At 41.5% G+C, this 115,343-nt stretch carries 87 protein-coding genes and 1 tRNA gene (2 of these 88 only partly in view); 38 read left to right on the plus strand and 50 right to left on the minus strand.

Features of this window, described 5'->3' with window-relative positions:
• Together D0S24_RS08940 and rodA are read left to right on the plus strand one after the other, a co-directional pair.
• Positions 1-775 carry the end of a penicillin-binding protein 2 gene (locus D0S24_RS08940; protein ID WP_117019536.1) on the plus strand. 1,094 nt of this gene lie to the left of the window's left edge, so only the last 775 of its 1,869 coding nucleotides appear in the window; its start codon lies off the left edge, out of view; its stop codon occupies positions 773-775.
• The gene (gene rodA, locus D0S24_RS08945; RefSeq protein WP_117019870.1) at positions 765-2,048 is read left to right on the plus strand and encodes a rod shape-determining protein RodA; all 1,284 of its coding nucleotides are present in this window, start codon (positions 765-767) and stop codon (positions 2,046-2,048) included. The genes D0S24_RS08940 and rodA overlap by 11 nt, the downstream gene beginning before the upstream one ends.
• Here the strand turns inward: rodA and D0S24_RS08950 are convergent.
• A complete protein-coding gene (locus tag D0S24_RS08950) occupies positions 2,045-2,857 on the minus strand; it encodes a DNA/RNA non-specific endonuclease (protein ID WP_117019537.1) in 813 nt (270 codons plus the stop codon). The two genes, rodA and D0S24_RS08950, sit on opposite strands and share 4 nt — an antisense overlap.
• 401 nt (positions 2,858-3,258) lie before the next feature.
• On the opposite strand from D0S24_RS08950, the gene msrB reads away from it, so the two are divergent.
• The 4 genes from msrB to D0S24_RS08970 all read left to right on the plus strand — a co-directional run bounded on the left by msrB (position 3,259) and on the right by D0S24_RS08970 (position 6,398).
• The gene (msrB, locus tag D0S24_RS08955) at positions 3,259-3,714 is read left to right on the plus strand and encodes a peptide-methionine (R)-S-oxide reductase MsrB (RefSeq protein ID WP_117019871.1); all 456 of its coding nucleotides are present in this window, start codon (positions 3,259-3,261) and stop codon (positions 3,712-3,714) included.
• The gene (gene msrA / locus D0S24_RS08960) at positions 3,711-4,262 is read left to right on the plus strand and encodes a peptide-methionine (S)-S-oxide reductase MsrA (RefSeq protein WP_117019538.1); all 552 of its coding nucleotides are present in this window, start codon (positions 3,711-3,713) and stop codon (positions 4,260-4,262) included. Before msrB ends, msrA begins: the two co-directional genes overlap by 4 nt.
• Before the next feature lie 263 nt (positions 4,263-4,525).
• The gene (locus D0S24_RS08965; protein ID WP_117019539.1) at positions 4,526-4,822 is read left to right on the plus strand and encodes a GNAT family N-acetyltransferase; all 297 of its coding nucleotides are present in this window, start codon (positions 4,526-4,528) and stop codon (positions 4,820-4,822) included.
• Between the two features lie 7 nt (positions 4,823-4,829).
• A complete protein-coding gene (locus tag D0S24_RS08970; protein ID WP_117019540.1) occupies positions 4,830-6,398 on the plus strand; it encodes a YdiU family protein in 1,569 nt (522 codons plus the stop codon).
• Between the two features lie 118 nt (positions 6,399-6,516).
• Here D0S24_RS08970 and D0S24_RS08975 read toward each other — a convergent pair whose 3' ends face one another.
• Positions 6,517-8,694, minus strand: coding sequence for a carboxy terminal-processing peptidase (locus tag D0S24_RS08975; protein ID WP_117019541.1), 2,178 nt, complete (start codon positions 8,692-8,694; stop codon positions 6,517-6,519).
• Between the two features lie 368 nt (positions 8,695-9,062).
• On the opposite strand from D0S24_RS08975, the gene surE reads away from it, so the two are divergent.
• From surE to D0S24_RS09000, 5 genes are all read left to right on the plus strand, one after another.
• Positions 9,063-9,842: a 5'/3'-nucleotidase SurE gene (gene surE / locus D0S24_RS08980; protein ID WP_117019542.1), complete on the plus strand. Its 780-nt coding sequence runs from the start codon at positions 9,063-9,065 to the stop codon at positions 9,840-9,842.
• On the plus strand, positions 9,835-10,116 hold the full coding sequence (locus tag D0S24_RS08985; protein ID WP_117019543.1) for a hypothetical protein: 282 nt from the start codon (positions 9,835-9,837) through the stop codon (positions 10,114-10,116). Before surE ends, D0S24_RS08985 begins: the two co-directional genes overlap by 8 nt.
• A gap of 67 nt (positions 10,117-10,183) precedes the next feature.
• Positions 10,184-11,311, plus strand: a complete 1,128-nt coding sequence (lpxB, locus tag D0S24_RS08990) for a lipid-A-disaccharide synthase (protein WP_117019544.1) — start codon at positions 10,184-10,186, stop codon at positions 11,309-11,311.
• A 286-nt stretch (positions 11,312-11,597) separates the two neighbouring features.
• Positions 11,598-12,158 carry a C40 family peptidase gene (locus D0S24_RS08995; RefSeq protein ID WP_117019545.1) on the plus strand — a complete coding sequence of 187 codons (561 nt, stop codon included), beginning with the start codon at positions 11,598-11,600 and terminating at the stop codon, positions 12,156-12,158.
• Positions 12,127-14,184 (plus strand): ComEC family competence protein, encoded by a 2,058-nt coding sequence (locus tag D0S24_RS09000; RefSeq protein WP_117019546.1) that lies wholly within the window; start codon positions 12,127-12,129, stop codon positions 14,182-14,184. Before D0S24_RS08995 ends, D0S24_RS09000 begins: the two co-directional genes overlap by 32 nt.
• Here the strand turns inward: D0S24_RS09000 and D0S24_RS09005 are convergent, their stop codons facing one another.
• From D0S24_RS09005 to D0S24_RS09015, 3 genes are all read right to left on the minus strand, one after another.
• Positions 14,185-15,969: a peptide MFS transporter gene (locus D0S24_RS09005; protein ID WP_117019547.1), complete on the minus strand. Its 1,785-nt coding sequence runs from the start codon at positions 15,967-15,969 to the stop codon at positions 14,185-14,187.
• A gap of 140 nt (positions 15,970-16,109) precedes the next feature.
• A complete protein-coding gene (locus D0S24_RS09010) occupies positions 16,110-17,456 on the minus strand; it encodes a peptide MFS transporter (protein ID WP_117019548.1) in 1,347 nt (448 codons plus the stop codon).
• Positions 17,457-17,465: 9 nt separating this feature from the next.
• A complete protein-coding gene (locus D0S24_RS09015; protein WP_117019549.1) occupies positions 17,466-19,631 on the minus strand; it encodes a S9 family peptidase in 2,166 nt (721 codons plus the stop codon).
• Between the two features lie 220 nt (positions 19,632-19,851).
• On the opposite strand from D0S24_RS09015, the gene D0S24_RS09020 reads away from it, so the two are divergent.
• Both D0S24_RS09020 and D0S24_RS09025 read left to right on the plus strand, forming a co-directional pair.
• Positions 19,852-21,174: a hydroxymethylglutaryl-CoA reductase, degradative gene (locus D0S24_RS09020; protein WP_117019550.1), complete on the plus strand. Its 1,323-nt coding sequence runs from the start codon at positions 19,852-19,854 to the stop codon at positions 21,172-21,174.
• Positions 21,171-22,094: a GYDIA family GHMP kinase gene (locus tag D0S24_RS09025; protein WP_117019551.1), complete on the plus strand. Its 924-nt coding sequence runs from the start codon at positions 21,171-21,173 to the stop codon at positions 22,092-22,094. The genes D0S24_RS09020 and D0S24_RS09025 overlap by 4 nt, the downstream gene beginning before the upstream one ends.
• Before the next feature lie 95 nt (positions 22,095-22,189).
• On the opposite strand, the gene D0S24_RS09030 is transcribed toward D0S24_RS09025, so the two are convergent.
• The 7 genes from D0S24_RS09030 to D0S24_RS09060 form a co-directional block, all read right to left on the minus strand.
• On the minus strand, positions 22,190-24,307 hold the full coding sequence (locus D0S24_RS09030) for a SurA N-terminal domain-containing protein (RefSeq protein ID WP_117019552.1): 2,118 nt from the start codon (positions 24,305-24,307) through the stop codon (positions 22,190-22,192).
• Positions 24,308-24,402: 95 nt separating this feature from the next.
• Positions 24,403-25,683 carry a hemolysin family protein gene (locus D0S24_RS09035; protein WP_258922829.1) on the minus strand — a complete coding sequence of 427 codons (1,281 nt, stop codon included), beginning with the start codon at positions 25,681-25,683 and terminating at the stop codon, positions 24,403-24,405.
• A gap of 14 nt (positions 25,684-25,697) precedes the next feature.
• Positions 25,698-25,901, minus strand: coding sequence for a hypothetical protein (locus tag D0S24_RS09040; protein ID WP_117019554.1), 204 nt, complete (start codon positions 25,899-25,901; stop codon positions 25,698-25,700).
• The gene (gene lptC, locus D0S24_RS09045; protein ID WP_117019555.1) at positions 25,898-26,509 is read right to left on the minus strand and encodes an LPS export ABC transporter periplasmic protein LptC; all 612 of its coding nucleotides are present in this window, start codon (positions 26,507-26,509) and stop codon (positions 25,898-25,900) included. The genes D0S24_RS09040 and lptC overlap by 4 nt, the downstream gene beginning before the upstream one ends.
• Before the next feature lies 1 nt (position 26,510).
• A complete protein-coding gene (locus tag D0S24_RS09050) occupies positions 26,511-27,881 on the minus strand; it encodes a hypothetical protein (RefSeq protein ID WP_117019556.1) in 1,371 nt (456 codons plus the stop codon).
• Positions 27,882-27,918: 37 nt separating this feature from the next.
• Complete coding sequence (locus tag D0S24_RS09055; RefSeq protein WP_117019557.1) at positions 27,919-29,181, minus strand: hypothetical protein; 1,263 nt, start codon at positions 29,179-29,181, stop codon at positions 27,919-27,921.
• On the minus strand, positions 29,182-29,910 hold the full coding sequence (locus D0S24_RS09060) for a type III pantothenate kinase (RefSeq protein WP_117019558.1): 729 nt from the start codon (positions 29,908-29,910) through the stop codon (positions 29,182-29,184). It abuts the gene before it with no gap.
• A 101-nt stretch (positions 29,911-30,011) separates the two neighbouring features.
• Here D0S24_RS09060 and D0S24_RS09065 point away from each other — a divergent pair.
• Positions 30,012-30,084: transfer RNA gene (locus D0S24_RS09065), tRNA-Phe, on the plus strand.
• 314 nt (positions 30,085-30,398) lie between these two features.
• On the opposite strand, the gene D0S24_RS09070 is transcribed toward D0S24_RS09065, so the two are convergent.
• The 5 genes from D0S24_RS09070 to D0S24_RS09090 form a co-directional block, all read right to left on the minus strand.
• On the minus strand, positions 30,399-31,424 hold the full coding sequence (locus D0S24_RS09070) for a metallophosphoesterase (protein WP_117019559.1): 1,026 nt from the start codon (positions 31,422-31,424) through the stop codon (positions 30,399-30,401).
• 234 nt (positions 31,425-31,658) lie between these two features.
• Positions 31,659-32,969, minus strand: coding sequence for a TolC family protein (locus D0S24_RS09075; RefSeq protein WP_117019560.1), 1,311 nt, complete (start codon positions 32,967-32,969; stop codon positions 31,659-31,661).
• Between the two features lies 1 nt (position 32,970).
• A complete protein-coding gene (locus tag D0S24_RS09080; RefSeq protein WP_117019561.1) occupies positions 32,971-36,057 on the minus strand; it encodes an efflux RND transporter permease subunit in 3,087 nt (1,028 codons plus the stop codon).
• Positions 36,054-37,136, minus strand: a complete 1,083-nt coding sequence (locus D0S24_RS09085) for an efflux RND transporter periplasmic adaptor subunit (RefSeq protein WP_117019562.1) — start codon at positions 37,134-37,136, stop codon at positions 36,054-36,056. The genes D0S24_RS09080 and D0S24_RS09085 overlap by 4 nt, the downstream gene beginning before the upstream one ends.
• Positions 37,137-37,960: 824 nt before the next feature.
• Positions 37,961-38,152 (minus strand): hypothetical protein, encoded by a 192-nt coding sequence (locus D0S24_RS09090; protein WP_181938062.1) that lies wholly within the window; start codon positions 38,150-38,152, stop codon positions 37,961-37,963.
• A gap of 93 nt (positions 38,153-38,245) precedes the next feature.
• On the opposite strand from D0S24_RS09090, the gene D0S24_RS09095 reads away from it, so the two are divergent.
• Positions 38,246-38,971, plus strand: coding sequence for an energy transducer TonB (locus D0S24_RS09095; RefSeq protein ID WP_117019563.1), 726 nt, complete (start codon positions 38,246-38,248; stop codon positions 38,969-38,971).
• A gap of 74 nt (positions 38,972-39,045) precedes the next feature.
• Here the strand turns inward: D0S24_RS09095 and D0S24_RS09100 are convergent, their stop codons facing one another.
• Together D0S24_RS09100 and D0S24_RS21065 are read right to left on the minus strand one after the other, a co-directional pair.
• Positions 39,046-39,948 (minus strand): metallophosphoesterase, encoded by a 903-nt coding sequence (locus D0S24_RS09100; RefSeq protein ID WP_117019564.1) that lies wholly within the window; start codon positions 39,946-39,948, stop codon positions 39,046-39,048.
• 125 nt (positions 39,949-40,073) lie between these two features.
• The gene (locus tag D0S24_RS21065; protein WP_181938063.1) at positions 40,074-40,211 is read right to left on the minus strand and encodes a hypothetical protein; all 138 of its coding nucleotides are present in this window, start codon (positions 40,209-40,211) and stop codon (positions 40,074-40,076) included.
• A 162-nt stretch (positions 40,212-40,373) separates the two neighbouring features.
• On the opposite strand from D0S24_RS21065, the gene D0S24_RS09105 reads away from it, so the two are divergent.
• Positions 40,374-42,743, plus strand: a complete 2,370-nt coding sequence (locus tag D0S24_RS09105) for a GAF domain-containing protein (RefSeq protein ID WP_117019565.1) — start codon at positions 40,374-40,376, stop codon at positions 42,741-42,743.
• 32 nt (positions 42,744-42,775) lie between these two features.
• On the opposite strand, the gene D0S24_RS09110 is transcribed toward D0S24_RS09105, so the two are convergent.
• A complete protein-coding gene (locus D0S24_RS09110; RefSeq protein ID WP_117019566.1) occupies positions 42,776-43,966 on the minus strand; it encodes a Pycsar system effector family protein in 1,191 nt (396 codons plus the stop codon).
• Positions 43,967-44,020: 54 nt separating this feature from the next.
• Here D0S24_RS09110 and D0S24_RS09115 point away from each other — a divergent pair, with 54 nt between their 5' ends.
• Positions 44,021-47,728: a metallophosphoesterase gene (locus tag D0S24_RS09115; RefSeq protein ID WP_117019567.1), complete on the plus strand. Its 3,708-nt coding sequence runs from the start codon at positions 44,021-44,023 to the stop codon at positions 47,726-47,728.
• A 29-nt stretch (positions 47,729-47,757) separates the two neighbouring features.
• Here D0S24_RS09115 and D0S24_RS09120 read toward each other — a convergent pair whose 3' ends face one another.
• From D0S24_RS09120 to D0S24_RS09140, 5 genes are all read right to left on the minus strand, one after another.
• The gene (locus tag D0S24_RS09120; protein ID WP_117019568.1) at positions 47,758-48,618 is read right to left on the minus strand and encodes a hypothetical protein; all 861 of its coding nucleotides are present in this window, start codon (positions 48,616-48,618) and stop codon (positions 47,758-47,760) included.
• 256 nt (positions 48,619-48,874) lie between these two features.
• Positions 48,875-49,771: an AraC family transcriptional regulator gene (locus D0S24_RS09125; protein ID WP_117019569.1), complete on the minus strand. Its 897-nt coding sequence runs from the start codon at positions 49,769-49,771 to the stop codon at positions 48,875-48,877.
• 54 nt (positions 49,772-49,825) lie between these two features.
• Positions 49,826-51,175 (minus strand): vanadium-dependent haloperoxidase, encoded by a 1,350-nt coding sequence (locus D0S24_RS09130; RefSeq protein ID WP_117019872.1) that lies wholly within the window; start codon positions 51,173-51,175, stop codon positions 49,826-49,828.
• Between the two features lie 176 nt (positions 51,176-51,351).
• The gene (locus D0S24_RS09135) at positions 51,352-54,600 is read right to left on the minus strand and encodes a VCBS repeat-containing protein (protein ID WP_117019570.1); all 3,249 of its coding nucleotides are present in this window, start codon (positions 54,598-54,600) and stop codon (positions 51,352-51,354) included.
• Entirely contained in the window at positions 54,593-57,949 is a 3,357-nt protein-coding gene (locus D0S24_RS09140) for a VCBS repeat-containing protein (protein ID WP_117019571.1), read from the minus strand. Before D0S24_RS09140 ends, D0S24_RS09135 begins: the two co-directional genes overlap by 8 nt.
• Before the next feature lie 326 nt (positions 57,950-58,275).
• Here D0S24_RS09140 and D0S24_RS09145 point away from each other — a divergent pair, with 326 nt between their 5' ends.
• Positions 58,276-59,928, plus strand: coding sequence for a solute:sodium symporter family transporter (locus D0S24_RS09145; RefSeq protein WP_117019572.1), 1,653 nt, complete (start codon positions 58,276-58,278; stop codon positions 59,926-59,928).
• Positions 59,929-60,022: 94 nt separating this feature from the next.
• Here the strand turns inward: D0S24_RS09145 and D0S24_RS09150 are convergent, their stop codons facing one another.
• Both D0S24_RS09150 and D0S24_RS09155 read right to left on the minus strand, forming a co-directional pair.
• Positions 60,023-61,579, minus strand: a complete 1,557-nt coding sequence (locus tag D0S24_RS09150) for a RagB/SusD family nutrient uptake outer membrane protein (RefSeq protein WP_117019573.1) — start codon at positions 61,577-61,579, stop codon at positions 60,023-60,025.
• A gap of 10 nt (positions 61,580-61,589) precedes the next feature.
• Positions 61,590-64,712: a SusC/RagA family TonB-linked outer membrane protein gene (locus tag D0S24_RS09155; protein ID WP_117019574.1), complete on the minus strand. Its 3,123-nt coding sequence runs from the start codon at positions 64,710-64,712 to the stop codon at positions 61,590-61,592.
• A gap of 411 nt (positions 64,713-65,123) precedes the next feature.
• Here D0S24_RS09155 and D0S24_RS09160 point away from each other — a divergent pair, with 411 nt between their 5' ends.
• The 6 genes from D0S24_RS09160 (at position 65,124) to D0S24_RS09185 (ending at position 73,487) form a co-directional block, all read left to right on the plus strand.
• Entirely contained in the window at positions 65,124-66,143 is a 1,020-nt protein-coding gene (locus D0S24_RS09160; protein ID WP_117019873.1) for a LacI family DNA-binding transcriptional regulator, read from the plus strand.
• Between the two features lie 223 nt (positions 66,144-66,366).
• Positions 66,367-67,029, plus strand: a complete 663-nt coding sequence (pgmB, locus tag D0S24_RS09165) for a beta-phosphoglucomutase (RefSeq protein ID WP_117019575.1) — start codon at positions 66,367-66,369, stop codon at positions 67,027-67,029.
• Positions 67,030-67,125: 96 nt separating this feature from the next.
• Positions 67,126-69,441, plus strand: coding sequence for a glycoside hydrolase family 65 protein (locus tag D0S24_RS09170; RefSeq protein ID WP_117019576.1), 2,316 nt, complete (start codon positions 67,126-67,128; stop codon positions 69,439-69,441).
• Positions 69,442-69,643: 202 nt separating this feature from the next.
• Positions 69,644-71,434, plus strand: coding sequence for an alpha-amylase family protein (locus D0S24_RS09175; RefSeq protein ID WP_117019577.1), 1,791 nt, complete (start codon positions 69,644-69,646; stop codon positions 71,432-71,434).
• 77 nt (positions 71,435-71,511) lie between these two features.
• Positions 71,512-72,201 carry a glycerophosphodiester phosphodiesterase family protein gene (locus D0S24_RS09180; protein ID WP_251795756.1) on the plus strand — a complete coding sequence of 230 codons (690 nt, stop codon included), beginning with the start codon at positions 71,512-71,514 and terminating at the stop codon, positions 72,199-72,201.
• Positions 72,201-73,487, plus strand: coding sequence for an NAD(P)/FAD-dependent oxidoreductase (locus D0S24_RS09185; protein WP_117019579.1), 1,287 nt, complete (start codon positions 72,201-72,203; stop codon positions 73,485-73,487). The genes D0S24_RS09180 and D0S24_RS09185 overlap by 1 nt, the downstream gene beginning before the upstream one ends.
• A 9-nt stretch (positions 73,488-73,496) precedes the next feature.
• On the opposite strand, the gene D0S24_RS09190 is transcribed toward D0S24_RS09185, so the two are convergent.
• The 3 genes from D0S24_RS09190 to D0S24_RS09200 all read right to left on the minus strand — a co-directional run bounded on the left by D0S24_RS09190 (position 73,497) and on the right by D0S24_RS09200 (position 76,313).
• Positions 73,497-74,225 (minus strand): MIP/aquaporin family protein, encoded by a 729-nt coding sequence (locus D0S24_RS09190; protein ID WP_117019580.1) that lies wholly within the window; start codon positions 74,223-74,225, stop codon positions 73,497-73,499.
• Positions 74,226-74,237: 12 nt separating this feature from the next.
• The gene (glpK, locus tag D0S24_RS09195) at positions 74,238-75,743 is read right to left on the minus strand and encodes a glycerol kinase GlpK (RefSeq protein WP_117019581.1); all 1,506 of its coding nucleotides are present in this window, start codon (positions 75,741-75,743) and stop codon (positions 74,238-74,240) included.
• A 96-nt stretch (positions 75,744-75,839) separates the two neighbouring features.
• The gene (locus D0S24_RS09200) at positions 75,840-76,313 is read right to left on the minus strand and encodes a TspO/MBR family protein (RefSeq protein ID WP_117019582.1); all 474 of its coding nucleotides are present in this window, start codon (positions 76,311-76,313) and stop codon (positions 75,840-75,842) included.
• 94 nt (positions 76,314-76,407) lie between these two features.
• Here D0S24_RS09200 and D0S24_RS09205 point away from each other — a divergent pair, with 94 nt between their 5' ends.
• From D0S24_RS09205 to D0S24_RS09250, 10 genes are all read left to right on the plus strand, one after another.
• Positions 76,408-77,490 (plus strand): diphosphomevalonate/mevalonate 3,5-bisphosphate decarboxylase family protein, encoded by a 1,083-nt coding sequence (locus D0S24_RS09205; protein WP_117019583.1) that lies wholly within the window; start codon positions 76,408-76,410, stop codon positions 77,488-77,490.
• A gap of 140 nt (positions 77,491-77,630) precedes the next feature.
• Complete coding sequence (locus D0S24_RS09210) at positions 77,631-77,882, plus strand: four helix bundle protein (protein ID WP_251795757.1); 252 nt, start codon at positions 77,631-77,633, stop codon at positions 77,880-77,882.
• Positions 77,883-77,920: 38 nt separating this feature from the next.
• The gene (locus tag D0S24_RS09215; RefSeq protein ID WP_117019584.1) at positions 77,921-78,859 is read left to right on the plus strand and encodes a mevalonate kinase; all 939 of its coding nucleotides are present in this window, start codon (positions 77,921-77,923) and stop codon (positions 78,857-78,859) included.
• An 11-nt stretch (positions 78,860-78,870) separates the two neighbouring features.
• A complete protein-coding gene (locus D0S24_RS09220; protein ID WP_117019585.1) occupies positions 78,871-79,776 on the plus strand; it encodes a geranylgeranylglycerol-phosphate geranylgeranyltransferase in 906 nt (301 codons plus the stop codon).
• Between the two features lie 74 nt (positions 79,777-79,850).
• On the plus strand, positions 79,851-80,693 hold the full coding sequence (locus D0S24_RS09225; RefSeq protein ID WP_117019586.1) for a pseudouridine synthase: 843 nt from the start codon (positions 79,851-79,853) through the stop codon (positions 80,691-80,693).
• Positions 80,694-81,129: 436 nt separating this feature from the next.
• Positions 81,130-83,529: a hybrid sensor histidine kinase/response regulator gene (locus tag D0S24_RS09230; RefSeq protein ID WP_117019587.1), complete on the plus strand. Its 2,400-nt coding sequence runs from the start codon at positions 81,130-81,132 to the stop codon at positions 83,527-83,529.
• 617 nt (positions 83,530-84,146) lie between these two features.
• A complete protein-coding gene (locus D0S24_RS09235; protein ID WP_117019588.1) occupies positions 84,147-85,559 on the plus strand; it encodes a BNR-4 repeat-containing protein in 1,413 nt (470 codons plus the stop codon).
• A gap of 13 nt (positions 85,560-85,572) precedes the next feature.
• Positions 85,573-86,547, plus strand: coding sequence for an NAD(P)-dependent alcohol dehydrogenase (locus D0S24_RS09240; protein ID WP_117019589.1), 975 nt, complete (start codon positions 85,573-85,575; stop codon positions 86,545-86,547).
• 10 nt (positions 86,548-86,557) lie between these two features.
• Positions 86,558-87,094, plus strand: coding sequence for a Crp/Fnr family transcriptional regulator (locus D0S24_RS09245; RefSeq protein ID WP_117019590.1), 537 nt, complete (start codon positions 86,558-86,560; stop codon positions 87,092-87,094).
• Positions 87,095-87,151: 57 nt separating this feature from the next.
• Positions 87,152-87,688: a DinB family protein gene (locus D0S24_RS09250; protein ID WP_117019591.1), complete on the plus strand. Its 537-nt coding sequence runs from the start codon at positions 87,152-87,154 to the stop codon at positions 87,686-87,688.
• Between the two features lie 319 nt (positions 87,689-88,007).
• On the opposite strand, the gene D0S24_RS09255 is transcribed toward D0S24_RS09250, so the two are convergent.
• Positions 88,008-88,994, minus strand: coding sequence for a metallophosphoesterase family protein (locus D0S24_RS09255; protein WP_117019592.1), 987 nt, complete (start codon positions 88,992-88,994; stop codon positions 88,008-88,010).
• 680 nt (positions 88,995-89,674) lie between these two features.
• Between D0S24_RS09255 and aqpZ the strand changes: the two genes are divergently transcribed.
• On the plus strand, positions 89,675-90,364 hold the full coding sequence (gene aqpZ, locus D0S24_RS09260; RefSeq protein WP_117019593.1) for an aquaporin Z: 690 nt from the start codon (positions 89,675-89,677) through the stop codon (positions 90,362-90,364).
• Positions 90,365-90,791: 427 nt separating this feature from the next.
• Positions 90,792-91,763, plus strand: coding sequence for a bestrophin family protein (locus D0S24_RS09270; protein ID WP_251795758.1), 972 nt, complete (start codon positions 90,792-90,794; stop codon positions 91,761-91,763).
• Positions 91,764-91,771: 8 nt separating this feature from the next.
• Here D0S24_RS09270 and D0S24_RS21070 read toward each other — a convergent pair whose 3' ends face one another.
• Positions 91,772-91,978: a hypothetical protein gene (locus tag D0S24_RS21070; protein ID WP_181938072.1), complete on the minus strand. Its 207-nt coding sequence runs from the start codon at positions 91,976-91,978 to the stop codon at positions 91,772-91,774.
• Positions 91,979-92,487: 509 nt separating this feature from the next.
• Between D0S24_RS21070 and D0S24_RS09275 the strand changes: the two genes are divergently transcribed.
• Positions 92,488-92,928, plus strand: coding sequence for a carboxymuconolactone decarboxylase family protein (locus D0S24_RS09275; RefSeq protein ID WP_117019595.1), 441 nt, complete (start codon positions 92,488-92,490; stop codon positions 92,926-92,928).
• 269 nt (positions 92,929-93,197) lie between these two features.
• Here the strand turns inward: D0S24_RS09275 and argH are convergent, their stop codons facing one another.
• The 18 genes from argH to D0S24_RS09365 form a co-directional block, all read right to left on the minus strand.
• Complete coding sequence (argH, locus tag D0S24_RS09280) at positions 93,198-94,478, minus strand: argininosuccinate lyase (protein WP_117019596.1); 1,281 nt, start codon at positions 94,476-94,478, stop codon at positions 93,198-93,200.
• Between the two features lie 288 nt (positions 94,479-94,766).
• Positions 94,767-95,831 carry a M20 family metallo-hydrolase gene (locus D0S24_RS09285; RefSeq protein ID WP_117019597.1) on the minus strand — a complete coding sequence of 355 codons (1,065 nt, stop codon included), beginning with the start codon at positions 95,829-95,831 and terminating at the stop codon, positions 94,767-94,769.
• 2 nt (positions 95,832-95,833) lie between these two features.
• Positions 95,834-96,613 (minus strand): acetylglutamate kinase, encoded by a 780-nt coding sequence (gene argB, locus D0S24_RS09290; RefSeq protein WP_117019598.1) that lies wholly within the window; start codon positions 96,611-96,613, stop codon positions 95,834-95,836.
• 335 nt (positions 96,614-96,948) lie between these two features.
• Positions 96,949-97,893: an acetylornithine carbamoyltransferase gene (locus D0S24_RS09295; RefSeq protein WP_117019599.1), complete on the minus strand. Its 945-nt coding sequence runs from the start codon at positions 97,891-97,893 to the stop codon at positions 96,949-96,951.
• A 4-nt stretch (positions 97,894-97,897) separates the two neighbouring features.
• Entirely contained in the window at positions 97,898-98,659 is a 762-nt protein-coding gene (gene proB / locus D0S24_RS09300) for a glutamate 5-kinase (protein WP_117019600.1), read from the minus strand.
• Positions 98,660-98,695: 36 nt separating this feature from the next.
• Positions 98,696-99,892, minus strand: coding sequence for a glutamate-5-semialdehyde dehydrogenase (locus tag D0S24_RS09305; RefSeq protein ID WP_117019601.1), 1,197 nt, complete (start codon positions 99,890-99,892; stop codon positions 98,696-98,698).
• On the minus strand, positions 99,889-101,016 hold the full coding sequence (locus tag D0S24_RS09310) for an aspartate aminotransferase family protein (protein ID WP_117019602.1): 1,128 nt from the start codon (positions 101,014-101,016) through the stop codon (positions 99,889-99,891). Before D0S24_RS09310 ends, D0S24_RS09305 begins: the two co-directional genes overlap by 4 nt.
• Before the next feature lie 59 nt (positions 101,017-101,075).
• Positions 101,076-101,870 (minus strand): pyrroline-5-carboxylate reductase, encoded by a 795-nt coding sequence (gene proC, locus D0S24_RS09315; RefSeq protein WP_117019603.1) that lies wholly within the window; start codon positions 101,868-101,870, stop codon positions 101,076-101,078.
• A gap of 111 nt (positions 101,871-101,981) precedes the next feature.
• Positions 101,982-102,956 (minus strand): N-acetyl-gamma-glutamyl-phosphate reductase, encoded by a 975-nt coding sequence (gene argC, locus D0S24_RS09320; RefSeq protein ID WP_117019604.1) that lies wholly within the window; start codon positions 102,954-102,956, stop codon positions 101,982-101,984.
• Positions 102,949-104,139 (minus strand): argininosuccinate synthase, encoded by a 1,191-nt coding sequence (gene argG, locus D0S24_RS09325; RefSeq protein ID WP_117019605.1) that lies wholly within the window; start codon positions 104,137-104,139, stop codon positions 102,949-102,951. The genes argC and argG overlap by 8 nt, the downstream gene beginning before the upstream one ends.
• A 42-nt stretch (positions 104,140-104,181) precedes the next feature.
• Positions 104,182-104,811, minus strand: coding sequence for a GNAT family N-acetyltransferase (locus D0S24_RS09330; RefSeq protein ID WP_117019606.1), 630 nt, complete (start codon positions 104,809-104,811; stop codon positions 104,182-104,184).
• A 217-nt stretch (positions 104,812-105,028) separates the two neighbouring features.
• Positions 105,029-106,390, minus strand: coding sequence for a polyprenol phosphomannose-dependent alpha 1,6 mannosyltransferase MptB (gene mptB, locus D0S24_RS09335; protein WP_117019607.1), 1,362 nt, complete (start codon positions 106,388-106,390; stop codon positions 105,029-105,031).
• Positions 106,391-106,677: 287 nt separating this feature from the next.
• A complete protein-coding gene (locus tag D0S24_RS09340) occupies positions 106,678-108,162 on the minus strand; it encodes a cellulose synthase family protein (protein WP_117019608.1) in 1,485 nt (494 codons plus the stop codon).
• A 1-nt stretch (position 108,163) separates the two neighbouring features.
• A complete protein-coding gene (locus D0S24_RS09345; RefSeq protein ID WP_117019609.1) occupies positions 108,164-108,853 on the minus strand; it encodes a glycosyltransferase family 2 protein in 690 nt (229 codons plus the stop codon).
• Between the two features lie 160 nt (positions 108,854-109,013).
• The gene (locus D0S24_RS09350) at positions 109,014-110,594 is read right to left on the minus strand and encodes a 4Fe-4S binding protein (RefSeq protein WP_117019610.1); all 1,581 of its coding nucleotides are present in this window, start codon (positions 110,592-110,594) and stop codon (positions 109,014-109,016) included.
• A 9-nt stretch (positions 110,595-110,603) separates the two neighbouring features.
• Entirely contained in the window at positions 110,604-111,950 is a 1,347-nt protein-coding gene (locus D0S24_RS09355; protein WP_117019611.1) for an NAD(P)/FAD-dependent oxidoreductase, read from the minus strand.
• A 5-nt stretch (positions 111,951-111,955) separates the two neighbouring features.
• Positions 111,956-113,014: a cell wall metabolism sensor histidine kinase WalK gene (locus tag D0S24_RS09360; RefSeq protein ID WP_117019612.1), complete on the minus strand. Its 1,059-nt coding sequence runs from the start codon at positions 113,012-113,014 to the stop codon at positions 111,956-111,958.
• Positions 113,014-113,700, minus strand: coding sequence for a response regulator transcription factor (locus D0S24_RS09365; protein ID WP_117019613.1), 687 nt, complete (start codon positions 113,698-113,700; stop codon positions 113,014-113,016). Before D0S24_RS09365 ends, D0S24_RS09360 begins: the two co-directional genes overlap by 1 nt.
• Positions 113,701-113,979: 279 nt before the next feature.
• Between D0S24_RS09365 and D0S24_RS09370 the strand changes: the two genes are divergently transcribed.
• Positions 113,980-115,343: the 5' portion of a hypothetical protein gene (locus D0S24_RS09370; RefSeq protein ID WP_117019874.1), read on the plus strand. Its footprint extends 55 nt past the window's final position; only the first 1,364 of its 1,419 coding nucleotides appear in the window; it begins with the start codon at positions 113,980-113,982; its stop codon lies beyond the right edge, outside the window.

Consider the following 115,343-nt stretch of genomic DNA (forward strand, 5'->3'; position numbering starts at 1 on the left):
TGCAGGGGCCTTTCGAAAAATTTACGATCAATTTCCAACTTCTGCAGAAGGCATGGATGTTTGGGAAAAACATATGAAAAGTTTTGGTCTTGGTACCTTTTTAGGCTATGACCTACCTACTGGAAGACCGGGACGAATTCCCAACAAAGAATATTATAACCGAATATATGGGGACAACAGATGGTCCTCTTCTACCATAATATCCAATTCCATAGGGCAAGGAGAGGTAGAGGTGACCCCCATCCAACTGGCCAACATGACCGCTGCCATTGCCAATAGAGGACATTTTTTTACCCCCCATATACTTAAAAAAATTGAGGGTGAAGCTATCAATATCACAGAATTCACAGAGGCCAAACATACCACTATTGATAAAAAACATTTTGAACCGGTGGTACAGGGAATGGCCGAAGTATACAAAAAAGGTACGGCAGCAAGACTGCAAATAGAGGGAATCGAAATTGCCGGTAAAACAGGAACCGTAGAGAACTTCACAAGGATCAATGGCGTACGTACCCAACTAACGGACAACTCTGTTTTCGTTGCCTTTGCACCCGTGGACAATCCAAAGATAGCCATTGCCGTGTACATTGAAAATGGATACTTTGGGTCTCGATATGCAGGACACATTGCCTCCCTAATGATCGAAAAATATCTAAAAGGCGAAATAACTCGTGTCGACTTGGAGAAAAAGATGTTGGAAAAAACTTTGGAAGAAGAATATGCAAAGCCCTATAGCGGACAACCTTTTAAAATAAATGAGCGTGTCTGGTAAAAGTGTCCTTAAACGCTTGGATTGGTTTAGCGTTCTCCTTTACATCTCCTTAGTTTTTATTGGTTGGATAAATATTTACTCCAGCACCTTCACCGACAACAACCCTTCCATATTCAATTTTGCTACATTACATGGCAAACAATTGTTTTTTATTGGGGCAAGTGGCATGTCCATCATCATTATCCTGGCCTTGGAAGCCAATTTCTATGAACGATTTTCCAGTTTATTCTACATTGTTTCCCTTGCACTTCTGATCGGGTTGTTTGTATTTGGCAAGACTATTGCCGGGGCCACCTCCTGGTACGACCTCGGTTTTTTCAACCTACAACCCTCTGAGTTGGCCAAAGTGGCTACCGCACTTGCCCTAGCCAAATATTTAAGTGATATACAGACCGATATAAAGCGTCAGAAAGACCAAATGATAGCCATTATGATCATATTGCTACCGGCATTCCTGATCATTCCCCAGCCTGATCCGGGAAGTGCCCTGGTCTTCTTTGCCCTGATCTTTGTAATTTTCAGGGAGGGACTCCCACTCTACTATCTTGGAATAGGGTTCATGGTAATCCTTATATTTATTTTAACGTTGATGTTCGGCACTATTTGGGTGGGTATAATCCTTGGATTACTATTGGCGCTGTTCCTATTATTAAAAAAACCTTCCTTCAAGGTTCCTATAATACCGGTTATCCTTATTTATGTGGCCATTGTATTATTCTCCCTTTCCGTAAATTTTGTTTTTAACAATGTTTTTGAACAAAGGCATAGGGATAGGTTCAGTCTTTGGCTTCGGCTGGAAAAGGACCCCAAGAAATTGGAAGATATCCGAAGGGACATAGGTTACAACACCTATCAATCCGAAAAAGCCATTGAATCGGGCGGAAAATACGGTAAAGGATTTTTGGAGGGAACACGCACCAAAGGGAATTTCGTCCCTGAACAACATACCGATTACATCTTTAGCACCGTAGGGGAAGAATGGGGATTTGTAGGTACCGCCACCGTGGTACTTCTTTTTACAACATTATTGTTAAGGCTAGTATACTTATCCGAACGCCAAAAAAACGACTTTAGCCGAATGTACGGTTATGGGGTCATCTCCATTTTGTTTGTGCACTATTTCATAAACATAGGGATGGTCATAGGAGTTCTGCCCACTATTGGAATACCCCTGCCCTTTTTTAGCTACGGAGGTTCCGGTCTGTTATTTTTTACCGCACTTTTGTTCATTTTTCTAAAATTGGATGCCAATAGATTAAACGAACTCACCTAAAATTTCCAACCACTGGTACTTGTTCCGGCCTCCAATGTAGTTTCCAGCTCCTCCGGCAAACCGGCAAAGAAATCTATTCCGGTCAATTTTTCAAGGGTATCCACTGGCACCAAAAACTCGTCCAATTCCCTGGTATCTTCCTTATTTGGAAAAAGAAATCCTATGATCTTTAGGTTTTCACCTTGTCCTTTAGCTACAATTTTATAAAAATATTTTGGAACGGCCACATCTTCTTCGCCTATACTCTGTAAACCCTCTTCCAAAATTCCCGCAGTTACAACAAACAATGGTGCCTCCTTACCGGCCCAATACCGGATTCTTTTCTCCAACCGATTCCAGATCCCTGCATTAAAATCCTTATCCTGTGGAGTAATATTGCTGGTATAAAAGGTTTCATTATAAGCGTTTTTTGAGAATCTCCTATCCCCTGCAGGACACAAATGGCCCCTATCATATCCCGACCCCTTATAATTTCTCCAATCTGCCGATTTGCTGCCCACCTTAGGGTCCTCCATAAAAAATGGCCTTTCCCTATCATTATTTGTTAAGTGCGTTTTCTCCAGGACATAGACTACCCACTCCGCCTGTTCATAAGCTTCATTATAGGATAGGGCAAAATGGGCGTGCCGAACTGTTTCACCGGTGGTAGAGCTGGGCCATAGCCATTGCGGAATCTCTGTCTTAGGCCCCTCCCCCTCAGGCAAGGAATAAGGGGCGGGCGTATAAAAATTTTCGAACAACCAAAATAGGACCACACAAACCAGCATAAGAATGGTATAAACTATCCTATTTTTCCTATATTTATTCATAGCGCAAATATATACTTAGTAGATGACAAAATTCAATTTCGTAAGATTTTCCCCAATTCTAGACCCCGCCCCTAAAGCCTGCCTGTCCGGTAGGCAGGGGAGCCTGATTTTCCTCGATTTCTCCCCTGCCCGACTACTTCATTCAGGCAGGCTTTAGGGTTTGGGGCAAAACGGATTTTCCGAGAAACATTAAGACGATTTTGTCATGTACATAGATATATATATTAAAACTGCCATTCGGGAATTTCAGTAGATGTAAGGAATAGTCCTTTTGTACGACCAATTTCCTGAACAAAAATATTGATGAACAAATCATTCCAACACTCCCAATGCCTTTAAAAACATATAATAAAGAAAATACCGATTGCTATTTAATCAATAAAAAGGAAAGGAAAATATACATGCTAACTTGGAAAGACATTATTAATTACAGTGTTAAGGGAAATCCACTACCTGATAAACGGGTGGAAAAAACAGAAAAGGAATGGCAGGACCTGTTAACTCCCGAACAATATAGGATTACAAGAAACAAAGGAACCGAAGCACCACATAGTGGTGCGCTTTGCAGTACCCATGAAGAGGGAAAATACAATTGTATATGTTGTGAAGCCCCCTTATTCGATTCCACCATAAAATTTAATTCGGGCACCGGCTGGCCCAGTTTTACACAGCCTATAAAAGAAAACGCCATTAAATACCACAAGGATACTACTTTTGGTATGGTAAGGGTAGAAGTAATGTGCAATACCTGTGATGCCCATTTGGGACATGTTTTTCCGGATGGACCGGAACCCAGTGGCCTACGTTATTGTATTAATTCAGCATCTATGCAAATAGTTAAAGAAAGGGTAGGATGAACAATAAAAAATTAGAGACGGCTACCCTAGGAGGCGGATGTTTTTGGTGTGTAGAAGCCATTTTTCAGGAAGTAAATGGTGTACAAAAGGTAATTTCGGGCTATACCGGTGGAAATGCTCCGGGCAAGCCCACCTATAAGGAAGTTTGTTCCGGCCTTACGGGCCATGCGGAGGTGGTACAAATAACATATGACGCCAATATTATCTCATACGAGGACATTTTGGTCATATTTATGACCACCCACGACCCTACCACCCTTAATAGACAGGGAGCAGATGTAGGAACACAGTATAGATCTGTGATATATTATCACGATGACGCCCAAAAAGAAATGGCCGGATTGGTTTTAAAGGAAGTGGCACCATATTACGAGCAGGCCATAGTTACGGAAATAAGTCCTTTGAAAACCTTTTATGAAGCTGAGGAATATCATCAGGACTATTATAGAAATAACATGTCGCAAGGCTACTGCAGTGTCGTTATTTCCCCGAAGCTAAGCAAGCTTAGAAAAATGCATGCGGACAAAATTAAAAGGACAAAAGTATAGGAATACCTTTTATGGGCATTGTCCGGTTTGGGGACAAAACATATAGTTAATAACATAAGCCTACTTATCCTGGCCTATTCCGTATTTATCCAAAATATTAGGTGTTGAAATAGAATTCTTCCTACTGTGGAAATTACACACATCAATAATCAACTAGCTCGGAGCAAGTCCCGACAGGCATTCAAACAAATAAAACCTCACCCCATTTCGTTATAGAGCTTTGGGGAATTATACCTATTAATGGGATTAAAAGGGAGAAACAAATGAACAACTACAATAACAGAGATAATTTAATGGTACATCACGAAAAAGACAATAATAGATTCACCATGTCCATTGATGGAGAAATTGCAAAAGTGGTATACCAGTTACGTGATGATAAGATGTATTTGACCTATTCTGAGGTACCCTATACACTAAGGGGCAAAGGATATGGCAAGGAACTCGTGGAACGCACCTTTGAGCAATTAACAAAGGAAGGATATACCGCAGTAGCCGTATGCTCCTATATAAAAGCCGTGGCCAGAAGAAGTGAAAAATGGAAATCGATAATAGAATAAAAGCCCTATGAACCTTAATATTAAGGATACCTTTAATACGGAACTTCCCGCCGACCCTGTCCGTGAAAATACAAGAAGACAGGTTATGCAGGCCTGCTTCTCTTTTGTTGCCCCAAAATCAACCTCAAAACCAAGCCTAATACATGCTTCGAATGAAATAGGCAGGGATCTGGGGCTGACCGAAGAAGATCTCAAGTCCGAAGAGTTCGAAAGTATTTTTAGTGGAAACTCGGTATTGCCCGGCAGCAACCCATATGCCATGTGCTACGGAGGACACCAATTTGGCAATTGGGCCGGACAACTGGGAGATGGCCGTGCCATTAATTTGTTTGAAGTTGACCACAACAATAAACAATGGGCCCTACAGCTTAAGGGGGCAGGGGAAACACCTTATTCCAGAACTGCGGATGGCCTTGCCGTATTGCGTTCCTCTATCAGGGAATACCTTTGTAGTGAAGCCATGTACCACTTGGGAGTGCCCACTACCAGGGCCCTATCAGTGGCGCTCACAGGAGACCAAGTGCTAAGGGACGTACTGTACAACGGCAACCCGGAATACGAAAAAGGAGCTGTGGTATGTAGGGTGGCACCGTCCTTTTTACGCTTTGGAAATTTTGAAATTTTCTCGGCAAGGCAGGATAAAAAGACTTTAAAAACACTCACGGATTATACTATTAGACATTTTTTCCCTCATATAAAAGAAGGTAGCAAAAATGCTTATCTCCAATTTTTTAGGGAGGTTGCCAACAGCACCCTTGAAATGATCATACACTGGCAGCGCGTAGGCTTTGTACATGGGGTAATGAATACCGATAATATGTCCATTCTGGGTCTTACTATAGATTACGGGCCATACGGATGGCTGGAAGGATATGATGAAGGTTGGACCCCCAACACCACAGATCGGCAGTATAAGCGGTATAGATATGGGAATCAAATAAACATAGGCCTTTGGAACCTTTATCAACTGGCAAACGCCCTCTTCCCCTTAATAGAGGATGCGAAGGCCCTTGAAGATATATTGATGGAATACCGTAACAATTATTCCACAAAATATCTCTCGATGATGAAATCTAAAATTGGCCTTTTCAAATCCGACGAAAACGATGCAACGCTTTTGGGCAGATTGGAAGACAACTTACAGTTAACGGAAACGGATATGACCCTATTTTTTAGAAATCTGAACCGTATTTCAAAGGATAGTCTTATAAATGAGACCTTTTTGGCCCCAGTAATGGATGCCTTTTACGTACCGGAAGAAGTTCAGGACGATATTCTAGAGAATTGGAGGCTATGGTTTACCGACTACATACACAGATTACAAAAGGAAAATATTGACGAGAGACAGAGAGCGGAAAAAATGAATAACGTAAACCCAAAATATGTCCTTAGAAACTATATGGCCCAATTGGCCATAGACGCTGCGGACGAGGGGGATTACTCGCTATTGGATGAATTTTTTCAATTATTAAAAAATCCGTATGCAGAACAACCGCAGGCTGAAAAATGGTTTGCGAAACGACCCGAATGGGCCAGAAACAAAGTAGGGTGTTCCATGCTCTCCTGTAGTTCATAGCACCTAAGCCGGCCATTTCTTGCAAAGGTCCGTTTAATAAACAAAAGCAATCACAAAGGAAATTTCACAAAAAAACCTGCTCCAGGAGCAGGTTTCAATGTATTATGATTATTTACAATTAACCTTTTACACTGGCCAATTTGGAATTCTTTATGTTGTTCAATTTTAAGTCCTGTAAGACATTGACAGCCTCCTCTACATAGACATCCTTGGCCAAATCCTTATGCCAACGGTCCCGTTTTTCCCTCAATACCGAATCTTGTACAAACAACTCTTTTTCATATTTCAAGGATTCAAAGCTGAGGTGCGAATCGTAATCCGAAATGGTTTTAAAATACTTCGCCTTTTCCTTATCCAGTTCCAATCCCTTTTTATACTCCTCGTACTTCAAAGAAACTACGGTCTCATCCTGTGCCTTTTTGATCCACTGCGCATTTTCCTCGATCAATTTAATTTGATTGTTCTGGGCCATTCTTTTTGTACTGCTGGCAATGGTGGCCTCATAGTCTATATAACCGTCCCATGGGGTATACTCCGCTGGGGCAATCTTGTCCCAGGTCAAAGGATTTTCCTGATCCCTTTCCCCAAGATCAATATAACTATAACGATCTGGAACAACAACATCGCTCTTAACCCCTTCCAATTGGGTGGACCCCCCATTTATTCTATAGAATTTTTGGGTTGTAAGCTTTATGGCCCCCAGGTCCCCGTGCTCATTTCCCCTTACAATATTCTCCAAGGGGATTACATTTTGAACGGTTCCCTTACCGAAGGTTTGTTTGCTCCCAATTACCACTCCCCTTTTATAGTCCTGCATTGCCGCTGCCAAAATCTCTGATGCAGAAGCCGATAATTCGTTTACCAAAATCACCAAAGGTCCATCCCATTGTATACGCTCGTCCTTATCATTGTATACTTCAGGGTTTTTATCGGTAGACCTTACCTGTACAATTGGTCCGTCCTTAATAAACAAGCCGGCCATTTCCACAACTGTTTTAAGGGATCCGCCACCATTGTCCCTCAGGTCCAGGATCAGGCCCTCTGCTCCGGCCTGCTTTAGTCTTTCTACTTCTTTTGCCACATCCGTGGCCGCGTTTCTTTCATTGTAGTCCTCAAAATCCACATAAAACTTGGGCAGATTAATAAGTCCATATTTATGGTTGTCCTTTATAACGGCAGCAGATTTGGCATAGGACTCTTCCAATTCCACTACATCCCTGGTAAGGGAGATCACCACGAGGGAACCATCCACTTTTCTAACCGTCAAATCTACGATGGTCCCTTTGGGGCCTTTAATAAACTTAATGGCATCATCCAAACGCATCCCAACAATATCTACCGGTGTTTCCCCATCCTGTCCTACTTTCAGTATCTCATCACCTACTTCCAATTGCTGATCCCTCCATACGGGTCCCCCGGATATAATCTCTACTATTTTGGTCTGATCTTTTTTCTTTTGAAGTCGCGCACCAATACCTTCAAATTTCCCGGACATACTGGTATCGAATTTCTCTTTGTCGTCCGGAGCAAAATAGAAGGTGTGGGGGTCAAATACTTCCACTATGGTATTTAGGTATTGTACAAACCAATCCTTACGTTCCAGATCATCCACAAAATCAAAATAATCATCCAAGGTATTTTTGGTAGATTCCCTTGCCGCCTTTTCGGCCTGTGCCGGTGTCAAGGGTCCACTATTATCGTCTTCTCCTTCAAAGGCATCAACTTCATCCACTTCATCCCCGTCTTTACTGGTGTTGGCAGCTTCCTTGTTCAAATTCAGTTTGGAATCGTAAGTGCCCAATGTGGCATATTTTAATTGCTTTCTCCACCGTTCCTTTAAATCCTTACGGGAGTCCACATAACCTTGTTCATCGTAATTGATCTCTATGGTTTCATCCACAGTATAATTAAAGGGTTCATTCAGTACTTCTTTATAAATTACCTTGGCATCCTCCATACGCTCCAATAGACGCTTGTAAACCATATCAAAAAAAGTGATATCGGTATTCTTTATCTGATCGTCCAACTGAAACTTAAATTTTTCAAATTCCTGGATGTCGCTTTCCAAAAAATAACGTTTTGTGGGATCTAAAATATCCAAAAACCCTTCGAAAACACTAACAGAGAAATCATCGTCAATGTCTTTTGGCTGATAATGGCCGCGTTCCAAAACATAGGTAATAAGGTCCAATAACAATTTGTCCTTATCGTCAGTTTCAAATGATTTGTTGGTAAAACTGCATGAAGCTACCGCAACGAGCATTACAATTAATGCGTAGGCTAAATTTCTTTTCATCTATTTTATTTATTGTTTTTCCACATTTGGAGCAATTTTTAAAAACAAAGACCACCCCTTCTTTTTTAAACTTACAAACATCTAAAATTAACCAAACCACCCCTGCAATCCAAGTTTTGTCTTTTAAAAGTGGTTCTAGATGTCAATTACCCTAAGATAACGAAAAAATCGTGCCATATTATACCCATCTGCCATTAATCTTTTGTTAATGAACTCGTCTTGAGTTCCCAATGGCCAAAGACATTGATCTTTGATGGAAAGAAACTGTCATTTCCATAAATTAAATGTAAAATTTTAGTATATCCCCTTCCCAATTCAAAAAACGATAATAGATTAAAAACGTATTTTTGCAACATAAATTATATCTTATGGCGAAACCTTTGATCTTGGTCACGAACGACGACGGAATTACAGCTCCCGGCTTAAGGGCGTTGATCAGATATATGATGGAATTGGGGGAGGTAGTCGTAGTGGCCCCGGACAGCCCGCAATCGGGAATGGGGCATGCCATAACCATAGACAACACCCTTTACATAAAGAAGATCAAAGTTGATTTGGAAAATAGTGCAATTGAAGAATACAGTTGTAGCGGAACACCGGCCGACTGTGTTAAACTTGGCTTACAGGAACTCTTGGGAAGAAGACCCGACCTTTGTGTTAGTGGTATAAACCATGGTTCCAATTCTTCTATCAATGTTATTTACTCCGGTACTATGAGTGCTGCTATCGAAGCTGGTATTGAAGGAATACCTGCCATAGGTTTTTCCCTATGTGATTATTCTTGGAACGCCAACTTTGAGCAGAGCAAGGAGGCCATCCAAAAAATAGTCCGGGAAGCCCTTAGAAATGGTATCCCCAATGGGGTGGTACTTAATGTAAACATTCCCAAAACCGATAATAGACCGCCCAAAGGCATAAAAATTTGCAGACAAGCCCGGGCCAACTGGAAAGAAAAATTCGACAAACGAACTAGTCCCAATGGCAAGGAATATTACTGGCTTACAGGAGAGTTTGACCTTTTGGACAAGGGCGAGGATACGGATGAATATGCCCTGTCCCAAGACTATATTTCGGTAGTTCCCACACAATTTGACCTAACGGCCCACCATGCCATTCAACATATTAACAATTGGAAACTAAATGATTAAAAAAGAAATATTGATCGGTCTAGTTGTTGGCATCATTGCCAATACTATCGGAACCTTACTGTACATATTGACCTTCTCGGACTTTGGCATTGTAGAAACCTACTATGCCGCCGTTGAACAGGGGCATGTAGGCAGTTTATTGGCACTTGGGGCCATTCTAAACCTGATCGCCTTTTTTGGATTTTTAAAAATCCGTAGGGATTATAGGGCAAGGGGTGTTATGATCGCCACCCTTTTGACCGCAATGTTAATTTTGTACTATAAAGTTTTTTAGCATCGGGCCCGCGGCCATCCAATACAATACACGGCCCAACTATTAATGACCACAGAAAACTAATCGGATGAAATACTATATCATCGCCGGGGAGGCATCGGGCGACCTTCATGGGTCCAACCTCATAAAAGCCCTTAAAAAAAAGGATTCGTATGCCGACATTCGTTGTTGGGGAGGCGATTTAATGAAAGCCGCAGGGGGCAACCTTGTAAAGCATTACAAGGAAATGGCCTTTATGGGCTTTCTAGAGGTGATCACCAATATCAATCAAATTTTTAAAAATATCGCCTTTTGCAAAGAAGATATCAGCGAATTTAATCCGGATGTAATAGTTTTTATAGACTATTCCGGCTTCAATCTTAGAATAGCCTCTTGGGCAAAAAAGAACCAATTTAAGACGAATTATTATATTTCGCCTCAAATATGGGCCTCTCGGGAAGGACGGATACATAAGATAAAGAGGGATATTGATGCCATGCACGTAATCCTTCCTTTTGAAAAGGAATTTTATGAAAAAAAACACCTCTATCCCGTAAATTTTGTGGGCCACCCCCTAATAGATGCCATTGGGGACATTCCCAGGACCAGCGATAAAAGTTTTAGGGAAGCACATAATTTGGATTTGCAAAAACCCATAATTGCCTTGTTGCCCGGGAGCAGGAAACAAGAGGTTCAAAAAATGCTTACCCTTATGTTGTCCGTTACCCCATCGTTCCCAAAATTTCAATTTGTAATTGCCGGGGCCCCCAGTTTGGATCTGGAATTTTACCGGCCCTTTTTAAAATCGTCCCAAGTACGTCTTATTTCCAACAAGACCTATGATCTGTTAAGCCTATCCTATGCCGCCCTGGTCACCAGTGGTACCGCCACCTTGGAAACGGCCCTTTTTAAGGTGCCACAAGTGGTCTGCTATCGCGCCAATTGGATCTCTTATCAAATTGCAAAAAGGATCATTACCCTTAAGTTTATTTCCCTAGTGAATCTTATTATGGACAAAGAGGTTGTGAAAGAACTTATCCAAGGGGATCTGAATACGAAAAACCTTAGAAAGGAACTCGATAAAATCCTGCACGGACCCGAAAGAAAGAGGCAGTTCGAAGCCTATTACGAACTGGAAAAAAAACTTGGCGGCAAGGGCGCAAGTGAAAATGCGGCATCCCTGATTATTCAAAGTGCCCAAGAAAAAAATTCTTGAAATTTTTTATTTTACCTCACCCGGAACTGCCGAAAAAGCAGTCCCGACCCTGCCTACCGGCAAAGGCAGGCCCGTTTGAACGGCACCCGACCCAAGAATCGGAGAATCGATGATTCCGGGGACAACGACAAGCATTGTTTACAACCACAACAAAACTGACGAGCCTTGTAAAAAGGCCATTATTAACAATTTGGATTGAGGTGGTTATAAGGGTTTTCCGAAAAAAATGACGGATTTTAATTTAATTATTTAAATTTGATATCCAAGAGTACTAACTTTTACTTGGATGACCCAACGATTTCTTTCCTTATTCCTAATTGTTCTATTGGTTGGCTGCGGTGCGTCCAAGAAAAAAAATACCTCTCGCCAAGAAAGAAAAATAACGGTGGAAGCCTCGGAAAAACCAACCGAAATAAAAGGGGAGACCCCTTTAGGTGGAGAAACCATAAACAAACCGGCTTCCAGATTAACCGAGCAGATCATAAATACCGCCCTAACATTCTCGGGCACCCGCTATAAGTTTGGAGGTACTACCAACAAGGGTATGGATTGCTCCGGGTTGCTCTATGTGGCCTTCGGGGAGCACGATATCCAGTTGCCAAGAGCCTCGTATCAAATGGCAGAGGAGGCCCAAAAAATAAATTTAAAGGAGGTTGGCAAGGGCGACCTACTTTTTTTTGGTACCTCCAGAAGAAAAAACAATATAAACCATGTAGGCCTGGTGGTCCAGGTAGACGGGAATGATATCAAATTCATTCATTCCACCTCGTCCCGAGGTGTTATAGTTTCCTCTTTGCAGGAGGGGTATTGGAACTATGCCTTTATTAAGGCTGCCCGGATCCTCTAGGATGCGTTTGCTGCAATTTACCACGGTAAAGCTAAGCTTATGCCTCATCTGTGGAATTCTAATTGGATATTATCTACGTCCGTCACTTCCCCTATCCCTTGCATTAACCTTGGCCTCATTGATCCTATTGGGAGCCGTATTTGTCAATTACCCTAAACTGCCCACCTTCCTCTTCACCCTTTTCGCTGGACTTTTGGTCATGGCCGTTGGTATACTGAGCTTGACCCTGAACGAATCCAGTAATTTTGGCCGGCATTACAGCCAACAACCCCTCGGCAAAAACAGGGTCTACACCTTAAAAATTCGTGACGTATTAAAACCCAATAGCTTTTCGAATAGGTATGTGGCCCATGTTAACAGCATGGACAGCTTAAAGGTTTCCGGAAAAATACTTTTAAATATCGTTGCGGATTCTTCAAACAGGCCCCTTATGGTAGACGACGAAATATTGACTTTTGCCAAGCTCTACCCTATTAGCCCCCCCTTAAACCCACATCAGTTCAATTACAAAAAATACCTTTCCAATATTGGCATAGAACATCAGGTAAAACTTGGGGCAAATGATTACTTCCTTAAACCCAAGGTCTCCAGCACCATCTTTGGAACGGCTTACAAAATAAGGGACCGCATCATTAAAAGTTTAAAAAAAGAAGGGTTTGGCAATGAAGAGTTAGGTGTTATCCAGGCCCTGCTCCTTGGACAGCGCAATGAAATTACCCCGGAAATCGATACCGATTACAAAGACGCCGGTGCCTATCACATCCTAGCATTGTCCGGTCTACATATCGGAATCCTTTTGGGATTGCTCCATTTTCTATTAATGCCCTTGGAGTTCCTCCCCAAGGGAAGAACTATAAAATGGGTTGTTATTGTCCTACTTTTATGGGCATTTGCTCTCTTGGCCGGACTTTCTCCCTCCATCCTAAGAGCAACCAGCATGTTTAGCTTTGTGGCCTATGCACTTTACCTGAACAGACCTACCAGCCATTTTAATATCCTTGCATTGTCATTGTTCTTTATTTTATTGCTGTTGGATCCCTTTTTATTATTTCAGGTCGGGTTCCAATTAAGTTATACCGCCGTTTTTGCCATTGTGTGGATATATCCCCTATTGCAAAAACTCTGGAATCCTCCCTATTGGATCATCAAAAAAGGGTGGGAATTGGTTTCCGTAAGTATTGCTGCCCAATTGGGGGTACTCCCTATAAGTCTATATTATTTTCATCAATTCCCTGGATTATTTTTAATTTCAAGCCTCTTGATACTTCCTTTTTTAACCTTCATTTTAGGATTCGGAATACTGGTGATAATGCTATCCCTAACCAACAGTTTACCGCCAATTCTGGTTGCTATATACGACACGGTTATACGTTGGATGAACTCGATTATTGGGCTGGTAGCCCAGCAAGAAAGCTTTCTTTTCAGAAATATTTCCTTTGATGCCGTTCAACTAATTCTCAGTTATGGGATCATCATAACCATGGTTACGGTACTTATTAGGGCATCCTACAAAAGGGTGGTGACATTGCTGATCTGTATTCTTTGCTTGCAATGCTATATCCTGGGCATTGGGCATCTTTCCCAAAACAAGAAATCCTTGGTGATAGGACATATTATCCGGAATAGCGGCCTGATCTATCGGACAGGACAAAAGCTTACGGTATTTACCAACAATCCCAAGGCCACAACAAGAATGGCCAACGATTACGCCATTGCCCAAAACACCAAAGAACTGGAACATCGACCCATAAAAAACAGCTATCTCATTAGAGGAAAAAGAATGGTAATATTGGATAGTGCCCATACCGCCCTTCCCTTAAACTATGATGTACATACCTTGGTACTTACCCAATCGCCCAAAGTTAACCTGGAGCGACTTTTGGATTCCATAGTCCCCAAAATTGTCATTGCAGATGGCAGCAATTACAAAAGTTACGTAGATCGATGGAAAACTACATGTTACAAGAAAAAACTGCCCTTTCACTACACCGGGGAAAATGGTGCATTTCACTATTCTTGGCAATAGCTACCTTATGCCGTGCATTAATTTTTTCAATAAAGGATTTAAAACGATGGAAATAAGTCCAACACCCACCGGAACCAGTGTAAAAATTAAAAAGAAGGTCCCCATGGAGTATTGTTCGGAAATCCTATCGATCATCCCACCCATGGTTCCAGCAGCCTTTTGCCCGATAGCGATGGCCAAATACCATATCCCGAACATAAAACCTATCATACGCGCCGGTACAAGTTTACTTAAATAGGAGAGCCCTACCGGGGAGACACACAATTCGCCCATAGTATGGAATAAATAGGCCAAAATGAGAAATATCATACTTACGGATGCCGTTTTGGCCCCCGAAGGTATCCCCGATGCTCCATAGGACAGCACCGCAAAACCCAATCCCAACAAAATAAGGCCTATTCCATATTTCATGGCGGCACTAGGATTATACTTGCTTTCCCACCATCTGGAAAAAAATGGTGCAAGGGTAATGATAAAAAATGAATTGAGAATACCAAACCAGGTGGCATCTACCTGATTGCCCTCTTGGGAAAATTTATCCATTAACCTATAGATCACCAATACCCAAAGTGCAATAAAAGCAACGGCCAATACAATATTGGACAATCCTATACGGGTAAAGGTCTTTTTTGCCAAAAGGACCAATACCCAGCTTATTATGGCCAAAGGAACCGTTGTCAACAATGCATCTACCACCTTAAAGATTATGGCGGACTGGCCAACGAGTTCCCTATTGGTATAATCCCTGGCAAAAATGGTCATAGAGCCCAAGGATTGTTCAAAAAAAGCAAAAAAGAAGACCGTAAAAAATCCGAAAATCGACACCGCTATAATGCGGTCCCTCACTATAGGTAGATATCTGGCAATTCTGGTGACCAATACGATCAAAAACAAGACCAAGGAACAAAGGATAACCACATTGGTACCACTGAGGTTACCTAGGCTAAATGGCGCCAAACTAGTACCCTGTATTTTTTCAAAAGGATCATTGAACAGATAAAGTAGGCCACCAATGGAGGATAAAACGATCAGCACCTTATCAAAAAGACTAAAAGGGTTCAATTTAATTTCCACCCCATTGTTCCCCATCTCCCCTTCTATATTGTCCACTTCATCTACGGATAAGGCTACGTCCCCTTTTTTAAGGGGTTTGGCACCAATATTTCCGAACAGATCCTTGGCCAGCCAAAATTGGAGCATCCCTAGCATCATAAAAATTCCCGCCAGCCCAAAGCCCCAGGACCAGCCGAAATTTTCGGCAAGATACCCACAAAGCATCATCCCGAAAAATGCCCCGGCGTTAACACCCATATAAAATATGGTATAGGCCCCATCCTTTTTAGATTCCTTACCTTGGTACATTTCGGAAATAATGGAAGTAATATTGGGCTTGAAGAATCCGGTACCAATAACCAACAGGGCAAGGCCAAGATAGAAAGATGCCGTAGTTTCAACGGCCATTGCGGCATGGCCCAAGGTCATTATCAAACACCCTATGACCACCGCCACCCTATAACCGGTTATTTTATCCGCTATCCATCCGCCAACAATTGGGGTGAGATATAAAAGGGACGCATAGGTGCCAATTAAGGCCAAAGTGTGTTCCCTTGGCCATTCCCACCCAGGATTATCACTTATAATGGGAGCCGTTAAAAACAACACCAATAAAATGCGCATTCCGTAAAAGGAGAAACGCTCCCACATTTCGGTAAAAAATAATACAAATAGTCCCGCTGGATGCCCAAGCACCTTGTCCTTAAATAGATTTTCAATATCGGTATTCATATATAACGGAATTTCAAATTACTTAACCAAAGGATCAACAATAAAGTACTTCCTTCTTAACAATACATCAATTTTTGCAAATTTCCATAAAATCCCATGGGCCACTAATAACTTGAGGATCCAAATCCTTTAATGGCAATTCACTTCTCATTATCTTCGGCGCCATGTGTCAATGCCTTTAATTTTTTCAAAAAGACTCCAATAAGTAACCCAAAAAGAATACAAAAAATGGCTATTCCGGTAAATACGGTATACTCTCCCAAATGTGAAGCGGATTCCCCCAATAATCCAGCCAGTTTATTTCCGAACCCTGTTGTTGCAAAATATAGCCCCATCATTAAAGAAGCGTATTTGGCCGGGGCCAATTTGGTGACAAATGATAAGGACACAGGGGACAGGCTCAACTCGCCCACCGTATGGAACATATAGGCCAGTACCAACCAATACATAGCGGAGGACCCGGAACTTTGGAACTGGGCAGATGCGGCGGTCATGAACAAAAATCCGGTTCCCATGATTATCAGTCCCGCGATCATTTTAAAAAGGGAAGAAGCTTCCTTGCCCTTCAATTTACGACTGGCCCAAAAATTGGCCACCAAGGCTCCCAATACAATAATAAAAAAGGCATTAAGGGATTGGAACCAAGAGGCGGGAACTTCCCAACCCATCAACATTCTATTGGTCTTTTCGGAAGCATAGATATTCATTAAACCACCAGCTTGCTCAAAGGCACCAAAGAAAACAATGACCATAAGGAAAGAGAGTATCAAAACAATAACCCTGTCCTTTTCTATTTTGTTAAGAGGCCTCTTTAAGGCTTCCTGATCTTCCACATTGGTAGACTTCCCAAGATAGTCGCCCACACCCACCAGATATTTCTGACCAAGAACAAACTGCAAAAGACCCAAAAGCATACAGATCCCGGCCAACCCAAATCCATAATGCCAACCGTACACCTCTCCCACATAACCTACGATTAAACTGGAAAGGAAGGCACCTATATTTATACCAATATAAAATATGGTAAACCCCTTATCCCTTCTAATATCCCCTTTGGGATATAGTCCTCCTACCATGGTAGATATATTTGGCTTTAACATGCCCACACCGGCTATAATAAAACCAAGCCCGGTATAAAACGCCCACATTTGTTCAATTGCCAATATGCTATGGCCTATTACCAATAGCACGGCCCCTACAATTACCGCCTTCTTTTGTCCAAGTAATCTATCTGCAATAATCCCCCCAGGAATAGAGGCCACATAGACCAACATGGTATACCAACCATAAAGTGAAAGCGCCTCTATATTGGTCCAGCCCAATCCCGGATTCCTATCGGTCGTTTCCGTAATTAAATACAATACCAAAATTGCCCGCATTCCATAATAGGAGAAGCGTTCCCACATTTCTGTAAAGAAAAGGATGTAAAGTCCTACCGGGTGGCCAAATAATTCCTTTTGATGTGCCTGTTTTAAGGTTGTCTGCATACGTATGGGTTATAGGTTTTCTTTTATAAAATTGGTCATTTTTGTGTACAGGTGCAGGCGGGTGTTCCCCCCACTTATACTGTGATTTTTGTCGGGATATATTGCCCAATCAAATTGTTTATTGGCCTGAATCAATGCATCTACCATCCTCATAGTATTTTGCACGTGTACATTGTCATCTCCCGAACCATGGACCAATAAGTACTTTCCCCGTAGAAGTTCCGGGTAATTAAGGGGAGAATTTTCATCATAACCACCAGGGTTTTCCTGAGGGGTACGCATAAAACGCTCGGTATATATGGAATCGTAGAACCGCCAGGAGGTTACCGGGGCCACGGCAATTGCCATTTCGAAGGTATCGTTCCCTTTTAGTATGCAGTTGGTAGACATAAACCCTCCATAGCTCCAGCCCCAAATTCCTGTCCTTGATTCGTCAATATAGGGCAATTCACTTAACTTTTTAGCTGAAGCAATTTGATCTTCCACCTCATATTTTCCCAATTCCCTATAGGTCATCTTTTTAAATTTGGCCCCTTTATAACCGGTACCCCTTCCATCTACACACACCACAATATATCCTTCATTGGCCAGCATTTGAAACCAATAATCGTTGGCACCCATCCAGCTATTGGAAACTTGTTGCGATCCCGGACCGCTATATTGGGTCATAAATAAAGGATATTTTTTAGTTTCATCAAAATCCAATGGTTTTATCATCCACATATTCAGTTCATTACCATGAATAGTTATAGTGGAAAATTCCTTGGGATGTATCCTATAATGGTCCAATTTAGACAATAGCTTCCGATTAACTAAAATATCCTTTACTTTTTTTCCGGTCCTAGCACTATGCAGCGTATATTCCGGGGGATTGGTTGCACTGGAGTAGGCATTGATGAAATAGGTGAAATCCGCACTAAAATCGGCGGTATTCTGTCCAACTTTGGTGGTAAGGCGCCTTTTATTTTTTCCATTGCCCCTTATACTATAGATATCCCGATTAATTGATCCATTTTCGGTAGATTGGTAATAAATTAAATCTTTATTTTGGTCATAACCATAATAATTGGTAACCTCCCAAGGACCTTTGGTTACCTGGTTCAGCAACTTGCCCACTTCATCATACAGATAAATATGTTTATATCCATCTTTCTCGCTGGTCCAGATAAAGCTGCCATCGGCCAAAAAAGTAAGATCGTCCGTAATATCCACATAGGCATCATCGGTTTCTTCCAATAAAATACTGCTCGTGTTATCTCTAGCGTCTACTGCGTATAACCTTAGTTTGTTCTGATGACGGTTCAAGGTCTGAACACTGAGCAAATTGGGGTCTTTTGTCCATTTAATTCTTGGGATATAATAGGGATCGTCCAAATTAATGGGGGAAACTTGGTAAGTCTCCATATCCACTATATGGAGAGAAACCTTTGAATTGACCTCTCCTGCCTTTGGGTATTTAAATATGGTCTGGGTATGGTAAAGATTGCTGCCGTAAACATCCATGGAAAATTCCGGGACCTTGGTTTCATCGAATCGTATAAAGGCCAATTTAGAACCATCCGCATTCCACTCAAATGCCCTTACAAAGGCAAATTCTTCCTCATAGACCCAGTCCGTTACCCCATTGATAATCTTATTTATTTCTCCATCCCATGTAAGTTGCCTGGTATGATCGGTAGCTATATCCCAAACAAAAATATTATTGTTCTTTACATAGGCTACCCTGCTTCCGTCCGGAGATAAGGAAGGTTCCTGAATTTTGGAACTTGAAACAGCGGAGATTTTATTTGACCTAAGGTCGTATACATAAAAAATTCCTAAAGTAGATCGTCTAAAGATAGGTTCAATGGCCGTGGCCAGCAATACCTTGGTTTCGTCTTCGCTAAACTTATAAGATGTAAAAAAGGGTACCTCACTTGAAGAAGAAACTATGGTTTCCAGTTTTTTTTGGGTTTCGTAATCATATTTTTGGATAGACGAGGTGGCTGTTGCCCTATCCATACCCAAAACAGTGTATTGTTCTCCATTTTTCAAGGACTGCAATTTATCCAACCCCTCAACATGAAAAGTGCCATTATAAATCTCTTCCAGGGAGAGTAACTTTTTTTGGGCCGAAAGAAATGAAAAATGGCACAAAATAAATACGAGTAGCAAAAGAAAGGGGAGGTTTCTCACAAATACAAAGCTTTATTATATTTATTTTTACAAAAGTACACCTATATAAATTTCAGTATTTTCAAAAAAATATTCAAATCCTCAAGTTTACTAAAAAATTCACAAAAAAAAGAACATAACAATGAAAAAATAACATTTTTTAACCTTTTTAAACCTGCTTTAAGATGTATAGGGGTTTATCGCCATATTACTATCTTTACACAAAGAAATACAATACCTAATGACCGCACCTATAGAAGGATTTTCCAAACTGTCCAAAGAGGACAAAATTAACTGGATTGCCCATCATTTTACCAACCACCCGGAAGAAACAATTGCCATAATAAAACAGTATTGGAACGACGATGAAAAATTGCAGAATTTACATGATGAATTCATTGAAAATACCTTTACCAACTTTTATGTTCCTCTGGGAATTGCTCCCAATTTTCTTATAAATAACAAGCTTTATGCCATTCCAATGGCCATTGAGGAAAGCTCGGTTGTTGCCGCTGCCGGTAAGGCGGCCAAATTTTGGCAGACCCGTGGCGGCTTTAAAACCACCGTTCTGGGAACGGAAAAAGTGGGTCAGGTACATTTTATGTACCAGGGTGATAAAGACAAACTTGCAACTTTTTTTACCCATGTAAAGCCAAGATTGATCAATAGTGTTGCTCCCATTGTAAAAAACATGAAAAAACGGGGCGGGGGAATCAAGAGTATTGAATTGAGGGATAAAACATTGGATTTGGAAGGCTATTTCCAATTGCATTGTACTTTTGAAACCTTGGATGCCATGGGTGCCAATTTTATAAACTCCTGTTTGGAAGGGTTTGCCCATTGCCTAAAAGAAGAGGCCCTGCATTACGCCCTATTTTCGGATAGCGAGAAAGATATTGAAATAGTCATGGGTATTCTTTCCAATTACCTCCCCAACTGTGTGGCAAGGGCAGAGGTAAGTTGTCAAGTTTCCGATTTGAAGGGCCATCCCGGAATTACTGCCGCGGAATTTGCAAAAAAAATGGTGCGTGCCGTTAATATTGCAAAAGTGGAACCCTATAGGGCAGTTACCCATAACAAGGGAATCATGAATGGGATTGATGCTGTAATTTTGGCTACAGGAAACGATTTTAGGGCCATAGAAGCAGGGGCCCATGCCTATGCATCAAAAGACGGACGTTATACCAGTCTAACGCACGCCAACATAGAAAACGGAATATTCAAATTTTGGATAGAGATCCCCCTTGCCCTTGGCACGGTAGGTGGACTGACCACTTTACACCCACTGGTAAAGCTTGCCCTGGAAATATTGCAAAATCCGACCGCCAAAGAACTTATGCAGATCGTAGCCGTAGCCGGACTGGCCCAAAATTTTGCAGCCGTACGTTCTTTGGTTACCACGGGGATACAGCAAGGACATATGAAAATGCATTTATTGAACATATTGAACCAATTGGGCGCAACCAAAGACGAAAAACTAAGTTTGGCAGCCTATTTTAAGAAACATACAGTCACCCATAGTGCGGTAGTCGCAGCCCTTGAGGCCTTGAGAAATAAAGGATGATAAAACAATATTACAGCAATGGAAAGCTATTGATTACCGGGGAATATCTGGTTTTGGATGGCGCCCAAAGTTTAGCGGTACCTACCCTATACGGACAATCACTATCCGTAAAGGAGACTCGGGACAGGTTACTGACATGGAAAAGTTTGGATGAAAAAGGGAGGCCATGGTTTGAAAATAGTTATGAATTGGAAGGCATGGGCCAAGTTTCCAAAAATTCCGTTTCCCAGGAAACAATGGCCATTTCCATCACCCTAAAAAAAATACTCTTGGAAGCGCAAAAACTGAACCCTGGTTTTTTAACCACTGCCCCAGGGTATGAAATTACAACAGCACTGAACTTCCCAAGGGAATGGGGCCTTGGATCTTCATCTACCTTGATCAACAACATTGCCCAATGGGCCCAAATAGATGCCTATACGCTACTTTGGAACGCCTTTTCGGGCAGTGGGTACGACATTGCCTGTGCCCAAAGTAATTCGCCTATTACCTACCAATTGAAGAATAGCAACCCTATTGTACAATTGGTAGCGTTTAACCCCAGCTTTAAAAACGACCTATACTTTGTGCATCTTAACCAAAAACAGGACAGTAGGGAAGGCATTGCCCAATATCGCAAAAAGGAATTCAACAGCTTTTCCGCCATATCCCAAATTAATAGTATTACCCAAAGAATATTGACCAGCACACGCCTGTCACAATTTTACAAACTCATTGAAAAGCATGAAGCCATTTTAAGCGAAATCCTAGGAATGCCCACCGTTAAAGAACGGTTATTTTCAGATTACAAGGGGGCTATAAAAAGTCTAGGTGCTTGGGGAGGGGATTTTATACTGGCAACAGGCAACAAAACCACTCCAGACTACTTTGGGAAAAAGGGGTATGCTACTGTTATTCCTTATTCCAGAATGGTAAAGTAGTCGAATTAGGATCATAAGGATAAAACGGAAATGCCAAAAGCAATAAAGCCTCCCGAAAGAGAGGCTTTATTGCTTTATAATGAACTTACGATCTACTAATAAAATGTGGCCCTTTTGTCCTCAATAGTGGAAGATTCCTTCAGGGCATTATAAACGGCAAAATTTACCCTACCTGCAGCACTTGACTGTAGATTATTGGCATAGGTGCTATAATTATCCAATTTCGCAGCTTCTTCCTTTTTGGTGACCGTTAGCATGTATATACCACTATCACCCTTAATTAAACCGGAGGTTGCCCCTTGCTCCATGGCAAAGGCGGTACCCACTACAAAAGCCTCGGATCCCGCTCCTGGAATGGTAGGGGATTTCATGGTCAAGGCAGAAGCCGTAGCAGCTGTAACATTATTATCCTTGGCGAAATCATCCATAGTCTTACCCTTATTGGCTTCCATAATCTGTGCCGCCTTCTTTTCCTTTCTCAACTTTGGAAGAACCAAGGCCGATGCGTCTTCCACACTCATAAGCCCCTCTGCGTACTTTCCGGTCAACCTCACCACGGCATATCCATTGTTTATGTTGAACCTTTTGACCTCTCCCAATTTGGTTTCTTCGTTAAAGGCCCATTGAACAATGGCCCGTTGGGCTGAAAGTCCTGGCAGGTTTTCATCCATTTCCTTAATTTTATTTACCGGTCTAACCACGAAATTACTTTCTTTGGCAGCTTCCGAAAAATCTTTATCCGAGGTAGTTTCCATTTCAAATTTGGTCGCCTCGGTGAACAGGGTATTGATAGTTTGTTCGGAAGGCTCAATTTCCCTGGCCAAAGTGGCAATCCTAACTATGTCCTGTTTATCATCTATCTTAACAATATGGAATCCAAAATCTGTCTCCACCAAACCTATGGCCCCAACGGGGTTACTAAAGGTGAAGTCGTTGAATGGTCCTACCATTACCCCTTCTTGGTTATACCCAAGGTCACCACCCTGGGGTGCTGAAGGTCCGTCCGAATTATCCCGGGCCAATTCGGCAAAAACGGTCCCGGCTTTTTTTGCCTCCACCAACAGTTCCTTAGCCTTTTTCTCCGCTTCCTCCTTAGTTCGGGTAACCTCTGGGTTGGCGCGTTGAGCCCCTTCATAAGAAATTAGGATATGACTGGATTTCACAGTACCATTGGCCTTTCTATCCATCATTTTGGATACCTTAAAATAATCCCCGTCCTTGTACGTACCAAAGATACTTCCCTTTTCCAAGGACATGAGCGTATCCGCAAATTTAGCCGGTAAATCTTTTTTTGCCTTATAAATAGTGTCGTATTTTAAATCCGAATTTCTGTCCAAAAAGGCAATCATGTCTGTTGTATTCCTAAAGCCTTTTATAGTATCGTTTACGTCCTTTTGGGCATTGTACTCCACGCGATCCTCCAAAAGTTGGGCAATTTCTTCCTTTACGGCATTCTCATCTTCCAAAGAGGCCTTTTCCTCGAAATACACAAATTCCACATCCCTGGCCCTATCCTGTTTATAATCTTCTTTATGATCATTAATGTAGGCCTCCATCTCTTTCTTGGAAACCGCTATGGATGAATCTGGAATGGAGGTAAAAGGTACGCGCACGTACTTAATATCCACTTTATCATTGGCCAACTTATACTCCAATTCCCCTTCTTTAAGGGTTGAACCAACACCTGCCTTTATAAGGTTAAAATAAGTCTGCTCCTTTGCATTCTGAATAATGGCCTGTTCATCCTGCAACCACATAGCGTAACGACCTGGATTGTTTGCTTTCCAATCGGCCACGGCTTCCCTAAACTTATTTTCATCGAAAACACCGCTGACATTGTGAAATTCAGGATTTTGGACATAGTTGGGAATAGTCTTGATATAGTTCAATATCCGATCCTGTTCTATATTGATCCCCAACTTCTCAAATTGTTGGGCAAGTATGGTATTCCTTACTTCCCTCTCCCATACCTGATTTACCAATTGAATGGAAGAAGCAGAAGGCCCGGCCATTCTGGAATATACCTCCACATTCCTTCTAAATTGATCTATGGAAATTTCGTCCCCATTGATCTCCGCTACGGAAGAACCAACCTTTCCGCCACCCAATTCATTGCTGCTGAACACTCCTGAAATTACGAATGCGAACAAAGCCAAACCAATGATTAAAATTAAAACGGTAGTTCGTTTCCTTATATTCTCTAAAATTGCCATTATGTAAACTGTTTAAATTTATCCCGTTGCTATCGGGAGGCGAAATTACTACTTTCTTTTGAAATAATAAAAACTAAAAAAAATCCCCCAAATGCCTATTCATCATCAAGTACTACCAAAGATACCAAGTCTATTTTATTGCTGGAAACTTCCAATACCACAAAATGGAAATTGCCTATCTTAATCTCGGAATTCTTTTCCGGAATCTCTCCTGTTTCGTTAATGATCAAACCTCCCAAGGTTTCGTACTCATCACTTTCGGGAAGCTCCAATTTATATTGTTCATTTATATAATCTACTTCCAATCTTCCCGAAAATTTATAGGAGTTTTGGTTTATCTGGTCCTCATACAAGTCGATGGTATCATGTTCATCCTCTATATCACCGAACAGCACCTCCACAATATCCTCTACCGTCATCACCCCTGAGGTGCCACCATACTCGTCCAGAACTACGGCTATACTCTTCCTTTTTTTGGTTAAAATATTCAGAATATCATTGATAAGCATTGTTTCCGGAACAAACTCTACTGGCAGAAGAATACTTTTTATGGTTTTGGGTTTCTTAAAAAGTTCGTAGGAATGCACATAACCAATTATGTTGTCTATAGTATCCTTGAACACCAATATTTTGGAATAGCCCGTTTCCGTAAAGAGCTTTGCCAAGTTTTTAGGGGTCTCGTGAAGCTCCACTGCGGCGATCTCAGTTCTGGGCACCATTACTTCCCTGGCCTTTACCCCGGAAAACTCCAAGGCATTCTGAAATATCTGTATCTCCGAATCCACCTCATCTTCCTTCTCAACAGCTTCCATTTGCTCGGTAATATAATCTCCCAATTCTATTTTACTAAATGCCAATTGCACCTCATCCCCATCTGTCTTAAAGATTGCCTTTAGAATTATATCGGAAACCCAAATAACGAACTCCGATATTACAGAAAATAATACGTAAAAAATATAGGCCGGTACAGCCAATAACCGAAGCATATTGTTGCTATAGATCTGAAATAACACCTTGGGCAAGAACTCTGCGGTCAAGAGAATGATCAAGGTGGAGATAATTGTTTGGGTCACCAAGCTAAAATCGGTAAGCATTAGACTTAAAAAACCACCTGGGGCCGACTCAATCCCGACAAATAGGCCCATAAGCAGGTCTCCCATAAAAAGTCCGTACACCACCAAGGCTATATTGTTTCCAATTAGCATGGTAGCAATGAACTTGGAAGGCTTTTTGGTAAGACGGGTCAGCACTTTGGGCATAAAGCCTTCCTGCTTTTTTTCAATTTCTATGTGAATTTTGTTTGCGGAAATAAATGCTATTTCCATTCCTGAGAAAAAAGCCGAAAATAGCAAGGAAATAACAATGATAATAACAATACTTGCCTCCAAGATTATTGCTTATTGTTTTTTTGACGCTCTTCGAACCTTTTCCTATAGGTCTTCTTAAAAATGAACATCCCTACGGACACAATTCCAAAGAAAACAAACAAATAGGCCCTTTGCCTATCTATGTTCCACTGTTCGTAAATCTCAAATGCGGACACTACGGCCACAGCCAAATAAAGGTATTCCGTATATCTTAAAATCTTTATCATTCTTCTATCTTCTTCTCTTTTATACTCATATAGCCATAGGTCTTATTGGCATTAAAAAAACTGAAATCCCTATTAAAGTCCATTCCCTCTCCATCCATTATGGTTCCTTCCTCTGGGTTGGTATACTTAAATTTCTGTTGGGTAAAAACCCAATCATTGGTTCTATCCCAATATAATTGAGGTGCCTCCAACTTTTTACCGTCACTGGATTTAATAACCACATTACCTTGCAAATCTATTAAATTAGTACTTGAATACATAATTCCATAATCTGCGGTAACTGTACTCTTTTCTCCTTTTTCATTAAAAAACTCCAACATGAGTCCTTCAGGAAAAACATAATAAGGAAAGGCCAAGTTATTGTAATCATCGCAAATTGGACCTTTTAGTACGGCAATGATATGGGAGGAAACCACGCCCTCATTTTCTTCAAGTTCATCGGTCTCCGTATAGGTTAAGGTGAAATCCTCAGCTATGGCGCCAGGAAATATCTTTTTTATTGCCTCGTCCCCAACTCTTTTATAATTATCTGCACAGGAATAAAAAAGCATTGCCATAGAAAATACTATGGCAATGCTTCTTAAATTATATACCCGCTTTTTTTTCATCTTATAGGTTGGGCACTTTTACACTACCACCTACCCAACAGGAGAAACTTACTGTTTTACCGGCCATACCGGAATTGAATATATCCGTTTTGGACGGTGCCTTGGCTGAATAACTAGCGGCTGCCTGACCTGCCCTTCCACTTAAAGCTGGATCCACACGACCTGCCTGTCTGGCCAAATCCGCAGCTTTCCAATAGACAGCCCTTTTCTCGAATGGCGTACTACCACACTCATTGGCGCTACCTGCATACAAACTGGCTATCAACAAATAGGCCTTACCATTGGAAGGGTTGGCATCTATTGCCTTTTGGGCATAATTCCTGGCTGTGGACTTACTGCCATTTCTATAGCTTGTAGCAATTCTATAAGCGATATCGGATTTTTTTCTGGAATCGGTCTCCAACTCCATGGCCTTGTTGAAATCGGCAATGGCCCCATTGGTATCCCCGGCATTTTTCTTTAGCGCCCCACCGTACATATATGCACTGGCAGAAGGCTCCAAGGCCAATTGTACCTCAAATAGTTTTTTGAACAAGGGGTCTTCGGTACACTCCTTGCTGTACATTCTTCCAACGGCTCTCTTTATCCAAGTAATATCGCCCTTTTTTTGTTCAAAATTCTTTTCGTACAAAGGAATTAGGTTTTCACAGTTCGCCAAAGCCCCTAATTTACTATCTATACTTTCTGCTATTTTACCGTAGCTTTCGGAATAACTATTATAAGAACTCAATTGTTTTTTCTCTTTGGCGGTCAAAGTACCTGCATCTTCCTTAGGAAGGAGTTTGGTTATCACCTCTGTAAGCTTTACATTTTCTTCCTCTATCCTTTCGGTAACGTTGTCGTATTTTTCAAATACTTCCTCCAGATCCCTTTTGCCGGCACTGTTCAGATCTACCAAACTGGAGAAATATAGGTACAATGCCTTAGGGTTTTTAAAATTGGTCTTATCCTCAGTAAAGGCTTTGTCCAGCTGAGTATAGACTTCCTCATCGGTAATTGTTTTTTCATCATACTTCAACAACACCTTATCTATCAAAGTCTCGGCAACGTTTGTCTTTGCCGGAAAGTATTTCGCCCTATTATCGTAAAGTTCAATTAAGGCATTTATATTGGCCGTTTTATCCGCCCCGGTAGATTTCTCGATCCTATCCTTTAAAATCCGCTCACCATATAATATATTGGCCCAATTTAAAGTAGGGCAATTATCATAAACCATTTTCCATGGTGTATAAGCAGCCTCGTAATTCTTTACTTTCACATGCTCGGTGTAAATGGAAAGATTGGTCATACACTCCGGGTTTTGAGCTTGGGCATGCCCTAAACCCATAAATCCCATGGCGGCAATCGCTGTGATGTAGAGTTTCTTTTTCATCTGTCTGTTTATTTTAAGGTGGTTAAAGTAATAATTTTTAATTAATTTTTCTCGGTATAAACCATTTATCGTTTAAAGAGAGGCCCACATTAACTTTGAAATAACTTTCCTCCACTAAATCCCCGTATTTGGTTCCCCTTTTTCCAAGTTCAAAGCCAAGGTTAATATTTGAAAGATTACGACCTAACGGTAAACCCATTCCAAAAGTTATGCCAAAATCATTAATCTCCTTATTATCTACCACTATCCCTGATTTGGAAACCTTGGCCCCGGCCCTATAGGTAACCCTTTTCAGATAACTTGTAAAGGAAGTATACTCTGGAATATAATAACCCCCGAGCCTGAAGGTCTGTGCATTTTTATATTCCAAATTGCTTGCCGGAGTAAGTTCGTTCTCAAAATTACCCAATTCCTGAAAACTGTACTCGGCACCTAAAAACCATTTCCTATCTTGACCATAACCTACTCCCAAGGTAGCGGTAGTTGGAATCTGCACCCCTGTACGTGCCAGGCCCTGCGCCTCCAAATCCACTTCGGTTACTTCAACATCCATTCCATTAGTCGTGGAAAAGGATCCAATGGTCCTGGTATTTTCAGAAACCAAATTGGCCTGGGTATTTACAATAATACTGGTAAAAAGGGTGTGTTTATCGGTGATGTCCGGTGTAAAACTGGCACCAAAATTAAAATCGAAACCCTTGATCCGGGACTCTATCCTATTGAAAGAACCCAACTGTACGTCTTCTATGGTCTGATAACTATTGGTATTCTGGCTCCCGAAATTAAAATTACTGGTAACCCCTAAACTTAGGTTATTAAAAAGTTGATAACCAACGGAGAGATAGACCCTGTTCAACCCACCTTCCCCATTAAACGATTCCGATACCGATCCTTGGGCAGTGGTCCTTTCAGATTGGAAATTGTACCCTATGGAAGAATAGGGCATAATTCCGAAGCCCATACCAAAGCCTTTGCCCAGGTTAAATCCCAACGATAGGTAGTCCAAATTTGAAATGGAGGAATTTTCCTTGGAAACATTACTTTCAAACCTGTATTCTTTACGTGATAGTCCAGCGGTGTAGGTGGTATACTCCAACTTACTATAGGCTGCCGGATTATTAAGGTTGATGTGGATACTATCCGTATACACACTCAACCCGCCCATCATTTGATTTTCCACTGTGCCGGTAGCCTTTAAATCCCCAACACCAAAATAGGAATATGGGGAAGCAGTACTATTCTGTGCATATATGCCTACCGAAGTAAGGCATAAAATTGCAATAATAAAATTTTTGATCATCTAGCGCTTGTTGTATTCTAACAAATGATATAACCCCAACAGGAGAAATTTAGAATGCGCAAATATGGTATTTTTTAATCGTTTTGACAAAAATTGGGCATCCCCTCCTGTTAAAATAACTGTTAAATCCACAAATCTGCTCCTATATTGGTCAATTGTCCCGTCAATTTCATTGCAAATACCGTTGATAACACCACTGTGCATACTAGTTTCGGTGGTGTTTCCAATAAAATCCATTACACCTTTTTTTTTCAATAATGGCAATTTCGACGTTTGCTCGTGCATGGCCTTGTATCTCATGGCTATTCCCGGTGAAATGGCCCCGCCCAAATACTCCCCATAATCATTAAGAGCATCATAGGTAACACAGGTGCCCGCATCTATAACCAAGGTATTTCCCTTGGGGTTATGATAAAAGGCCGCCGTTGCCAGGGCTATGCGGTCCACACCTAGGGTTTGGGGGGTAGCATAGGAATTTTTAAAGGGGACATTGGAGGCATGACTAAGCACATGAACCTTACAGAAAACACACAACACGGCTATTTCCTCATGGCCCATTACCCCTACGTTGGAAACAATGGCATTTTGAATACCTACGTACTCGGCAAAAATTGATTTCACGTTTTTTGCAAAATCCGCATTGGGAATTTTTCGATAGGAAATAATTTTCCCATTATCGAAAACTGCCATTTTTACGAGGGTGTTCCCCATGTCTACAATCAGGTTCATACGGTAAAGATCAAAAAACTTAAAAAAACAAAAACCTTTTTTTTCATTTTTGTTTGTATATCCTAAATTTGAATTTATATTTGCACCCGCTTACAGCGTTTGGTGCCTTAGCTCAGTTGGTAGAGCAATGGACTGAAAATCCATGTGTCCCTGGTTCGATTCCTGGAGGCACCACTTAGAAAAACCGTATACATTCTTTAACAAGATGTTGCGGTTTTCTTGGTTAAATAGGGTTTGTACAGTGTTTTTAGGTTTCAAAATCTACTTTAATTTTTTTTGTCAAAAAACCCGCTGGCGCAAGCATTACATTCGTGCCTAAAATAGTCTCCAGAATCGGCACTTCATAAACATTTGCTTGTAAACAACCTTCATTTGGTCTCAATCTTTTCTGCCTTCCCTCGCTGACGCAATCGTCACGCTCAAGCCTACAAAAGATTTTCTTTGGGCTTTCATGCCAACAATAGTCTCTTTTTTGCGTGAAGTGCCCCCTAAAAAATTAGGGATCTGTCCTTGGGTTCCAAGGGTAAAAAATCAACATCCAAATAACCGCCACTGGCATTATCATCGGTAACTATCTGCGGTTTTCCCTTTATCGATTCCATTGAAAACCGATGAATATGTCCTGAAAAGATTCCCATAAGATTTGGAGCGGAAAACACCGCCCTGTGAAAATTGAAGGTAGTTTTGGAATGTCCCTCTTCTGGCCACTTCAAACGCCTTTCCAACTCAAAATTCCAATCGGAAGAAGCTCCCCAATCCGGATTTCCACATCCAAAACCAATGGATTTTCCCGGGGCGTACATAGGTATATGCACCAATAGTACCAAAGGTATCCCGCTTGAGACCTGTTCTTTAAAAAAGGCCAACTGCTCCTTATTAATTTGATATGTGGAATTGTCGATGGCCAAAAACCGGATTCCTTTCACCTCAAACGCCGCCATTAATGGATGCTTGCCCTGGTATAACGGCAGCAATCTTTCCTTGATCCACTTCCCCCTCAGTACTTCCAAGGAACCCTCCATACCCTCATAATGCCAATCATGATTGCCGGCAACATAAATATAAGGAATATCCACTTCTTGCAATTTGGCCTGCACCCACTCAATGGCGGCTTCGGACGGAAAGCTAAAAATGTCCCCGATCAGGGCAATCAAATCTGCCCGGGACTCTTTAGCAAAATTCAAGGCGGCCTCAAACGCCTCTTCCGGATGGGTGGATTCATTTGTTATAAAGTGCTTGGTCTGGTTATAGGCCTTGGCCATACGTCCACTATACTTCTGATATGGAACTCCGCGTTCATCGTCCCTAAAGAGATGGGTATCTGCTATATGAACGATCTTTACCGGCTCCTTAATGACATCCGAAAAAAATTGAAGCCTGTTTTCCTCTACAGTAACACAAAACTGGATGCTTTTTTTTAAGGGTTGTGCAGAATTATCCAATGATGGATACTTGCTTAGTCCCAACCCAATTGATGCTGTAGCTGCATTCTTAAAAAAATTTCGACGTTTCATCTATTCGGAATTGTTATTTTTTATCCTCTGGAAAAGGCTGCACTAAACCACTACGCACTAAAAGTACATACCTGCCTTTGGCAATGTGAAATTGGCCGCAATCAAAACTTCTTTTTCTACAACTCTTGCTTATGGCCTACAACTTATAGCTTGTAGCAAAATTATTTTGTGGAAGCTAAACTGAATTTACGATTAAAAATAAAACCAATAACAATACCCCAGAATTTAAATAGGTCATAATACCAGGTTCCCGGCGAGCTGTTTTAGGATGATCTCCGATAACTTTGCTTGAAACTTGGCATTGCTATGGCGTACCCTTGCATTGATATAATTTAACTGTGCCGTCCTAAATTCAATGGTAGGGATAATCCCTATTCTATATTTTTCTACCGTAATCTCCATATTCTCCTCTGCTATCTCCTCATTTTTCCCTTCCAATTCTATTAGGCTTATATTGGTCAGGTATGTTTGATAGGTAGTATTCAATAAGGACATTAACTCCTGCGTTCTCTGCTCAATGACCACTTTCGTATTTTCAACTTGAATCTTTGCTATTTTCTCATTTCTATTTTGATTGAACCCGTCAAACACATTTAGACTTGCTCCAAACCCATAATTCCATCCTCTTGAACTTGAACTGGTCGTAAAGCCCAAGCTGGATTCGGTACGCCCAAAATTATAGCCTGTACTGGCAAAAATTGTCGGGTAGCGCAAGGCCTTGGTTTGTTTCAATTGCAGTTCACTGATCTTTTTGTTGATCTGTTCTACCTGAAGGGTCGGATTTTTTTTCACTACTTGGGTTTCCAGTTCCGGTAGTTGCAATGCCCGGTCTACAAAAATTTCGGGCACTACCTCAAAATCGATTTTCAGATCACGTGCCAGGTATTGGTTCAATTGTACCTTGGTATTAACATACAGTTCCTTTTGCCGTTGCATCAGGGTTTCATCCGTATTCAGATCTACTTGGGCGTTCAACACTTCCAATTTTGAAGCTTTTCCAATGGTAAAACGGTTATTTGCCAATTCTACCCTTTGTTCCGAAATATTAATGGTGCTGTCCAAAGCTGAGAGTTGTTGTTTCTGCTGTACAAGATCAAAATAGGTAATCATGACCTCTCCCACCCTGTTAAGGATAACCTCTTTTAATTGGGCCTCTCCCAATTTCTGGGTTTCTTTTAGCTGTTCATAATCGGCAAACATCCTTAAACCATCAAACAAGGTCCAGTCCATTGCAATTCCGTAATTGAGACTATTGTTCTTGGCGTTGTCCCTTTCCACATTGCTTCCATCCGATCGGGTCTGACTTAAATTCTGAATGCTATTGTTATCGATTATACTGAGCCCTACCTGGGGAAGCATCCCGGCATTACCGATACTTACGGCAGTCTCATCAATTTGTAGCTCATTGGCCGCAATTTTTATCTGATAATTGTTTTCCAGGGCAATTTGGACGGCCTTCTCTACCGTAAGAATATCCTGCGCATTACTGAGGTTGGTAAAACAAAAGAAAACAAAAAGTAAGGTAGCGTAATTATAGTTGTTCATTTTAATAGGATTCGAGGGCTTTAAATTCAGGATGTTCCTTTTTCTCCCTGGACCACAAGAAATACAGTGCAGGGATAACGAATAAAGTCAGTACCAAGGAGAACATGGTCCCTCCAATAATTACTACACCCATACCTATACGGCTAGTAGATGCCGCTCCAAGGGACAGGGCTATGGGCAGGGCTCCCAAGGCTATGGTTAGACTGGTCATAAGAATAGGTCTTAATCTGGACTCCGATGCTTTTAAAATAGCCTCCGCTTTAGACATCCCTTCCTCCCTAAGTTGATTGGCGAATTCTACGATCAAAATACCGTTCTTGGTTACCAGACCGATCAACATTATAGTGCCTATCTGACTAAAAATATTCCAGGTCTGCCCAAAGAGCCACAGGGAAAACATGGCCCCGGCCACGGCCATGGGCACCGTTAAAATTATGATAATTGGGTCTATAAAACTTTCAAATTGGGCCGCCAATATCAGAAAAATAAGGATTAGGGCAAGACCGAAAGCAAACAGGGTGTTGGAACTGCTCTCTACAAAATCCCTGGATTCTCCCCCTAAATCCGTAGTAAAACTTTCATCCAATACTTTTTCCTTGATCGCTTCCATGGCCGCTATCCCATCGCTTAAGCTCTTGCCGGGGGCTAGACTTGCAAAAACGGTTGCCGAAGTATACCTATTGTTGTGAAAAAGTTGGGGGGGACTACTATGTTCCGATGTGGAAACCAGATTGTCCAATTGAATTAAGAGACCATCGTTGTTCTTTACAAAAATGGAAGTAAGGTCCAAAGGCGCATCACGGTCCTTTTTGTCGAATTGGCCAATAACCTGATATTGTTTCCCGTTCATTAAGAAATACCCAAAGCGTTGCCCGCTAAGGGATAATTGCAGTGTTTGGGCCACGTCCAAAACGGACACGCCCAAGCTTTCCGCTTTTTCCCTGTTTATGGTTACATAAAGTTCGGGTTTATCAAATTTCAAATTGACGTCGGTAAAGGAAAAGGTTTCATTTTTCTCGGCTTCCGCCATGAATTCTGGAATTTTTTCCTTGAGCTTTTGAAAATTCTGCGCCTGTATAATATATTGGATCGGGGCTCCGCCACGGCGATTTACCGCGATGGTCGGCTTCTGCGATACATTGGATTTTCCGCCAACATAAGATTTTGCCCATCGTCCAAGATCCGCCGCAATTTCTTCTTGAGACCGCTCCCTTTCATGCGGTTCTGCAAGTGCAATATGGGCCCGGCCACTATTCACCGAGGAAGTTGTGCCAAAGCCGGGAGAAGTGAGTACCAAACTTACCTTCTTTTCTGGTATAGAATCGTTGATCAGCTTGGTAATGTCATTCATTAAACGATCCATATATTCATAAGAGGAGCCTTCCGGTGCCGTAACGCTCAAACTAACAAAACTACGATCGTCATAGGGTGCCGTTTCCTTTTGGAGTAGACCATAAAAAAGGACTATTAGCCCAATACATGCCAATAATATTGGGAAACTCAACCATTTCCTTTTCATAAAAGTAGCCAATGCATCTGCATAGGATTCGTTCATTTTTATAAAATAGCGCTCCGTGTAATTATAGAATTTGGAATGGCTCTGCTTCCCTGGTTTAATTAAATACGCATTTAGCATAGGGGTCAAGGTGAGGGAGACAAATGCGGATATCAATACCGCCGAACCCAGGACGACACCAAATTCCCTAAACAACCGCCCGACAAAGCCCTCAAGGAATATAACGGGAAGAAAAACGGCAGCAAGGGTAATGGATATGGATATTACAGCAAAGAAAATCTCGTTGGAACCCTTTATGGCGGCCTCTATAGGGCTCATCCCCGCCTCTACCTTTTTATAAATATTTTCGGTTACCACAATGCCGTCATCCACAACAAGTCCCGTTGCAAGCACAATGGCCAAAAGGGTAAGGACATTAATGGAAAACCCGAACAGCCACATAATAAAGAATGTGGCTATCAATGATACGGGTATATCTATCAACGGACGCATTGCCATTGACCAATTTCTAAAAAATAGATATATGACCAGGATAACCAGGACAATCGAAATCAGCAGGGTTTCCGCCACCTCGGTAACCGCCTTTCTAACAAATACGGTATCATCTATTACAATATTCAGTTTAAACCCTTCCGGCAAATCCTTTTTAAGCTTTTCGTATTCCACGTAGAACCTGTCCGCAATTTCCAGATAATTGGTGCCTGGTTGCGGAACAACGGCTATGGCGACCATGGGCTGACCGGAATCGCTCATCTTGGTCTCCATATTCTCCCCTTCCAAAGAAGCCTTGCCAATATCGCTAAGACGCACTAATTTTTCCCCATCGGCCCTGATTATGATATTGTTGAACCCTTCCTCTGAATCCAAGTTTCCAATGGTCTTTACCGTTATTTCCGTATTATCCCCTGTTAATTTCCCCGAAGGCAGCTCCACATTCTGCGCCAACAATGCGTTGCGCACATCTGCCACGGTTAAACCATAGGACGCCAATTTAAATGGATCTATCCACAGCCGCATGGCATAGCGGCGCTGCCCCCATATTTGAACGCTACTTACCCCTGGTATGGTCTCAATTCTTTGGGATATTACATTTTCGGCATAATCCGAAAGTTCCAGAATATTTTTACCATCGCTCTGTACGGTCATAGAAAGTATCCTATCCGCATCGGCATCGGCTTTTGAGACTACCGGTGGGGCATCCAGATCGTCCGGAAGGCTTCTTACCGCCTGCGATACCTTATCACGGACATCGTTGGCCGCATCCTCCAGGTTTTTATCGAGATTAAACTCTATACTTATAGAACTGGATCCCTGAATACTGGACGACGTAATGTTCCTTATACCATCAATGGAATTTATGGCCTTTTCCAAAGGTTCCGTAATCTGCGATTCAATTATATCGGCATTGGCCCCCGAATAATTAGTTCGTACCGATACTTGGGCGGGATCTATGGAAGGAAACTCGCGAACACCCAAATAGGTAAAGCCTATAATCCCGAACAAAATTAGGGCCAAATTCATTACAATGGTAAGTACCGGGCGCTTAATGCTTATTGTTGATAAACTACTCATTGTTCCGAAGTAAGAGTTTCAGTTTCCTTTAGCAACACCTTTACAGGAGAACCTTCCTTTAAGGCCATAACCCCATAGGTTAGTACAGTATCCCCGACCTTTAAACCGGAAACGATCCGTACGGAGCTGCCGGTACGGGCACCCATTTCCACTTCTACCTCCTTGGCCTTTCCATTTTCGACGATAAAGATTTTTTTACCATTCTGAACTGGAATCAAAGATTCACTGGGCACCAATAGGGCATCATTGACCGTTTCCAAGGGTAATATTACATTGGCAAAAGCCCCAGGAAAAAGTTTACCCTCTGGGTTTTCGGCCATCGCCCTCATTTTTAAGGTTCTGGTAGCCACCTCCACTTCTGGTTCTATGGCATATATTTTGGCACTGTATTCCTCCTTGGAATTGGCCGTTGTGAAAGAAAAGGAAGTTCCAACTTTGATCTGGGCCGCGTATTTTTCGGGAATGGAAAACGTTATCTTTAACCGATCTGTATCCACCAATTTTGCAACGGGCGTTGCCGGACTAACATAGGTCCCTTTCGAAATGGAACGAAGTCCTATAATTCCGGAAAATGGGGCACGAACGGTTGCTTTTGATAATTGTGCGGCTATCAATTCCGATTCTGCACTGGCAGATTGAAAATCGGCACTTGCGATATCGTATTCCTCCTGACTGATAGCCTGCTTTTCCAATAACAGTTTTGCCCGCCTTTCATTCTCGGCAGCCAGCTTCTGGGCGGTAGTTACTTTGGACAATTGCGCCTGTAATTCGATATCGTTCACCTTGAACAGTACCTGACCTTGGGAAACCCTGCCTCCTTCCACAAAATTTATACTTTCAACGACTCCCGATACCTCACTTCGTATCTCTATTTGCTCATTTGCCTCCAAAGTACCTGATAGGGAAATATTATCTTTAAATACCTGGGGACGAAGCACCATACCCTCAACTATTGGCACCTCAGCGGTGTTAACCGAACTTCCGGATTTGCCTCCTTCGCCATTCTGCATAATACGATAGGTTACCAAGCCCCCTAGTCCGACTAACAATAAGGTATAAACGATGTATTTTATTTTCATAATTTTTGGAGTTGGTAACCAATAATAAAGACACTCAGAAACTGTTTACGTTTTATCCTTCGGTTCTCTAACGTTAATTTCCCCCCCATACTTAATTATATTGGAAGCACCTAGCTTAGTTATGTTCCTCAAAGCACCCTTCGTCCGAAGAAAACCTGCCTGCCGGCAGGCAGGAATACACTATAAAATATTCCGAAAACAAAATTTAAACAGTTTCTAAAAAGACGCTGACAAATCTAATTCTTATGACTCATTTTTAAGAATAGTTACACTTTATTTAACATTGATTAACATAAAACCAAACAATTATCCAAGATGTTTAGGATAAAACTAACAAAACATAGGGTTTCTAGTGTTATGTTAATGCTATTAGGGAGGCTAGGTGTCCCCTATATTTTATCCGGTCGAAGCCAAAAACAATTCCCACCCAACTTAGGGATTTCCTAGGCCATAGTGGAGCCCTACCCGGATACATAAGGGGTGGGCAACGCCTGAGCATTCAAATCCCATTTAATGAGAAAGGGTATTGTGACCTATTTTTCCAATTCCAAACCACATTCCGCTTAATGTAAACTTAATGCCTTTCTTTGGTGGTTACACTAAATATACCATTAAATCACATCCCTGTCTACCGGCAAAGGCAGGGATTTTGGAACGGAATAAAATTTGCTGACAAGGACTGGGAGACAAGTCAGCGTTGGGCAGTGGAATACAATTTTTTGCCATTTGCAAACTTCCTACACCAACTATGGACATCCATAGTTTATAAAATCTAATCCAAACCATGGGAAGTAAGGTTTTAAGGTTTAACCAAACAATAAAAATTATACCCTTAAAAAAAGGCGCTGCTTATAAAGAATATACAGCAAGGCCCATTGTACGCCAATATAACAAAAGACCATGACCACCGCATTATATGGGTCGCCAACCAATTGGCCCAACCATCCAAAAAAGGCATTTGTAGTGTAAGACCAATCGATAAAAACTTTGGACAGATAGATTAAAATAGCATTCATGCCGATTACTTAAGAAAGAAGATTTTATAAACTGATTTATATCATATGAATCCAAATGAATACTTCATACATTAAAATTTAAAATACGGTGTCATGGAACCAAAAAAATATCCCAGGGCAGATTTAAACAGAAAAAGCGGGCTTTTCTTTGTAATTGGCCTCGTTATAGTATTATTTGTGGTATGGAGGGCTTTGGAGCTAAAAACATACCCCAAGTCAAATGCCGCCATAGAGCAGTTGACGGTAACGGATTACTTGGAAGAAAAAGTACCGGTTACCGAGGCGTTGAATGTTCCGCCACCCCCTCCTCCTCCAGCGGCCCCCGAGGTCATAGAGATTGTTGAGGATATGGCGGAAATAGAAGAAACGCTGATTCAAAGCACTGAAATAAATCAGGAGACCATAGTGGAGGAGGCCCCATTAAAGGTCGAAGATATAGCAGTGGTGGAGGAAGAAGAGGAAGATATTGAAGTGCCCTTTGCCGTTATAGAAAACGTTCCCGTATTTCCAGGTTGTAAAGAAACCTCCAACCAAGCCCAGAAAGCTTGTTTTCAGAAAAAAATCCAGGAGCACATCATAAAACAATTTACCTATCCTGATGTTGCCGTGGAATTGGGCATTGAGGGCAAGGTATACGTGCAATTTATTATAGACAATACCGGTCATATAACCAATATACGAACAAGGGGACCGGACAAGCTATTGGAAAAGGAAGCCTCCCGTATTATTGCCGCGTTACCGCAAATGATACCAGGAAAGCAAAGGGGCAGGGCCGTTAAGGTTCCCTATACCATCCCTATCACTTTTAGACTGCAATAAGCACGAAAAAACACTCCCCTTTATTGTGGTACACCTTCATTGTTGTACCTCCAATTCACTGTAATATTATAGGCCTAGGATTTGGCTTTCTTGTAGCTTATCAATTGTTGTGGCCCGTCCAACAACATTCTTACGATCTGCAGGGTGCCATCATCCTTGGTCGCTATTTCCCATTTAATCAGGGATATGGTCCCTTTTTGGATTTCAATTCCTGTAATACTTCGCGGATGCACACAACTACCATCGTTGAAGAAAGGTATTTCCCCGGGTGCAGGAAAACGGGGCCTGTGGGTATGGCCTGCAATCGTCAATATTTCATTATTGGCCAAAATCCACTTTTTTATGCGCCTTTCAATTTTGATGAGCTCCCTGTAATTTTTGGCGGGACTTGTGGGATCCGCTATGCCCCATACCTGCAAGGGCTTCCATAAAACACGCACCAGGAACCTGCCCCAACGCCAAAAGGTGTAGTTCCACCAATCTGCTTGGTGTCCATGCGTTAAAAACAATTCTTGCCCACTTTCACTATGCTTTAAAATTATGGATTCATGGTAGGTGATATCCTCGAACAATTCTTTATTGCAATCGTCAATAGGCTCAAAATAGAACGATAAATTCTTTTTTACGTACAATGGATCTTTATATACCATGTCATGATTCCCCCAAATCATATGGAGTCTTTTTTCCAGATGAAACTGTCTTAAAAGTTTATATACGTTCTTATGTGCCGTAAAAATGGAATCGAAATTAAGATTCTCCCACAGTTCATCCCCATCTCCCAATTCAACATATCTATAGCCTTCGTTAAAATAGTGCTTAAGGGCATGGAAATATATATTGCGGTTATTGGCAAATTCGTCGGCAAAACTACTATCCCCCCTATGGCAGTCACTAAATAGAATTATTTTGGAGCTATCATCAAAAGGCAGGATTTTAGCATTTTTATAGGCCTGGGACAATCTGGTAAATGAGGACATTGATTTTTGGGTGAAAAGTTAAAACTTTTTTAGCTGTGGACATATAGTTATATAAATTTAGGGCATAGTACATTACAAAAATCGTCTTATTAAAGCTTCCCGGAAAATCCGTTTTACCCCAATCCCTAAAGGGAGCCTGATTTTCCTCGATTTCTCCCCTGCCCGACTACTTCGTTCCCGTCCGTACCGGAACGGGCGGACAGGCGGGCTTTAGGGTCGGGGTCAAAAATTGAGGAAAATCTTACGGAATTGAATTTTGTCATGTACTAAGAATTTAGGATCATAAAAAATGGCCCTGTAATACTCCCAAAACCCGGATATTCGTTAAATAACCGAAAAATGAGGTTGTTCGCATACACCCCGATTTGTAAAATAAACCGATTTCTTTTGTAATTTTACGGTCCAAAATTGGACAAAGGATTACAATGAAGGGATTATCAGAAAAAATATCACCTCTTGAACATCATATAAGCTTTAATAAATTATTGAAACAATATGATGAAATGGCGCAAAGCGAAGATTCGTTTTTGGCTTCCAAGGCACGGTATATTTTGGATGCCCAAGCTCCATTTCCGGAATTGCGCAATGGCTTCACCGATATAGCCATTTTGGAAAAACGCAAGGACGTAATCCAAATTATTTTGCAGGATTTGTTTTCATCCGTACTTACTGCCAATGAAATAAAAACGGCTTCCTCCCCTTACACGGATATCATATTCAACTCCAGTAGGCGCTTTGAAGAAATATTGGCCGCTGCCGGACCAAATTATCTGCCACGGATAAGGAACCAGGAAGAAGAGGTGACTTATATGATGGCCTGTGTGGTCATCCTTAATTTTTATTACGGATTTAACTTAGATTTCAAAAGACCGTTTTTTTACGATATCCCCGATGCCAAAGGTGTAATGAGGCATTACCGGATTTTATACAATGCCGATTTCATGGAAATTATTCCCAATGGGAAGCCATTGGAAATTACCCAGGAAGATGTAGATATGTTATTGGAAAATATAGACAATGTGGATCTATGGAAAACAAAGATCCCGCCCAATAGTTTTATCAGCAAAGGATTTGTAATCTCGAACATGTTCGATGTTACCGCAGAACATTCCATCTCCGAAATAAAATCCAGCCTGATCATTAAGGATAAAAGTGGGGGCAATTTTATAAAAGGGGTAGAGGAAACCTTTAAGTCTTTATTTGGGTTGCCAAATATGCGAATTGGATTCTCGGTGTACAATTCCAAGGAAGAGCAATTTGAAAGGGTTTCGGCAAACGGAATAGATAGTTTTATTTTGCAAAAGAAACAAGTCGAAATTTGTAATGAGGCCCTTTGCAAATCTTCATACAGTAAATTGATCGAGCAAAACCACTACTTTGTCATTAGTGATGTTGACAAGCATTACAAGGCTTCAAATGGCATGGCTCCATATAACTGTCTGTACGATCAAAAAATTAAAAGTGCCCTCTTGGCCCCCATTGCCAAAGAAGGCCAATTATTAGGGGTGTTGGAATTGGTTTCGGACAGGGCAAACGACTTTAACAGTGTTAATGCAAAAAAATTGGACGATGTAATCCCCTATATCGTTTCCGCAGTACTGCGATCCCTGGAAGAGGAAGGAAATTTAATAGATGCGGTTATCCAAAACGAATGTACTTCCGTTCACCCTTCGGTTTACTGGAAGTTTAAAGAAGAGGCAAAACGCTTTATAAAAGAAGACCATGAAGGCCTACAGCCTTCTTTTCAAGAAATTGTCTTTGATGAAGTATATCCGCTATATGGACAGGTAGATATTCAAAATTCCTCCCAGGAACGAAATATAGCGATCCAAAGGGATCTCATGATCCAATTGTCCGAAATTAAAGAAATAATGACCGAGGTATGGCAAAAGTATAATTTGCCAATTTACGAAGAACTTATATTCAGGGTAAACAACCACCTTGAGGAAATCAGGGAGGTCCTACATACCAATAGCGAACAGGCTATTTTCGATTTTGTGCAAGAGGAAATAAATCCGGTATTCGCGCATATCAAAAAATCCGATTCCTACATTCAAAATCTTTTGCTTTCCTATGAGGCCAAAATAGACCAGGGAACCGGTTCCTACTATGATCACAGAAAAAATTATGACCAAAGCGTAATGCTGGTCAACAAAAAGTTGGCTTCGGTAATCGACAGCAAGCAGGAAGAAGCGCAGAAAATGTACCCCCATTATTTTGAGAGGTACAAGACCGATGGTGTGGAGCATAATATGTATATAGGGGATTCCATAACCGGCGCAAGGGCATTCGACCTGCTTTACCTCAACAACCTGAGGTTATGGCAGCTACAGGTTATCTGTGAAATGGAAAACAAGCATTATTACCTTAAATCCAAGTTACAGGTACCATTGAACGTAACATCACTTATCCTGGTATATAATGGCTCTTTATCCATTCGTTTTAGAATGGATGAAAAACGTTTTGACGTTGACGGCACCTACAATGCCAGGTATGAGATCATTAAAAAACGAATTGATAAATCCTTCATTAAAGGAACCAATGAAAGATTGACCCAAGCCGGTAAAATCGCCATAGTCTATTCACAAAAAAAGGATGAACAGGAATACTTGCGCTACATTAGGTTCCTTAAGTCCAAAGGTTATTTCAGCGGCAAGGTAGAAATTGTAGAATTGGAAGGCTTACAAGGGGTTTCTGGACTAAAGGCCATTAGGGCATCCATTCTATACAAATCCAACATTGAAAAGGACAGGACCTATACCTACGAGGACTTAATGCTGGAATTGAACAAATAATCTGGTGTCTTGTCAACACCAGTTTCCATTGGTCACATACCACGGTCCAGACCAAAATACTTAAAGGATACAATAAAGGCAATAACGGAAAGAACCATTCCCAAAATAAAAATAGTGTAGGTCCATCTCAGTATTTTATACTTTCTGTTCAAAACCAATCCAAGATAATATAGATCCTTGGTCAATGAGGAATAAATATAATCCTTATCCTGTACCAATTCGTTTATTGCCCATTGGTAATCTTCCAATTTCATTTTATGAAAATTGCCAAAAAACAATAGGTTTACCTTGCGTTGCCTTACATCCTCCTTGGTAAATTCGCCATGGGTAACATTGGGCCTTGTGGCAAGAACGGCAAGCACCATGGACACTACACTAAAAACAACAAATAACAGAGTGGGATATACTAAGTAATTATTGGACGGACTGTCCAATTTGGTCATAAGGTTGGACAACACCAATGAAATAATAATGGCATTTACCGATAGCAGGATATTAGCTTTGGTATCGGCAATATCACTGAGCATTAAATGATTTTTTAAAGTTACCCGAAACAAGGTCTGTATACCACGATCGGGACTTTCACTCTTATATTTGGCCTTTAATTTTTCCTTTTTTACTAAATTTTCATCTGCATTTTTTCCTTTGATCAACCTTCTTATATTTTTATTCTTTTCTTCCTGCCAATTTTGGAGGGCATAATCGGTATAAAAACGTTGATCCGTTTGCAACATCTTAAGGTTCGTCTCACGCCATTCCTTTTGCGAATAGGCTGCCATACCCAAAATTTCCAACTCTTCCCTGAGCAGTTCCGAAGTTTCCATATAACTCTTTTTTCCAAAATGGGAACAATCGGCATCCCTTATGATCTCCTCTAAGAGATTTTGGGGCTCATGGAACCTTTTGCTTGCCATAATAAGGCTGCACACACGATCTATTTTTTGTTCATCATATGCCTGCCGGCCCAAGAAATTGCGGGTTATATCACAACTGGTCTCCTCGTGGTTCACAGAACCTTCCGTATATCCGGTATCATGCAACCAAGCTGCCAATAGAACAATCTCGTTTTCCGCCTCCTCCAAATTATAAAAATTCAATAATTCTTTAGTACTTTTAACCACCCGCTGGGTATGGTTCAAATTGTGGTACAAATAACTGGATGCTAACTTATTGGATAATAAATCGACAACAAAATTTTCAGTTTTTTCGAGGATTTCCGACATAAGAGTTAATTATGCCCCACAAATTACAAAATTTTGATTTCTAATCTGATGTACATGAAGAAACATTACCTACTTATATCCATACTTTTTCTATTGACTGGCTGTGCCACATATAAAACAAAATATGCGGAAAGTGCCGTTCCAGGGGATATATCCAGCAACAGCGAACTATTGCACACTTTTTATCTGATAGGGGATGCGGGCAAATCTCCTATGGAGGATCAAAACGAAGCGTTAAAAGTCTTCCAAAAGACCTTGGAGAGAGCCAACAAAAATAGCACCGCCCTCTTTTTGGGCGATAATATCTACCCTGCCGGAATGCCAAACGACAAGGATTCCATCCAAGCCTATTTGGAAGCCAAAAACAATTTGGACGCCCAATTGGAAACCCTGGAAAATTTTAAGGGCAACCCTATATTTATCCCAGGAAATCACGATTGGTACAATGAAGGATTGAAAGGCCTGGAAAGACAACAAAAATATATCCAGAAGAAATTGAACAGCAAAGAGGTCTTCTTTCCTGAAGATGGGTGTCCCATAGCTAAAATAGATATCAACGATAAAATAGTGCTTATAGCCATTGATACGGAATGGTACCTGACCAATTGGGACAAGCATCCCGAAATGAACGACAAATGTGAAATAAAGGACAGGGAGACATTTTTTGAAGAACTGGAAAGCCTTATTAAAAAAAATAGGGATAAGACAACCATTTTGGCCATACACCACCCTATGTTCAGTTATGGGCCGCACGGCGGAGAGTATTCTGCAAAACTTCATTTAAATCCTACAGGTGGCAAATTTCCCTTCCCCGTATTAGGTTCTTTTGTAAACCTTATCAGAAAAACAAGTGGTGCCTCCTATGCCGACCTTCAAAATAAGAGATATACGGAATTAAGGAATCGTTTGGTAACCTTGGCACAGTACTCGCAAAAAGTAATATTGACTTCGGGACACGAACACTCCCTTCAATATATCGTGGAGGACAATACCCCCCAGATCGTTAGTGGTTCCGGAGCCAAGGAAGGAGCTACCAGATTATTGAACGGCTCTAAATTCTCGACTGGCAGAATGGGTTTTGCTGAATTAAAAGTGTACGGGGATGGTTCCTCCCAAGTAAGGTATTTCGGGGTTGGGAAAAACGATGAACCCGATCTACTGTTTTCTACACAGGTGCTGCCGCCGGACAGAAATGTAAATTACCAGTACAGAAGCAAAGATTTTCCAACGGAAGTAAAGGCATCTGTCTACTCCAAGGAAGACATTGAAAAAAGTAGTTTTTTCAAAACTATATGGGGCGAGAGGTACAGGAAGTACTACGGCATGGAAGTAAACGCCCCTACCCTAAGGTTGGATACTTTGTTTGGAGGCTTAAAACCGGTACGTAAGGGGGGTGGCAACCAATCCAAAACCTTGCGGCTGACCGATAAAAATGGAAAGGAATACGTAATGAGGGCGGTTAAAAAAAGTGCGGAGGTATATCTACAGGCCATGGCATTTAAGGATAAATACGTCCTGGGGGAATTTAAGGATACCTATACCGAAAAACTTTTAATGGATTTTTATACCGGCGCATTGCCATACGGCCTTCTTACTGTTGGAACCCTTTCCGATGCCTTGGAACTCTACCATACCAACCCTAAATTATACTATATCCCAAAACAAAACGCCTTGGCGGAATTTAATGGGGAGTTTGGGGATGAACTTTACATTTTGGAAGAACAGGTGGGCGACGGCCATGGGGACTTGGGCAGTTTTGGATATGCCAATAAAATTGAAAGCACTTGGGACATGATCGATAAAATTAAACGGGACGAAAAATATGTGGTAAATACGGACAGGTACTTAAGGACCCGCCTGTTTGATATGGTGATGGGGGATTGGGACAGGCATGGCGATCAATGGCGGTGGGGCGAAGTTGAGGATAAAGAATCGGGAAAGATCGTTTTTGAGGCCATCCCAAGAGATCGGGACCAAGTATATTCCATATGGGGAGATGGGGCCCTAATGGGAGTGGCAACGAGAATAATCCCCGCCCTTCAAATGATGGAAGGCTTTAATAATGACATTAGAAATGTGGCGGCCTTTAACAAAAATGCCTATGCCCTGGACCTTACCCTATTGGCCGAAACCATAAAATCGGATTGGGAAAAGGAAGTACGTTATATACAAGAAAACCTGACCCCTGCGGTAATAGACGAAGCCTTTAGCGCCATGCCCCAAGAAATTTTGGACAAAAACATCCTTGACCTAAAGCAGATACTTTTATCCCGGATCAAAAACCTTCCCAAAATTGCCGATGATTACTTTTTAGCCCTCAACAAATATGTTGTCATAAAAGGAACCGATAAGGACGATTGGTTCGAAATTAACAATTTGTCCAAGCGGGAAGTAGAAATCAAAGCCTATAGAAACATTGACGGGAAGAAGGAAAAGCTGTTTTTTAATAAGAAATTCCACCGCGATATCACCAAGGAAATTTGGATCTATGCCCTGGATGACGATGATATATTTGAAATGGCCGGGACCGATCGCAACAAAATAAAAATTAAGCTTATCGGCGGACAGAACAATGATGTGTACAATATAAACGAAGGCGGCAATGCTTGGATTTACGACCAAAAGAACAAAAAAAACACCTTCAAAAAAATAAAGGGAGCCAAGCTCATACTTACCAACGATTACCAAACCAATACGTATCAACCGCTAAAACTTAGGAACAGCACACGGCAGATAATCCCAACGGTCGGTTTTAATCCCGATGACGGGGTGAAACTTGGTTTTAATGCCACAAATACCTTTTACGGACTACGGCAAAACCCTTATACCGCCCAACACAATTACAATGCCGCCTATTATTTTGCCACCAACGGCTTTGAACTGGGCTATAAAGGAGAGTTTGCCCATATCTTCGAAAACTGGAATTTGGAACTGGCCGCCCGTTTTACCAGCCCTAACTTTAGCATTAACTTTTTTGGAACCGGGAACGGGACCGGAAATTTGGACGACGTTTTGGGGATGGATTACAATAGGGTGAAGATTCAAACTTTAAGCTTTTCCCCCTCCTTAATTTGGCGTGGACAACTGGGGGCAAAATTCAGAACCGGTATTTCTATTGAAAATCTAGAAGTGGAAGAAACCGAAGATCGGTTTATAAACACCTTTTATCTGGCCAACGGAGAGGAAAACAAAAACAGTTTTCTTGGAGTGGACGTAGAATACTCCTACCAAAATATGGACAATGCCGCTTTCCCGACTATGGGGATGGCCACCGGACTGCTCATGGGCTACAAGGCCAGTATGGAGAACCAAGGAGAGGCCTATGCCTATATTGTTCCAAGTCTTTCCTTTGATCATAAAATAGTATCCAATGGCAGATTGGTCCTTGCCACCAAATGGAAGGCCCATTTTAATTTAGGGAACGAGTACGAATTTTACCAGGCCGCCAGTATTGGTGGAACAGATGGGCTTAGAGGCTTTAGAAACCAACGCTTTTCCGGTAAGACCAGTTATTACCAGAATACAGACCTTAGATACAGCCTAATAAGCCTGAAAACAGGTATATTGCCCGTTACTATCGGGGTATATGGCGGTTTTGATTATGGAAGGGTATGGACCCCCAACGAAAATTCCGAGCTATGGCACACCTCCTACGGGGGAGGATTTTTTCTTAATGGGGCCGATGTAATGACTGCAAGGGTTGCCCTGTTCAACAGTGTTGACGGTCCGCGAATTTCCTTCGGTGTTGGTTTTGGGTTCTAAATATAGAACTGTAGATCTTTGTATTTGGGTTAGTTGCCCAACACAAAAGAATATAGATTTCTTCCCATTTTTCTAGACTCCTCGTCCGATAGCAACAAGGTATTGTTATTGGCAAAAGAAACAGATTCCAATTGCGTATACACGCCCAGATCTATCGTTTTTAGGGTACTATTGGAAAAGAAATTATCCATGGTAAAATTTGTAAACACCCATAAAGTACCTTTTCCCAATAATACTATGGTCTTGCCATTGGGGGAAATATCGGCAGAGGTTACCTGCCCATCCATCTTACCCTTGGGAGGAACAAACGACCCCAAATATTGGGCCTTGTGCCTGCCCTCCAAAGCAGGCACCTTGTACAATAAGGCTTCCCCGTTAAAAGGACGGGTCCTGTTTTTGGTAATGATATAGAAATTGTTCCGGTAATAAAAAAATGCCTCGGCATCATATAGGAATTTGTTCTTTTTGGGGGGGAATTGGGTCTGTTCCGGATAATAGAATTCCATCTTTTCCGCTTCAATATCATCCCCATTTTCGGCATTGGGATCGGGAATCCTATAAATGGCCAAATTTTTCCTGTCATTACTATTATTGCCAAAATCCCCAATGTATACATTACCGTTTTCATCGCTCGCCATATCCTCCCAATCGTTGTTTTTGGCATTCTTTATTTTTAATTCCCTTACAAGATCCCCCTTATAATTTGCCTGATAAATTTTATCGGGATTACCGCTATCCATAACAAACCAAACCGTTGAATCCTTGGCAGGGACCATTCCCGAATTCTCGGCTAATTTATTGGGAAGTTTGGTAATATAGGTGAGTTGACCATAATTATTGGCACAACTAACGATAATTCCCCAAAGCAGCAATAGCAAGTATTTTTTCATATGCAGATATTTATTGTCCGCCCGTGCCGTTTTGGACGGGTTTTTTAGCGGTCATACCTGCCCGACTACATCGTTCCCGTCCGTACCGGAACGGGCGGACAGGCGGGTGTAATTCGCATATCTTCATTTGAATTTGCCCGCCAGAATGAATCTTTCGGGCTGGCGACCAAATTTTGGTCATGCTCATTTCATCCATTTAAAATTTATTCATCTATGTGAGAACAAGCGGCATGATCCTGATTATGCTTATATTCCATCATTCTTTTAAAGGCAAATAGATTTCAGCTATCCAATCCAGTTCGTTTCCACCAAGGTTAGGGTTGCTAAAAAATACCTCAACAGGTTTCTCCCATACCTCAAGACCATTCCTTTTGGCAGAATCCAACAAGGCGTACCAAGCCCGGTCCGAGGTAATATAATTTCCGTTATAAATAGCTTTTAACGCCCTAAAACCGTCAAATTTTTTATATTTTATGATCCCATTTTGGGGAAGACTATCACTCTTAATTATGGGATAACAAAAATTATAGCAAACACTGTCCACTTCCCTATTCCAATTGGTAATTTCCAGAAATGGTTTCCCATTTAGTATTACATTATTATCTGCCAGCACCCTACTTAAAATAGGATAGTTTTGCATCATTCCCTTTGCTTTGCCCAACTGGGAAGTCTTTATTGGGACATAGGCACAATACGTATCCGGAAGCTGTTGTATGCTATCCAAAACGGTAACCTTAAATTTTTGCAAATGCTCGGTTAGCACATTGTTGAAATCGAAAATAGTGCTTTTGGTCCGTTTTTCGAAGTCTGTATCAAAAAAAGGAATCTTCAATCTATTCCACAAACCCTGATTCAGGCCTTTAATATATACCCTTATACTTGTAGTGGAATCACTAACAGAGGTTATTTTCCACTGATATTGGAATATGGAATCATTGAACCTTAATTGTTGATCAATATTGAAAAAATCCTTCTGCCGTATAAATACCGTATTATTATTGGTCTTGCCCCATAATTTAATATTTTGATTAACTACCCCCGGAATTGTTTTGGCCGTAATGGATACCAGATAGTCATAGGGCCTAAGAAAGAGGTACCAAACCAAGAATAACAGAACAGCAATACCGATTAAGCCAACAATTTTGTTTCTCACGAACTGTATTTACATCATAAAAATTGGAAGAGCAATTAGAACGCGGCCATGGGATTATTTGGCCACTAACTGCCCATCTCCTTTCATTTGTAGTTTATCCACTATAAATTTGCCCAAACTTCTTCCTTGTGCTACACCAACTTCCACAGCGGCCCTATAATGGATTCCTGCGTACATACGGCTAATTGCGGCTTCATCTGCGGCCTGATTAAAGGAACTAAAACTTCTCACAGGAAGACCAAAAGGAACTTCTGTATCATCATCAAAAGAAAAATTATCCCCAAAAATACTGGTCAAGACCGTAGCTGCAGCACCAGAGACCACGGAATGTCCGCTAGTGTACTCGGGAAATGGTGGTGTTTGCAGGATAGGTGCCCAATTTTCATCAATATACTGATTTATTACAGTTTCTGGGCGAACAAGATTTGACCGGTATTTTTCATCCCAACAGCTTATAAAGCCATCGGCTAGTGCCATAGCGGTTTTGGTGTAGGCAAACACAGTTTTATCAAAATCCGAGTTGGTTTTCTCACAGGCTATTTTAGTAATCCCGATCCAATGGGCCCCTGGAGTGATTTTTTTTGTTGCGAACATTAAATGGCCCCGGGTTACCGAGACATAGGGGTTACAGTCCCAGAATTTTGCAATGGCCACCTCTTCCGAACTATCCCCTTTGGACGTGATCTCTTTACTAATATCGTAAACCTCCTTTACTTCCCTGTAAAAATCAGAGTCCTTGTCCATAGAGAATGCCGGAGGTGGCGGTGGCACAAATTGATTGGCTGAGTCAATTACAAACGGCCTTATTTTACTCCAATGCGGCTCTATCCCGTCCATATAGGCAGGGGGGGTGGGCTGCCAACGTGAATCATCGTCCGTATCGATAGTAAATTTGGGCATGGTCCTTGTCTGCTTATAATTATCCTTATTCATCCAATCCCCAATGTGATCTGCCACTAAAAGCGCATATTCTTTGGAATTATTGAACAATGTTAAGTTCTTTTCTTGCCAATCAGCGTATAAACTATCACGGTGCATCGCTATCCTATCCTCGGAAAAAATCAACCGCTTGCATAACTCCATATGAGTCATTAGGGCCGCCATTTGGTAATTGATGGGCTTATCCGGTGCAGGTTCCGGAATGGGGGTCAGATCTGTAACCTTACCTACCAAAGATTTATACCCATCGTTGTTCAGCGCTACAATTTCATATGCCGCTATATTGGGATAGGCAAAAATTCTACTTGCCACCGGGGGTGAAAAAATATCGTGGATCATAACTTCCGTTACCTTATGGATAGACCTATGCAGATCCTGGGAAGTAATAACTATTGGCTCCTCCTTCTTTCCATTACATGATATAACCACTACAAATAATACGAATAATCTTAAATACTGTTTCATCTGTTTATATATATTGTTTTTATCGGTCAGATGTAATATCCAAGTAATCATTTTCGGTGGGTTTGAAAATTTTGTCAATGGATATTTCATCATACCTTTATTTTGTATAAGTAATTCATAGATCGCTTTTAACCTGAAAAATCCCTTAAAAAGGATTAATATGCCAATTTACATTTTTATTCGTCCAATTCATACACTTGGGCCTTGTCATCATTAAAAGTAACCAAGAGATAGGTCCCACCATTTAAATCTATAATTTTCATATGTCTAACGGATTTAAGTTCCAGTTCCAGGCCTAATTTGTTACCTAAAATTACATCATTTATACTCTTTATCAGGGCTCCGGAAAAGGAATCCAACCTCCCATGGTATGGTTTAATACCAAAATAATTCCCTGCAGCCAGAATTTCCGTATTCCCATCTTTATCAAAGTCATACTCTAAAAAGGCCCTAATCGGAGCAGTCTGTAATTCCGATTTAAAGGGTACAAAGGAATATTTTCCGTCATTGTTCTCCAAATAACCGGATTCTAAGGTGTTCACTTCCAGAACGGCACTGTTCTTAAGGGACTTTTCATCTAAAATCCCTTCAATGGGTTTTCCTGCAAAGGACTTATAGGTCAAAAATTTCTTTCTTAGGCCTACCATCTGGGCCGAAAGTTCATCCAATCCTTCCAAAGGATAATATTCGCCATTTTTTTCAATGGCCACTATAGTCTCCGTACTTCCGTTCTGGTCAAAATCTGAATAATACATTTTCATTGGGTACTTATTGGAGGCCCTGAACTTGGTGTTGTTCCCCCAATTTCCAAGTAAATAATCCAAGTCTCCGTCATCATCGATATCAAAGGGGATTATACATTCCCAGAGTCCGTCATAAGTGCGATCCAAAGGAGAGGCTTCCATTAATTGCCCCTTACTGTTCTTAAAGAATTTCGGCGACATCCACTCTCCTACCACAATTAGATCCAGGGCACCATCATTGTCAAAATCGCTCCATACGGCATCAGTGACCATACCGACCTTTTGCAGTTCCTTATTTTCTAGAACGGAGAACCTACCTTGATCATTTCTTAACAAAAAGGAATTGGGAATATTGCCAAAATCATTGGTTATGGCATTATTGCCTACAAACAAATCCAAATCTCCATCATTGTCAAAATCATTTTCCCTTATTACGGCTGTATTTTCAAAATACTCAGGAAGTACACCTGGTTCAAAACCGTTGGTATTTTGAAGATAATAGCTATCTGTTAAGGGGGTCATTTCATTATAAAAATCCCCGCCTCCCGTTCCGATGACAAGATCGGACATTCCGTCTTTGTTCAGGTCCGCTATAACGGCGGTAATATCCTCCTTTATGGAGTCGTTGGCAATAATCGCTATTTTATTTTCCAGATAGGTAGTGTCCCCTTGTAAAAATATTCTCGACGGAATATATTTGGAACCTCCAAAGAATAGGTCTTTCTTTCCATCACCGTTCAAATCCCCAATGGCCAGTGCCGGACCGCGATCCGATATCTGATAGGGTATCAATTTTTGTCTGTTGATGTCCAAATAATTATCTTCCACATGCTCAAAATTGATTCCCAAATTACCTGTAACCTTATTGAACATCTTTTTGGAAGAAGGTATTAGGGAATTATAATTGAAGGGGCTTGTATTTTCGGGAGAAATAACCAGCGATTGATTGGTAGCCACTTCTTTTAAGACTTGAAAGGTCTTATTTGGCCATACTATTTTTAGGGAGTCTACGGTAGGTTGCTTTCCAAAACCGAAATGGACCATAGGTTCGGAAGATGCCTGGAAACCCCGAACGGTATACAGTTCCTTATACTGTAATTCCCCATTAAGATAGGCAAAAACTTTGGTGCCAATTCCAAATTTATTCCTGTCCGTATAATTAAACCTAAGTTTTAGATAATTGGCCTTGGTGTCCGTTTTGTTGATATACAATGCCGCTGGACCGTTGAGGGTATTGGCAACCAGGTCCAGGTCTCCATCATTGTCCAAATCTGCCATAGCGGTTGCCCCGGAAATCAGTGTATCCTTCATGGTCCAAATACCGGACATATCTTTGTACTTCATGTCCTCCCCGCCTTTAAACACATAATTATGGGTAGCCCCGGAAGGCATCATATTAATAGCTTGTTGGTCTACAAGTTTGGTATTGTTAAGCTTGATCTTTATTTGTTCGTCCGAGGCGAACTTTATAAAGTCAAGATCGTTGGGCCTTTTTGGAATACCATTGGAAATAAAGATGTCCTGTTCCCCATCTTGGTCATAATCGCCAAAAAGAGCGCTCCAACTCCAATCCGTAGCCGCAATTCCGCTTTGTATAGCCGTTTCGGAATAGGGTGCATTTTGTTGGTTTACAAACAACATATTCCTGGAATATTGATAGTGGTATCCAAAACGCGCTACCCTCAAAATTTGGGTTTGGGTCAGATCATCTCCTTCCGAGGACTTAAGGACCTTTTCATCTTCAGGGAGCATGTCCAAAGAAATTAGATCCGGCCAGCCATCGTGGTTAATATCCGCTACATCGTTCCCCATGGAAAATTTGGTGGTATGTCCAAAAAAATTGCGCAATTGTTCTGAAAATGTCCCATTGCCATTGTTCATGTAATAATAATCATCCTCATGAAAATCGTTCCCAACATAGATATCCGGATATCCATCCTGATTAAAATCGGCTATGGCTATGCCCAATCCGTATCCATTGGCACCGCCATAAATGCCTGCTTCTTCGCTAACATCCACAAAAATACCCCCATCATTGCGCAACAGCTTGTCCCCGGATTGGAAATTTCTCTGTTTTCTTACTTCGGCCTTTCCATAAGATTCTTGGGTATGTACGGCATGATTGAGTAAATACATGTCCAAATCCCCGTCCAGATCATAGTCCAACAAGGCCGCTGAACTGCTGTACGTATCAAAATCGAGTCCAAATTCGGCAGCACTTTCCGTAAAAGTGGTGTCACCGTTGTTTAAATACAGCTCATTATGTCCATTAAAACCATTGATCCCCACTACGGCGCAGACGTAGATATCCAAAAGTCCGTCCCCATTAATATCCCCCATAATGGCACCTGTATTCCATGTGCTTTCCCCGGCAATACCGGCCGTATCAGTAATATCCCTGAACTTTAGGTTCCCCTCGTTGAGGTATAATCTATTTTCGACTTGGTTCCCGGAAAGAAAGATATCGGCAAGTCCATCTCCATTAATATCCCCAATAGCTACGCCACCTCCATTGTAGAAATAGAGATAATCCAAAATATTCAAATTATCCGATTCCGCAACGGTATTCTGAAAGTCGATCCCCGTTTCGTTTGGTAATGGGTTCCTGAAAATTTCACCTTCCTTAGAACCGCAACCCAAGAGAACCAGGGCGAATATACCATATAATATATTTCTAATCATCCAGAGAAAAAACCTTTGGTTTATTATCATTAATGGCAGCAATTACGAATCTTTCTCCATTACTGGCCTTAAACCGTTCAATATGCTTTACCTCCTCTTTTATTAAAAACCCGCTTTCATCATAATTTTGCCATTTAAAATCCAAGTTTTCATCCCCTAAAAGTATACTCCCGAAATTGGCATCCAGACGCGAATATTGTGGTTTGAACTCAAAATTATTACCTCCCATAATTAGGTCTACATAGCCATCTCCATTAACATCGGCGCAGGTGATTCCGCAGACGCAGGACAACTGTAAGCGTCCCGGCAGTTTCTTTATGGTAAATTCCCCATTCCCTTCATTAATGGCAATTACCGATTCCTGTACGGTACCCTCCTTTACTATGGATTTATCAAAAGTTTCTCCAGAAAACAATTCCCCGATCGTTCTTTTTGCATATTCGGAAGCTTTGAGGTTTTGCTTTTTCAATACCACTATTTGGGTAGTCAACTCTTTCTTTTGATGTACAGGGTAGTCCTTCCCATCAAAACTACGGGTAGTAATTTGTTCAATGGTTCCGTTATTGTCAAAATCATTGACCCACAATTTCATGGGATTTTCCCCTGAGCAGGAATAGGGCACATTATTCCCTTGATTTCCCAAGATTAAATCATAGTCGCCATCATTGTCCAGATCCTCTGCACTTACTACATTCCACCATCCGCTTAAACTATCCAATACAGTATTCATCTTGGACATTCCCTTGCCAGAGTTTTTATATATTACCGGCCTCCCCCAATCGGCCACTGTTATTAGATCTTTCTTTTTGTCGCCATCCATATCCGCCCAGATAGCGTCCGTAACCATGCCTGCCTGTTTGGTGTCGTAGGCCAAGCGCTCCGTAGCGTCCATATAAGTACCGTCTCCCTTATTTTCAAGGAACAGATGGTCCGGATCCAGACCATAATTCCCAACAACACTTCTGGACCCTATAAAAACGTCCATGTCTCCATCATCATCAAAATCATGGGGAGCAATCACGGCTATATTTTTAAAAGTACTTGGCAAAATTTGGGATGAAGCTACAAAAACTCCCTTCCCGTTGTTGATATAAATCCTTGCCCTATAGCGTTGTTCATCCCCTACCTGATTACCACCGTTACCTACCATAAGGTCCATATCGCCATCCCCGTCCACATCCAAAAAGGCAGCCGCCGTGTCCTCTAGTTCCTCATCCTTTTCGAAGGCCTTTTGAACCGAAGCGGTTAATTTTCCCTTTCCATGGTGTAGGTAGAGTACGCCGGCCTGATCTGCCCCGCCTCCAACAAAAATATCCTCATTACCATCACCATTAACGTCGGCCACGGCCAGAGCCGGTCCTTCTTGGGAGAGCATTTTAGAGATCAGCCCCTCGTAATCAAAGTCATTGTAGTTATTCTCCCTGTGGGCCAAGAGATTGGAATCCCCCAATTCTTTAAGGAGCGGTTTAACATTGGTCTTATTGTTGGGAACATATATATCCCGGGCCTCGGAATTTTTAAGGGTCAAGAATTGATTGGCTTTAATATTGTTGAGTTTTTGGGTATGGTCATCGGGCCAAATTACCCGCAGGGAATCAATGGCAGTGTTCTTGCCCAGGCCTATCGTCATTATATAATCTACAGATGATTGAAATCCTCTGGAAGGCATCAATTCCTGTACTATTACCTGATCATCAAAATAAAGTTTTACCGTGGTTCCAATGGCAAATTTGTTCCCATCCCTGCCCTCAAATTTTAATTTAAGATAATTGTTTCCAGACTTTTTTTCGCTGTGGTTCTCATATACAAAGGCTTCCATATTAACATTGTTGACTACAATGTCCAGATCCCCGTCATTATCAAGATCCCCGTAAGCTGCTCCATTGGACATACTGGGCAGATCCAAGCCCCAATTTTTGGTTTCATTGGAAAATGTAATGTCTCCCTTGTTCCTGTATGCGTAGTTAGGTTGGGGAGCAATGGGCATTTTGGCTATGATGGAATCTATGGATTGTTTCTCCCCGGTGAGGGCCATATTCTGAATAATTTCGTTGGCGAAAAAATCAACAAAATCCAGATCCGTTAAATCGTGATTTATACCATTGGTTATGTAAATATCCTTTAAACCGTCATTGTCCATATCGAATAAAAGTCCGGCCCAGCTCCAATCTGTTTTGGCAATACCACTGTGATAGGCTACCTCGGAAAAAGTATTATTTCCGTTGTTCAATTGCAAGGTGTTCTGTATGTATTGTTGGTAAAAATCCTTGCTCTGTTTTAATTTAAAAACGTTGTAGCCTTCAAACTCCATCACCGATTTCACCCTTTGGTCCCCTTCGGGCAGCATGTCCGTGATAAAGATATCGGCAAAACCGTCATTGTTTATGTCGGCCATATCAATTCCCATTGCGGATAAACTTAAATGGGAGGTCCATTGTTCTATTTCTTCCTTAAAAGTACCATCCTTTTGATTAATGTAGAGATAATCCCTTTCGTAGAAATCATTTGAAACATAGATATCCGGATAGAGGTCCCCATTGAGATCACTTACCATGACCCCAAGTCCAAAGCCTATTAAACTTCCATAAATACCCGCCATTTCACTTACATCCACAAACTTGCCGTTGTCATTTCTAAGAAGCATATCGCCCACACCCTTGAAAATATCCGGAATTCCGGCCCAATCTTGGGCCCTTACTTCCCGTTGCTCCGCATAACCCAGACTACTTACGGGTACATTACTGTTGTTTAAAATATAGGCATCCAAATCCCCGTCTTTATCGTAATCAAAAAACGTGGCGTGGGTAGAAAAGCCGGTCTTGGCCAAATTATACTTAGCTGCCTTCTCGGTAAAAGTAAGATCCCCATTATTTATGTAAAGGTCATTATCGTGGTTATTTCCCTCCATGTTACCGGCATTGCTGACATACAGATCCAAAAATCCGTCATTATTAATATCTACCATGGTTACCCCTGTTGACCACGGTTTATTTCCTTGTACACCCGCTTTTTCGGAAATATCCTCAAATTGAAGATCTCCCTTGTTCAGATAGAGTTTATTGTGAACCATATTCCCGGTAAGATAAATATCGGGCAGGCCGTCGTTATTGATATCACCAATCGCCACTCCCCCCCCATTGTAGAAATTTCTATATTTAAAAATATTAAAGTTTTTCTGGTTCACCACCTTGTTAACAAAGTCGATACCTGTTTTTTCCGAGGACAACAAGGAAAATAAGTTATCCCCATTGCTCCCATCCACTAAATCCACTTCCTTTTTTTGGGAACAGGATCCCAACAATAGCACTCCCAATAAAATAAACTTTCCCCTAATAATAACTTTCCCCATATATCTTTTTGAATATTTTTTGATATGGAACTAAATTAAACTTTTCTCAAGTGGCTAAAACACGCCTGACCAATAACTGGCAGGAATCGCTATGGAAGCCGGTATCCATAGAGAAAAATCCCTATTTAAACAATAGGAACCAAGATAGTTAAAGTTCAATAATTTTTAGGTCTTCCCGCTGTTAATAATTGATATTTTTTTGCGTTCCCCCGATATAATTTTGATATATCCTTAATGTGCATTTTGTGATAAAGTGAATATACATGCCATATATTATAAATAATCCAATATATTTAGCCTAATAATCAATTAAATCCGATTTTATAATGTTAGGAATTCTTTCTTTCGTAGGCTTCACCCTTTTAGTGGCACTAATTGCCTATCTGGCTACCCGAAAAACTGATGAAAGTTCCTCTGACGGTTATTTCCTGGGAGGCAGAAGCCTTACCGCTGGGGTAATTGCAGGTTCTTTACTTTTAACAAATCTTTCCACCGAACAAATCGTAGGTCTTAACGGCAGCGCCTATACCGATGGTTTATCGGTAATGGCCTGGGAAACCTTGGCAGCAATTGCCATGGTAGTAACGGCCATTTTTCTATTGCCAAGGTATTTAAAGGGAGGGCTCACCACCGTTCCCCAATTTTTGGCAAAAAGATTTGATGTAACCACTAAGACCATAACCTCAGGGCTGTTTTTAACAGGCTATGTAGTGGTTCTTTTACCGGTTATCCTATATTCCGGATCCGTAGCAATAAGTGGTATGTTCAATGTTCCCGAACTTTTGGGGGTTTCGGATTCCACTGCATTGGTATTGTGCATTTGGGGAATTGGAGTTATTGGGTCTATTTACGCAGTTTTTGGCGGACTAAAGGCCGTTGCGGTTTCGGATAGCATTAACGCTATTGGCCTCATCGTTGGGGGAATCCTAATACCCATTTTTGGATTGATGGCCATAGGGGACGGAAATATGTTTACGGGTCTTGATAATTTAATTACTTCTGATGCCGCACGGTTCGACTCTACCGGTGAAGCCGGACAAGAAGTACCATTTTCCACCATTTTTACAGGAATGATGCTGGTACAACTTTTTTATTGGGGCACCAACCAACAAATTATACAAAGGGCCTTGGGGGCCAAAAACTTGGCCGAAGGTCAAAAAGGCTTATTGTTGGCTTCTTTTTTAAAGATTTTAGGCCCTTTAATTTTAGTGCTTCCAGGAATGATCGCCTATTATTATTTTGAAGGCGGTTTGACTTCAAGTGACCTTGCCTATCCGGAATTGGTACGGGCCGTGTTGCCAAAACCTTTAGTCGGATTTTTTGCAGCTGTATTGTTCGGGGCCATTTTAAGTTCCTTTAACAGCGTGCTCAACAGTTCGGTAACCTTGTTCGGAATTGATATTTACAAACAACATATCAATAAGGAGGCCCCGGAAAAAACCGTGGTTAAATATGGAAAGATCTTTGGAATATGTTTGGCGTTGGCTGCCATGTTCATAGCCCCATTGATAGCGAATGCCGGCAGTCTGTTCAATTACCTACAAGAAATAAACGGCATTTACAGTATTCCTATTTTCACCATTATTGTAGTAGGGTATTTAACCAAGAGGGTACCTGCCATCGCGGCTAAAATAGGCATCTTTTCCGGATCATTATTATATATTATAAGTCAGTTTATACTCAAGGGCAAATTTGTAGAAAATGCCTTGGAATCGGCCAAGGCCTCCGGTATTACGGACCCTGCCGCATTGAAGTTGGTAGAGGCAGAAGCTTATCCGCACTTTTTGCATATTATGGCCATATTGTTTCTAGCCAATACGGCGATAATGCTTCTTATAGGAAAGTTTTACCCTAGAAAAGAGGCCTTTGAATTGGAATACACCAAACAAGTTTCCATTGAACCCTATAAATATGTAAACCATGTAGGGATTGCCATATGCATTATAGTAGTGGGGATTTATATTTATTTTGCCAAATAGCTATCTTGGCCAAATGGCCAAACAACTTTAGTACAATAAAAAGAGGGCCGTTCCATGGAACGGCCCTCTTTTTATAAATATCTAAACTTAATTTTCAATACCCTGGATTCTGAACCAAATTAGGGTTGGAAAGCAATGCGGTTTCCGGTATTGGGAAAAGATTCATATTGGGATCACCACTTACCTCCTTTAAACCCCAAGGGGCGGTAAATTTATCAAATCTTACCAAATCGTTCCTTCTCCAAAATTCTATATAAAGCTCCCTACCGCGCTCCGCCAATAAAACATCCTCTGTAACATTGGGCAAATCAGGGGTATTGGCCCTGGCTTGGCGCAATTCATTGACCATAGAAGTAATATCCTCTCCCATGCGCATCATAGCCTCTGCCTTCATTAGATGGGCATCGGAATATCTAAAAAGAATCTGGTGTCTTCTAAAGGAGTTGACTTCACCCCCGTCATTTGGGTGATACTTAAGAATTCTGATACCATCAGTTTCTCCATTTCCTACCAATGAGGCCAACTCTTTTTTCAAAATCAGATCGCCTCCCTGCCTATTTTTCAATTTGGTACCATCTTCATTATATTGCTGATTGATCAAGAAACCATATCCAAGCCCTAAATTAACATTATTGGCATTGGTAGCATCGGGCACCCAACCTCTTCTTTCTTCCTGGCCATCTCCCTCGTAATTGGTATTGGGATCACCTTCAAAAGAGTCATAGAATTCGGCCAGGGTAGAAAATCCGTTCCATCCCCCTCCCGTATTGTCAGGGGAATTTTGATTGTAATGCATACTGTTCCATATCCTAGCCCCGATATCGCTATTCAAATAGAAAATTGTCTCTATGTCATCCGAGGATTCGAATATTTGAAAATACCCCGTTTCTATTCCAAAACCCAGATCTGCTATATCGTCAACAGCATCTATTACCTTTTGCATATTGCCATTATCCACTGCACCCCCATTGTAGATATGGGAATTCAGATAAATTTTGGCCAACAGAAAACTCGCCGCTGCTTTTGTAGCGGTTCCTGTATTGGCGGTTCCTGGGCTACCATCGGGCAAGCCCGGGAATGCCGCCAGTAAATCCGCTTCCACAAAGCTGAAAGCTTCACTTCTGCTCAATACCTTTGGATTAATTTCCGGGCCCTCATCCACTTCCCTAAAGGGAACGGATCCAAAAAAGTCCATCAGAAAAAACATATTAAACGCCCTTAGAAACCTGGCTTCCGCCAAAACTCCGGCCTCAGGATTACTTTCTATAATCTCCGTAGCCCTAAATACATTTTGGTTTAAATTGTTCCAGGCATTTTTAATAAATAAATGCGCAGGGGTCCAGGTATGGGTATGCAGCTGTCTCCAAATCCCATTATCGCCCCAGTCTGTACCCCGTGTCGGTACCAACAGCTCATCCGTAGTAACTTCGGCCATGGCGTACATGTTTTCTTGCGTTGCAAAATCGCCACCAACTTTGTTATAAAGATCACTAAGAGAGGAAGCCGGATTGGCCACCGGTGTAAAACCGCCACCGGTTGACTCACTAATGATCGAATCCGTTTCTTTTATCTCCAGATCGGTACAGGCCACAAGGCCAACCAACACAAATATGGAGCCGAAAACAGGTTTCATATATTTTTGAATGTTCATAATGCTATGATTAAAAAGTTACGTTAAATCCTAATGTGTATGTTCTTGGTCTTGGAAAAGCACTGTAGTCTATTCCCGCTATAGGCAGACCATTTAATAGGGCGGCACTGGCCGGAGCCACACTAACTTCCGGATCAAGACCTGAATAATCTGTAATCACAAATAGGTTCTGACCGGTAAGACTAAGTCTCATAGACTTGAACAAGCCTTCTTTTAATGGAACGTCATAGGAAATGGATGCTGTCTGCAATCTTACAAAATCTCCTTTTTCCAAGAATCTGGTAGACACCGAAGCTTCTGCAAACCTACCTTCCTGTCCTGCCAATTCCACCACATTCTGTGTTACATTATTTCCACTGCCAATGGCACCCCCCGTAAAAAAGGCGTTGGCGGTATTATTGTAGATATAGTTGCCAAACTGACCGTTAAAATACATGGATGCCGACCAGTTTTTATAACTGGCAGAGGTAGAGAAACCACCCGTAAAATCCGGTAGCGCACTCTTGCCCACGAACTTTTGGTTATCTACACCTCCTTCATGCACAGGGTTCCCATTGGCATCGAAGCCTGTAAACTCCCTTAAATAAAATGAATACAAAGGTTGTCCTGAAACCAAACGCTGTGCAAAAGCGTTGGAGAGACCGGCACCACGAATGGTTCCTGCGGCAATCTCCCCGTCGAAATCCGTAATTTCATTTTTATTGTAGGCCACGTTAAAACCAGCAGTCCAATCAAAATCCTCTCCTTGTAAAATATCGTAATTTAGGGAGAATTCAGCTCCTTGATTCAGCACAACGGCATCCAAATTTTGGAAAAAGGTAGGCTGTGGTGAAGGCTGTGCTGCCTCAATATTAAGCAGTAAATCCCTAGTTTCCTTGCGATACACATCAACCGATCCGCTAAAGCGATCATTGGCGAACCCAAAATCCAGCCCAACATTGTACTGGGTGGTCTCTTCCCATTTTAAATTGGGATTGGCAAACTCCACGGTTGAAATACCTGGAACGTTCACAGCTCCTCCATCCCCAATATTTGGATCACCATTGATTGCCGTTGAATATCGTTCCCTTCTTACAAACCTACCATATCCCAAACCATCCTGGTTACCTGTAATTCCATAACTCAACCTAAGTTTTAGGGTGGACATGGCATCGCCCATAAATTCTTCCTCATTGATCTTCCAGGCAAAAGCAGCGGATGGGAATACCCCATAACGATTATTTTCACCGAAACGCGAAGAACCATCGGCCCTTACCGTTGCAGTAAATAAATACTTACTTGCAATGCTGTAATTGGCCCTTGCAAAAAAGGATTGCAGCTCGTCCGTATTGTCAAACGTATTGGTAAAAATAGATTTTACAGGTATAGCCACTTCACCCAGACGATCGCTAACCGGTTCAGGAAAGAGTCTGTTCACAAAAAGATCGGCATCACCTCCGGACGCATAACCATATTGCTGATAGGAACCTGAAATCATGGATTCTACTTTATTTGCAGCGTCGGTTAGGTTCCTGGCCATGGAGTTTAAATTGGTTGTGGAATAACCCCACCCTTCAACATTTCTACCTTCGGTATTAAAATCCTGGTAGGAGAACCCCCCTAAAACATCCAATACCGAATTATCAAACTCCTTTTTGTATGATAGGGTCAATTCCAACAATCTATTTTCCAAATTAAGATCATTTATGGTACCCCTTCCATTACCACCGGCTCCACGGCCCACATTAAAGGATTTACTGCCCAATTCAGCTTCACGCGTAGAATTGGATTTGTCGTAACCTACAGTGGCCTTGGCCGTTAAGTTTTCCACAATATCGTAGGAAGCCGAAAAATTGATTAGAAAACGGTCTGTATAGGTCAGACTCTGCCAGTTCTCCAACAAATTCAACGGATTGATCCTGTCCCCGGGATTAAAGGTACTGTTAGCGGGCCAGGTTGGATTTGCCGAATAGGCTGCACCCAACATATCTCCGGTAGATCCGGCACTACCACTCAATGGCGGTGCTTCATCATTTACCCTTGACAGGGTACTCTGTACATCGAGCCTTAATTTATCACTGAACAACCTTTGCGCCCAATTAATTCTACCGGTAACCCTCTCCTGTGAAGATTTTGGCACTATCCCAAACTGTTTGCCATAATTAAAGGTTGCCCTAACGTTACCGGACCCATAATTTTGGGAATAGGCAAAGTTGTTATTGGTAGAGGATGAATTTCTGGTAACCAAGGATTGCCAATCCGTATCATTCCCAAGATCGGTTGCATTACCCCCAAAGGCGGACACTGCCGCCAAGAATTCAGACCTGTTCAATAAGTCGAATTCCTCTGCCGGGGAAGAAAAACTTATGTCGGAAGAAAATTCGAACGTACCACCCTGAGCACCTCCTTTACCACTCTTGGTGGTAATGATAACAACGCCATTGGCACCTCTGGAACCGTAAATGGCAGTAGAGGAAGCATCCTTAAGGATACTCATACTTTCAATGTCGTTTGGATTTAAAAAGCTAAGCGGGTTTCTGGCCGAACTGGACCCTACACCTATATCGGTACCTTCAGAGGAACTACCTCCGGAAGGAAGCGGAACCCCATCCACCACAAATAAGGGATCGTTATTGGACCTGACCGAAGAAGTACCCCTTATCCGGATGGCAACACCGGAGCCGGGCTCACCACTCCCCTGGGAAATTTGGACCCCTGCAGTTTTTCCCTGGATCAATTGTTCGGGAGATGAAATAATCCCCCCGTTAAAGTCCTCGGAAGTTACCGCTGAAACAGCACCGGTGGCATCCTTAACAGTAGTAGTTCCGTAACCAATGATCACCACTTCGGCCAATGCCTGGGCATCTTCTTCCATCATAATATTTATGGTGGCTTGGTTACCCACTGCCACCTCCTGCGTTTTATAGCCAATATAACTAAAAACCAGGACGGAACCCGCATCCACATCAGTAATGGTAAAATTACCATCAAAATCCGTTTGTGCGCCATTAGTAGTTCCCTTAACTACGACACTGGTTCCCGGTAAAGGGCCATTGGCATCGGATACCGTACCTGACACCTCTTGAGCTGAAGCCGATCCAAAACATAAAAATGTTCCAAATAGCAAAAAGCTTTTAAGTAATTTGAGCTTCATACATTGTTAGTTTTAATTGAGTTAAATAAAAAATGTATTTAATAAAATATAATATTATTTTATCTAATATAATCAATATTATCTCAATTTATTATTGTATTTCTATTTTTAACGCTTAAACTTCAACTAAAACGTTTTCGATAAATTTAGTTTTTTTAAAAATAAAACATCCAAAGAACAGCCGCTTTTGTAATATTCGTATTGTATAAGCTTGTACGAATATACATCATTTTAATTTCAATGGTATTTTGATAATGATATATACTATTTAAACAATTATTCAAAATAGATTTCACTCCTTCCTTGAATATACTATTTTTACATTCTATAATTCAATATCCCAATTTGTACCTGACCAATACAAATGCTTTTGTTTTTTTAATAGTATATTCACTTGAAAAAAATTCACCTTTGAAACGAAAAATCACCCTCAAACATATCGCAAGGGAATTAGGGGTTTCCATTTCTACGGTTTCCAAAGCATTGAAAAATAGCGAGGAAATTGGTTCGGATACCAAAGAGAGGGTCCAGGCCTTTGCAAAACTATACAATTACAAGCCCAATAATATTGCCATCAGTTTAAAAAACAAGCGCACCAAAAATATTGGGGTCATCATTCCGGATATCGTACACCATTTTTTTACCACGGTTTTCAGGGGGATTGAAAAATATGCCAATGCCAAAGGCTACAATGTCATCGTCTGTGTCTCCGATGAATCTTTTGACAAGGAGGTCATAAATATGGAATTACTTGCCAATGGGAGTATCGACGGTTTTATTATGGCCCTTTCCTCCGGTACACAGTTAAAGAACGACTACAACCATTTAAAGGAAGTTACGGAACAGGGCATACCTTTGGTCCTATTTGACCGTGTTGCCGAAGACATCTTATGTGACAAGGTGATCATCAATGATAGAAAGGGCGCCTACAATGCAGTAACCAAATTCATAAAGGACGGCAGAAAAAGAATTGCCCTGATTACTTCGGAAGACTACATAAGCGTAAGTCGGGAAAGAGCTGCCGGTTATAAAGAGGCATTGTTGGACAATGGAATAGGATATAATGAGGATCTGATTTTAAAATTTCCTTCCATGGAAATCAGTGAAAACCTAATTGAAGATTTCTTTGAGAGGGAAAAAGTAGACGCCGTGTTGAGTGTTAACGAAATATTTGCCATTCACGGCATGCGCTATATACAAAGTAAAGGCTTAAAAATTCCTAAGGACATTTCCTTTATTGGGTTTACGGATGGGCTTCTTTCCAAATACGCCTCCCCTGGATTGACCGCTATTGCCCAACACGGGGAGCAAATGGGAGAAATAGCGGCAGAAATACTTATAGAAAAGATAGAAAACGATATGGAAGAGGAAACCTACGTAACAAGGGTTTTGGAACCCACCTTGATAGAGCGCGGGTCGACCGTTAATTAGGTTTTGGAACGGAATAACATTCCCTAACAAACAAAGACGGGGAGACAAATGGGCAGTGAAATCCATTTCTATACCAACAGCAAACTGCCACTACCCAAAGTTAATAGAAATTAATCCCGAAACCATCGTAAACGGGCCTGTATGCCAGCATAGGCAAGGCTCTAACCTTTAAATAAACTCCGCAATTATGGGCCGGACAGATTTTAATGAATCTCTTAAACCAATGAAGAAAACCGGATTTATATTTGATTTGGATGGTGTTATTGTAGATACTGCCAAATATCATTATCTGGCCTGGAGAAAATTGGCCAATGAACTCGGATTTGAATTTACCCAGGAACAGAACGAACTATTTAAAGGGGTAAGTCGCAAAAGATGTTTGGAGATCCTATTGGAAATTGGGGGCATAAAGGCAACACAGCAGCAGTTCAACAGCTGGTTGGTGGAGAAGAATGAGGATTATTTGTCCCTTATAGAAAAAATGGACGAATCGGAAGTTTTGCCAGATGTCCAGAAGGTACTGCAGTTTCTTAAAAAACACAATATGCCCTTAGGCCTTGGGTCTGCCAGTAAAAATGCCCGTCCAATATTGGAAAAGGTTAAATTAATGGATTATTTTGATACCATTGTGGATGGCACCCAAGTAACCAAGGCCAAGCCCGATCCCGAAGTATTTTTGTTGGCCGCTGCACAAATGGGCATAGCTCCCCGGGAATGCACTGTATTTGAAGATGCGGTTGCGGGAATAGAGGCCGCCAACAATGCTGGAATGTTGAGTATAGGAATAGGGGATAAAAAAGTGCTTTCAGAGGCAAAATTTGTATTTGCAGATTTCACGGAAATGGGTGATCAATTCCTAAGTAGGCTAATAGGACAAACTCCCTAACGAACATTCACAATAATTAATTAATTTGGTGTCTTTCTATTTAAAATCCGATACCATAATTCAACCTCATTGCGATAACCGAGAAACCCTAATACAATGAATCAAGATTACATAAAGCCCGATAACTGGTCTATCATAGAAGAAGGATTTGATAAGGAAAGAGTAAAATCCTCGGAAAGTTTATTCAGTCTTGGAAATGGAGCCATGGGCCAACGTGCCAATTTTGAAGAAAAATACACTGGCCCTACTTTTCAAGGAAGCTATATAGGAGGGGTGTATTATCCAGATAAAACACGCGTAGGCTGGTGGAAAAACGGATATCCGGAATATTTTGCCAAGGTGTTGAACGCTCCTAATTGGATTGGGATCAATGTTCTTATCAATGGCGATACTTTGGATCTGAATACCTGTAAAAATGTACAGGATTTCAGAAGGGAGTTGAACATGCAGGAAGGTTGGTATACGCGAAGCTTTAGGGCTACCTTGCCCAATGACACGGTTATTGAGGTAAGGATTACACGTTTCCTTAGTTTGGACCATGATGAAGTTGGTGCCATTAAATACCAAATTAAAGCCATAAGCCAAGATAGCTCCATAACCTTTCAACCCTATCTTGATAGCGGGATAACCAACGAGGACACCAATTGGGCTGACCAATTTTGGAACACAACTAGGGTTACAACAGAGGGTCGTCAGGCCTTTATAGAGGCCCATACTATGAAGACCAACTTCGCCACCTGTACCTTTATGGAATCCGGATTGTACCATAACAATGAAATAGTTTTGGGAAAACCATTGGAGTCATTATCCGATACTACTGCCATACATCAATATAAAAATGATATCAAAAAAGGAGACACCCTTACACTTGTAAAGTTTGGCGGATATACGGTCTCTACAAATCATAGGCCCAATGAAGTGGTATCGGCTGCCAAGAAAGTGTTGCAAAAGGTAACCGAAATAGGTTTTGAATCCCTGTTGGAGCATCAAAAGAAATCATGGTCCAAAATCTGGGAAATGAGCGATATTGCCATAGATGGCGATGTAAAGGCGCAACAGGGAATCCGCTTTAATATTTTTCATTTAAACCAAACCTATCTGGGCAAGGATTCCAGGCTCAATATTGGCCCCAAGGGATTCACGGGGGAAAAATACGGCGGAAGCACCTATTGGGACACCGAGGCCTATTGTATTCCTTTTTATATGGCCACCAAAAATAAAAAGGTAGCAAGAAACCTGTTGACCTATAGGTACAACCATTTGGAAAAGGCCATTGAAAATGCCCGAAAATTGGGATTTGTAAATGGCGCGGCCTTATATCCCATGGTAACCATGAACGGAGAAGAGTGCCATAACGAATGGGAAATAACCTTCGAGGAAATACACCGTAACGGAGCCATTGCCTTTGCCATATACAACTACTACCGTTTTACCGGAGATTATACTTACATTCCCGAAATGGGATTGGAGGTCTTGATCGGAATTGCCCGCTTTTGGCATCAAAGGGCTACATTTTCTACCCAAAAGAACAAATATGTAATTCTTGGGGTCACGGGCCCAAATGAATACGAAAACAATGTAAACAATAACTTTTATACCAATTATATTGCAAAATGGTGTATTGATTACGCCCTTCAGGAACTTCAAAAAGTTAAGGACGGTTATCCGGATGATTATCACAGAATTATAGGGGTGACCAAACTTACGGAAAATGAGACTGAAGCCTGGAGCAAAGTGGCCAAGAAAATGTATTTCCCTTTCAATGAAAAATTGGGTATTTATCTACAGCAAGACGGCTTCTTGGACAAGGAGCTTATACCCGTCAAGGAATTGAAACCAAAAGACCGCCCTATAAACCAAAAATGGAGCTGGGATAGGATTTTAAGATCCCCCTACATTAAACAGGCGGACACCCTTCAGGGATTTTACTTCTTTGAAGACCATTTTACCTCTGAAGAATTGGAGAAGCATTTCGATTTTTACGAACCTTTTACAGTACATGAATCTTCTTTATCGCCCTGTGTGCATAGTATCCAGGCTGCAAAATTGAACAGAATGGATCAGGCATATGCTTTTTATCTGCGGACCTCCCGATTGGATTTGGACGATTATAACAAGGAAGTAAAGGAAGGGCTGCACATTACATCCATGGCCGGCACCTGGATGAGCATAGTGGAAGGTTTTGGAGGTATGCGGGTATTGGAAGACAAACTATCCTTTTCCCCAAAAATACCAAAGCAATGGAAATCCTACTCCTTCAAGGTGAATTTTAGGAATAGAATATTAAAGGTTAGGGTTACGGAAAACGAAACCACATTTGATCTGGAAGGCACGGATGAAATGTCTATTCGGGTAAACGGGAAACGAGTGGTCTTAACTGCCGGCATGAAAACCTATTCCCCACTACACTGAGCCCCCTATAACAACAAGAAGCGCAAAAATATATATAATTGGGGTTGTTTTTTGAAAAGACGGCATACCGCATCGCCAAAAGTCGCCCCAATTCTAAATTTTTTGTAAAAATTGACTCCAATTCCAAAAACAAGTGTCATTATTGCATTGAAAAGCTAAACAACACAAAGTTGAACCTTTTGTTCCGAAAAGAAAGCACACAATGAAAGAGACCACTGAAATTGGAAAAACGGTAGTTTACCAAGTATTCACCAGATTGTTCGGCAATACCAATTCCACCAATAAACCTTGGGGAACCATTGAGGAAAATGGGGTGGGCAAATTTAGCGACTTTACGCAAAAGGCTTTAAAAAAAATCAAGGATCTAGGAGTAACCCATATTTGGTATACGGGGATACCCCATCATGCCCTAATTGGGGATTATACCACTTACAACATCTCCAATGACTATCCGGAAATTGTTAAGGGCAGGGCAGGTTCTCCCTATGCCGTAAAGGATTATTACAGCGTTAACCCCGATTTGGCCAACAACCCGGATAATAGAAATTTAGAGTTCAAGGACCTTTTGGACAGGAGCCATAAGGCAGGTCTAAAGGTTATTATAGATATAGTCCCCAACCATATTGCCAGAAAATACGAAGGTAAGAACAACCCTAAAGGGGTGTTGGATTTTGGGACCAACGACAATACCAATGTGGTCTACGCCAAGGACAATAATTTTTATTACAACCCAGGGGAATCATTTTCTGTTCCGGATTGGCGAAACGGCTACCTTCCTTTGGGAGGGGAGAAAAATAATATGGCCGACGGCAGGTATACCGAATCGCCTGCAAAATGGACCGGAAATGGATCCCGCTTGTCCAAACCCGATTTTAATGATTGGTACGAGACCGTAAAAATCAACTACGGAATTGGTCCGGACGGACATAGGGATTTTCACATCCTACCAGAAGATTTTGGTCATAAACACTTTTCCGAACATTTTGAATTCTGGAAGAACAAAGAAGTACCTGATTCCTGGATAAAATTTAGGGATATTGCCCAATTTTGGTTAGACGTTGGGGTGGACGGATTTCGTTATGATATGGCCGAAATGGTTCCCGTAGAATTCTGGAGCTTCATGAATTCGTCCATAAAAATGAAAAAACCGGATGCATTTTTGATGGCAGAGGTTTATAATCCGAAGTTGTACAGGGAGTATATCTTTAAGGGAAAAATGGACTATCTTTATGACAAGGTAGAATTTTATGACTCCTTAAAACATATTATGCAGGGGCATGGGTGGACGGACCATATACCAGTAGTACAAAACGGCCTCATGGATATTGAGCACCAAATGCTGCATTTTCTGGAGAATCATGACGAGCAGCGTATTGCCTCTCCCGAATTTTTGGGCAATGCAGAAAAAGCCAAACCCGGCATGGTGGTCTCCGCTACCATAAGTACCTCGCCTACCATGATCTATTTTGGACAGGAAGTTGGGGAACCGGCCGCCGAAAATCCCGGCTTTGGATCCCCGAGTAGAACCTCCATCTTCGATTATGTTGGGGTCCCTCATTTTCAACGCTGGGTGAACAACAAAAAATTTGACGGAGGACAATTATCCCCAAAAGAAAAAGAATTAAGGCTATTTTACAGGAACTTGCTCAATTTCACCATAAACAGTAGTGCATTAATGGGGAAGTACAAGGATATTCATTTTTATAACAAAGATCATACGGAATATTATAATCATCGGGTTTTATCCTTTGTTAGATGGTCCAAGCTTGAAAAACTCATAATAATTTCTAATTTTGATGCAGATCGGACCTTTGGCTTCGATCTAAAGCTACCAAGAGAAATAATTGGGGAATGGGGGCTACGGAACAACTCCTACCTCCTGAAGGATGAATTGTTCAGGGAAAAGGAGTGGACCCTAAGTGTAGAAAACGAAATTGGCCACATAAGAATAGATATACAACCCTTGGAATCCTTAATTTTAAGTTTAAATTAGATTTATAGCATTACATTATGAAATCATCATTAGTTGGATCTTTCTTCCTGTTTCTATTAATTATAAGTTGTGACAATATGAATAAACCCTTGGTTATTGGCCACAGAGGTGCCATGGGACATGAAACGGAAAACACCTTGGCATCCATACAGAAAGCAATGGACCTTGGTGTAGACATGATAGAAATCGATGTCTTTAAAATAAAAAGTGGGGAAACGGTAGTGTTCCATGACGAGGGAGTGGAAAGACTAACGGATAGCATAGGAAATATCGAAGATTATAATTTTGAAGACCTGCAGAAATTAACTTTGGCCGGGAATCACAAAATACCCACTCTCCAGGATGTCCTGAACTTAATAGATAAAAAAGTACAGTTAAATATAGAACTCAAAGGTGCCAACACTGCCGACAGGGTTAATTTTATAATAAACTACTACATAAAGGAAAAGGGCTGGTCTATGGATAAATTTGTAATTTCCAGTTTTAAATGGGACGAACTTAAGACAATGCGCACACTGAATACCGATGTCCCGATTGCCATCCTTATAAGTGGCGATCCATTGAAAGCTTTGGAAATTGCCCAGGATCTTAATGCCTTGGCCATCAATCCGTATTTTAAGGATTTGACCTTGGAAAACGTAAACGCAATAAAAGAGGCCGGATTCAAAATTTATCCTTGGACGGTAAACGAACCTGAAGAAATTGATGCCATGGAGAAATTGGGAGTAGATGGTATTATTACCAATTATCCAGAACGCATCAATTAATGTTCGATGTAATTGTTTTAGGAGGAGGGGCCGCAGGTTTCTATGGCGCCATTCATATAGCAGAACACAACCCCAATTTAAAAATAGCCATCGTGGAACGTGGCAAAGAGGTACTTACCAAGGTAAAGGTATCCGGTGGGGGCCGCTGTAACGTTGCCCATGCCGAATTTGACCCTAGGGAAATTCCTAAAAATTATCCCAGGGGGGAACGGGAACTTGTTGGTCCATTTCATACCTATTGTAGTGGTGATACCATGGCCTTCTTTCAAAAAAGGGGCATCCAATTGAATATTGAAGCGGATGGCCGAATGTTTCCCGCTACCAATTCGTCCCAAACCATTATAGATTGCTTTCTTCAGGAAACGGAACGCTTGGGGATTACTGTCCTTAAGAACAGTTCCATAATTGGGATTACATCTCTGAAGGAAAACGCCGAAAAAAGTGATTACCCTTGGGCCATCACAACCATTCGTAATACCTACAATGCCAAAAAAATATTGGTAGCTACCGGCAGTAACCCTAAAATATGGGAATTGTTAAAACAAATGGGGCATACCATAATAGACCCAGTACCTTCTCTTTTCACCTTTAATATTAAGGATGAAAGAATAACCGGTATACAAGGGGTAAGTACCAATGCCAGGATAGAGATAATTCCCCCCAAGGTCAACAACGAAAAATTTAGGGCAGCCTTAAAAAAATATGCCATCCAGACCTCCGATCTGGAATCCGAAGGAGCCCTTTTAATTACCCATTGGGGAATGAGCGGTCCAGGAATATTAAGGTTATCCGCATGGGGGGCTCGGATATTGAAGGAACTGAATTATAAGTTTTCAATAAAAATAAACTGGCTTCCAGACTATCATGAGGAAGGATTGCTAAGGCAACTTCAACAAATAAAGGAGATCGAAGGAAAGAAAACGATTCTGCGCACCAAAGCCTTTGAGCTACCTAAGCGGTTATGGGGCAGTCTGGTAAAGGCAGCCCAAATTTCAGACACCGATAAATGGGCGGATATTTCCAAAATTCAGCTACAAAATTTAGCAAGGCAGTTAACGGGTTCCAAGTTCAGTGTAGATGGAAAAAGTACGTTCAAGGAAGAATTTGTTACTGCCGGAGGGGTCGATCTAAAGGAAATCAATTTTAAGACCTATGAAAGTAAAATTCTCCCCAGACTCTATTTTGCCGGGGAAGTGATAAATGTAGATGCCATTACGGGCGGATTCAACTTTCAAAATGCCTGGACCGGGGCCTATATTGCCGCCCGGGCAATTGCCCAACCTTAATTTAAAGGGCTAAATCAACAATAGCATCAGCAAGGCGGCCAATACAGCCCCAATAACCGGACCAACAATGGGAATCCATGCGTAGCCCCAGTCACTGCCCCCCTTGCCCTTAATGGGCATTATAGCATGTATTATTCGCGGCCCAAGATCCCTGGCAGGATTTATGGCGTAACCTGTGGTACCTCCCAGGGAAAGCCCAATTCCCCATACCAAAAATGCAACGGGAAGGGCTCCCAGAGACCCTAGTCCGATAACCGTTTCCGTATTGGTAATGGTAGCATCCGTAAAATAAAGTACTACAAAAACCAGGGTAAAAGTTCCCACCACCTCACTTAACAGATTGGAAATCGGATTCCGAATGGCGGGAGCAGTACAGAACACGGCCTTCTTGGTGTCCTGATCCTCAGTGGCATCAAAATGGTCCTTATATACAAGCCAGACCAACAAAGCGCCCAACATGGCCCCTATAAATTGTCCCAGTACATAAGTGGGGACCAAAGTCCATTCAAATCTTTCTGCCATGGCAAGGCCTATGCTCACTGCCGGATTTAAGTGTGCCCCGCTATAGGGTGCGGCAACTGCAACCCCAATGTATACGGCCAGTCCCCACGCCGTGGTAATGACCATCCAACCCGAATCGTTGGATTTTGTCTTGTTCAGGATTACATTGGCAACAACCCCGCCCCCTAAAAGGATCAGAAAAAAAGTGCCGATGATTTCAGCAATAAATGGAGTCATATTTGGTTGGTTTTATATTTCATCGTTTAGCTTGGACCAGTATTCTACAGCATCAATGGCCCTATACCAGCCTTTAATATTTTGTTCTATTTCTTTTCTTTCCTGGGAGGGATCAAAATTGGCATCGACTTGCCAAATTTCCTGGATCTCTTCCAAACTTTCCCAAAATCCGACCGCCAAACCGGCCAGATAGGCCGCTCCCATAACCGTAGTCTCAATCACTTTTGGTCGCACGGTGGAAGTGTTCAGCACGTCGGCCTGAAACTGCATCAATAAATTATTGACCGTAGCTCCTCCATCTACCCTTAATTCCTTTATCGAAATTTTGGAATCCGCTTCCATGGCCTTTAGGACATCCATGGTCTGAAATGCAATGGATTCCAAAGCTGCCCTTGCTATATGGGCATCCGTACTGCCCCTGGTAAGCCCAAAAATACTGCCCTTGGCATGTTGGTTCCAGTAGGGCGCACCCAGACCTGCAAAAGCGGGCACTAAATAAACCCCATCCGTACTGTCTACAGAAGCGGCCAACTTTTCTACATCTTCAGATTTCTTAATAATTTTCAGGCTATCCCTCAACCATTGTACAACGGCACCAGCAATAAAAATACTTCCTTCCAAGGCATATTGGGTTTTTCCATTAATGGAACAGGCCACCGTTGTTAAAAGATTATTCTCCGAAACAATGGGTTTTTCCCCAATGTTCATTAACATAAAACAACCGGTACCATAAGTATTTTTGACCATTCCGGGTTTGGTACACATTTGCCCAAAAAGTGCCGCCTGCTGATCGCCTGCGATTCCGGCAATAGGTATTTTACTTGCAAAGAAATTGGGATTGGTATTGCCGTATAGCTCACTGGACTGTTTTACCTGTGGCAGCATACTCTTGGGGATATTAAAAAGTTCCAGCAGTTCATCATCCCATTCCAAAGTATTTATATTAAAAAGCAAGGTTCTGGAGGCATTCGTAACATCGGTGATGTGCAGTTCTCCCTTGGTCATGTTCCAAATTAGCCAAGAATCTATGGTTCCCATAATCAGGTCGCCGGCATCTGCCCTTTTCCTGGCACCTTCCACATTGTCCAATATCCATTTTACTTTGGTGCCCGAAAAATAGGAATCGATCACCAAACCTGTTTTTTCCCTGATTATCTTGGATTTCCCTTGACGCTTCAATTCATCGCAATAGTTGGAAGTCCTCTTATCCTGCCAAACTATGGCATTGTATACAGGCTTTCCGGTATTCCTATCCCAAACTACTACCGTTTCCCTTTGGTTGGTAATCCCGATTGCGGCTATATCCGCACCGTAAATCCCCTTTTTAGTGGTGGCCTCTGCGGCCGTACTAACCTGGGACGACCAAATTTCCAACGGATCGTGCTCAACCCAACCCGGTTTCGGAAAATACTGTGTAAATTCTTTTTGGGATACCGATACAATATTACCTTTTTTATCAAAAACAACGGAACGGGAACTCGTTGTACCTTGGTCAAGCGCCAGTATATATTTTTCCATAGGGATAGGATAAATTTAATGGGTATCAAGATAACAAAATATAGACACTAAATTTGAAAAATTAATAAGAAAACCCCCTCTATTTAAGGAAAAATATTAATTCAATTCCCATATCTTATAGTTGAGCGCCGTGGCAAAACATACCCAAAGCAGGTAGGGAATCAACAAATAGGCGGCAGTCCTGCTTACCACTTTAAACCATTTTATGGTAAAGATCAAGAGTACCAATAGTGTTAGAATAATGAGCAAGGCGGCGAAAGGATTCTTAAATCCAAAGAAAATTATACTCCAAAGTGCATTAAAGAGCAACTGGATCCCGAAATGGTATAAGGCGGTTTTTACCCATATATGATAAAATCCTTTGGCCCAAACAATACCGGCGGCCACTCCCATCATTATATAAAGTACGGTCCAGACCGGGGCAAAAATCCAATTTGGCGGATTAAAACTTGGCTTGTTCAATTCCAAATACCAATCATTTACCGAAGATTGTGTAGCAAAACTGGATAAAAATCCAATAGTAAGGCACACGGCGACTGAAATTGCGATATAGGTAAGTTGCTTTTTCAAGGCTAGGTTGTTTAAGCCCTAAATTAACAATTTATTTTAACAGGATCTACAGCAAAACTACTTAAAAGCTATCTTTGCACAAATTGTTTCCGATATGACCTATAAAGACTTTATCCCTTCCACTTATACCCATGATAAAACAGAAGGAAAAGTTACTTATAAATCGCCCAGTAATATCGCCTTGGTAAAATACTGGGGGAAAAAGGATTATCAGATTCCCGCAAACCCGTCCATCAGTTTTACCTTGGGGCACTCTGCCACCACAACAACGATGGGTTATAAAAAATTAAAAAATAAAGCCTCGGACTTTTCTTTCGACCTTCTTTTCGAAGGAAGGTCCAAAGAAGATTTTAGATACAAAATAAGTACATTTCTCAAGAGGGCCGAGCCCTATTTGCCCTTTTTAAAGGCCTATCATTTTACCATTGAAACCTCCAACTCCTTTCCCCATAGCAGCGGAATTGCCTCCTCGGCCAGTGGCATGTCTGCCCTGGCCCTCTGTCTTATGGAATTGGAAAGGGAACTAAACCCCAATATGGAACCCGATTTTTTTAAAAAAAAGGCTTCCTTTTTGGCACGTTTGGGGTCTGGAAGTGCCTGCAGGAGCATTGAAGGCGACATAATGCAATGGGGGGCACATAAGGATACCCAAATGAGTTCGGATCTCTATGCCATTAGGTATCCTTATATGGTACACCCCATTTTTAAAAACTATCAGGATACCATCCTTTTAGTGGACAAAGGGTCCAAACAAATAAGCAGTAGCCTTGGACATAATTTAATGCTCCATCATACCTTTGCCCAACAACGGTTCGACCAAGCGCATAAAAATCTGACCAAATTAAAAAGGATTTTTGAGGAGGGGGATTTGTTGGAATTTATAAAAATCGTAGAAAGTGAAGCCCTCACCCTACACGCCATGATGATGACAAGCATGCCCTATTTTATTTTGATGAAGCCAAATACCTTGGAGATCATCAACAAAATATGGGCCTTCAGGGCCACGTCCAAGACCCATGTCTGTTTCACATTGGATGCAGGAGCAAATGTGCACCTGCTATATCCTGAAAACGAAAAGCAAGAAATTTACCAATTTATTAATAATGAGTTGGTTGCATATTGTGAAAACGGGCAGTATATTTGCGATCAAATTGGTAATGGGGCCGAAAAATTGTAATTTCATAATGAATAATTAATAATGGAATTTTACGTTAATTATTGATGTAAGAAAATGCAATTAGGAAGAAAAGTTTTGATTTTGCCTTTGATATAGTAGTCCTCTGCAAAAAATTGATTTCTGGTCATAAATAATATATAATGTCCGGACAACTATTAAAATCTGGCACATCAATAGGAGCTAATGTAAGAGAGGCGGAATTTTCAGCCAGCAAAGCGGATTTAACCAATAAAATGACGATAAGCTTAAAAGAAGCAAACAAAACAGATTATTGGTTGGAACTTTTATATGAATCAGATTATATCGGGTCTGATGAATATATGATCGTTAAAGAGAAAATTGAAGAAATATTAAGATTATTGGTGAACATCGTGAAATCATCAAAACTATAATTTTTAATTATTCATTATTAATTGTTAACTTATAAGGAATGAAAGGACCGCTATTTTACTCTAAAATTCTACTTTTTGGAGAATATGGAATCATCAAGGATTCCAAAGGACTTTCCATACCCTATAATTTTTTTAAGGGAGCACTAAAATCAAAAAATAAGGATTCCGAAGCAGCTAAGAAATCGAACGCGAGTCTTAGGGCCTTTGCAGAGTACTTAAAAGAGCTGCAACAAAATGACCATAAATTGGTGACTTTTGATCTTGAGGCCTTAAATAAGGATGTAGCCGATGGTATGTATTTCGACAGTTCCATTCCCCAAGGTTATGGTGTAGGTAGCAGTGGTGCCCTGGTAGCGGCCATTTACGATAAATATGCCATTGAAAAAATTACCGTTTTAGAGAATCTTACTAGGGAAAAATTATTAAAATTGAAGGCTATTTTTGGAAAAATGGAATCGTTTTTCCATGGTAAATCTTCAGGTCTGGACCCATTGAACAGCTATTTGAGCCTGCCCATTCTTATCAATTCCAAAGACAATATAGAATCTACCAGCATCCCATCCCAAAACTTGGATGGCAAAGGTGCCGTATTCCTACTGGACAGTGGCAGTACCGGCGAAACTGCGCCCATGGTACATTTGTTTATGGAGCAAATGAAACACGAAGGGTTCCGGGCCATGCTAAAAGATCAGTTTATTAAACATACCGATGCCTGTGTAGAGGATTTTATTAACGGGAACGTAAAGTCGTTGTTCGGAAATTTAAAGCAGTTGTCACATGTGGTGCTGGATAATTTTAAACCCATGATACCCGTGGAATTCCATAAACTCTGGAAACAGGGAATAGATACCAACGACTATTATTTAAAACTCTGTGGTTCTGGTGGCGGAGGCTATATTTTAGGGTTTACAGAAGACATCAATAAAGCCAAAAAAGCCCTAAAGGGCTATAATCTGGAAGTGGTATACAACTTCTAACCGTCTTCCCTATGCTCAATAGAAAAAACAAGCTCTTGCTTTTAAAGTTTCTGAGCCTGTTTTCCGTGGTCCGGGGATACAATATCCTCATGATCATTTTGGCACAGTACCTCGCTTCCATCTATATTTTAGCCCCCCATTTACCCTTGCGCAAGGTTGTTTTTGATGGTAACCTGTTCGTTATTGTACTCAGTTCTGCCCTGGTCATTGCCTCGGGCTATATCATCAATAATTTCTACGATGCGGAAAAAGACCTGATCAATAAACCAAGAAAGAGTATGCTGGACCGTCTGGTTAGTCAACCGACCAAGCTCACCGCCTATTTCGTATTAAATTTTCTATCGGTGTTCTTAGCCAGTTATGTCTCCTTTAAGGCCGTTGTATTCTTTTCCGCCTATATTTTTGGTATATGGTTATATTCACACAAATTAAAGAAGGTTCCTTTTATGGGCAATTTCGTTTCGGCAACCCTGGCCATTGCTCCGTTTTTTGCCGTTTTTGTATATTACAAAAACTTTGACACTGTGATTTTTGTACATGCCCTTTTTCTTTTCCTATTGATTTTGGCCAGGGAAATGATAAAAGACCTGGAAAACATGGCCGGGGATATGGCACAGAACTATAAGACCATCCCCATATTGTACGGTGCCAAATTTTCCAAGACCTGTATCTCCGTTTTGATTGGCCTAACGCTGCTTCCCGCCTTTCTCCTCATAAAGTATTTTGATGTAGGCTATATGTACCTCTATTTTATAGGCTGTATTTTTTTGCTTTTTGGTTTTCTGTTGCTTTTGGTAAAATCCAATAGCAAAAAACACTACGTTTGGCTGCATAACATTCTAAAATTGATCATCATACTCGGAGTTTTCAGTATTTTACTGATCAATGTTGACCTGGTTTTGAACAGAATTCTCTAAGAATCACTAATAAGGGCCACAATAGCGTATACATACGATTTCCTTTGCTACCTTTGCGATAAATTACAGTACATATGAGTAGGTCAGATTCCAATAACGACAGGAAAGCATCAGGAAGACAAGGGGGCAGTTTTAGAAAAAAGAGCCAAGCAAGGGGCAATGCACCTATAAAAAAGAATGCGGAAGCAAAACCGCCTTCCGATCCCAATGTAATGCGTCTAAATCGTTATGTAGCCAATTCGGGAGTATGTTCGCGTAGGGATGCAGATATTTATATCTCTGCCGGAAACATCACTGTAAATGGCAAGCCAATTACCGAAATGGGATACAAGGTAAAACTTACCGATGAAGTAAAATTTGATGGTCGCTTGCTAAATCCGGAGAAAAAGGAATACGTACTCCTGAACAAACCCAAAGATTTTGTAACCTCAGCAAAGGATGAGCACGGCAAAAGAACCGTGGCCTCCCTAATTTCCAATGCATCCAAATCCAAACTTTCGGCTGTGGGGAGAATGGAGAAGAACACCACTGGTCTGTTGTTATTTACGAATGACGGAGAAATGACGAAGCGACTTACAAAACCGAAAAACGGACTCCGAAAAATCTACCATGTGGAGTTGAACAAAAACTTAAGGGGCGAAGATCTCCTTAAGATCAAGGAAGGCATTACTATAGATGAGAGCGTGGTTAGGGTAGATGACATCAGTTTTATTGAAAACGCCCCTAAGCGGGAAATAGGAATTGAACTTAAGAGCACCCGAAACAAAATTGTGCGGCGTATTTTCGAAGAATTGGAATACGAGGTCGTAAAATTGGATAGGGTAGTCTATGCCGGACTCACCAAAAAAGATCTGCCTCGTGGGCATTGGAGGCATTTGACCCCACAGGAAGTCATTAATCTAGGAATGATCAAATAAACTAATCCCGATGACTATTGGAAACAATTAAATTACATCCCTGCAGGCAGGAACGTGTTATAAGTTGATAAGTTATAATGTTGAAAGTTTCAGGTTTAAGTTGAGTTCAGGTTTGATCTAACATCTAGCATCCAACGTCTTACATCCACTATTTTATTTTAATTAATAATATTCACGCCTATATGTCCGTTATGTTAATAATAATCTAAATAATTGACTATCTGGCTTTATAAAAATATTCACTTTGTTGCATATCAATTTTGCCCAGATTTAAGAATTAATATACAACTGATTATTAAGTAAATTAATTTATTGCACTTTCATGGCAGGCCACCTTGATCCTGTTTAAGAACTTGTCCCAAAGAATATTCTATGACAGTCGCACTTAAATTATGTTACGGAATTCTAAATCTGAGTTGTTGTTAACCTACATATCATGAAAAAAGCCCCGAACCAACTTTCATGTCTTTTTGGTATTTTATTATCCCTGCTTTGTTGGGATACGGCAGAAGGGCAGTTAATATTATCCGATCCAAACCAAGAATCAATTTCATTAAGGCCCTATGCTGAGCTATTTATTGCCGGCCAACAATCTTTATCGTACGAAACCATTAGTGGGTCCAATTCCTCCATTCAATTTTTGCCCATTACTGATTATAATGAAAATTATGGGTTCTCCGATGATCAATTTTGGATCCGTTTCGAGTTAAAGAATGAAACAGGAGTCGCAATGCATTATATCCTGGAGACAGGAAGGCCCATTACAGACTTTATCACCCTATATTTAAAGGATTCCCAAAATAAGGCCCAAGTCCAGAGAAGCGGGGATGGTATTCCCTTTTGGGAAAAGAGCGTACTACATAGAAAATCGGTTTTTACAATAGCCATAGCTCCCAATGAAACAATAACGGGATACGTACATTTACAAAGTGATGGGGAAGTAGTACAATTGCCTTTACAACTTATTACCCAAAATGATTTTTTATATCAAACCTATAGGGAACAAATATTTTATGGCTTGTTTTACGGGGTATTATTATTGGCCTGCATAGTTTATATTTTCTTTTATTCGGCCATGCGCGATATAACCTTTATATATTATGGCCTTTACGTACTTTTTATAGCTTTTCTGCAATTTTCCTTGGACGGACTTTTCCACCAGTATATCACTCCCATGGCCGGATACCTTTCCAATCGTTCCGTGTTGGCATCGGCTCTTCTTTCCCTTTATTTCTTTGGGAAATACGGTAAGGAATTTCTTGACATTAACACCCATTCCCCTATTCTGGGAAGTTCCTTTAAGATTATGTCCATTATAATTATCGGTAGTATAATTGGGTTGTTCCTATTACCGGGACAACTTGCCCATTTTTATCCCATAGCCAACTTTATAGGCCTGGTAGTTCTGCTCCAAATTGTGATATCGATAGTTTATTTAAGGAAAATAAAAGTAGTTGTGGACATCTATTTTATTATAGGTATCAGTTTTCTAATAATGGGGTTTATTGTCTTCATTCTAAATAACCTCAATATTATTTCCAATTCTTTCTTCACGGACAACGGGGCCAAATTTGGAATAGGCCTGGAAATTATTTTCCTTTCCCTTTCCATGAGTAACAGGATAAGAAACCTGCGAATGGAGAACGAGCTCAACCAACAACTGGTATTGCAGCGGTCAGAAGATATGAACGAAATAAAATCTTCGTTAATTTCCAACCTTAGCCATGAATTAAGGACCCCGTTGAATTTGATCATGGGAATGGCCAACTCCATCACAGAAACCGAAAAGGGCGATGTTAACGAAAAATGTAAATTGATCTTAAATTCATCGGAAAATTTATTGGGGCAAATAGATGATATATTGGATTTTACAGTTATAGAAAAAGGTGATCACAGCTTAAAGGAAAAGTCCTTTAATTTAAATCGGACTTTAAGCAAAGTTGTGGAAGCCAATAATAACAAGGCTTCCATCAAAAACTTGGATTTCATATTCACCCAAGACCCCGGACTACCGGAAACAATTATTGGGGATCGTGCCAAACTAGTCCAGATTTTGGATAATTTATTGGACAATGCCATTAAATTTACTCTTGAAGGCCACATAAAATTGCATGTGGCCCATTCAAAGAAGGAGAAAGATTCCATAGTTATCCATTTTTCAATATTGGATTCGGGAATTGGCATCTCTGAAGAAAAAATGAGTACCGTGTTCGAGTCGTTTACCAAAAAATCCTTTAAGGACAAACGGGAGTTTTACGGCTTGGGACTGGGATTGTATATAGTAAAATCTTATGTGGATCTACACGGTGGCAGTGTACAATTACAAAACGCTTCCAATGGGGGCACCATCTGTGAGGTAAATCTACCTTTTAAGACAGTGGAAGACCATCTTTTACCAAGACCCGGTACCGTAACCCCAAGTGAAAAAATTGATGGGATGTATAAGATTCTATTGGTCGAGGATAACAAAATGAACCAGCATGTTATATCCCATATGTTGAAAAAATGGCAGAACATTAGCCTAAGTATCGCTAATAACGGACAGGAAGCCATTGAACGCATTTCTGAAGAAACCTTTGACCTAGTATTGATGGATCTGCAAATGCCCATCATGGATGGTTTTGAAACTACGGCCATAATAAGGGGAGGAAAGCTTAACAACATTGATGCCGAGGTCCCTATATTGGTAATAACTGCGGATTGCACCTATGAGACCATGAAGGAAATATTTCGCCTAGGAGCAAATGACTATATGACCAAGCCATTGAATGCCCAAACACTTTTTAATAAAATAACCCCACACCTGCAATTATTGGAAACCCCCCTCTCCCGATAGTACAAAAGATTTATAAATTATTTAAGCACTGCTGTGCAAAGTCTCTTTACTTTGAACTTTATACAACCATTTACACAAAACAACCTTAGCTCGTGCGGACGTCACGCCCGTGCTTACAAAAACTTAAATAACATCTGTACAAAACCCCAGCAGGCGTGAGCGTCACGCTCGTGATTATACCTTTTCCCAAGCCAAACAACAAGTCTATGGCATCAATCCCTTCCTTCTTTTTTTGATTTCTTCATTGCGAGCCCGCCAAACCGTCGGGCAGGCGCAGGACAACAATCTGTTTTTTTAACCTTGAGAAACAAAGAATTGCTATATTGGACTACGATCAAGAATTTTATTCTTCAAATTCAAAGCGGTGTCATTTAAAGAAAAAATAATCAAAAAAATAGCCTATTCCCAAATTTCCAATGCCGAAAAAAATCAAGCGCTTTTTCAAGTATCCTATTAAGACTGATTTATTGGGTGTTACGGTTTTTCTTCCTTAACTTAAATGCATTTCTATATTCAAAATAGGGATATCCCCATTAGAGAAGTCTGGGTTTCATGGGGCAAGGAAATATAAAAGTACAGTTGGTATAAAAAATACATTAGCAAAACAGAATAGGAAAATGATCAGTATTAAAACTCGAACAAACTTCAAAATTCTATCGCTGGTTTTTATTGGTCTTTGCGTTGGAAATTCCTTTGGCCAAAGTCTGAACAACACTAAGATCAACGGCTATAGGGGCATTTGGTTCCAATTAAATCAGAAGTACAAGTACGGGGACAAATATTCCGGAGCACTGGGAACCTATACTGCAAAACATATTCCTCTGGCCATTTATGCCCCAGAAGTTGAAAAAACCTTCTTTGTCTATGGTGGCACCCCCTCTGAAGACCAACGTTACTTGCTCTGCATGATCGGGGAGTTCGACCATAAAACGGAAGTGCTTTCAAAACCCACAGTGGTCCATGATAAAAATGGGGTAGACGACCCTCATGACAACCCCTCCATATTATTGGATAGTTCGGGTCATATTTGGGTATTCATTAGTGGTAGGGGCACCACAAGACCCGGTTATAAATACAAAAGCAAGAGGCCCTACTCCATTAAGGAATTTGTACGGATTACGGAAGAAGAAATGACCTACCCACAACCCCGGTATACCGATTATGGTTTCTTTCATTTTTTTACTAAATACAGCGGTGTACGCCAGCTGTATTTCGAGACCAGTAAGGACGGAATCAATTGGACGGAGGATACCTTGCTTGCGGCCATCCCGGAAAAGAAAGGGGAAAAATCTGGCCACTACCAAGTAAGCGATATTTATAATGGTAAGCTGTTAGGAACGTTTTTTAACCGGCACCCCAACGGCAATGTAGATAAAAGAACCGACCTTTATTATATTCAGTCTATCGATTTCGGCTCCACCTGGACTACAGTAAATGATATAAAAATAGACCTACCGGTGGAAGATTTGAACAGTCCCGCCAAAGCGGTAGATTATGCCTCCCTGGAAAAAAATGTGTACCTCAAAGATATGGGCTATGATGCCAAAGGAAATCCTGCCTGCCTGTATATAAGAAGTAACGGTCATGAACCCGGCCCTAAAAGCGCCCCTTATGAATGGTGCATTACCAAATGGAACGGCGTGCAATGGCAAACTACAGTGGTGACCCATTCCGACCATAATTATGATATGGGGAGTCTCTTTATTGGGGAGGGCGACTGGAAAATTGTAGGGCCTACGGAAAAAGGTGCCCAAGATTGGGGCGTTGGCGGGGAATTGGCCGTATGGCAATCCGAAGACCAAGGGGCTACTTGGAAAAAAATCAAAGTAATAACGGAGCACAGTGCCATGAGTCAGTCCTATGTGCGAAGACCCGTAAATTATAAAGCGCCGTTTTCCTTTTTCTGGGCAGATGGAGATTCGCACCAACCCAGTAGGTCCGAACTCTATTTTGGCAATTTTGAAGGTAAAATTTGGAAAATGCCATATAATATGACCAAAGAATATGAACTACCAATTAGGGTCAAATGATTAACTTAGGGCAATGAAAACCATTACATGCAAATCCTATGGCCCGCCTTTAAAGGTAGTTAGGACAACCCAAGTGCCCACACCCACGCCCAAGGACAATGAAATCCTGATAAAGATCCATGCCACAGCTGTTAACGACTACGACTGGAGCCTTACTTTGGGCAAACCCTATTTGTACCGATTAATGTTCGGGCTTTTTAAACCCAAACATGGCCTTTTGGGAATGGAATTATCGGGTACTGTTGTGGCCCTGGGAACAAAGGCCAACAAATTTAAGATAGGGGATGAAGTAATGGGCGACACCTCGGAATATGGTTTTGGCACCTTTGCAGAATATATCAGTATCAACGAAAAGGCGGTTATCCCGAAGCCCCAAGCGCTAAATTTTGAAGAAGCTGCTGCCCTTCCACATGCCTCTTGCCTGGCTTTACAGGCCTTAAGGGACCTAGGCCGAATACAGGATGGTCAAAAAATTCTGATCAACGGCGGTGGTGGTGGTGTAGGGACCATTGGCCTGCAATTGGCCAAACTTTATAATTGCGAGGTAACAGGGGTGGATGCCCAAGAAAAATTGGGCATGATGACCGCATTAGGTTATGACCATGTAATGGACTATAAAAAAGTAAATTTCACCCAGGCCGGCAATCGGTACGACCTTATCCTGGATTGTAAATCCAACAAGGCCTCACTTACCTATCTAAACGCTTTAAACCCCTCAGGACAATATATAAGCATTGGCGGCAAACCTTTCAATCTTATTGGACTGCTGCTGTGGGGCAAGCTTGTACCCCTGTTCAGCTCCAAGAGGTTAAAGATACTCGCCCTAAAACCGAATATAGGGTTGGATTATATCTGTGACCTGATAGCGCAGCAGAAAATACGATCCCAGATAGATGGTCCTTATACGTTGGAAGATGCGGGACGATTGATCCAATATTTTGGAGAGGGAAGGCATGAAGGGAAAATAGTAATGAACATCAAACCCTAATCCGCATGAAATGAATCCAATTACCGACCTCGTAGGGAACATAGAACGTAAGGGATTATGGACCAAAGACCTGGAACTGGATAGAAACCAATTCTTAAAGGTAAAGGGAAGTATAGATACCAACCTCTACTGGGTGGTGCAGGGCAGTTTAAGAATTTATGTGGTGGAGGAAAATGAGGAACACACCATTAGATTTGGGTATACCCATAATTTTATTGTCGCACTGGATTCCTTTTTGGATGAAAAACCTTCCGATCTCTATATACAGGCACTTAAAAAAACCAATGTAAAAATCATTGACAAGGCCACTTTTATAAAGTTTATGCAATCCTCTCCGGAAAACATTAAAACCTGGCAGTTAATGTTGGAACAATTGGTACTGCAGCAAATGGAAAGGGAACGCGATATTCTGACCATGTCCCCTTTGGAAAGATATAAACGTGTCCTGAATCGCTCTCCCCAACTTTTTCAGGAAATACCGCACAAATACATAGCCTCCTATTTACGCATGACCCCTGAAACACTTTCCAGGATCAAAAAATCTTGATTTCGATCAATGTTTTGAAATTTTATAAGAGCCACTTTTGCCATAAAAAACAAAGACATGCTTTCTAAGGATTTATTACAGGATTTATTGGAGCGTACCCAGCAAAACAAAAACAAGGCCGAGGGTTTTAATACCTTGCCCTTAGAAACCTTGAATTGGAAATCCTCTTCTGAGAGTTGGAGTGTTTTGGAATGTTTGGAACATTTAAACCGATATGGGGACTACTATATTCCTGAAATTGAAAAGCGGATAACAGCTTCAACACGTGGACCTTCCAAAATATTCAAAAGTGGTTGGCTGGGCAACTATTTTGCTAAGACCATGCTTCCCAAGGAAAAGCTGAACAAGATGAAAACTTTTAAGTCCATGGATCCCAATGGCAGTAGCCTGGATAAGGGAGTCCTCACCAAATTTATTGTCCAACAACAAGACTTGATCCAACTATTGACACTGGCCTCACAAGTAGACCTTAGCAAAACCAAAACCGGTATTTCCATTTCTAAATGGATCAAACTAAGACTGGGCGATACCTTTAGGGTGGTCATCTACCATAATCAAAGGCACATGGCCCAGGCGGAAAGGGTATTGAAATAGGCTGGTAGCAGGTCATCTTTTTAGAAAGAATAGAGGTCTCACCTTATAGGTCTCGACTAAGCTGGACCGGACATCGGTTAGGTCATTGCGAGTGTAGCGCGGCAATCTGTTTTTTGATTGAATTATCCTTCCATAAAGTCCTCCCCCTAGCCCCCTCCCAAGGAGGGGGAACATGATTCTTAACATAATTATCCCATACGCTCACACTTCATGAAGAAAGTAATCTTTTAAAAGTGTAATAAAATTTCTAATATGTGTGGAACGTCGATTACCAGTTGCTCCCCCTCCTTGGGAGGGGGTTGGGGGGAGGTCAACCCATTTATTCCACAAAAGAATCCGGCCAGGTACAGGGGTAGACCTTTTTCCCGTTTACCTCCCTAATCCATGTGTCAAAGCGGCGTTCCCCCTCCTTTAAAACAATTATTCTTGCCCCTTCTATAGGTGCTTTGTTATAGGTTTTTGTTTTGGTAACCCTACCATAGGCCAGGGCCAAATTGTAATGCACCCCAATATAATCGTTATTGTGGTCGTGGCCCACAAAGGTGCCCATCACATCCTTGGCTTCCAACATGGCGGCAAACATGCCCGTATTAATTTCAGGACCGCATTCCTGTTCTTTGCGCTTTCCTATGGCCTTTACTTTTTTGTTCTTCCATGCCTGGTAATACTCGGGTAAAGGAATATGAAAAAAAGCAATGGCCGGCAGGGGCTGGTTGCTGTTCAATTGGGTAAATTCCTTGCTTTTTTTCTTGTACCATCCCACCTGACTATGATCAAACCAGCCCCATCCGCCCACTTCGGGTTTTAGGGTACTGTAGGCATTGGAATCCATGACGTAAATAAGTGCTTCGTTCTTATTATCGCTGCTGCGGACAGGATATACAAAATTGGAGTTGCCATAGGTATCCCCTTGATCATTATTTAAACAGTAATTTAAACTCTGAAGGAAGTGGGCCACTTCCTTCCTGGATAGATCGGCCTGGGAATCATGATTTCCAAGGGTAACGATCCAGGGCATTTTGGCTTCGGTAAAAATAGCTTCAAATTCCTTATATGTTTTTTCCGGATTGCTATCTGTGGCAATATCCCCCGTTAAGACCACCAAATCGGGCTTTTCAAGGGACAATATTTTTTTAATGGTGGTAAAGGCATCCACATTTTTACCGCTCTCTACATTAATATGGGTATCCGTAAACTGCAGCACTTTAAATTCCTTATTGCCATTAAATTGTAAGTGGGAAATGTCTTGGGAAAATACCGGGGTGGATAAAATAATTGTAAACAATAAAATAAATCTAAAACTCATATGTAAAGGCAGTAATTGTGGTTAACAGTTTACAATAATAAGAAAGTAATTTCCTTTGGCATAATGGCATGATTATCTTTTTGTTATTATTGGGATTATAACCCAGCAATCCGTTTTTGTTTGAAAAAATAGATCGTCAAAGTTGGTGATTATCCTATCCTAAAGTCCTCCCCCTAGCCTCACCGTTGACGCGAGCGTCACGCTCGTGTTTATAAACTTTCCGCATAAAACAACTGGCCTTTGGTTTCAATCCCTTCCGTCTTCTCCTCCTAAGGTCGGAGAATCCACCTTCCCTTATAATTCGACTCCGCACAGCATAGGTCCAAAGGAAGTAGCTTTTACTTAAATCATTACAATTTACTTATTGAATTATGAACCCCTTTAGTAGCTCCCCCTCCTTGGGAGGGGGTTGGGGGGAGGCCCCAGCTGGCGCGAGCCTGCCTTAGTCGGCAGACAGGCGTCACGCCCGTGCCTACAAAAGCCCTTTAGCTCCCCATCCTTAGGGATAACTGTCCCGCTTTTGGGCAGGTAGGTTGGGAGGGGGGGGGGGTAGGGCTGTCCAGAAAACTATTTTTTATCTTGAATCTTATGCTTTGAAAATTAGGGTATTAAATAAATTTAGAGTGCAAGTATTTATTATATTAGAACTATCATTAACAACCACCTAAACAAAATAAAATATGAAAAAATTGGTCGCAGAATTTATTGGAACCTTATGGTTAGTATTAGGGGGGTGTGGAAGTGCCGTGTTGGCCGCCGCATATCCAGAATTGGGAATTGGCTTCGTAGGCGTTGCCATGGCCTTTGGATTAACCGTGCTTACCATGGCTTATGCTATTGGCCATATTTCGGGATGTCATTTAAATCCGGCCGTATCCATTGGGTTATGGATAGGCGGCAGGTTCGATAAAAAAGAACTGCTTCCCTATATGGTGGCCCAGGTATTGGGAGGTATTGCGGGAGCTGGCATTTTATATCTTATAGCTAGTGGAAAATCCGGATTTGAAATTGGAGGCTTTGCTGCCAACGGATACGGCGAACATTCCCCGGATGGATATAATATGATGTCCGCCCTTATTACGGAAGTGGTGATGACCTTTATGTTTCTCATCATCATCTTGGGAGCTACGCACTCCAAGGCCCCTAAAGGTTTTGCCGGACTCGCCATAGGTCTGGGCCTGACCCTCATACATTTAATAAGTATCCCTGTAACCAACACCTCTGTAAACCCGGCAAGAAGTACAAGTCAGGCTTTATTTGTGGGGGATTGGGCCATGGGCCAATTATGGCTATTTTGGGTGGCCCCAATTGTAGGGGCTATTTTGGCCGGATTGGTATACAAGTATATTTCCCCGGAAAAAACAGCCTAGCACATTTTAAAGTAAAAATATAGGTTTCACTGGTAAGTTGCTCCCGATAGAAATATCGGGACATTTCTCCAGTTGGCGCGAGCCTGCCTTAGTCGGCAGACAGGCGTCACGCCCGTGCCTACAAAACTTTCAAATGCACTTTATAAATCCATTCCGCACAAAATACCTTTGTTTGGGCTTGCAATCCCTTCCGTCTTCTCCTCCTTTGGTCGGAGAATCCACCTTGTCCTCCCGCAAAAAAGCGGGACAGGCTCTCTCAAGAGGGGAATTTAGTTGAAACCTTGAACTTTGAACCTTTACCCCCTTTACACTTATGCCAAACACTGATTAATATATCAAATAAAAAGGGAATTATTATATTTAGGGGCAGTATAGAACATTCTATACTACCGCTGACCTTTATTGGAACTATACAAAACAACCACCTATGTATACAGGAAAAGTATATCGAATTATCACCATGGCAAAATGGACACGGTTTGAAACCCTCCGGTTTATTTTCATAATTGTTTTATGGGTACTGGCCTATTATTTTCTGGATATGAACTGGTTCAGAATTCCATGGACACCAATGGCCCTTATAGGTACGGCCGTAGCTTTCGTCATCGGATTTCAAAATAATGCCGTCTACGATCGTATTTGGGAAGCTAGAAAAATTTGGGGCGGAATTGTCAACACCTCCCGCACCTTTGGCATTTTTGTTCAGGATATGCTCTCCAAAGAGAATGCCAAAGAGGCTATAACAGAAGAAGCCGTCCAAGCAGAGGTGAAAATCCTGACCTATAGGCATATTGCCTGGATGACCGCATTAAGACACGCTATGCGGCAACCAAAGCAGTGGGAAACGACCAGCAATGACAAAACCAATAGGGAATGGGGCATTCAACCTCCGGAAAAAAAATCTTCCCTAAAGGAAGATCTAGGTGCCTACCTCTCCCAGGACGATCTTGAATATGTAATATCCAAGGACAATGCCCAGACTGCTATATTATATCTGCAATCCCATCATCTGAGAAAATTAAAGGAAAACGGTATGCTCTGGGAATTTTCATTTCTAGAACTGGAAGGCCTTATCCAAGAACTCCTAACCGTGCAAGGGCAGACGGAACGGATTAAAAACTTTCCATACCCCAGACAATATGCTTCCCTTAACCACTATTTTATGTGGCTTTTATTACTGCTTATACCTATGGCCATGGTGCCCCAATTTGTTGAAATAGGCCAGGGATTTGCTGACAAACACCCATTGTTGGGCGACCTGTTCATATTGTTCTCCATTCCAGTGTATACCTCCGTGGCCTGGATGTTCCATACCATGGAAAGAATTGGCCGTACAGGAGAAAATCCTTTTGAGGGCACTGCCAATGACGTTCCCATCTACTATTGCAAGGGGAATTGAAATTGATCTTAGGCAAAACCTTGGTGAAGACAAAAAGGACGTTCCTTCCCAATTTCCGGCAGAACAAGGGGTTCAATTTTAATTCTGAAGGAACCTGCTGAGCAAAATCTCCCGACTTTCGCGTTAAACAACAAGCCTTCGGTCTCAATGTTGGTGAGTATCCTGCCATAAAATCCTCCCCTAGCCCCTCCCAGGGAGAGGGATATGGTTCTCAATAAAATTTTCCGATTTATTCCTATCAATGATCTTTTTAGTCACTTCGACAGAGTCCCTTTTCGGGACGACGAGAAGTCACATATACTTGCCGGGAGCTAGATGTGCCATTTAGCTCATGTTATATTTATTTTAGGGGTAGTCGTGAACCTTCGGATTAGCTTCGCTGAATCTTCGATTTCTCAAATGCATTCGAAATGACGGCCTGGAAACCTTCGATTTATATATAACAGAAACCTTTAACTATCCCCCTACCAGTATCGTATTTGTTATGCACCTCAAAATTAAATTTTTGAAATAATGTCATTTTATCCACATGAAGAATAAAATTTCTTGGGTGTCGAGGAGACAGAAGAAATTTTTTAATTTACATCAAATCAATGTCTTGTAATTATTTTTATGTGGAACTCACGTTAAGTAAGATTAGAAAAAAATCTCAATCTTAAACCAGTTTAAGTTTATTCCAAACTAAGCATCTGATCTTTGTAAGGTAATATTAAACGTTTTAAAAATGGAAAAAAGAATCAATATCAACGAAACGGAACCTCAGGCATATAAGGCCATGTATGCGTTGGATGGATATTTAAGTACCACCCAATTGTCCAAGATCCAGAAGGAATTAATTAAAATCCGTGCCTCACAAATCAACAAGTGCGCTTTTTGCATAGATATGCATACCAAAGACGCCCTTAAACATGGGGAAAGCATGCAAAGGATCTTTTTGTTGAACGCCTGGCGGGAGACAAATCTCTTTACAGAGGAAGAAAAAGTAATTCTGGACATTACGGAGCAAGTCACTTTGATCCATAATGGTGGTTTATCCGATAACACCTACAAAAATGCAGCGCAATTTTTTAACAAAAACCAGATCACTCAAATAATAATGGCTATCGTTACCATAAATGCCTGGAATAGAATTGCCATTAGTACGCATTTGGAGCTGCCAAAATGATACCCGTCCCCCTCCCCGCTGTCACGAGCCTGCCTTAATCGGCGTCACGCTCGTGCTTAAATAATTTGGGACAAAAAGAACCTGGGCTTAGATTTTCAATCCCTTCCGTCTCCTCCTCCTTGTCCTCCCGCGGAAAACGCGGGACAGGCTTAACCAAGGGAAGGAGCTATTATTCACGTCATTATGGATGTGACTTAACAATCCGTTTTTGAACCTTGAACTTTGAACCTTAACCCACTGTGAACTGTTTACTGGCCACTGTTCACTATTTAAGAGATCTTATCCATTTTCTTTCTGATCTCTGCCAGGCAAAGATTGCCAAAACTGCCCTCGTGGGTATGCCTAACGTCTCTTTTGGGAGTAAAGGTACCCTCGTTGATCTCTTTGCCCATTTTTTTGTAGGCATCACGGAAGGGCATACCACTCAGCACAAGTTCATTCAGGGTATCCACACTAAACAGATAGTCATATTTGGGATCGTCCAAGATATTTTCGTTTACCCGTATCTCCTTTAAACTGAAGGTCATAATCGCCAAACAGGCCTTTAGGTCCTGAATAGCAGGTACAATCACCTCCTTTACCAATTGCAGGTCCCGATGATAGCCACTGGGTAAGTTGTTGGTGATAAGAATCAATTGGTTGGGTACGGTCTGGAGTCGGTTGCACTTACCGCGTACCAGCTCAAACACATCCGGGTTCTTTTTATGGGGCATAATGCTGGAACCTGTGGTAAGCTCATCCGGAAAGGAGACAAAATTAAAGTTCTGGCTCATATACAGGCAGATGTCCATCGCCATCTTGGAAAGTGTGGCGGCAATACTGGCCATACCAAAGGCGGCTGCCTTTTCTACCTTGCCACGGCCCATTTGAGCGGCCACCACATTATATTTCATAGTCTCGAACCCCATTTCCTCTGTAGTAAAACTACGGTCTATTGGGAAGGAACTTCCATACCCCGCAGCACTTCCCAAGGGATTTTGGTCGGCTACCTTATAGGCGGCATCCACAAAATAAAGATCGTCTACCAAACTTTCGGCATAGGCGGAGAACCATAGTCCAAAGGAAGAGGGCATGGCAATCTGTAAATGGGTATAGCCCGGCAACATCACCTTTTTATGTTTGTCTGCCAAATTTAATAGGAGGTGGAACAAATCCTTGGTCTGTTCCTTGATCTCTGTCAATTCATTTTTAAGGTACAAATGCATGGCCACCAAAACCTGATCGTTCCTGGAACGGGCAGTGTGTATCTTTTTACCGGCATCACCCAACCTTAGGGTCAGTAAGAACTCGATTTTGGAATGCATATCCTCAAAGCTATCCTCTATGGTAAAAGTGCCGTTTTCGATGGTCTTGGCAATTTTATCCAGCTCGGTCACCAGGGAATCGGTTTCCTTAAGGGTCAACAAACCTATTTTGCCCAGCATTTTGGCATGTGCCTTGGAGGCAATTACGTCGTATTTTGCCAAAAGCAAATCCAGTTCCCTATCATTGCCCACAGTGAAATGGTCTATCTTTTTGTCGGTGCTAAATCCTTTGTCCCAAAGTTTCATTTTTATATCAATTATCAATAAACAATAAGCAATAAACAATGCTTTTGTTAACGGGTTAATTCAATATTTACTATTCTCGTTTAAGATCCAATTTTTTATAGGTCAAATGTAATTCGCCTTTAAACTCTCTATTAGATTGGTAAGTCTGTTTTGGCTCGGTTCATTTGATGATTTTTATTCCCTCCTGTCAAGGCCGGAAGCTATTTATTAATATTTCATTTTTAAAAGATCGGGCAATACACCCCTAAGGTCCCCTCAAGGGGACAATCTATTGATTTTACACTGGAACTACTTCAAAAATCCTTGTAAAATTTGAATATACAAATCTATTCCCTCTTCAATTTCGGCTATATATATAAATTCGTCCGCGGAGTGACTACGGGTGCTATCGCCAGGCCCCAATTTGAGCGACTGGCAGTTTAATGCCGCCTGATCGGATAAGGTAGGTGAACCATAGCTGCTTCGGCCCAAGGCCAAGCCCGACTTTACCAAGGGATGGTCCTTGTTGATGGAAGAGGAATTTAAGCGCAACGAACGTGGCCTTACCTCACAAGGGGCTTCGGCAGTAAGTATATCCGCAATTTCCCTATTGGTATAGCAGTCATTTACCCGCACGTCTATCACCAAATCCACATGACCCGGCACAACGTTGTGCTGACTCCCCCCACTGATCTGGGTTACCGTAAGCTTTACTTCTCCCAGTACTTCCGATACCTTGGGGAACTTATAGTCCTTAAACCACTGCAATACCTCTATGGAATTGTAAATGGCATTATTATGGTTGGGATGGGCGGCGTGTGAGGGTGTCCCACTTACCTTGCCCTCAAACACCACCAGGCCCTTTTCGGCGATGGCCAAATTCATCAAGGTGGGTTCGCCTACTATGGCCACATCTATTTTCGGAAGGATGGGCAACATACTGTTCAGGCCATTGGGGCCAGAGCTTTCCTCTTCCCCAGAGGCCACTAGCACTATATTATGGCTCAGATTTTTCTGGGAATAAAAATGGGTGAAGGTAGCGATCAAGGATACTAGGCAGCCCCCGGCATCGTTACTGCCCAGACCAAATAATTTCCCATCCTCAATATGTGGATGAAAGGGATCCTTGGTATAGGCCGAATTGGGCTTTACCGTATCGTGGTGGGAGTTGAGCAACAGCAAAGGCTTGTTCCCATCATAGTATTTGTTAAAGGCATATACATTGTTCTTCTCCCGTTTAAAAGGGATGTCGAAATGTTTGAACCAGGCTTCAATAGCATCGGCCGTCTTATCTTCTTCGGAGGAAAACGACCGGATTGAAATCAGTTCCTGTAACAATGCAATAGCCTTTTCCGTAAGTTGTAGTTGATCCATGTTTATAAGGTAATGGTGGTAAACAAAGTAGCATTGGGGTTTAACATATCCAAATCCCCAATACAGACCTTGCCCACATTTTTATGTAGCGCATGGAAACAATTTTCCAATTTGGGAAGCATGCCATCCGCAATAATTTTTTGTTCCAATAATTCCTGATAGTTCTTAGGTTCCAGATGTTTTACTACCGAGGTTTCGTCCGAAATATCCATCAGCACCCCTTTCTTTTCAAAGCAATAGTAGAGGGTGGTGTCATAATTTCCGCTCATCCCAATGGCCACTTCAGAGGCGATGGTGTCGGCATTGGTATTCAGCAACTGCCCTTCCCTATTGTGGGTTATGGCACAAAACACCGGAACAAAGTGGGCCTGCAATAATTTGTCTATAGCTTCTGCATTTACTTCCTCCACATCCCCCGCAAACCCGTAGTCGATTTCCCGAACCGGTCTTTTTATGGCACGGATGGTATTGCCATCGGCCCCGCTGAGTCCTATGGCATTCGTACCCCTGGCCTGCAATTGGGCCACAATATTCTTGTTGGCCAGGCCGCCATAGACCATGGTGATTACTTTTAGCCCTTCCTCATCGGTAATGCGCCTTCCTCCTACCAATTTGGATACTATCCCTAATTTTTCGGCGATCTGGGTCGCTAATTTGCCTCCCCCGTGCACCAATATTTTAGGTCCTTGCATGGCCGAAAAGGAATCCAGGAATTTGTTGAGCTCCACTTCGTTCTCAATAACGTTCCCTCCAATTTTTATTATAGATAGTTTTTGTTTCATAGGCCCCTCCTAACCTTCCCCAAGGGGAGGAATTATCCTCTATTTAGTTTTACAATTACTGTGTTTCATTTTCCCCCGATGGCGTGAACGTCACGCTCGTGCCTATAAACCTTTCATTTAATCAACCAGCCTTCGGTTGTAATTCCTTCATTGAGGTCTCGACTCCGCTCGGACCGGACAATAATTCGTCATTGCGAGCTTGCCTACCGATAGGTAGGTGCAGCGTGGCAATCTGTTGATATATTCAAGAGATTGCTTCGTCCCTTTCGCTCCTCGCAATGACGGACATTAGACATTTGCCATTGTTCACTGACAACTGTTCACTGTTCACTGTGCTAAGCACCAAGGCTCTCCAACAACTTTTTCAACACGATCTGGGCGGAATAGGTCCTGTTGTTGGCCTGTTGGATGACCAAGGAATTGGAACCGTCCAAAACCTCGTCGGCTACTATTACATTGCGCCTAACGGGCAGACAGTGCATAAATTTAGCATTGCCCAACTTCTTATTGGTAATCGTCCAATTTTTATCCTGGTTTACCACCTTGCCGTAATCCTGATAGCTGCTCCAGTTTTTAACATAGACAAAATCTGCATCTTCCAAAGCCCTGTCCTGATCGTATTCAATTTTTGCCCCCTTGGTTACTTCAGGGTTTAAATCATATCCTTTGGGATGGGTAATTACAAAATCGGCCTCCTGCAAATGCATCATTTCCACAAAGGAATTGGCCACTGCATGCGGTAATGCCTTGGGGTGTGGTGCCCAGGACAGGACCACCTTGGGTCTTTTCTTGGTATTGTTCTCCGACAAGGTAATGGCATCGGCCAAGGCCTGTAACGGATGGCCCACAGAACTTTCCATATTCACCACCGGTATGCCTGCATATTTTTTAAAACCGTTCATGACCACTTCCGCCTCGTCCTGTTTCTTATCGGTCAAGGAAGCAAAGGCCCTTATGGCCACTATATCACAATATTGCGCCACTACCTGGGCCGCTTCCTTGATGTGTTCGGAAGTGCCCTGGTCCATAATAGTCCCATCGCCATATTCCAATGCCCATCCTTCGCTTCCAAAGTTCATCACAATAACCTCCATCCCCAAATTCATGGCCGCCTTTTGCGTACTTAGACGGGTTCTAAGGCTATTGTTGAAGAACAGTAAACATATGGTCTTGGTCTGTCCCAAGGCTTTGTGTTTTAGCGGATTCGCCTTTAATGATCTAGCTTCTTCTACCCATTGCGGTAGGGAATCGATATCTTTTAAGGATAAATAGTGTTGCATTTCTTTATTTTATGGTTGTAAAAGCGGTTTTGTTTTCTAGGGCATCAACAATAAAATTGTCCTTTAGCCCATTAACGATCCAGGTCTCCACATGGGCCTGCCTGGCTATATTGGCGGCCTCGATCTTGGATTCCATACCTCCGGTACCATGGGAAGATTTGGAACTGCTGACCTCCTTTTGCAGATCGGCCAAGTTGCTCACCATGCGAATGGTTTCCGGCTTCTTATTAACGAAGGATTCCTTAGTGTAAATACCATCGGTATTGGTAGCGATGATCAGGAGATCTACCTTCATCAAGGCTGCGGTCAATGCTGCCAATTTATCATTGTCGCCAAATTTGATCTCATCGGTAGCTACCGTATCGTTCTCATTGATGATCGGGATAAAATTATTGGCCACCAGTACGTTGATGGTATTGCATATATTTTCCTTGGAGACTTCCCTTTCAAAATCGGAATAGGACAAAAGGCATTGGGAAGTAAACAATCCCAGCTCCCTGAAATTCTCCTGAAAAATTCGCATTAGATGGGGTTGGCCTATGGATGCCAAGGCCTGTTTAACGGTAATCTCCTGCCCGTTGTGTTCCAATTTTACAAATTGCTTGGCAGCGGCAATGGCTCCGGAACTCACAATGATGAATTCGTAATTCTCCTTCAATTTTGCGATCTGCCTACCAATATCCTCGATTTTTCCCCTAGAAATATGATCCGTTTCCTTGGTAAGGGTATTGGATCCTATTTTTAATAATATTCTTTTCTTCTGCATGCTCTTTTTTTTTGACCTATTGTCCAGGTCTGGCCGTTATCGTATTTGTCCATCGCCCTTTACGTACCATTTGTTGGTCACCAAATGTTGTAGGCCAATGGGCCCTCTTTGATGCAATTTATCCGTACTGATGGCCAATTCTCCCCCCAATCCAAATTGCCCGCCATCCGTAAAACGGGTGGACACGTTATGGTAAACTGCGGCCGAATCTACCGAATTCATAAATAGGTCGGCCTCTTGTTCCTCTTCGGTAACGATTACCGCGGAATGTCCCCCACCATAGGTATTTATTTTCTCAATGGCCTCTTCAGTGCCATCCACTTTCCCAATTAGGATCTTGTAATCCAAAAATTCTTCAAACCAGGTATCCTCTTCAGTAATTTCTGAAGTGCCCTCTGTATTGGCAAGGCTGTTATCGACCAATATTTCGACCTTCTTCGCTTTTAATTCAGCTATCAATTCTTTTATAAAAACTTCTTTGTTGGGCAGATCACTATCTATCAGCACCTTGTCCAATGCATTACAGGCCGATATCTTTGTGGTCTTGGCGTTTAGGATAATGGACATTGCCTTTTTTAGGTCCGCCTGGGGGTGTACATAAAGAAAGTTATTCCCCCTTCCACTCACGATTACCGGACAGCTGGCGTGCTTTTTGGTAAAGGAGATCAACTTTTCCCCACCACGAGGCACGATCAGGTCCAATTTTTGGGTCGGTTTTTCCAAAAAGGCCTGGGTCTGCTCCCTATTAAACTCTAAATAAGTGACCCAATCCCTGGTAATACCGTGCTGCTCCAAGGATTTATGCCAGAAATTCACCAAAACCAAATTACTTTGTAGGGATTCCTTCCCGCCCTTCAACAAAATCTTATTGCCCGATTTAAAGGCGATGGCTGCCGCTTCTATGGTAACATCGGGCCTGGATTCATAAATGATCAGAATCGTCCCAAAGGGTGCGGTTTTATTGCTTACCTGCATTCCATTTTCATGGGTAAAACTAAAACGCTCCAAACCCAAGGGATCTTCCTGCCCTGCCAACTGTTGCAGGGATAGGACCATACCATCAATTTTGGCACCGTCCACTTTGAGTCGGTCGTACATTGCCAAATCATCGCCCTTATAGGCCTCCAAGTCTTTTTTATTGACCTCAAGAATGGCATTTCGTTCCCCATCTATTAGCTGTGCCATGGTATTTAGCACCGCATTCCTTTGGGCTATGTCCAAATACAAACTCATGCCAATTCTTTTTTTAGGGCATCAAAAAACTGATCCAGATTTTCCTTGGTAATGTTCAATGCCGGCAATACCCTCAAAACATGTTTATCGCTGGCACCGCCTGTAAACATAAACTGGTTGTGAATGAGTTTCTTCCGTAGCTCTGCCACTTCAAAATCAAATTCCAACCCCAGCATAAGCCCCATTCCCTTTACTCTTTTTACCTGTGGAATGGCAGCAGCCTTTGCTTTAAAGTATTCAAAGAGCGCTGCGGCATTTTCAATTAAATTTTCTTTTTCGATCACTTCCAAAACCGCCAATCCTGCGGCACAGGCCAAATGATTGCCCCCAAAGGTGGTACCCAACATTCCGTAGGAGGCCTTGATGCTTTCATGGATCAGGACCCCACCTATGGGAAATCCGTTCCCCATTCCCTTGGCTACCGTAATAATATCCGGTTTAATCCCGTAATGCTGAAAGGCAAAGAACTTTCCACTTCTTCCGTAACCACATTGCACCTCATCAGCAATAAGCATGACACCATTTTCCTTACAAAGTGCCGCTATGCTTTGATAAAACTCTTGGGACGGTTGATCCAGACCCCCGACGCCTTGAATGGTTTCTATAATTACACCACACACATCCCCTTTGGAAATTTCGTTCTTAAAAGCGGCCAAATCCTCGAAAGGAAGTATGGTTACTTTTTGTTGTTTGTTGATGGGTGCGTTTATTTTTTCATTGTCGGTGGCGGCCACAGCGGCAGAGGTTCTCCCATGAAATCCGTGCTTAAAGGCAATTACCCTTGATTTTTCGGTTTGGAACGATGCCAACTTTAAAGCATTTTCGTTGGCCTCTGCCCCAGAATTGCAAAGGAACAGATTGTAATCCCCACAGCCCGAAAGTTCTCCCAGTTTATGTGCCAAGGCCTCCTGAACGGGATTCTGTATGGCATTGCTATAAAAACCGATCTTATCCAACTGTTCCTTTAATCGCTGCACATAATGCGGATGGGAATGTCCTATGGAAATTACGGCGTGACCCCCGTAAAAATCCAAATACTCCTGGCCTTTTTCGTCGGTAACCACGATTCCCTTGGCCGAAACGGGAGTAACGTTATATAATGGGTATACATCAAATAATTCCATCTTCTATATTGTATTATAAACCTCCCTTTTCTTAGAACCATGTAGGTTTAAGATAGAGGTTATCCTTTTTTTATTTCGTTTATCTTGTCAAATGAGGCCACCATTCCCCTGATCAGGGAGGAGCTTAGTCCCTGATGTTCCATTTCGTTCAATCCGGAAATAGTACATCCCCTAGGGGTAGTTACCTTATCTATTTCATTTTCTGGGTGACTGTCAGATTCTATCAACAAACTAGCAGCCCCATTACAGGTATGCATGGCCAATTCCTGTGCTTCCTTGGCATCGAATCCCAATTGAATGGCCCCTTGGGTGGTGGCCCGTATCAATCGCATCCAAAACGCAATTCCACTGGCACAAATAACGGTAGCGGCCTGCATCTGGTCTTCCGGAATTTGCATGGAATGCCCCATACGATTAAAGATGGCCTTGGCCAGGTCTACCCTCTTGGTGCCTTTCTCATTGCTACAGATACAGGTCATGGATTTCCCTACGGAAATAGCGGTATTGGGCATGGCACGTATAATATAGTGGTCCGGTCCAATTACCTCCTCCATCCTGGCAATACTAAATCCGGTTATGGTGGAAATAATGACATGCTTCTCCGTAAGAATGTCCTTCACCTCTCCCAAAATCTTTACAAATTGCCCGGGCTGTACCGCAAAAATAAGGATATCCGATTTGGCCACCGCTTCCCTATTATCGGTAGTGGTGGTAACAATTCCATATTTTTCAATTTCCTTAAGGCCGTTAAGATTTCTTTTGGTAAGGACCATAGAAGTGGCCCCATTAGTGCTCAAAATACCTTTGGCGATGGAAAGACCTAAATTACCTGCTCCAATAATGGCTATTTTCATTCCTTATTCGTTATTTGTATCATTCCCTAAACTAGGGAATCTTATGATTGGTAAAATTGTTTTTTGATCTATTTATAAATTACTCCAGGGTTGATCCACATCCCACCAATATTAAAACACCCCTGCCTTTAATTGCAGGCCCTCCGTTTCCTTAAAGCCGAACGCCAAGTTCATATTCTGTACCGCCTGGCCAGATGCCCCTTTCAACAAATTATCTATTGCCGAGGTGATCAGCAGGGTATTATTGTACTTGTGCAAATGAATATGGCATTGGTTGGTATTCACCACCTGTTTTAGGTTGATATCCTCTTCCGTCACCTGGGTAAAAGCGGCATTCTTATAAAACTCGTTATACAGTTCATAGGCCTCTTCCAAACTACCTTCATAATCGGTGTAGGCCGTAGCCAAAATCCCCCTGGTAAAATTTCCCCTGTTGGGCAGGAAGAAAATTTCCCCCGTATTTTCCTGAAGGCTGTGAAGACTTTCATTGATTTCCCCAAGGTGCTGATGCGTAAATGGCTTGTACCAGGATACATTGTTGTTCCTCCAACTAAAATGTGAAGTAGCTGAAAGGCCTACCCCCGCCCCTGTACTTCCGGTAACTGCATTGACATGCACCGGCCTACCCAATTTATGGACCTTTGCCAAGGGCAGTAGCGCCAACTGAATGGCAGTGGCAAAACAACCTGGGTTGGCAATATATTTTGCTTTTTTAATGGCCTCCCTATTTAGTTCTGGCAAGCCGTAAACAAATGTTTTTCCATCCAGAACAGCATCGGCCTCCAACCTAAAATCATTGCTCAAATCTATGATCCTGGTGTTTTTGGAAAACTCGTTTTCCTTTAAAAAACTAGTGGAATTCCCATGGCCAAGACAAAGAAATACTACATCCACATCCTTGTTTACCTCCCCGGTAAATACCAGATCGGTAACCCCCAGTAGGTCCGGATGGGCCGTGGTAATCCTTTTACCTGCCCGGGTGGTACTAAATACAAAATCTATGGTTGCATTGGAATGGTTCAAGAGGATTCTGATGAGTTCCCCACCAGTATATCCAGAACCACCAATAATTCCTACCTTAATCATTATTCTGATTTACGTGGTTGTATATTTTTCCAGCATTGGAAAGTATTTTAATAAAGCCTTTGGCGTCATCCGCAGTCCATCCTTTGTTCATCTCCCCGTAGCTTCCGAAAGAGGCGTTCATAAGATCGTGCGGAGAGGATATTCCGTCCAATTCAAAACGATATGGGTGTAGGCTAACAAAGACATCACCACTTACATTCTTCTGGGTATCGGTTAGGAAAGCCTCGATATTTCTCATAACCTCATCCAAATAATTCCCTTCGTGCAACAGCATGCCATAGAAATTGCCCTGCATTTCCTTTTGGTACTGTTGCCATTTGGTCAAGGTATGCTTTTCCAACAAATGATGGGCTTTGATAATAATCAAGGAGGCAGGGGCTTCAAATCCTACCCTGCCCTTTATGCCAATAATGGTATCCCCAACGTGTATATCCCTACCAATGGCGTATTTGGAAGCAATGGCCTCCAATTTTATGATGTTGCTTACAGGGGTATCGTTATCGCCATCCAAAGCAATCAATTCCCCCTTGTGGAAAGTAAGTTTCAATTGGGTAGGTTCGGTTTGTTGCAATTGGCTTGGATAGGCAGAATCCGGTAAGGACTTGTGCGAGGTAAGTGTTTCCTCTCCCCCTACGGAAGTTCCCCATAACCCTCTATTGATAGAGTATTTTGCCTTCTCCCATGGATAATCTACCCCGTTCTGTTTTAAATATGCTATTTCAGCTTCCCTAGCCAATTTGTTATCCCGTATCGGGGTAATGATTTCAATCTCCGGCGCAATGATCTGGAAAATCATATCAAATCTAACCTGATCGTTCCCCGCCCCTGTACTACCGTGGGCAATATATTTTGCCCCCACTTTTTTGGCGTAGTTTACAATTTCAATGGCCTGAACAATTCGTTCGGCACTTACCGATAAGGGATAGGTATTGTTCTTTAATACATTACCGAAAATTAAGTACTTTACCACTTTTTCATAAAAAGTGTTTACAGCATCTATGGAAGTGTAGGAAGTGGCCCCCAATTCCAAGGCCTTTTTATGAATACTCTCTATTTCTTCCTTTGAAAACCCCCCGGTATTTACACTTACGGCATGTACCTCAAAACCTTGATCTTTGGACAAATACTTGGCGCAATAGGAAGTATCCAAACCACCACTATATGCTAAAACTAATTTCTTCATGCTTAATTATTGTTATTATATTTTCACAGTAGTCCATTACCACTACTTTGTTTTCTTATTTAAAAACAGACTTTCCTTTATACTTTTTAATCTTTGAAAAGCTTTGGAATTCAATTTTTCCTTGGGCTCCTTTATGGCTTCCTTGGCTTTGATCTCAGGATCGTACAACATTCCGGTACAAAGACACATTTTTTGTTCCGTTCTGGTAAGGATATCGAAGTTTTTACAGGTCTGACAGCCTTTCCAAAACTCTGGATCCGTGGTAAGTTCCGAAAAAGTGACCGGTTTATAGCCCAATTCATAGTTCATTTTCATCACGGCCAATCCCGTAGTGATTCCGAAAATTTTGGCATTGGGAAATTTGCTTCTAGAAAGTTCAAAAATCTCTTTTTTTATTTTCTTGGCCAAACCTTGATTTCTGTAATCAGGATGCACTATAAGGCCGGAATTGGCTACAAATTTTTCATGTCCCCATACCTCAATATAACAGAAACCGGCAAACTTGTCGCCATCCAGGGCAATAATGGCATTGCCATTATGCAGTCTTTTTTGAATATACTCTGGAGTACGCTTGGCAATCCCGGTACCACGTACTTTGGCCGACTCTGCAATGGTTTCGCAAATGATCTCGGCATATTTAAAATGGGAATCGTTAGCAATAACAATCTTCATTGAATGTTGCTTTTAAAATTAAAATTATAATTTATTTTTTTTGAGAGGGAAATGGACTCACCTATTTCCATAAAAGAAACGCACCCTTACGGGCGACGACGTGTAGGCGTAAATGAATAAGCAAGGTTGGAAACCTTGTTTATGCTAAGTATGTTATTGAAGTTATTCATTCTACCATCAAAAGTACGAATAAAAATGAATTTTTGATATTGATGTGTCAATTTTTACTAAAAAGTATCTTTTTGTTATGTAATCTAACAATTTCATAAAACATGAAACCATATACTGCAATATATTCAACTGTTAACAGCCAATAATTTTCCTTAAACCCTTCATTGGAATAGGCCCAGTAACTCAAGATGATGCCCAAGGACCAAACCATGGGAAATCTAAACTCGGTAAACAGACCTAAAGCTACCAAAAAAATAATATACCAGGGGTGCACGGTGGTCGACAAAAAATAATAAAGGGTGAGCATCCATAGCATAGAGACCAACAAGTTTGAAATCTTTTTATTCTCCCTGAAAAAGGTAAAGAGTGCCACAGCGGCAATGACGATTAGCGGCATAATTCTTCCATAATCCTTGATAAGTTCCCAGGGCTTGGCCCCAAAATTCATAGCTACTTTTTTTACCATATTATAGAAACCGGCATTGAATTCAAAATTCGAAAACCAAAGCCCTACGGTCTGTACGTAATTATTGGTAAATTCCGGGGAATAGAAGGGGAGCAACAGCAGGAGCGTTACAGTTGCCACCACCCCATAAAAGAGGATACTTTTCTTTAGTCCGAAATATTTTAGGAACAAGGGCAGAAACAGTAACGGGACCAATTTTATAGAAATCGATAACGCATATACAATAGCTGCCAACAGCCATTTTTTATTGCATAAAAGATACATGGACCATATAAAGAAGAACAACATTACCCCTTCAAAATGAAGGTTCCCCGTAAGTTCCAAAATAACCAATGGATTTAAAAAATACCAAAAGATGAGATGGGTGGATTTATTAAGCTTTTGCAATAATTTGCGACCGAAATACAGGATTCCCAAATCGGACAAAATTATAATGGTTCTCATGGCCAATACACTTCCCACCACGCTCTTTCCGGACACCCATGTGGACAGCGCAAAAATAAACTGGTTCAAAGGAGGGTAATTACTGTAATTTGATGCACTGAGGCTTCCCATACCACTTATCAACTCGGTAGCATTGCGCATGAGACGGCCATGCTGAATTATCAAATCCTTGGGAAGATGTAGGTAAGGACTCATTCCATTGTTGATCAATTGTCCATCCCATATAAATCTATAAAAGTCCTGGGAAAGATTGGGTTCGGCAAAAAGCAGGGTTAGCCGGAAAAGTGTCCCTGAAATGGCCAAAAATTTAAAATTCCATTTTTCAAATTGAACCAGCTTATAGCATAAAAAGAACAAAGCCAAATAAAGGCTTAGCAGCTTTATAAAATCTGTTCGAGCCAAATGATACCCAAAGGAAACATAGAAGAGGATGCTTACCAGCACCATTAAAATCGGAACCCTGTGAAGATTCCAATAAGAAATGGTCCTTTGGATCATAGTGTTTGGTGGTTTTTGGTCACTTTATTAATTCAGCAATCTCCCAAATTTAAATGAAATTATCAAATAATGGCGCTTTCTATTTTGATTTTGGCAATGACCTCCCTGTTTTTTTTGAAATTCAAAAATGCAGGAAAATCAAAGCGCCCCTTCTATTTCTACACTGGAAAAGCCCTATCCCTTTCTAATCCAATAATTTAATGGTACAAACCCGTTTAACGATTTTCAAAGAAATAGCCCTGCTCTTTTTAAGGAACAGGGCCATTAAAACACTTTCAAATATTTATTTAGGCCCTTGCCATAAGGGATTTAAAAAATACATAACCGAAGCCCAAAAACAACATAAAATGAAATGGAAAAAGTCCAAAATCGTTCAAAGGTATGGCACTATACATTCCAAAAAGGAAGTAAAGCATCAGGGCGGCTTCCAAAATCATATTGGGAGAAAGTTTGGTAGCCAAATATTTATTCCCCTTCCAGCTGTCCTTTATACTGTTCAAATTAAATTTTGGGGTCCTGACAAACTCGGACCTTTTACCCATATGCCCTTCCAGCACCGCAATGGTGTTGTGCAATGAAAATCCCAGTGCCACGGAGAAAAAAGTAAAGAAAATGGATATATAGTCCACAAAATTATCAAAACCACTGCCCTGTATGCTCTTATAGGTAAACCAATAACAGACGAAAAGGATAATGGTACTCAAAATGAAGAATTTGGTGGCTTCAAAAATCCATCCCAAATGGTCAAAGGTGTTTTTTATGTACATCATGGGAATACTCAGCAAGGCTACCAAAAATACGCAGAGGAACATAGAACTGTTCAACAAGTGCATCACCCCATGAAACTTGGTCTTGAAAGAGATGTTCTTGGCGGAAATAACGCTCCAAACCGATTTTTTAAAGTTTTCGGCCCCACCTTTGTTCCAACGAAATTGCTGGGAACGGGCAGCACTGATTACCACAGGAAGTTCTGCAGGTGTCTCTACATCCTCCAAATATTTAAATTTCCAGTTTTTTAATTGGGCCCGGTAGCTTAGATCCAAATCCTCGGTAAGGGTATCGCCCTCCCAGTTTCCTGCGTCAAGAATACATTCCTTTCTCCAAATACCAGCGGTACCATTAAAATTAATAAAATGCCCCTTGGCATTTCGTCCTACCTGTTCCAAAGTAAAGTGGGCGTCCAAGGCGAAGGCCTGAATCCGGGTCAATGTAGAATATTCCCTGTTGATATGTCCCCACCTTGTTTGAACTACGCCAATTTCCTTATCCTTAAAATAAATGACCGTTTTCTTCAACCAATCACTGGAAGGCAAAAAATCTGCATCAAAAATGGCAATAAATTCACCTTTGGCCATATCCAGGCCTTCCTTTAAAGCTCCGGCCTTATAGCCTTGCCTATTGGTCCTTCTTATATGTTGAATGTCCAATCCTGTTTCCTGAAGCGCTTTTATTCTCTTGGCCGTATCCAGTACGGAATCGTCCGTGGAATCGTCCAAAACCTGGATTTCCAATTTGCTCATTGGGTATTCTATTTTCGAAATATTCTCCAGCAAACGCTCCACTACATACTCCTCATTATAAATTGGGAGTTGTATGGTAACAAAAGGAATTTCTTTTGGATCCAATAAATTGAATTTTGGAGCTTCCTTGATTCTCCTTTTATACCCCAGATAATTGATCAGCAAATTAAGTTGGGCCAAGCTATAAAAGAATATTAACAGTAAGGAAATACTGTAAATTGTAATGATAAAATAAGTAATTGTTAGTCCCATATTATTTTAAACTGTATTTAAATATCCAACCTAGGATTTTTACGCCTGCAAATATAGTACCTTTTACCGTACCTGATACTTTTGATATGCCAATTCTTTTTTTGTAACGCACTGGTACTTCGGTATATGTAAATCCTTTTTTTAATACCTTCAACTGCATTTCTACGGTCCAACCGTAGGTCTTATCCTCCATTTCCAGTGCCAAAAGCCTGTTGTACTTTATGGCCCTAAATGGCCCCAAATCGGTAAAGAAAGCGCCAAAGAACCATTTCATTAAAGTGGTGGCCAATGCATTTCCAAAAACCTGTTGTGGGGTCATAGATCCCTCTTCCCTCAATGCCTTTGACCGGGCTCCAATAACGAAATCCAAATCATTTTCCACTATGGGCGATACCACTTTGGAAAGTTCTTCGGGATAATCCGAATAGTCTCCATCCATAAATACGATAATATCGGGTGTTTTGGATTGTTGGGAAATGTAATTAATTCCCTTAAGGCAGGCATAGCCATATCCCATACTCCCTTCGTGGAGCACCGTGGCTCCGGCCTCCCTTGCCTTAAGGGCAGTATCGTCCGTAGAATTATTGTTTACCACAATTATTTCAGAAACAATTTTTGGGATTTCCCGTATAACACTGGCAATGGAATCGGCTTCGTTATAGGCAGGGATAATTACTTTTATACAGGTCATTGGCGTAGATAAAAGATAGTCCTTTATTATACAATATAGTGTAACTTGGGCATCCGTATTTTTAATATCCCTTGGAACGGCGCAAAGGTATCAATACTTTCATCAATCTATGGTGTCTCCCTTTTATATTGCAACAATAATTTAGGCAACCCCCAAAGGCTTATTTTTTATTGACCAATTCCATTAGGTCCACATCGTTCCCCAGTAGCACTTCGGTGGGATTTATCCTTCCCCTTAGCGGTCCGTTTTCCAATTTTAACACCCCTCTTGGACAAACCGCGGAACAAATGCCACAACCTACACAACTGGACCTGATAATATTTTCACCCTTTTGGGCGTAGGCCCTGACGTCTATCCCCTGCTCACAATAAGTAGAACAATTGCCACAGGAAATACATTGGCCGCCATTGGTGGTAATCCTAAAGCGCGATTTGAACCGCTGAACGAAACCTAAATAAGCGGCTAAGGGACACCCAAACCTGCACCATACCCTATTTCCAAAAATGGGATAAAATCCGGTCCCGATCACCCCTGCAAAAAATGCCCCGATCAACAAGCTATAGGAACTTTGAACACTCTGGGTTTTTAAACCCAATACAGTGCCAGACTCCGAAAAGAAACTGTAGAGTGTCATCAAAGTCATTCCCACAGCAAAGACCAACACCCCGTGCACCAACCACCTTTCCACTTTCCATGAAAATAGGGACTTGCTGGAATGCTGCCTGTAGGGGTCCCCCAGGGTCTCGGCCAGGCCACCACAGCCACAAACCCAGGAACAATACCATCGTTTTCCAAAAAAATAGACCATTACGGGTACAATTACCAAAGTAAGTACAATACCCCAAACTAAGATGAAAAGTCCTATTCCCCCACTGTTCATCAAGGATTTTAAATTCCATTGAAAAAAGAAATCATAATCCAACGGAAAGGCATTTTTAAAGTCGTAATACGGCATTTGGAGCCTTACCATTATTTCCGGAATAAGAAAGGCAAAGACGATTTGAAAGAATAGGACCGAAGTGGTACGTATTGTTTGATACCTGCTATGTCTATATTTAATATACATTCGCACGGCCATAACGGTCATCACCGTACAATACATAAATCCGTATACAAACCAATGACCTGCGGGATTTCCACTTAGAAATTCGCTGATAGGATCCACTAAGTAAGTCCAGTTTAAGGCATATTCCGGGCGAAAATAAAGTACCAAATAAAAGGAAACCAAAAAAACGAAGACCAGCCAGGCAATCCATCCCCTATTAGTGGCATTTTCTAGATAAATACCATTGTTCTTAATCCCTTTATTGCCCAATAAAACTATATTGGGAACAATAAAAAGCAAGGACCCCAAAATGCCCATACCAAAGGTCAAAAACCACATAAGTCCCTTATTTTCAACGATAAAACCACTTCCAGATGCTTTGCCCACCGCGGCAGCCATATCATGCGACCCTATATAGATCACTTTTTTGTATTCCTTCTCCTTTCTGTGACGGGCATTGGCAGCTTCCATTATCCGGATTATTTGGGGCGATAGTGCAAGCATTCCCTGAAACTTTTTCCCAACCACATTTTCTTGCACCCCTTCAATAAAAAGTTCACTGGAAATTCCCTTTTCCTGGATTATTAGATCCATTGTGGCCCGGGTAACCTTAAACTCTCCTATAAAAGGCAGGATGGTAAATATGGCAAGGCCAATTAAAAAAATGAGGAGCCCTATTTTTTTTATTATCTGCATCTTAAAATCTTAATTGTGGCTAAAAATCCGTTTCCAACTTTTCTTCCTGGAGGTAATACTGGCGCCATAAAGTGCATTGTAATGGGAAACGATATCCTCCTCAAATTGCACATAGAATTCAGGGTCAAAATTGGCATCCTTCAAATATTCCATTACGTAGGCGATACTCCTTTTCTCCCTAAGCCATCGGTCCAAAATTTCGTGACGCATCCGAATACCAAAGGTATTGATCCCCAAAAACTGTTTTGTGTCTTTGTGAAAGGCGATGGTAACACATATTTTTTCCTTGGGGTGCCGCCAATGAAAATGGTGTTCCTGTTCTTTTTTGGATTTTTCACTAAATACCCAGCCATACGTTTGATACTCTATGTCCAAAAATTTGGCGGAATTAAACCAGTGTCCAGGATTATAGGCCGTTTTGTTTCCGCAAATGGTCTGGGCCAAGGCTTCCCCCATCATTCTTCCGGTATACCAAACGGCCTCCACGGGCCTGCGGTTGCCAATGGCCCCATATTGTTCTGCACAGTCCCCAATGGCATAGACATCGGGAATATTGGTTTCCAAAAAGTTATTGACCTTTACCCCCTTCCCTGTCTCTATTCCCGAACCATTTAGAAAACCAATGTTAGGAACCACCCCGGCGGTCAAACCTACCAGGGTACATTGGATAGTCTCCCCCTTATCTGTAACCACAGCCTTTGCCCAACCCTTTTCATCCGAAATAATTTCCTTCAGATTGGTATCCAATTTCAGGTCTATATGATGTTCCAAAATGTGTTCATTGATCATTTGGGATTCCCCTTCGGGCAAGACCCCGTTCCAAAAACTGCTTTCCCGCACCAAAAAAGTAACGGGGATATTCCTACTCCCAAGCATTTCCGCCAATTCGATCCCAATTAATCCGCCGCCAACAATTACCGCTCTTTTACATACTTCATTATTTGGCGCATTGGCCTCCAGCATTTCCAGATCCTGTTTGGAGTACAATCCCTGCACCCCCTTCAAATCCTGTCCCGGCCACCCAAACTTATTGGGTCTGGAGCCTGTGGCGATGATCAGTTTATCGTACTTGATCTCCTTGGAGCTATTTAATATCAGCTTTTTATGGGCCGTATCTACTTTGGATACATAGGCGTTGACCAAATTCAAACGATTTTTTTTCCAGAACCAATTTTCGTACGGCTGTGTATGCTCAAACTTCATATGGCCCATATACACATACATCAGTGCTGTTCTGGAGAAAAAATATTGGCTCTCAGCGGAAATAATAGTGATCTTTTTATCGGATAATTTTCGAATATGGCGTGCTGCCGTAATTCCTGAGATTCCATTACCAATAATAACAATATGTTCCATAGGATCTAGGTTGATAGGTGCTGGGTCGCTTTCTCTAAGGTAAAGGAAAATTCGGACCCGATATCAAGGACGCTTTCCACGTAGATCTTCTCGTTGTGGGCCTCTATAATATGTTTTACAATTGCCAATCCCAGGCCGGAACCCCCTTCGGCCCTACTCCCACTTTTATCGACCCTATAAAACCTTTCAAAAATTCGGGCAAGGTGTTGTTTGGAAATCCCCTCACCGTTGTCTGTCACCCGGATAATGACCTTGTTTTTAATTAAATTCTCCACACTTAGCTCAGTGGTGCCGTTCTGCTGTCCATACTTAATGGAATTCACCACCAAATTGGTAAGGACCTGTTGTATTTTTTCCTTATCGCCCTTAACATAGATGGGTTTCGTATAATCCATATCGAAGGTTAAGGTTATATTCTTTTTAGCGGCCTTCATTTCCAAAAGCTCAAAAACGTTCCTCACCAGTTCCACAATGTCGAAATCCCCGACCTCCAAATTAAGGTCCCCAACTTCCAATTTGGTTATCAGATCCAAATCCTTAACAATGTAAATAAGTCGCTCCACCCCCTTATTGGCCCGTTGAAGATACTTTTTTCTTAGACTTTTATCCTCCATGGCACCATCCAAGAGTGTTAAAATATAACCTTGGACCGTAAATAGGGGTGTTTTTAATTCATGCGAAACGTTGCCCAAAAAATCCTTTCTATATTCTTCCCGGATTTTTAGGGTATCTATTTCAATCTTTTTGTCCTTGGCAAACTTTTCAATTTCATCTGTCAGGGACCGCATGTCCGTTGTAATGGTCTTGGGGGCCAAAGAGGTCGACTCCAAAAGGGAAACATCGTTATAAATGCGCTCTATATTACGGTAGATGAATTTTTCTATCCTCAATTGCACTACGAGAAAAGAAATAAGGGAGGAAGTTACCAAAAGGACCGCTAGGAGCTGCCAATCCATGGAACCGCTGTTCCACAAAAATAGTCCCAAAACTGTAGTTAAAAGAAATGAAATTAGAATTGTGGTACGTAGGGCAAACCTATACGATTTTTTAATCCTCCTTACCATTATAGCACAAACTTATACCCTACTCCTTTTACCGTTTTAAAATGATCATCCCCAATTTTTTCCCTAAGTTTTCTGATATGGACATCAATGGTCCTACCCCCTACTACCACTTCATTGCCCCAAACCTTGTCCAGGATAACCTCCCTTTTAAAGACTTTGTTCGGCTTGGAAGTAAGCAGTGCCAAGAGTTCGAACTCTTTTCTGGGAAGGATAATTTCCTCTCCCTGATTAACAATTTTATATTCCTCCCTGTTTATGGTAATCTCCCCTACCTTAAAGATATCCTCTACCTCTTGCTCCTCGTTCTTAAGCCTTCTAAGCAGGGCCTTTACTTTGCTAACCAAAACCTTGGGCTTAATAGGCTTTGTTATATAATCGTCCGCGCCTGCATCAAATCCGGCCATTTGGGAATAATCCTCGCCCCTGGCAGTAAGAAAGGTAATTATGGTATCCTCCAACCCTTCGGTACGCCTAATAATCTCGCAGGCTTCAATACCGTCCATTTCCGGCATCATTACATCCAAAATAATTAAGTGGGGCTTCCTCTTTTTTGCCTTCGCAACCCCTTCCAAACCATTTTTCGCAGTAAAAACCTCGTATCCCTCGGCAGATAAATTATACCCTACAATTTCTAAAATATCCGGTTCATCATCTACCAGGAGTATCTTAATATCCTTCTTTTTCATTCCTTATTTTTTCTATACATGGTCATCCAAAACCTATAATTATGACGCTTTAACACAGGGTGGTCCAATCCAAATAATTATTTGGTAATCTGCGCCAAAAGTAAAGATAATACTATTACACGAGACCGCTTAACGCGGATTTAATATAGTAACATTTAGATAACATTAAGCCAACAAACTATTAATCTGAGGGTAACAGGACTTTTACAGTTGGGGGGTTTATTTGCAATGTTAAATAAAACAGTGAACTCAAAAATGAAACCAAAAAATTCAGTTGAAATGAAAAAACTATTATTATCCGCATTGGCCATAGGTGCTTTGGCTTTTGCTTCTTGCAGTGATGACGACGAACCGCCAATTGCAGAGGTAGTTGCCACCTGTAATGACGGCATTAAGAACCAAGGCGAAACAGAAATTGATTGTGGTGGACCAAACTGCCAACCATGTACCGAAGCAACGGCTACCTGTGAGGATGGCATCCAGAACGGAGACGAAACCGGAGTGGACATAGGAGGTTCCTGTGCGGAAATCATTACCGTATCAGGGGAATTAACTGCCGATACCAGATGGACAGCAGACAATATATATGTCTTGGCAGGAAAGGTAGTTGTTGGGGTAGGAAAAACCTTGACCATAGATCCAGGTACGATTATCAAAGGTAAGGCAGGTTCTGGCTCCTTGGCTTCTGCCCTAATTGTGCAAAGAGGATCCAAGATTATGGCGGTAGGTACTCCCGAAAAGCCAATTATCTTTACTGCAGAGGAAGATAACATTGGTGTTGGGCAAACTGCCGGAACCAATTTGGATGAAACCGCTAGAGGAAAATGGGGCGGATTAATTGTATTGGGAAGAGCTACCGGTTCTTTTAAAAATGATGTTACCGAGGTACAGATAGAAGGTATTCCTGCCGATGATATTTTTGGACTTTACGGCCCAGGTGATGCCTTGAACGACGATGACAATTCCGGCGAATTGGAATACATCTCCATACGTCATGGCGGTGCCTTGATAGGGGAAGGAAACGAAATCAACGGTTTAACTCTGGGATCTGTAGGTCGTGGTACAAAAATCAACCATATAGAAGTTGTAGGAAACGTTGATGATGGTGTTGAGTTCTTTGGTGGAACCGTTGATGCATCCAACCTATTGGTTTGGGCCCAAGGAGATGACGCCTTGGATATAGATCAGGCATATTCCGGAACTATAGACAATGCTTTGGTAGTTTCTGGTGAGGCATCCGACCACGCCTTCGAAATAGATGGTCCCGAAGGTTCCATTACAGGTTCTTTCACCCTTCAGAACACTACTATTGTTGGAAGCGCAACAGCGGCAGACGGTGAATATGCAGATTACAGAAGTAATGCTATGGGTACTACCAAGAATATCTATGCCATTGGATTCCAAGCCGGTAAAGATGTGGAATTGGATGCCAACGATGTGGCCCAGAATTTCTTGGATGGCGAGTTGACCTTCGAAGCTTGGCAAGTGGTAGGTTTCAACAACAGTATTTTCTCCGAGAAAGTATTGAAGGATGAGGCCGATAACGATTTGGAAACGACCATCATTTTGGCTCCAACATTTACGGAAAGAGCTGCTGATTGGACTACCCAAGTTACTGCTGGTGACCAAACCGTTGGTGCAGA

The sequence above is a fragment of the Arenibacter sp. P308M17 genome (assembly GCF_003426735.1).
In the GTDB taxonomy this organism is placed as follows: domain Bacteria; phylum Bacteroidota; class Bacteroidia; order Flavobacteriales; family Flavobacteriaceae; genus Arenibacter.

Excerpts from the sequence above, each read along its gene's own strand:
- D0S24_RS09095 (WP_117019563.1), top strand. The coding sequence starts at position 38,246 with ATGGAACCAAAAAAATATCCCAGGGCAGATTTAAACAGAAAAAGCGGG.
- D0S24_RS09255 (WP_117019592.1), bottom strand. The coding sequence starts at position 88,994 with ATGAGTTTTAGATTTATTTTATTGTTTACAATTATTTTATCCACCCCG.
- surE (WP_117019542.1), top strand. The coding sequence starts at position 9,063 with ATGGCGAAACCTTTGATCTTGGTCACGAACGACGACGGAATTACAGCT.
- pgmB (WP_117019575.1), top strand. The coding sequence starts at position 66,367 with ATGAAGAAAACCGGATTTATATTTGATTTGGATGGTGTTATTGTAGAT.
- D0S24_RS09060 (WP_117019558.1), bottom strand. The coding sequence starts at position 29,910 with ATGAACCTGATTGTAGACATGGGGAACACCCTCGTAAAAATGGCAGTT.
- D0S24_RS09190 (WP_117019580.1), bottom strand. The coding sequence starts at position 74,225 with ATGACTCCATTTATTGCTGAAATCATCGGCACTTTTTTTCTGATCCTT.
- D0S24_RS09210 (WP_251795757.1), top strand. The coding sequence starts at position 77,631 with ATGTCCGGACAACTATTAAAATCTGGCACATCAATAGGAGCTAATGTA.
- D0S24_RS09275 (WP_117019595.1), top strand. The coding sequence starts at position 92,488 with ATGGAAAAAAGAATCAATATCAACGAAACGGAACCTCAGGCATATAAG.
- msrA (WP_117019538.1), top strand. The coding sequence starts at position 3,711 with ATGAACAATAAAAAATTAGAGACGGCTACCCTAGGAGGCGGATGTTTT.
- D0S24_RS08950 (WP_117019537.1), bottom strand. The coding sequence starts at position 2,857 with ATGAATAAATATAGGAAAAATAGGATAGTTTATACCATTCTTATGCTG.
- D0S24_RS09020 (WP_117019550.1), top strand. The coding sequence starts at position 19,852 with ATGACCGCACCTATAGAAGGATTTTCCAAACTGTCCAAAGAGGACAAA.
- D0S24_RS09155 (WP_117019574.1), bottom strand. The coding sequence starts at position 64,712 with ATGAAGCTCAAATTACTTAAAAGCTTTTTGCTATTTGGAACATTTTTA.
- D0S24_RS09090 (WP_181938062.1), bottom strand. The coding sequence starts at position 38,152 with ATGAATGCTATTTTAATCTATCTGTCCAAAGTTTTTATCGATTGGTCT.
- D0S24_RS09005 (WP_117019547.1), bottom strand. The coding sequence starts at position 15,969 with ATGAATACCGATATTGAAAATCTATTTAAGGACAAGGTGCTTGGGCAT.
- D0S24_RS09175 (WP_117019577.1), top strand. The coding sequence starts at position 69,644 with ATGAAAGAGACCACTGAAATTGGAAAAACGGTAGTTTACCAAGTATTC.
- D0S24_RS09140 (WP_117019571.1), bottom strand. The coding sequence starts at position 57,949 with ATGGGGAAAGTTATTATTAGGGGAAAGTTTATTTTATTGGGAGTGCTA.
- D0S24_RS09145 (WP_117019572.1), top strand. The coding sequence starts at position 58,276 with ATGTTAGGAATTCTTTCTTTCGTAGGCTTCACCCTTTTAGTGGCACTA.
- D0S24_RS09115 (WP_117019567.1), top strand. The coding sequence starts at position 44,021 with ATGAAGAAACATTACCTACTTATATCCATACTTTTTCTATTGACTGGC.
- lpxB (WP_117019544.1), top strand. The coding sequence starts at position 10,184 with ATGAAATACTATATCATCGCCGGGGAGGCATCGGGCGACCTTCATGGG.
- lptC (WP_117019555.1), bottom strand. The coding sequence starts at position 26,509 with ATGAAAAAAAAGCGGGTATATAATTTAAGAAGCATTGCCATAGTATTT.
- D0S24_RS09055 (WP_117019557.1), bottom strand. The coding sequence starts at position 29,181 with ATGATCAAAAATTTTATTATTGCAATTTTATGCCTTACTTCGGTAGGC.
- D0S24_RS09135 (WP_117019570.1), bottom strand. The coding sequence starts at position 54,600 with ATGATTAGAAATATATTATATGGTATATTCGCCCTGGTTCTCTTGGGT.
- D0S24_RS09075 (WP_117019560.1), bottom strand. The coding sequence starts at position 32,969 with ATGAACAACTATAATTACGCTACCTTACTTTTTGTTTTCTTTTGTTTT.
- glpK (WP_117019581.1), bottom strand. The coding sequence starts at position 75,743 with ATGGAAAAATATATACTGGCGCTTGACCAAGGTACAACGAGTTCCCGT.
- D0S24_RS08985 (WP_117019543.1), top strand. The coding sequence starts at position 9,835 with ATGATTAAAAAAGAAATATTGATCGGTCTAGTTGTTGGCATCATTGCC.
- D0S24_RS09010 (WP_117019548.1), bottom strand. The coding sequence starts at position 17,456 with ATGCAGACAACCTTAAAACAGGCACATCAAAAGGAATTATTTGGCCAC.
- D0S24_RS09205 (WP_117019583.1), top strand. The coding sequence starts at position 76,408 with ATGACCTATAAAGACTTTATCCCTTCCACTTATACCCATGATAAAACA.
- D0S24_RS09305 (WP_117019601.1), bottom strand. The coding sequence starts at position 99,892 with ATGAGTTTGTATTTGGACATAGCCCAAAGGAATGCGGTGCTAAATACC.
- D0S24_RS09080 (WP_117019561.1), bottom strand. The coding sequence starts at position 36,057 with ATGAGTAGTTTATCAACAATAAGCATTAAGCGCCCGGTACTTACCATT.
- proC (WP_117019603.1), bottom strand. The coding sequence starts at position 101,870 with ATGAAAATAGCCATTATTGGAGCAGGTAATTTAGGTCTTTCCATCGCC.
- D0S24_RS09250 (WP_117019591.1), top strand. The coding sequence starts at position 87,152 with ATGCTTTCTAAGGATTTATTACAGGATTTATTGGAGCGTACCCAGCAA.
- D0S24_RS09130 (WP_117019872.1), bottom strand. The coding sequence starts at position 51,175 with ATGAAACAGTATTTAAGATTATTCGTATTATTTGTAGTGGTTATATCA.
- D0S24_RS09120 (WP_117019568.1), bottom strand. The coding sequence starts at position 48,618 with ATGAAAAAATACTTGCTATTGCTGCTTTGGGGAATTATCGTTAGTTGT.
- D0S24_RS09295 (WP_117019599.1), bottom strand. The coding sequence starts at position 97,893 with ATGCAACACTATTTATCCTTAAAAGATATCGATTCCCTACCGCAATGG.
- D0S24_RS09340 (WP_117019608.1), bottom strand. The coding sequence starts at position 108,162 with ATGGGACTAACAATTACTTATTTTATCATTACAATTTACAGTATTTCC.
- proB (WP_117019600.1), bottom strand. The coding sequence starts at position 98,659 with ATGCAGAAGAAAAGAATATTATTAAAAATAGGATCCAATACCCTTACC.
- D0S24_RS09215 (WP_117019584.1), top strand. The coding sequence starts at position 77,921 with ATGAAAGGACCGCTATTTTACTCTAAAATTCTACTTTTTGGAGAATAT.
- msrB (WP_117019871.1), top strand. The coding sequence starts at position 3,259 with ATGCTAACTTGGAAAGACATTATTAATTACAGTGTTAAGGGAAATCCA.
- D0S24_RS09170 (WP_117019576.1), top strand. The coding sequence starts at position 67,126 with ATGAATCAAGATTACATAAAGCCCGATAACTGGTCTATCATAGAAGAA.
- D0S24_RS09220 (WP_117019585.1), top strand. The coding sequence starts at position 78,871 with ATGCTCAATAGAAAAAACAAGCTCTTGCTTTTAAAGTTTCTGAGCCTG.
- D0S24_RS09330 (WP_117019606.1), bottom strand. The coding sequence starts at position 104,811 with ATGAAGATTGTTATTGCTAACGATTCCCATTTTAAATATGCCGAGATC.
- D0S24_RS09225 (WP_117019586.1), top strand. The coding sequence starts at position 79,851 with ATGAGTAGGTCAGATTCCAATAACGACAGGAAAGCATCAGGAAGACAA.
- D0S24_RS09030 (WP_117019552.1), bottom strand. The coding sequence starts at position 24,307 with ATGGCAATTTTAGAGAATATAAGGAAACGAACTACCGTTTTAATTTTA.
- D0S24_RS08965 (WP_117019539.1), top strand. The coding sequence starts at position 4,526 with ATGAACAACTACAATAACAGAGATAATTTAATGGTACATCACGAAAAA.
- D0S24_RS08975 (WP_117019541.1), bottom strand. The coding sequence starts at position 8,694 with ATGAAAAGAAATTTAGCCTACGCATTAATTGTAATGCTCGTTGCGGTA.
- aqpZ (WP_117019593.1), top strand. The coding sequence starts at position 89,675 with ATGAAAAAATTGGTCGCAGAATTTATTGGAACCTTATGGTTAGTATTA.
- D0S24_RS09000 (WP_117019546.1), top strand. The coding sequence starts at position 12,127 with ATGCCTTTATTAAGGCTGCCCGGATCCTCTAGGATGCGTTTGCTGCAA.
- D0S24_RS09230 (WP_117019587.1), top strand. The coding sequence starts at position 81,130 with ATGAAAAAAGCCCCGAACCAACTTTCATGTCTTTTTGGTATTTTATTA.
- D0S24_RS09185 (WP_117019579.1), top strand. The coding sequence starts at position 72,201 with ATGTTCGATGTAATTGTTTTAGGAGGAGGGGCCGCAGGTTTCTATGGC.
- D0S24_RS09350 (WP_117019610.1), bottom strand. The coding sequence starts at position 110,594 with ATGCAGATAATAAAAAAAATAGGGCTCCTCATTTTTTTAATTGGCCTT.
- argH (WP_117019596.1), bottom strand. The coding sequence starts at position 94,478 with ATGAAACTTTGGGACAAAGGATTTAGCACCGACAAAAAGATAGACCAT.
- D0S24_RS09025 (WP_117019551.1), top strand. The coding sequence starts at position 21,171 with ATGATAAAACAATATTACAGCAATGGAAAGCTATTGATTACCGGGGAA.
- D0S24_RS09270 (WP_251795758.1), top strand. The coding sequence starts at position 90,792 with ATGTATACAGGAAAAGTATATCGAATTATCACCATGGCAAAATGGACA.
- D0S24_RS09150 (WP_117019573.1), bottom strand. The coding sequence starts at position 61,579 with ATGAACATTCAAAAATATATGAAACCTGTTTTCGGCTCCATATTTGTG.
- D0S24_RS09365 (WP_117019613.1), bottom strand. The coding sequence starts at position 113,700 with ATGAAAAAGAAGGATATTAAGATACTCCTGGTAGATGATGAACCGGAT.
- D0S24_RS09240 (WP_117019589.1), top strand. The coding sequence starts at position 85,573 with ATGAAAACCATTACATGCAAATCCTATGGCCCGCCTTTAAAGGTAGTT.
- D0S24_RS09110 (WP_117019566.1), bottom strand. The coding sequence starts at position 43,966 with ATGTCGGAAATCCTCGAAAAAACTGAAAATTTTGTTGTCGATTTATTA.
- D0S24_RS09180 (WP_251795756.1), top strand. The coding sequence starts at position 71,512 with ATGAATAAACCCTTGGTTATTGGCCACAGAGGTGCCATGGGACATGAA.
- argC (WP_117019604.1), bottom strand. The coding sequence starts at position 102,956 with ATGATTAAGGTAGGAATTATTGGTGGTTCTGGATATACTGGTGGGGAA.
- D0S24_RS09360 (WP_117019612.1), bottom strand. The coding sequence starts at position 113,014 with ATGGTAAGGAGGATTAAAAAATCGTATAGGTTTGCCCTACGTACCACA.
- D0S24_RS08995 (WP_117019545.1), top strand. The coding sequence starts at position 11,598 with ATGACCCAACGATTTCTTTCCTTATTCCTAATTGTTCTATTGGTTGGC.
- D0S24_RS08970 (WP_117019540.1), top strand. The coding sequence starts at position 4,830 with ATGAACCTTAATATTAAGGATACCTTTAATACGGAACTTCCCGCCGAC.
- D0S24_RS09285 (WP_117019597.1), bottom strand. The coding sequence starts at position 95,831 with ATGGATCAACTACAACTTACGGAAAAGGCTATTGCATTGTTACAGGAA.
- D0S24_RS21065 (WP_181938063.1), bottom strand. The coding sequence starts at position 40,211 with ATGACAAAATTCAATTCCGTAAGATTTTCCTCAATTTTTGACCCCGAC.
- mptB (WP_117019607.1), bottom strand. The coding sequence starts at position 106,390 with ATGATCCAAAGGACCATTTCTTATTGGAATCTTCACAGGGTTCCGATT.
- D0S24_RS09235 (WP_117019588.1), top strand. The coding sequence starts at position 84,147 with ATGATCAGTATTAAAACTCGAACAAACTTCAAAATTCTATCGCTGGTT.
- D0S24_RS09105 (WP_117019565.1), top strand. The coding sequence starts at position 40,374 with ATGAAGGGATTATCAGAAAAAATATCACCTCTTGAACATCATATAAGC.
- D0S24_RS09355 (WP_117019611.1), bottom strand. The coding sequence starts at position 111,950 with ATGGAACATATTGTTATTATTGGTAATGGAATCTCAGGAATTACGGCA.
- D0S24_RS09310 (WP_117019602.1), bottom strand. The coding sequence starts at position 101,016 with ATGGAATTATTTGATGTATACCCATTATATAACGTTACTCCCGTTTCG.
- D0S24_RS09100 (WP_117019564.1), bottom strand. The coding sequence starts at position 39,948 with ATGTCCTCATTTACCAGATTGTCCCAGGCCTATAAAAATGCTAAAATC.
- D0S24_RS09245 (WP_117019590.1), top strand. The coding sequence starts at position 86,558 with ATGAATCCAATTACCGACCTCGTAGGGAACATAGAACGTAAGGGATTA.
- D0S24_RS09085 (WP_117019562.1), bottom strand. The coding sequence starts at position 37,136 with ATGAAAATAAAATACATCGTTTATACCTTATTGTTAGTCGGACTAGGG.
- D0S24_RS09070 (WP_117019559.1), bottom strand. The coding sequence starts at position 31,424 with ATGAAACGTCGAAATTTTTTTAAGAATGCAGCTACAGCATCAATTGGG.
- argG (WP_117019605.1), bottom strand. The coding sequence starts at position 104,139 with ATGAAGAAATTAGTTTTAGCATATAGTGGTGGTTTGGATACTTCCTAT.
- D0S24_RS09345 (WP_117019609.1), bottom strand. The coding sequence starts at position 108,853 with ATGACCTGTATAAAAGTAATTATCCCTGCCTATAACGAAGCCGATTCC.
- D0S24_RS09050 (WP_117019556.1), bottom strand. The coding sequence starts at position 27,881 with ATGAAAAAGAAACTCTACATCACAGCGATTGCCGCCATGGGATTTATG.
- D0S24_RS09040 (WP_117019554.1), bottom strand. The coding sequence starts at position 25,901 with ATGATAAAGATTTTAAGATATACGGAATACCTTTATTTGGCTGTGGCC.
- argB (WP_117019598.1), bottom strand. The coding sequence starts at position 96,613 with ATGAAACAAAAACTATCTATAATAAAAATTGGAGGGAACGTTATTGAG.